Origin of the sequence: Paraburkholderia sp. UYCP14C, assembly GCF_004197395.1 — a bacterium.
Lineage (GTDB): Bacteria > Pseudomonadota > Gammaproteobacteria > Burkholderiales > Burkholderiaceae > Paraburkholderia.
Genome location: NZ_SELS01000008.1, coordinates 57,516 through 168,757, shown reverse-complemented (window position 1 = coordinate 168,757; position 111,242 = coordinate 57,516). Strand labels below are relative to the sequence as shown.

Here is a 111,242-nt window from a genome sequence, read left to right as displayed (position 1 = left end):
GAGTTCTCCTAAGGTCCCCCGGATTCTCACGCCGATTGTTGGCAAGGTGTTGGTAAATGGTTGGAAAATCAAACCACGCCAAGGACACGCCATGAACACCCCTGCATCGCCGAAAAAACCTGCCCTGTCAGCCCGTAAGACCGCCAAGGCCACGGCGGGAACCGGACCCCTGAAACTTGCTGACCGTGACGGCCTGTACCTCCTCGTGTCGGTCGCTGGGTCAAAAAACTGGATGCTGGCTTACCGCTTCGACGGCAAACAGCGGACCTACAAGGTGGGCTCATACCCTCAAATCGACCTAGACGCGGCACGTGACATCGCACACGAGAAACGTCAGCTTGTCCGTGCTGGCATTGATCCCCGCGTGCACGACGAACAGCAGCGGGCAAAGAACATCGCAGACCAAGAATCGACACTATGGTCGGTCTGTGAAGCATGGCTAGACCATCGGGACGGTAGCTGGGCTCCCAGGACCGGTGTACGTGCCCGTAACTTCCTTGAACGGTATGTGCGCGATGGACTTGGCAAGCTGCCGGTCGGACTGGTTGACGCTGGAATGGTCTTCAGCCTGGTTTCCGACATCGCGAAGGGCAAGACCGGCAAGGAACGCCGGGGTAACGCGCCGACTACGGCCCTGGCCGTGAGGCAGATGCTAGGCGAGGTCTTCAGGTATGCCATCGGCACTGGCAAGGCTACGGCTAACCCGGTGACGATGATGAAAGCTGGTGACGCGGTGAAGAAACCACGGACCCGGAACAATCGCGCGTTGAACCTCGCCCAGCTTGGGACGCTACTGAACGCCATTGAAGGGGCTACGCTCTCGCCCGTTGTACGGGCAGCGGTGCGGCTGATGTTCCTCACGGCAGTTCGGACCAACGAACTGATCGGCGCACGGTGGACTGAGTTCGACCTTGACGGCGCGCTATGGACCATTCCGGCGTCGCGCATGAAGGGCCGTGAGGAGCATCTTGTCCCGTTGAGTGAGCAAGCGGTAACGCTGCTGCGTGATCTGCGCAAGCTCACTGGTGCCAGTGCATGGGTCCTTCCGAATGCCCGCGACGACAAGCGGCACATGGGGAACATGTCGATGGACAACGTGTTCGTTCGGCTTGGTTTCAACGGTGAAGCGTGGTTCCGTGGCCATGGTGCGCGGGGCACGTTTTCCACCTGGGCCAATGAGGCTGACTTCAGTTCGGATTGGGTCGAAAAGCAGCTATCGCATGTCGAGAAAGACAGCGTGAGGCTTGCGTATAACGCTGCCCGCTGGCTACCACAAAGACGGACGATGATGCAGCGTTGGGCTGATACGGTGGATTCACTTCTCGCCCCGCAGGCGCAAGCGCAGCACGACCCGGCCACGCAACTGACCGCGTGAGAACGCTACATGCGCTTGACCACTTTTTGAGTCAGGCGCACACTGAATATCCCCGCGCCAGTGGCGCGCTCGCCTGAGGAATGGAGTCCTGTGACGGCACAACCCCCTTAGGAGGGGCCTGTGTTGGACTCCGTTCAATCTTCGGTCGAACCGACCACTTCTGTATTAACTCCCCCCGCGACGACAAAGCCAGGTGGTAACCACACGAAACCGTGTGCGCCGCCTGCCGGTCTGCTCGCGATCCCTGACGCGTTGCTACGCAAGGCACACGTGTTGTTCCTGCTGTCGATAACCGACAACACGCTAGCGCGACGGATCAAGGCCGGTGACTTTCCTGCTCCTGACATGGTCTGCGGAGTCAGCCCGCTATGGCGTGTGCAGACCGTCATGACATGGCTTGCCGGTGGCACGGCGCTAGACCTTGCTCGTCAGCACAAGGCGCTGAAACAGCAGATTGCTGAGGCCACGACCACGCAGGAACGCGCGGAGTTGCTGAGGCAGCATCGCCATCTGCTCGCGCAAATCCGTCGAATCCGTTGCAGCAAAAACACGCCCGCAATCGCCTGAGGAGAACGCACCATGCCCGTCACTATCAACAAGCTGCCCGAAACCCCTGCACCGCAGCCTGACGCAGACCAGAAGGGTCACCGGGTCAACATGATGTACCCGGATGCGCTTTATCAGAAGCTGCTCGCCCGGTCGACTGAAACCGGCCTGACTGTGCCGATGCTGCTGCGGTTTGCAGCGGTCGCGTACGTGGAATCGAAGTAAAAAAATGCCCGGGGCGCGTGGAAGTACGCTGCCGGGCAATCTCTAATTTTTCCTACAAGGAGCGTGTCATTATATGACGCGTCTGTAACCATGGCAATTACATATACTGCCGGGAAACCCTTACCAGGCCTTGACCCGCCACCTCCGACCCTTGACACGCATTGGGGGTTTTCGGCTGAAGACTTTCATCCTGAGGCGTGGCCACACGTTGGCACGCCTGATACGATAGCGGCGTTCCAGTGGCTTGAGGACCACGTCAGCACGCCTGCTGACCGTGAGGCACTGATCGACCTGGCCAAGGCGCACGACATGCGTCGGGAGTTCTTTGTTGCATGGTTGAGGCTTCACGGCTTCACGGGTGGCCAGGCGCAAGACCGCTGGCTTGAATACCTCACGCCATACGACAACCCCCGGCGCAAAGTACCATCGCACGAGACATTACTACCCATGGCGGCAGAGCATAGCTGGGCATCTGTGCTGCCGCCGTTCAAGACTGCTGAGGAAGTCGCGGCAGAAGCTGCGGCTGCGGCTGCTCAGGCCGCTGCTGAGGAGCTAGACCGCCAGGCGCGGGAAGCGGCTGCACAGGCCGTAGAACGCGCGCAGCTTCGATATCAGCCCCGGACCGCGACCGAGCTAATGGACGCACCGCCTGTGGACTGGCTTGTTCGTGACGTGCTGCCTGCCGGTGGACTCGGTGCGGTGTACGGTCAGCCAGGATCGGGCAAGTCGTTCCTCGCGATTGACCTGTGCATGGCCCTGGCTCGTGGCGAACAGTGGTTCGGACACTACGTGCCGCATGCGGTGCCGGTCGTGTACGTCGCGCTAGAGGGCATTGGCGGATTCGGCCAGCGTTTGAAGGCCTGGAGCATTGCCCACGGCAACGCAGCCCCGCCTGAGCGGTTCCGGACGATCACAGAAGCATTCGACGCGCGACGGGACACGCCAGACCTGTGCAAGGCCGTGCGGCACTACGGGCAGGGGCAAGCTGGGTTGATCGTGATCGACACGCTGAACCGCAGCATGCCCGGTGCCGATGAAAACTCCGCCAGCGACATGGGGCAACTCCTCGGTCAGTGCGATGAGATGCGCCGTCAGACGGGCTGCGCGGTGTTGCTGATCCACCATGCAGGCAAAGACCAATCGAAGGGCTTGCGTGGCCATAGCAGCCTGACTGGCGCGGTCGATACGGCTATCGAGGTCGTGCGGGACAGCGCTTGCGCTGACGACGAACGGTCATGGGAAATCGTCAAGTCACGCGATGGCCAAGACGGTCTCATAGAGCGGTTCAGGCTCAGCCTGATTGAGACCGGTGTTGACGCGTATGGACTGCCGCTGCCGAGCCTTGTGGTCGAACCACTCGATGGACCCGCACCGAAGAAACCCAAGCCGCTACCGGCGTCCCTACAGGCGGTCAAGCCGATCTTTGACCTGCTGAGCAAGGAGAATGCAGCGGTAACGTTCGCTCAGCTATATATCGCGTTCAAGGCTGAGTGCGGCGCTCAGGGGAAAGCAGTGCCGAAGAAATTCAATCTTCAGCGAGACTACGCGAAGCACTTTGAAGTGCCTCAGCCAGGGGATGACACGATAGTCAGTCTGTGACTTCCTCGGGTTTTCTCCTCAGTTGCTCAACTCCTCATGCCTATAGGCATTTGAGGAGTTTGAGGAGCCCTTGCTCAAGGTTGCTCAAAGCTGTTTGAGGAGTTTGAGGAGCCTTGCCTGGCAAGGCTTTGCGGCTGATTTACCCCCTGCTCAAACCGTCAGTTGCTCAAACGGGTTTGAGGAGCAAGTTGCTCAAGTGGTTTGAGGAGGTTGAGGAAGCCCTGCCTGACCGTGCTTTTTTCTGCTTAGGAGTCCATATCGATACACGACATTATAAAGATTATGTCGCGTATGACGCTTTCGGGTGTCGTGTGCGTGTCGGTTTCTCATGCTGTTGATTGCGCTGTCGCGCACGGCCAACTTCACGTCGGACCAACTCTTGCCGATCCTGATGTGCTCGATACACCACGCCGACACGCATTCAGGGTCTTGAGCGGTCTTCGAGCACGAAGCTTGCGCGCAGCTTTCGAGGGCGTGATGAGTGACATCGAAACAACTGAAGAGCCCTTGCCTCCGTTGTGTACGGTAGACAACAATCAGCCGATGTCAGCAAGTCGCACTATGATTAGCAACTGCGTGACCGGTTCCGCGACTGCCATGATCGAAGCGAAAGACGTGCTGGGCTGGTGCTTCACGCTAGGCGCGATGACTCTGGGCGTCTTCGGCTTCGCGTTCAGCACCTATGCAAGCGCACTGATCGCTCATCCGACTGAGCCGCCTCCTATCGTGGATTCTTTGCGATGGTTCTGCCGTTTGCTAATGCTCGCGCTGCTCGCGATATCGGGTCTTACGATTGTGGTGGCGTACCAGGGGTGCGCAACCGCTGCGACCTGGGTTCTTGTTGGTGTACTTGCTGTGACAACCCTGCTTTGTGCCGTGCTCACCATACAGATGAGGCACTGACATGACGTTATTCACGCAAGCCGATCGGGATATCCTGGATCGCCTTCGGTTCATCGAGCATCACGATGATCCGGCGAACCGGTGGCAATATGTCGCGGAGGGTAAGCATGTCTACCAAACCATGTCAAACTCGGGTATACAAGTATTACCAGGGCAGATGGTGATCCAAGTGTTACCAGGGCAGATGGTGATCGCGTTATCGACAAGGGTGCAAACATGCCCCATTTTCGTAAAAAAGCTACGGCACGATCGCCGCTTTGCGTCGTCGTCCGTGTACGGGTACTGGGCGGCGCCTTTGGCACGTTATATGCTCGATAACGACTGGATGGACTTCATCAAGCCAAAGGAGGGTACGATGTCGGCCGAAAAGCAACACATCTCTCTTCGGGAATTCTCCCAGAAGGCTGACGCCTTTGTCGCCCAAATGACCAGACCATTGGAACATTACGACGAGGAAGACAAAGCGATCATCGCGCAAGAGAGCGCTGACGTTCGGGGAGTGTACGCGCGAGTTTTTGTCGAACTAATGCGTCATCACTACATCATTGACGACCAGGATTAAAAAATACGTTCCCCTCGTCGGGTATGACAGCTTTCAGTGTCATGCGCGTGCTGGTTTCTCATGCTGTTGATTGCGCTGCGGCTGCTGCTGACGGCTCGGTCAACTTCACGTCAGACCAGGAGCGACCGCTCCTGATGTGCTCGATACACTGCACCGACACGCCGAATTGACCGGCGAGGTCAGCACAGCGGGCACCCACTGCCAACGCGGCCTTGATCTGCCGTACCCGCTCCTCGTTGAGCTTGGTCGTGTGTCGGCGCAGCTTCTGAGGAGTCGAGGTAATCGGCTCAGGTCGAGGCGTGAATATCGTGTTGTTGATCCTCGTTGTCCAATCCAGGACGTGGCAGCGTTCCATGTTCAGCCTCCTACAGGATTCTGTTTGACCAAGCCGAATGCGCGGGCGTAGTGCTCGTCGTCGTGCTGTTGTCGCTGTTCAGCGGTCCACTGCTCGCCCTGCAATCCATCGGGCAGGCCGCCGATGACCCGCACCCGCTGACCCTCGCTGGTGACGTGCCTATGAATCGCCTGAGCGGCTTCTACGGCCATCGGGTCATCAGCAGGCAAGCCACCCGTCATGGTGACTTCAAGCACGCTGTTCAGGTCGTACGCGCCTGCTCCCGCTGAGCGGCGTGCGGCAACCCTGCGGAATTTCTTGCTCACCATGAGTCATCCCCCTGCTTTGGCGGGTCGATATCAATGAGTTCAAGGCCATCCATCTCAACCCGTATCTGATCGAGGGCTTTGAGTGCGTTCTTACGGTCGCGTTGTTCGACCGACTCCGCGTGAAGTCGCTGAAGTGCCAGGATGCGCGTTGCCCTGTATGCCATCGGCAGGGCTTCCAGGTCTTCGACGGTCTTCGCCCGCACGGTCTCGAATAGCTCCCGCAGTTCCTTCGACAGGTGCGCGCCGCTGGCGCGGCTCGGGTTGTTGCGTACGACCAGTTGTTTGCTGACCTCAACGCCAAAGACTTCCCGCACGTCAGCGATGACCTCGCTGGTCGTCATGCCCTGGGCGAGGGCAATCACGATATGGCGGCGAAGTTTTGAGGGCGAGGGATTCATGAGGTCAACATCAGTCAACGGTCAGCGCTCAACGCTCAACGCTCAACGCTCAACGCTGAAAATTTTCAGGCGCACGCACACGCGGCAGGTCCGGATATCCGGCGTTCTGACGCACGAACAACGCGGGTCGTCCGCTGAAACTTCCTCGCGTACCAAGCGCTGTAGCGTGGTTCAGGGCCGTTTTACGGGCTTGCGCGTGCCGGCGCGTTTTCACAGGAGCAACCCACGTTGTTCGCACTACCTGAGCGTTTGCACTGCATATCGGGCTCTAAGGACCTTACTTCCGCTCCACGTATGGCCTGATTGCAGGCTCGTACGGGACCGGACCACTACGCACGACCGAGCGGCTTTGGCGGGCTTCGCTGTCGGCTTTTCGGTTGCACTCCTCCTCACGGATGCCGATGCGCTCGCTGGCCATCGGCGCTGTTTCGTTGTCGGACTTGCTGTTGTTGCTCATGATCTGCACTCCTTATCTCTAATTGCACAATCGGGACATCGATACAACGCTACTTCGTGTTAGCTTCTCAAGCTAGTGCAGCGTGTGGTTTCGGGCTTCGTCCATCGCCCGGTTCCATGCTGCACACAGCAATTCAGCCTCATGCGCCTGGTCAGCGACCTCCTGGCGGGCCTGCTCAAGACATGCGCGGGCTTCAGCGGTGGACGCGAGGTCACTGGCCACGGTCAACGCGTTCTCAATCTGCTGTAGCAGGCTGAACGCTGCAAAATCCGCCTGTGCGTCCATTCCCCGACTACGGCGCACCGCAACCAATTCCAGGGTGCAGCGTTCAACCACGGCCAGGCAGTCGCAATAGGCGGCGTCAGCGCTGTCGCTGGCGTTCATTTCGTGCCCGCTCCATGTTGACGGCGTGCAGCATCCAGGTCGGCCCGCTGCTGACGCTTGAACTCTGCCAATGAGGGGCGGTCACGGTCCGCCTTTGATCGGCTTGGGCTCTGCGGTGCTTTACTGGCTGGTGCGGTCATGATGTAACCCCCTGTTTCTGCGCTTTCTTCACGCGGGCCTTTGCCAGAATCTCAGTGCGATGTGCCCGGTAGTAGTCGGCTGCAAGCTCAGACCTGCACGACCGGCATTGCGGCTGATGACCATCGGCTCTGGTCTCACACTTACCAAACGCGGTCAGCGGCAGGTACTTCCTGCACGTGGCGCATTGCTTGATAAGTGGTCTGAGCATGATCACACCTAGTACTTCACAGCGCCCAGGCCGGTCATGCGCAAAACCGGTGCTTTGTGCCGGTTCATCCACGATGCTTTAGCACCAAAAAACTCGGTGCATTCGCGCCCGGCGCGATCCTGCGAGGTAACCGCCGTCAATTCGGGTCGCTGGTGTGCGGCCAGCGCGACTGCTCCCAGCACCTGACTTTCGAGCTTGTGCAGTTCGCTAGCCGGGATTTGCGCCGATGGTTCAGCCCGCAGACTGCGCGGATACTCAGCGGGCAGTTTGCGTTGTAGCTGCACGACCAACCGGCGGCGGAATTCATCGGCCGTCGCGCTGGCCTCACCAACCACTTCAAGTATGGTCAGCGGTAGGCGCGCCTGCTGCACGGGTACGGCGTAATCGCGTGTGATCTGCTCCCGCTCTGCCGCTTCCGCGTGTGAGTAACGTGTGATAGTCATGTCAGCCCCTTCCTTTCAGGCCAGCGGAATATCAATGAAGCTGGGCGCAATCTCACCCCGCTCTATGCGGGCGAGGTGTTGCGCGTTGGCCAGGCGCTGGGCGCGCTTGCTCTCAAAAATGTCTTGCGGCTCGCCCTTGATGTTCAGCGCCAACATCGCTTGCGGGATTGCCGCATAGTTGCCCATCCAGCTACTCATTTTGGTCGCGCCTTTTTCCAGCGTGAATTCGCGAATCGGACGGCCGCTGTCGTCGCGATGTTCGATCATCCGCAAACCGTTTTTAACCGTGCTGGCATCGGCCCTTGCAACTGCTGCCACTGCCGCAGACAGACTTTCACCGCGACTCTGCGCCGCGCTGACGGCCAGGAGTTGATCAACGGACATGGCGGCCATGCGCCCGCGGATAGCCTGATCGATCTCTCGTGAGACTGCCGCGCTATCGGCGCGTGCTGCATCGACTCGCCGCGCGAAGTGCTGATGGTCAAGCGCCACGCCACGCGCGGCGGCTTCGATCTGCGCGGCTGTCAGATTGGTGAATGCGGGACGTTTCATGACTGCCATGGCTGACCCCTCTTAGTGGACTTCAGTGCGCGTGCGTGGATACCTGCCCGCACGGCCGATTCATACCGGGCGAAAAACTCAGCGTCTGCGAACCAGGTGTAGACGGTTCGACGTGCGGGCATGCCAGGATCGGCGCAGATGCGTGACAGCGGCTCACCCTGGGCAAGGCGCTTAAGGAGCATGTCCACCGTGGCCATCGGGAAAAAGGATCGCGGTGTTACGCGGTCTGAGAACTCAGGGAAGGACATGTCGTCACCGTGTGCAGAGTATGCACACAGGTTAACGCGACATAATTCACGCGCAGGCACATTCGATGCAATATTTCTATAGTGCCATTACGTGGATTGTCAAATATACGCTGCCTTGGTGGCAAAAACTAGCAATTGATTGTGCGAGCAAGCCCTCGTTTGCGCGCTACCGATTTGCAAAGAAGCTTTAGTAAACAAAAAAGCCCCCGAAGGGGCTCTTGTTTTTCATCAAGTCCTATCAGACGTGCGTGTGATGCTCGCTGCGACGCTTCACAATGACATGCTTGATCAGGCCGCGAGAATCGTCGGACACGTTCGTCAATTTGACTCTCTGTCGGAAAGCTTCCCAACCGATCGTCGCGCAAAGTACACCCACGCACTCGTCGGCAAACGATGGTGTCGGATGAGCGTCCTGAAAGTCTAGTTCAACAACTTGATGATCTTTCAGCGCGTTCAAAACGTATGTGCGTGCATCAACGCCGTTCGGTCTAGTCGAAACGCGGAAATGCTCATGTACACAAATTTTAAAGGTCGAAGTCATCATCATCCATCCCCTCCGGGAGTGGCCAAGCATCGTAAACCTGCCGTAAGTTCAAGGGCACCGTGGTATCCCACTCCAATATCACCATCGTGCCCTTCAAAGGGGTCGGCAAGTGTCCTCTACCCCTCACACCGCCCGAAGAATAGAAATATTCGTCGTGCGACACAACAAATATGGTGTTCCGTCCCTGCTCCATCAAGTCTTTAGCGAGAGTCAATCCGTAACCGGAATGCCCCTTGCCACGCTTGCTGGTGACCGAATACTCGGTCGCATACTCGCACGCGTTGCGCTGCACAAGCTCTGCCAGATACTCGACGTTCTGCGCGAGCGACAATCGAATCCCGATCCCGCTGTCGCAGATAGCTACCTGCGCCATGTTGCCCTTAGGCCAGAATTGCGCACACGCAAGCCCATGCAACCCATTATCGGTCTCGGCATGGGCAAAGCAATTTCCGAGCAATTCTTGGACCACCGTCTTAGCGCCATCGACGGGGCCATCACCGATTCCACCTCGTCGGAAGATTTCCACCAGTGCCGCGCTGGTGTCATCGACCGCATTTTGGTCGATAAGTGCCTCTATCGGATGGAATTTTCCGCTTGCATTGTACTCGGTTACTACAATTGGGGGTTGAATGTTGATCGCCTGCCACAGTCGCATGCGCGCTGCGTACCGCGTCAACGTCTGCGGCAGAGCTATCTCTGTCGCGCCGTTTCGCTTCAACTCCATTGCCAGCACTAGAAAATGATGCGGACGGAAAAAACCTGGGCACTTGCACTTCCCGGACTGCACCAGTTGATCAACGTTAGTGATCCACGTGGCCACTTCTTCAATTGTTGTCGATTGCATGTCTGATGCTCGGCCCGCGCCCAGCTTCCTTTCTTTTATCGGCAGGAAACCGACTATCTTAATTTGTTTCGCCCGACGATTGCCAGCACCGCGCGGCTTTGCCTTAGCCGGGCAGTGCAAACGGCAGTTGGCCCGCAATTGAATGCGAGAGAACCTGACACGCCGCCGATGGTCTGGCCCTTCGGTTTGTTGGTAAATGGTTGGTAAATCCGGGATACGGCAGACGCAAAAAAGCCAGAAAGCCTTTGCTATTAAGGCTTCCGGCGATACAATGCTAATACCACACTGTTATCAGCATTGCGGAGGCAAGCAACTGACGACTCACGCGCGTTGCGGGACTGCAGAGGCCGGCGCATCCATGCGCGCCGCGAACCATGTGAGCAGCAGCGCCCCGACGCTGACCGCGGCCGCGACCCACGGCAAGGTATCGAGCGCGTGACCGTGACTGATCACGAGTCCACCGAGCCACGCGCCCGCCGCATTGCCGACGTTGAACGCGCCGATGTTCAGCGTCGACGCGAGATTCGGCGCGGCGGCGGCCTTCTCGACCACGCGCATCTGCAGCGGCGGCACCGTCGCGAACGCCGCGATGCCCCACACGAACACCGTGATCGCGGCGGCCACCGGCGAATGGCTGGTGCGCGCGAACAGCGCCATCACCACCGCGAGCGTGGCGAGGATGCCCATCAGCGACGGCATCAGCGCGCGATCCGCGAGCTTGCCGCCGACCATGTTGCCGACCGTCAGCCCGACGCCGAACAGCACGAGGATCAGCGTCACACCGCGCGGCGAGAAGCCGCTCACCTGCTCGAGAATCGGCGCGATATAGGTGAACACGACGAACACGCCGCCGAAGCCGAGCACTGTCATCGCGAGCGCGGTCCACACCTGCGGGTCCTTCAGCACGCGCACTTCGTGGCCGAGGCCGGCGGGTCCGGTGTCGTGGCGGTTCGGCAGCAGCGCGCTGATGCCCGCGAGCGACAGCACGCCGAAGCCGCTGACGATCCAGAACGCCGCGCGCCAGCCGAACTGCTGGCCAACGAAGGTGCCGAACGGCACGCCGAGCACGTTCGCGAGCGTCAGGCCCGTGAACATCAGCGCGATCGCGCTCGCGCGCTTCTCGGCCGGCACCAGCGATGCCGCGACCACCGCGCCGATGCCGAAGAACGAGCCGTGCGCGAACGAGGTCACGACGCGCGCGATCATTAGCACCGAATAGCTCGGCGCGACCGCGCACAACACATTGCCGACGATGAACACGCCCATCAGCAGCTGCAGCGCGAACTTGCGCGACATCCGGCTGGTGATCACCGCGAGCAACGGCGCGCCGACCGCGACGCCGAGCGCATAGCCGCTGACGAGCAGCCCTGCGGACGGAATCGACACGGCCAGATCGCGCGCGACTTCGGGCAGCAGGCCCATGATGACGAATTCGGTCGTACCGATGGCGAATGCGCTAATCGCGAGCGCGAGTAATGGGATGGGCATTTTTCCGCTCCGGAAATGAGGTGGGATCAAGGATTGGGTTGAAAGGCCTAACGCGCCGCCGTCACGAACTCGATGACGACACCGGGCGCGAGCGCGACGAACAGCTGCTGCTCGGCCGGCTGCGCGGGGCTCGCCGGCACCTGCGCACTCTGGTAGCCGATGCCGCGCGCGTCGAGCCGCTCGACCAGCGCCTGCCATTCGCCGGCGTCGTCGAGCCGAAAAGAGATGTGATCGATGCGCGGCGTGACGCGGCCCGCCGCCCCGGAAGCGGGCGCGCCGCCGATCAGGTGCAGCACCGGGCGGCCGTTCGCATACAGCCAGTAGCCGTCGACGGAAAACGGCGGGCGCGCGCCCTCGGTGAGCCCGGCGATGTCGACGAAGAAACGTCGGGCGGTATCGAGGTCGGCGGTGACGATGGTGGCGTGATCGAGTTGCATGGCGTGGGACAGCAGCGGAGTTTCGACGGCTGCATTGTCGCGGCGCGGCGCCAATTTGATAATTGGCGTAGCATTTGAAGCATTTTCAAATTCCGCTTGAAAACCAGCGATGGACAACCTCGGCGACATCCGCCTCTTCGTCGAAGCGGCGCAGCAAGGCAGCCTGTCGGCGGCGGGCCGCAAGATGGGCCTCACACCGGCCGCAGCGAGCGCGCGGCTCGCGAAACTGGAAGCGCGGCTCAAAGCGCGCCTGTTCGAGCGCACCACGCGGCAGCTGCGTCTTACCGACGAAGGTCGCCTATACCTGAACTGCTGCCGCCAGGCGCTGCAATCGCTCGACGACGCCGAAGCCGCGCTGCAAGCGGGTCAAGGCGTGGTGCGCGGCAAGGTGCGGGTGTCGGCGACTTCGGACTTCGGCCGCAATCTGCTGATGCACTGGCTCGACGAATTCAACGCGCTGTACCCGGACGTGACGTTCGCGTTGACGCTGTCGGATGCGCTCGCGAATCTCGTGCAGGAGGACATCGATCTGGCGATCCGTTTCGGCGTGCCGCAGGACAGCTCGCTGGTCGCGCGGCGGCTCGCGCCGAACCGGCGGGTGCTGTGCGCGTCGCCCGAATATGTCGCGCGCCGTGGCGAGCCGAAGGAGCCGCTCGAGCTCGCCAAGTTCGACTGCATCGTGCTCGGCACCGCCTCGGGGCCGGCCAGCGAATGGCGCTTCACGCGCGGCGACGAGGTGCAGCACTACAGCGTGCCGTTCGAGGCGGCGCGCGAGACCAACGACGGCGCGGTCGCGCGCGAATGGGCGCTGCGCGGCTACGGCATCGCGATCAAATCAATGTGGGACGTGGAAGCGGACCTGCGCGCCGGCCGCCTGAAGATCCTGCTGCCGGAGTGGCGCTACCCGGATGCGCCGCTGCACGCGTTGTACCACCGCAATCGCTTCATGGCGCCGCGCGTGCGCGTGCTGCTCGACTTCCTGTCCGAACGCTTCGCACAGGTCGCGGACGAACTGGAAAGCCTGCTGGGACTGCCGCCGGAGCGCCCGATGAGCGCCAAAACCCCCGCGGTGTGAAGGGCTATAATATGCAGTTACGCTGCAAAGACACGCGCAGGCCGGCCATCATGCGCCGCGCAGCCCCGCGCCGCGGCTTCCTTCACCTTTTTACGACGCCCCCAGGTTAACCACTGCGACCGGCGAAATTCGATGACCAAGAAAGTTTATGTAAAGACCTTTGGCTGCCAGATGAACGAGTACGACTCCGACAAGATGGTCGACGTGCTCGGTGCCGCTGAAGGACTCGTCAAGACCGACACGCCGGAAGACGCCGACGTGATCCTGTTCAATACCTGCTCGGTGCGCGAAAAAGCGCAGGAAAAAGTCTTCTCCGACCTTGGCCGCGTGCGCGAGCTGAAGGACGCGAATCCGAATCTGATCATTGGCGTGGGTGGCTGCGTCGCGAGCCAGGAAGGCGCATCGATCGTCTCGCGTGCGCCGTACGTCGATATCGTGTTCGGTCCGCAAACGCTGCACCGCCTGCCGCAGATGATCGACCAGCGCCGCGCGAGCGGCCGCGCGCAGGTCGATATTTCGTTCCCCGAAATCGAGAAGTTCGATCACCTGCCGCCCGCGCGCGTCGACGGTCCGAGCGCGTTCGTGTCGATCATGGAAGGCTGCAGCAAGTATTGCAGCTACTGCGTCGTGCCGTACACGCGCGGCGAGGAAGTGTCGCGTCCGCTCGACGACGTGCTGACCGAAATCGCCGGTCTCGCCGACCAGGGCGTGCGCGAAGTCACGCTGCTCGGCCAGAACGTCAACGCCTATCGTGGCGCGCTGACCGTGGGTTCGACCGAGATCGCCGACTTCGCGACGCTGATCGAATACGTCGCGGACATCCCCGGCATCGAACGGATCCGCTATACGACGTCGCATCCGAAAGAATTCACGCAGCGCCTGATCGACACCTACGCGAAGGTGCCGAAGCTCGTCAGCCACCTGCACCTGCCGGTGCAACACGGTTCCGACCGCATCCTGATGGCGATGAAGCGCGGCTACACCGTGCTCGAGTACAAGTCCGTGATCCGCAAGCTGCGCGCGATCCGCCCGGACCTGTCGCTGTCGACGGACATGATCGTCGGCTTCCCCGGCGAGACCGAGGAAGACTTCGCGAAGATGATGGCGCTCGTCGAAGAGATGAAGTACGACACGAGCTTCTCGTTCATCTACAGCCCGCGTCCCGGCACGCCGGCCGCGAACCTGCACGACGACACGCCGCGCGAGGTGAAGCTGAAGCGCTTGCAGCACCTGCAGGCCACGATCGAAGAGAACGTGCAGCGCATCAGCGACGCGATGGTCGGCAAGGTCGAACGCATTCTGGTCGAGCGCCCGGCGCGCAAGGACCCGAACGAACTCGCGGGCCGCACCGAGAACAACCGCGTCGTCAATTTCCCGGCGCCGGTGGCGTCGCATGCACGGCTGATCGGCCAGATGGTCGACGTGAAGATCGTGCACGCGTATCCGCACTCGCTGCGAGGCGAACTCGTGATGGTTCACGACGACCACGCCGCCGTGACCCACTGAGCGCACTCAGCGCACTGACCGACATTCTGAGTACCGCAACCGACAGGATCGACTCACCGCCTTGAAGACCACTCAGCAGCATCTGGAATTCACCGCACCGCGCGAAGACAACGCGCGGCTCGCCAACCTCTGCGGACCGCTCGACGAGAATCTGCGGCAAATCGAGCAGGCGCTCGACGTGACCCTGTCGCGCCGCGGCCACCGCATCACGATCCGCGGGCGCGGCGCGAAACTCGCGCTCACCGCGCTCGAAAACTTCTACAACAACGCGCGCGATCCTTTGTCGGTCGACGACATCCAGCTCGCGCTCGTCGAAGTACGCCATCCGGCGCGCCATCGCCTGAACGGCAACGGCAACGGCAATGGCGGCGAAGCCGTCGACCCGCGCTTCGCCGGCAATCCCGATCATCCGTTCGACCAGCCCGCCGACACCAACGCGAGCGAAGACGACTTCGAGGAATACGGCCCGAAGCTGTACACGCGCCGCGCGGATCTGCGCGGCCGCACGCCGGCGCAGCGCGAGTATCTGAAGCAGATCGTGTCGCACGACGTCACGTTCGGCGTCGGCCCGGCCGGCACCGGCAAGACCTACCTCGCGGTAGCCTGCGCGGTCGACGCGCTCGAGCGCGACCAGGTCAAGCGCATCGTGCTGACGCGGCCGGCCGTCGAAGCGGGCGAGCGGCTCGGCTTTTTGCCGGGCGATCTCGCACAGAAGGTCGATCCGTATCTGCGCCCGCTCTACGACGCGCTGTACGACCTGCTCGGCTTCGACAAAACCGCGAAGATGTTCGAGCGGCAGATGATCGAAATCGCGCCGCTCGCGTACATGCGCGGCCGCACGCTGAATCACGCCTTCATCATCCTCGACGAGGCGCAGAACACCACGCCCGAGCAGATGAAGATGTTCCTCACGCGGATCGGCTTCGGCTCGAAGGCGGTCGTCACCGGCGACACGACTCAGGTCGACCTGCCGCGCGGCCAGAAGAGCGGGCTGATCGAAGCGCAGCAGGTGCTCGCGAACGTGCGCGGCATCGCGCTGACGCGCTTCACGAGCGCGGACGTGGTGCGGCATCCGCTGGTCGCGCGAATTGTGGAGGCGTACGATGCGCATGCGCAGAAAGCGTCGGCCCCGGCCGATTCGCGCTAAAGGGATGTGCTTCAGCGCGCGAGGCCCACGAAGCCTCGCCGCCACGCCTTAAAAAACGCTCGAGCCACGAATGCCACGCACAGAAACCGCATGAGCCGCACCCCGAAACTGACGTTGACCCTGCAATTCCCCGCCGCCAAAGCCTGGCCGGAACACAAGACGCTGCTGCCGCGCGCGACGGTGGCCGGCTGGATCAAGGCGGCACTCTTCGCGGACGGCGAACTGACGGTACGGTTCGTCGACGCCGAAGAAGGCCGCACGCTTAACCGCACCTATCGCGGCAAGGACTACGCGACCAATGTGCTGACCTTCGCCTATGCCGAATCGGAAGACGATCCGGTCGCGGGCGATCTGATCCTGTGCTGCCCGGTCGTCGAGAAGGAGGCCGCCGAGCAGGGCAAGCCGCTCGCCGCGCATTACGCGCACCTGCTCGTGCACGGCACGCTGCATGCGCAGGGCTACGACCACGAGGTCGAGGAAGAAGCCGAGGAGATGGAAGCGATCGAAACCGAAATCCTCGGCAAGCTCGGCTTTCCGGACCCTTATCGATAGGCGTCCTGCCTCGCGGCGCCGCCCCTCCCCACGCCAGCCCGATCCAAAACACCGTGAGCACTCCGTCCCCCGAAGCCGAGATCCCCGTGCGCTGCCCGGACTACCCGCCGGTGCTCGGCGACTCGCGACTTCTGACGGATGACGAACTGCGTACGTCGCTCGAAGCCACGTTGAGCGGCTGGGACCGCCGCAGCGATCTGTGGCTGTTCGGCTACGGCTCGCTGATCTGGAATCCGGGCCTGCCCACCGTCGAGGCGCTGCGCTCGAAGGTGCACGGCTATCATCGCGGCCTCTATCTGTGGTCGCGGGTGAATCGCGGCACGCCCGAGCAGCCCGGCCTCGTGCTCGCGCTCGATCGCGGCGGCTCGTGCACCGGCATCGCGTTCCGGCTCGCGGCCGATGGCTCGATGCCGCATCTCGAAGCACTGTGGCGCCGCGAAATGCCGATGGGCTCGTACCGTCCCATGTGGCTGCCGTGCGTGCTCGCGGCCGGCCGACGCGTCGACGCGCTCGCGTTCGTGATGCGCCGCGACGTGCCGAGCTACACCGGCAAGCTGCGCGACGACATCATCCAGACGGTGCTCAGCTGCGCGAGCGGCCGCTACGGCACGACCTTCGACTACGTGAGCCGCACCGTGCACGCGCTGCGCGAAAGCGGTATGCCGGACCGCGCGCTCGAAGCGCTGCTCGCGCGCTGCAAGCCGGCAGTGTGAGCGCGGCGTCTCGGCGAAAACCCCACCCCCGACTTTTTTTCCCGCGAGCGCTTTTGCCCGCGTTATCGGTTAGGATGATTCCACGCTCCGCCGTCACGGCGCGGCCGCTTCACCCTGGCTTCGCATATCGCCAGGTCCGGCGGGACACGGTTCCGCCATGCGCCTGGTGTATCCTTTAACGCTCTGCAACAGCGCGCCCAGTCTCGCCGGGCGCACTACCATGAACGACACGTATCCCAGTCGACGCCATACCGGACGCCAACTCGACAAACCGCAGGAAAAGCGCTCGCTGCTCGAGCGCCTGACCGACTTCATCTCGCCCGAGCCCGACTCGCGCGCCGAACTTCTGGAAATTCTGCAGGACGCGCACGAGCGCAACCTGATCGACGCCGACTCGTTGTCGATGATCGAAGGCGTATTTCAGGTGTCGGAACTGTGCGCACGCGACATCATGGTGCCGCGCGCGCAAATGGACGCGATCAACATCGCGGACAATCCCGCTGAATTCATTCCCTACGTGCTGGAGAAAGCGCACTCGCGCTATCCGGTCTACGAGGGCAATCGCGACAACATCATCGGCGTGCTGCTCGCGAAAGATCTGCTGCGCTACTACGCCGAAGAAGAGTTCGACGTGCGCGGCATGCTGCGCCCGGCCGTGTTCATCCCCGAGTCGAAGCGGCTGAACGTGCTGCTGCACGACTTCCGCGTGAACCGCAACCACCTCGCGGTGGTCGTCGACGAATACGGCGGCGTCGCGGGCCTGATCACGATCGAAGACGTACTGGAGCAGATCGTCGGCGACATCGAGGACGAATACGATTTCGACGAGGAAAGCGGCAACATCATCGCGTCGCCGGACGGACGCTTCCGCGTGCGCGCGCTGACCGAGATCGAGCAGTTCAACGACACATTCGGCACGCATTATTCGGACGACGAAGTCGATACGATCGGCGGGCTGGTCACGCATCACTTCGGCCGGGTGCCGCATCGGGGCGAGAAAGTCCGCCTCGAAGACCTGATCTTCGAGATCCTGCGCGGCGACGCCCGCCAGATCCATATGCTGCTGGTGCGCCGCGACCCGCTCGCGGGCCAGCGCGAGCGCGAGTCGCAGCACGTGCAGACCTGAACCGGCGGCTCGGGCGGACGCATGGCCCGAGCGCCCGCGCGCTGCCATCGCTTGTGCATTTTGCCAACTCGTTTGGCTACTGATTTGCCCTTTCAACTTCCGACGCCGACCGCGCAACAATGGCCGACCCGATCACTTCCCGTTCGCACCGGGGCGTAAGCGCCCCCGCTCCCACCGACGACGGCACGCGCAGCCGCACGCTGCCGCGCTGGCACTACCTCGTCGCCCTGGCCGCAGGTGCGGCCAACACGCTGTCGTTCGCACCGACGCCGCACGGCGGCTGGCTGCAACTCGCGATCTTCGTGTTCTTTTTCGCGTGGCTCACGCGCAGCACCGGCTGGAAAAGCGCCGCGCTGACGGGCGGCGCGTTCGGCTTCGGCAACTTCGTGAGCGGCGTGTGGTGGCTGTATGTGAGCATGCACTACTACGGCGGCATGCCTGCACCGCTCGCCGGCACCGCGCTCGTGCTGTTTTCGCTGTATCTCGCCGTCTATCCGGCGCTCGCCGCGGGGGTGTGGTCGTTCTGCGCGGGCCATGCGCGCAACGGCGCGACCGACGAGCGCGCGCCGTTCTCGCCGACCTGGCACGGCGCGCTCGCGTTTGCCAGCGCGTGGGCGATCGGCGAATGGCTGCGCGGCACGGTGTTCACCGGCTTTCCGTGGCTCGCCACCGGTTATGCGCAGGTCGATGGCCCGTTGGCGGGGTTTGCGCCGGTGGTCGGCGTGTATGGCGTCGGCTGGATGGTCGCGCTGACGGCCGCGTTGATCGTGCAGGCGTTGCTGGCGCTGCGGCCGTCGCGGCGCTCCGGGCCTGCGAATGAACCGCGCGATCCGAACGCCGGCGCCGCGGCTGACGTCGACGGCCGCGCCGCGCGACGCCGCGGCACGCGCGTCGCCCCGATCGCCGTGCCTGCCGGCGTCGCGCTCGCGCTGCTGGTGATCGGCCTGCTGCTGCCGCTCGTGCAATGGACCACACCCGCTAACGCGCCGCTGTCGGTGCGTCTGTTGCAAGGCAACGTGAAGCAGGAGATGAAGTTCGAGGAAGCCGGCATGCGCGCGGCGGTCGACGAGTATCAGCAGATGATCACCTCGAAGCCGGCCGATCTGATCGTCACGCCGGAAACCGCGATCCCCGTGCTTGCGCAGCAGTTGCCGCCGAACTTCGCGGCGGCGATCCGCCAGTTCACGGATTCGACCGGCAGCGCGCTGCTGTTCGGCGCGATCGGCGGCACGATCACGCCGGAAGGCCGGGTGGTCGACTACACCAACAGCCTGTTCGGCGTCACCCCCGGCTCGCACGAGATGTACCGCTACGACAAGCACCACCTCGTGCCGTTCGGCGAATTCGTGCCGTGGGGCTTCCGCTGGTTCGTGAACCTGATGAACATTCCGCTCGGCGACTTCTTCCGCGGGGCGCCGGTGCAGAAGCCGTTCATGGTGCATAACCAGCCGGTCGCGGTGAACATCTGCTACGAGGACATCTTCGGCGAGGAGATCGCGCGCACGCTGCGCGAGAACGCGACGCCCGCCGGCGTGCTGGTCAACTCGACCAATCTCGCGTGGTTCGGCGACACGATCGCGCTCGACCAGCATCTGCAGATCGCGCGCATGCGCTCGCTCGAAACCGGCCGGCCGATGCTGCGCGCCACCAATACCGGCATGACCGCCGCGATCGACGCGAACGGCCGCGTGATCGGGCGCCTGACGCCCTACACGGTCGGCTCGCTCGACGTGAGCGTACAAGGCACCTCGGGCAACACGCCTTACGTGACGAGCGGCAACAACACGGTGCTGGCGGTGTCGTTGCTGCTGCTCGCGTTCGGTTTCGCGTTCGGACCGGGGATCGCGCGGCGGCGCAACGGCAAGCGGTAACGCCCGAGTACCCACCTGAAGCAACCCCGCCCGCAAAAAAAAAATGCGCCTGACACAATGCAGGCGCATTTTTTCATCCAACGAGCGCGAGCTTCGATTCAGGCTTTCAGCAACCTGAACGGACGCTCGCTGATGCTCATCAATCCTTCGGCACCGTATCGATGAACGACTGGCGCAGCGACAGCTTCTGGAAGTGCTTGTCCAGATTCGGATGCGCTTCGCGCCAGTTCAATTGCGGCATCCGGAAGTCCAGATAGCCGAGCGCGCAGCCTAGCGCGATGTCTGCGAGCGTGTAGTGATTGCTCGCGCACCACGGCTTGCTGCCGAGCCCTTGCGACATCGCGATCAACGCTTCGTCGATCTTGCGCTGCTGCCGCGCGACCCACGCGTCGACGCGCTGCTCGGGCGCGCGCTGCGTGCCTTCGAGACGGATCAGCACGGCCGCGTCGAGCACCCCGTCGGCGAGCGCTTCCCAGCAGCGCACTTCGACCCGTTCGCGGCCCGACTGCGGGATCAGCTTGCCGACCGGCGACAGCGTATCGACGTACTCGCAGATCACGCGCGAATCGAACACGGCTTCGCCGTCTTCCATCACGAGACACGGCACCTTGCCGAGCGGGTTGAAGGTGTGAATCCGGGTATCCGGCGCCCAGACGTTCTCGGGCACCAGTTCGTAGTCGATCTTCTTGTCGGCGAGCACGATGCGCGCTTTACGCACATACGGGCTGCCGAACGAACCGATGAGTTTCATCATGACCTTCTGCCTTTTTCTGAATCCGGCGAAAGTATAAGTGGTCCAAGGCGTTCACGAACTTGCCGTCAACATCTTCGCGCGCTGCCCGCGGACCCGCTGTGGACGGATTGCAACATGGCCATGGCCGCCGCGCCGTCGGAATCCGCACAAAGCGAGTCAATGTAGTGCGCGCACCATGACCGGAGAATCGCGGCGCTACAATCGCACGATGAACCAGCCGACCGAACCCACCATCGCCATCGACGTCTACCGCGCGCGCCGCGAGCGCGTTCTTGCCGCGCTGCGCGCCGCGGGCGGCGGCGTCGCCCTCGTCCCGACCGCGCCGGAAGCGCTGCGCAACCGCGACGCCGACTACCCGTACCGCCACGACAGCTACTTCTACTATCTGACCGGCTTCACCGAGCCCGAAGCGCTGCTCGTGCTCGATGCCAGCGCCGCGCCCGGCGCGCCCGCGTCGATCCTGTTCTGCCGCGAGAAAAGCATCGAGCGCGAGACCTGGGAAGGCTTCCGCTTCGGCCCCGACGGCGCGCGCGACGCGTTCGGCCTCGACGCCGCGTTCCCGATCGGCGAGCTCGACACGCAGTTGCCGCGCATCATCGCCGACAAGCCCGCGCTGCACTATGCGCTCGGCAGCTCGGCTCATTTCGACGAGCAGGTGCGCGGCTGGCTCGACGCGGTGCGCGCGCAAGGCCGCGGCGGCACCGTCGCACCGACGGCCGCGCGCGACCTGCTGCCGTTGCTCGACGAAATGCGGCTCGTCAAGGACGACCACGAGCTCGCGATCATGCGCCGCGCCGGACAGATTTCAGCGGCCGCGCATCGTCGTGCGATGGCGGCATGCCGGCCCGGTATCCGCGAGTACGAACTCGAAGCCGAACTGCTCTACACGTTCCGCAAGTTCGGCGCGCAGGCGCCGGCCTATACGTCGATCGTCGCGGCCGGCGCGAATGCGTGCGTGCTGCACTACCCGGCCGGCAACGCGATCGCGCGCGACGGCGACCTGATCCTGATCGACGCGGCCTGCGAACTCGACGGCTACGCCTCCGACATCACGCGCACGTTCCCGGCGAGCGGCCGTTTCACGCCGGCGCAGCGCGAGCTGTACGACATCGTGCTGGCCGCGCAGCAGGCCGCCGTCGCCGCGACGCGCGCCGGCGCGAGCTTCGACGATCCGCACCAGGCCGCGCTGGGCGTGCTGTCGCAGGGGCTGCTCGACACCGGCATCGTGCCGCGCGCGAAGTTCGCGTCGGTCGACGACGTGATCGCCGAGCGCGCCTATGCGCCGTTCTACATGCACCGCACCGGCCACTGGATCGGCATGGACGTGCACGACTGCGGCGACTACCGCGAACGCGGCGCGCCGCGCGACGAGGCGGGCGCGCTGCCGTGGCGCACGCTGCACGCGTCGATGGCGCTGACGATCGAGCCGGGCCTGTACGTCCGCCCGGCCGAGGGTGTGCCCGAGCGCTACTGGAATATCGGCATCCGCATCGAGGATGACGCGATCGTCACGCCGACCGGCTGCGAGCTGATCACGCGCGACGTGCCGGTCGCCGCCGACGAGATCGAGGCGCTGATGCGGGAAGCGAGGATGGCCGATGAAGCACCCCATCAAGCGTCACATCAAGCGAGGACCTGATCCGCGATGAACGAAACGTCTCCATCGGCGGTGATCCTGAGGCCCGCCTCCCGCCAGCCGGGATTCGATTTCGACGTGACGATCGTCGGCGCCGGGCCGGTCGGTCTCGCGCTCGCCGGCTGGCTCGCGCGCCGCAGCGTGACGCGCGAGCTGAAGATCGCGCTCGTCGACGCGCGCGAGCCCGAAGACTCGATCGCCGATCCGCGCGCGATCGCGGTCTCGCACGGCAGCCGGATGATCCTCGAGCCGCTGCGCTGGCCCGCCGACGCCACCGCCATCGAGCGCATCCACGTGTCGCAGCGCGGTCATTTCGGACGCACGCTGATCGATCATCGCGAACACGGGCTGCCCGCGCTCGGCTACGTGCTGCGCTACGGCTCGATCGTGCACGGCCTCGCCGATGCGGTGCATGCGACGCCGGTCCACTGGTTCCGCTCGACATCGGCCGGCGCGCCGGTTCAGGAACTCGACGGTGTCACGCTGCCGATCGAAACCGCGGGCGTCGCGCGCCAGTTGCGCACGCGGATTCTGGTGAACGCCGAGGGGGGGCTGTTCGGCGATCAGAAGCACGCGAAAAACGTGGGCCGCGCCTCCGATGAAGACGAAGGCGCACGCCAGCTCACCAAAAACAATGGCGGCTCGCGCGACTATGGCCAGACCGCGCTGGTCGGCACGGTCACCGTGTCCGCGCCGCAGCCGCACGTCGCGTGGGAGCGCTTCACGTCGCAAGGCCCGATCGCGCTGCTGCCGATGGGCGGCGTGCGCGGCGCCGACTACGCGTTGGTCTGGTGCTGCGCGCCCGACGAAGCCGCGCGCCGCACGCAGCTCTCCGACGAAGCGTTCCTGCGCGAGCTCGACGGCGCATTCGGCGACCGCATGGGCCGCTTCACGCACATCAAGGGCCGCGCGTCGTTCCCGCTCGGTCTCAATACGGTCGATACGCTCGTGAATGGTCACATCGTCGCGATCGGCAATGCGGCGCAGACCTTGCATCCGGTGGCGGGCCAAGGCCTCAATCTGGGCTTGCGCGACGCGCATGCGCTCGCCGATGCGCTGTCGGCCGACGGTCCGACGCCGCTCGCGCTCGCCACCTTCGCGCAACGCCGCGCGCTCGACCGGCGCCTGACGATCGGCTCGACCGACACGCTCGCGCGCCTGTTCACCATCGACTTCGCACCGCTCGCGGTACTGCGCGGCCTCGCGCTGACCGCGCTCGAATTCCTCCCACCGGTGAAAACCGCGCTCGCCCGTCAGATGATGTTCGGCCAGCGCCGCTAGCGGCGCAAAACGCCGCGCGGCTCTATGAGTCGCGCGACTTTCATAGAAGATTTAACGGGTTACGAGACTCGGTTCGCGAGTCCCGGCAACCCGTTAACGCTAAAATGGTGGTTTTCCCTCGCATTTCGCGCTGCGCCGGCTGTCACGATTGTCAAATCCTGACCCGTCGTCGGCGCGCGCTCACGTCATGCCCACTCTCGGCCCCCACAATCTGCGCAATAACCTGTTCGTCGCCCCGATGGCCGGCGTGACCGACCGGCCGTTCCGCCAGCTGTGCAAACGGCTCGGCGCGGGCTACGCGGTGTCGGAAATGGTCGCGTCGAACGCGCAGCTATGGAAAAGCGAAAAGACCATGCGCCGCGCGAACCACGAAGGCGAAGTCGAGCCGATCGCGGTGCAGATCGCCGGCGCGGACCCGGAGATGATGGCCGAGGCCGCCCGCTACAACGTCGCGAACGGCGCGCAGATCATCGACATCAACATGGGCTGCCCGGCCAAGAAGGTCTGCAACGTGGCGGCCGGGTCGGCGCTGCTGCAGAACGAACCGCTCGTGCAGCGCATCGTCGAGGCCGTGGTCAACGCGGTCGGCGTCGGGCCCGACGCGGTGCCCGTCACGCTGAAAATCCGCACCGGCTGGAATCGCGAGAACAGGAATGCGCTGAACGTCGCGCGTCTTGCCGAAGCAGCGGGCATTTCGATGCTGACCGTCCACGGCCGCACGCGCGCCGACCTGTATCACGGCGACGCCGAGTACGAAACCATCGCCGCCGTGAAAGCGGCGGTGCGCATTCCGGTCGTCGCGAACGGCGACATCACGTCGCCGCAAAAGGCGCGCGAGGTGCTCGCCGCGACCGGCGCGGACGCGATCATGATCGGACGCGCCGCGCAGGGGCGTCCGTGGCTGTTCCGCGAAATCGAGTATTTCCTGCAAACGGGCGAGTTGCTGCCGCCGCCGCGTATCGACGAAATCCAGCAGGTGATGAACGAGCATCTGGAAGATCACTACGCGTTTTACGGGGAATTTACCGGGGTTCGCACTGCGCGCAAGCACATCGGCTGGTACACTCGCGGCCTTTCCGGCGCCAACCTGTTCCGGCATCGCATGAATACGCTGGACACCACGCGCGAACAACTCCTCGCCGTCAACGAGTTCTTTGACGCGCAAAAGGCGATCTCAGACCGCCTCGTCTACGTCGACGAAGCGCCCGGCGACCCCGGGCTCGACAACCAGGACGAGAACAACACCGACCGACTAGCAGCATGAGCAAGAACAATATCGAACAATCTGTCCGCGACAGCCTGGACGTGTATTTCCAGGATCTCGACGGCTCCAATCCGCACGACGTCTACGACATGGTCATTTCATGCGTGGAAAAACCCTTGCTCGAAGTGGTGCTCGAGCAGGCCGGCGGCAACCAGTCGCTGGCCGCCGAGTATCTCGGCATCAACCGCAATACGCTGCGCAAGAAGCTGCAACAACACGGTTTGCTGTAGCGCGTTGTAGTTTCTAGCGCCCTGCCACGTTTCCCCTTCGGCTTTTCGTCTTCATCATGATCAAGCAAGCGCTCATCTCCGTTTCCGACAAGTCCGGCATCGTCGACTTCGCCAAATCGCTGTCGGACCTCGGCATCAAGATCCTGTCGACCGGCGGCACCGCGAAACTGCTCGCGGACGCGGGCCTGTCCGTCACCGAAGTCGCCGACTACACGGGCTTCCCGGAAATGCTCGACGGGCGCGTGAAAACGCTGCATCCGAAGGTGCACGGCGGCATCCTCGCGCGCCGCGATCTGCCCGAGCACATGGCCGCGCTTGAGAAGCACGACATTCCGACCATCGACCTGCTGGTCGTGAACCTGTACCCGTTCGTGCAGACCGTGTCGAAGGAAGAGTGCTCGCTCGAAGACGCGATCGAGAACATCGACATCGGCGGCCCGACGATGCTGCGCTCGGCCGCGAAGAATCACCGCGACGTGACGGTGGTGGTCGATCCGGCCGACTACGCGGTCGTGCTCGACGAAATGCGCGCGAACGGCAACACGGTGTCGTACAAGACGAATTTCCGCCTCGCGACCAAGGTCTACGCGCACACCGCGCAGTACGACGGCGCGATCACGAACTACCTGACGAGCCTGACCGACGAGTTGCAGCACTCGTCGCGCAACCAGTACCCGGCCACCTTCAACATGGCGTTCGACAAGGTCCAGGACCTGCGCTACGGCGAAAACCCGCACCAGAGCGCGGCGTTCTACCGCGATCTGGCGGTGCCGGCCGGCGCGCTCGCGAACTACAACCAGTTGCAGGGCAAGGAACTGTCGTACAACAACATCGCCGACTCCGACGCGGCGTGGGAATGCGTGAAGACCTTCGACGTGCCGGCCTGCGTGATCGTCAAGCACGCGAATCCGTGCGGCGTCGCGATCGGCGCGAACGCGCACGAAGCGTATTCGAAGGCGTTCCAGACCGATCCGACCTCGGCGTTCGGCGGCATCATCGCTTTCAATCGCGAAGTCGACGAAGCGGCGGCGCTTGCCGTCGCCAAGCAGTTCGTCGAAGTGCTGATCGCGCCGTCGTTCAGCGCCGAAGCGCGTCAGGTATTCGCGGCAAAGCAGAACGTGCGTCTGCTCGAAATCGCGCTGGGCGAAGGCCACAACACGTTCGACCTGAAGCGCGTCGGCGGCGGCCTGCTGGTGCAATCGCTCGACTCGAAGAACGTGCAGCCGCGCGAATTGCGCGTCGTCACCAAGCGTCACCCGACGCCGAAGGAAATGGACGATCTGCTGTTCGCGTGGCGCGTCGCGAAGTACGTGAAGTCGAACGCGATCGTGTTCTGCGCGAACGGCATGACGCTCGGCGTCGGCGCGGGCCAGATGAGCCGCGTGGACTCGGCGCGTATCGCGAGCATCAAGGCGCAGAACGCCGGCCTGACGCTCACGGGTTCGGCGGTCGCATCGGACGCGTTCTTCCCGTTCCGCGACGGTCTCGACGTGGTGGTCGCGGCGGGCGCGACCTGCGTGATCCAGCCGGGCGGCTCGGTGCGCGACGACGAAGTGGTCATGGCCGCCGACGAGCACAACATCGCGATGGTGCTGACGGGCGTGCGTCACTTCCGTCATTGATCGGCTATTGAGCGGCTGAAGTTCGGTAGCTGCAAGAAAGGCCCGGCGGGTTGTCCCGCCGGGCCTTTTGTTTTGCCGCGACGCCGTTCCTATTCGTCCGGCTCCTTGCGCGCGTAACCGTCCCGCACTTGCGCATGCTGGCTAATGTACGTGCCCAACCCCTGACCGCGTCGAGCAAGACGCTTCAGCACTGCGACGTGTCCGGCGCCGATACTCGCCTCCGTGTACCAATACACGACGCCTGGCCGAAAGCGCACCTTGATGAAATCGTCGCCTATTTCGTAGGCGTCGACACCCGAGTCGCCGCTGAGATTGCGGTAGCGCTCCATCCTCGATCGCCTCCTTGCGCCAAGCCGTAGCAGCTTTTATTCCGCTGAGCACGCGTCAAGCGGACCGCCGCGCCGCGCGTTCGTTGTAGTATCGCAGGCACCTGGTTTTTATCGCTTGTGCGGCACCTCATGAGAATTCTCGGCATCGACCCCGGCCTGCGCGTGACGGGCTTCGGCGTGATCGAACAACACGGCCACACACTGCGCTACGTCGCGAGCGGCGTGATCCGCACCGCCGACGCCGATCTGCCGTCGCGACTCGGCACCATCTTCGCGGGCATCTCGACGCTGATCCGCGAGCACGCGCCGGATCAGGCGGCGATCGAAAAAGTCTTCGTCAACGTCAATCCGCAGTCGACACTGCTGCTCGGCCAGGCGCGCGGCGCCGCGATCTGCGGGCTCGTCGCGGGCGGCGTGCCGGTCGCCGAGTACACCGCGCTGCAGCTGAAGCAATCGGTGGTCGGCTATGGCCGCGCGACCAAGGAGCAAATGCAGCAGATGGTGGTGCGGCTGCTGAGCCTGTCGGGCGTGCCCGGCACCGACGCGGCCGACGCGCTCGGCATGGCCATCTGCCACGCGCACGGCGGCTCGACGCTGAGCACGCTCGGCGGCATCGCACCGGCGCTCGCGAAGAAGGGTCTGCGGGTGCGGCGCGGGCGCCTGGTCGGCTAACGCGCCGCATGACCCGACTCGTGGTACGCGGTTCGCGCCGCCGAGCCGCTGCGCTACACTCGCGCATTCCCATCCGACTCTGAAAACCTAATCCGCCATGATCGGTCGCATTGCCGGCGTTCTGCTGGAAAAAAACCCGCCGCATCTGCTCGTCGACTGCAACGGCGTCGGCTACGAAGTGGACGTGCCGATGAGCACGTTCTACAACCTGCCGTCGACCGGCGAGCGCATCGTGCTGCTCACGCAGATGATCGTTCGCGAGGACGCGCATCTGCTGTATGGCTTCGGCACCGCGCAGGAACGCGCAACGTTCCGCGAGCTGTTGAAGATTTCCGGCATCGGCGCGCGCATGGCACTTGCGGTGCTGTCGGGCATGAGCGTCGCGGAGCTCGCGCAGACGGTCACGATGCAGGACGCGGCGCGCCTCACGCGCGTGCCGGGCATCGGCAAGAAGACCGCCGAGCGGCTGCTGCTCGAACTGAAGGGCAAGCTCGGGGCCGACCTCGGCGCGATGGCGGGCGCCGCGTCGCCATCCGACCACGCGTCCGACATCCTCAACGCGCTGCTCGCGCTCGGTTACTCGGAAAAAGAAGCGCTCGCCGCGATCAAGAACGTGCCGGCCGGCACGGGCGTGTCCGAGGGCATCAAGCTCGCGCTGAAGGCGCTGTCGAAGGGCTAAGCGCCAGGCCGCGCGCGGTACAATGCCCGCATGATCGAAACCGACAAACTCGCCGCCGAGCGCATCATCGCGGCCACGCCCGTGTCGCCGAACGAAGAAGCGTTCGAGCGCGCGCTGCGGCCGCGCCAGCTCGACGAATATGTCGGGCAGGAGAAAGTGCGCGGCCAGCTCGAAATCTTCATCGAGGCCGCAAAGCGGCGCTCCGAATCGCTCGACCACGTGCTGCTGTTCGGGCCGCCGGGCCTCGGCAAGACCACGCTCGCGCACATCATCGCGCGCGAGATGGGCGTCAATCTGCGGCAAACGTCGGGGCCGGTGCTCGAACGCGCCGGCGACCTCGCCGCACTGCTCACCAATCTCGAAGCCAACGACGTGCTGTTCATCGACGAAATCCACCGGCTCTCGCCGGTCGTCGAGGAAATCCTGTACCCGGCGCTCGAGGATTATCAGATCGACATCATGATCGGCGAAGGGCCGGCCGCGCGCAGCGTGAAGCTCGATCTGCAGCCGTTCACGCTGGTCGGCGCGACCACGCGCGCGGGTATGCTGACCAATCCGCTGCGCGACCGCTTCGGCATCGTCTCGCGGCTCGAGTTCTACAACGCCGAGGAGCTCGCCCGCATCGTCACGCGTTCGGCGTCGCTGCTCCATGCGCAGATTCATCCGGACGGCGCGTTCGAGATCGCCCGTCGCGCGCGTGGCACGCCGCGTATCGCGAACCGCCTGTTGCGGCGCGTGCGCGACTTCGCCGAGGTGAAGGCCGACGGCAACATCACCGCGCAGGTGGCCGACGCCGCGCTCAGCATGCTCGACGTCGACGCGGTCGGCTTCGACCTGATGGACCGCAAGCTGCTCGAAGCGATCCTGTACAAGTTCGACGGCGGCCCGGTCGGGGTCGACAATCTCGCGGCGGCGATCGGCGAGGAGCGCGACACGATCGAAGACGTGCTCGAGCCGTATCTGATCCAGCAGGGCTTCCTGCAGCGCACGCCGCGCGGCCGTGTCGCCACGCTGCTCACGTACCGGCATTTCGGACTGGCCGCGCCGGATTCGTCGAGCGCGCTGCCGGGCCTGTGGGATTCCAAGAACTGAGTCACGCGACGAGGCCGACCAGGATGTCCGACCAGACCCAGCAACCCGGCCCATCCAACCGTTCACCTGTCAATGCCGCCGGCGACCCGTCCGGCAATTTCACGCAGCGTCTCACCCACCGCTTGCGCTCGAAGCTCGCCGCCGGCGTCACGCATCTGACGACCGGCAGCGGCCCGGTGCTCGACTACTCGTCGCCGCCCGGCGACCCGGGCCTGTTCGGGCCCGACTCGGTCTGCTGGAAAGTCCACGCCGACTTCACGTCGATGATGACGGGGGGCATCAGCGCGCTGCTGCTACAAGCGCTGCATCCGCTCGCGCTCGCGGGCGTCTGGGACCATTCGAGCTTTCGCACCGACATCCTCGGCCGGCTGCGTCGCACGGCAACGTTCATCGCCGGCACGACGTACGGCAGCAAGAACGATGCGCTCGCGCTGATCGAGCGCGTCAAGCGCATCCATCTCGACGTGACCGGCGTCGCGCCGGACGGCCAGTCGTATCGCGCGAGCGAGCCCGCGCTGCTGACGTGGGTGCACGTCGCGGAGGTGTCGAGCTTCATGACCGCGCATCTGCGCTATGTGAATCCGGTGCTGTCCGTCGCCGCGCAGGATCAATACTTCGCGGAAACCGCGCGCATCGCGGAAATGCTAGGCGCCGTCGATGTTCCGCGCTCGCGTGCCGAAATCGAGGCGTACCTGCTCGCGATGCGGCCCGCGCTCGTTGCAAGCGAGCGCACCCGCGAAGTCGTCAGGATTCTGATGAGCGCGCCGGCACCGAGTTTCGCAATGCGGCCCGCCGGCACGCTGATGCTTAACGCAGGGGTCGATCTGCTGCCCGACTGGGCGCAGTCGATGCTCGGCTTGAGCCGCTACGCGGCGCTGCGTCGAACCTTCGCGCGACCCGGCGTGCGGGTCGTCGCGCCGGTGATCCGCTGGGCGCTGGTCAATGGGGTATCGAAGCGGGCGCGGCGGCGTGCGGCGGCGCGGCAGCAGGATTGATTTCGGCGCGTCTGTCGGGCCGTCCGTCGCGCGCTTCTGCTTAACACTTCTGCTTAGCGCTTCGACTCCGGTCCCTTTCTGAAACCATCATCGTCGGCGCTGCCCGCGTCGAGATGCGATACGTCCGCCCACGAGAGGATCGTCGCGCGACCGTCTGCATAATCCACGATGTTCAAGCTGGTGTTCAGCAGCGGGTAATTGCGCGGTGCGTCGAGCGGCATACCGGTGGCAAAGCGGTGCACGCAGTCGAGCACGCCGCCATGCGTGACACAGGCGATGCGCCCGCCCGGATGCGCGGCGACGAGCGGCTCGATCGCATGCACGATGCGGTGGTAGAACACGCGTTGCGACTCGCCCTCGGGCGGCGCGAAGCCGGGATCGCGGGTTTGCCACTGCGCGTATTCGTCGGGGAAACGCAGCGCGATCTCGTCGCTGTCATGGCCCTGGAACGCGCCGTACGAGCGCTCGCGCAAGTTCTCGCGCGACTGCAGCGGCAGCCCGAGCGCGTCGCCGATCGGCTGCGCGGTCTGCTGCGCGCGCTGCAGGTCGCTCGAATAGATCGCATCGAGCCGCGCACCCTGCTTCGCCTCGTCGGCGAGGCGCTGTGCGAGACGTTTCGCTTGCGCGATGCCCGTCGTCGCGAGCGGAATGTCGATGTGGCCTTGAATGCGCTTGATGCGGTTCCAGTCGGTTTCGCCGTGCCGGATAAACAGGATCTGCGTCGTCATGAGAGAGGGGTGCCGTTCGCCGGTGGTATCGAACGGCTATTGTCGCAAAAAGCAGCCGCCGCACTCGCGGTGCGGTGCAGGCCTGTCTGAACGTGATGGGATGGAACGCACCAACGCGCGCAGGTGCGATTGAACGGTCTGCAATGCAAGCGCGCAGCGCCGCTCGATCACGCGTTGGTCTGCAACCAGAACGTGACCGGCCCGTCGTTGACGAGCGACACCTGCATATCCGCGCCGAATTCGCCGGTCTCGACGATCGGATGCTTTGCGCGCGCGGCCGCGACGAAGTAGTCGAACAGGCGCTTGCCCTCGTCGGGCGGCGCGGCAGGCGTGAAGCTCGGGCGCAGGCCGCTGTTGGTATCGGCGGCGAGCGTGAACTGCGACACGAGCAGCAGGCCGCCCGCGCGTCCGGCGCCGTCGAGATTCTGCACCGACAGGTTCATCTTGCCGGCCGCGTCGCTGAACACGCGGTAGCCGAGCACCTTGGCGAGCAGCTTGTCTGCCGCGGCCTCGGTGTCGCCGCGCTCCGCGCAGACGAGCGCGAGCAGGCCCGCGTCGATCGCGCCGGTCACGCGATCGGCGACGCGCACTTCGGCGCGCCGCACGCGTTGGATCAGCGCGATCACGCCGTCAGCGTCACGCGCGCGAAGCGGCGCTTGCCGACCTGCACGACGTACTCGCCCGCCTCGACCTTCAGGCCCTTGTCGGACACCGTGGTGCCGTCGATCTTCACGCCGCCCTGCTCGATGTTGCGCAGCGCCTCGCTCGTCGACGGCACGAGGTTCGCCTGCTTCAGCAACTGGCCGATCGCGAGCGGTGCGCCTGCGAGCGTCACCGTCGGGATATCGTCGGGCACGCCGCCCTTCGCGCGATGATTGAAGTCCTCGAGCGCGCGCTCGGCGTCCGCCTGCGAGTGGAAACGCGCGACGATTTCCTGGCCGAGCATCACCTTGAAGTCGCGCGGATTGCGACCTGCGTCGGCCTCGCGCCTGAAGCCGGCGATTTCGTCCAGCGGACGGAACGACAGCAGTTCGAAGTAACGCCACATCAGCGTGTCGGAAATGCTCATCAGCTTGCCGAACATGTCGGTCGGCTTTTCGCTGATGCCGATGTAGTTGTTCTTCGACTTCGACATCTTCTCGACGCCGTCGAGCCCTTCGAGCAGCGGCATCGTCAGGATGCACTGCTGCTCCTGGCCGTACTGCTTCTGCAACTCGCGACCGACCAGCAGGTTGAACTTCTGGTCCGTGCCGCCGAGTTCGAGGTCCGCGTTCAGCGCGACCGAGTCGTAGCCCTGCATCAGCGGGTACAGGAATTCGTGAATCGAGATCGGCACGCCGCCCTGGAAGCGCTTCGTGAAGTCCTCGCGCTCGAGAATGCGCGCGACCGTGTAGCGCGACGCGAGCTTGATCATGCCGTCGGCGCCGAGCGGCATCGACCATTCGCTGTTGTAGCGGATCTCGGTCTTGTCGCGATCGAGCACGAGCGCGGCCTGCTCGAAGTAGGTCTTCGCGTTCGATTCGATCTGCTCGCGCGTGAGCGGCGGGCGGGTCGCGTTGCGTCCGGACGGATCGCCGATCAGCGACGTGAAATCGCCGATCAGGAAAATCACCGTGTGGCCGAGGTCCTGCAACTGGCGCATCTTGTTCAGCACGACCGTGTGGCCGATGTGAATGTCGGGCGCGGTCGGATCAAGCCCGAGCTTGATGCGCAGCGGCTTGGCCGTCGCCGCGCTGCGCGCGAGTTTTTGCGCGAATTCGTCTTCGATCAGCAGTTCGTCGACGCCGCGCTTGGTCACGGCGAGCGCGTGACGGACTTCGTCGGTGATCGGGAAGGCGGAAGCGGGATTGGGCTGGGTGGACTCGGTGCTCATGCTGGAAACGTGAAGTCGCGAAAAAACAGGATTGTCCCATAGATGCGCGCCGACGCGCCCCGCACGGGCTCGCGACGGGGGATTTTGTTGCCTCGCTGTGTCGTCTGGGGCGCCTGTGCGGTCTGCGCGGCATCGGCGCGGATGCACGCGCGCCGCCCACCTCGCGCTTACCTTCGGCCACGCTTGCGTCGATAATCTGCTACAACGAATCGCAATGAACATCGACAGGAGCAGCGACGTGGCGCAAGACCCCGCAGACGGCATCTATTTCGGACTAATGTCGGGAACCAGCATGGACGGTGTGGACGGCGTGGCCGTCCGGTTTGCCAGGGGGAAGCCGCCCGAAGTGCTGGCCGAGGCGTTCGTCGGCTTTTCGGCCGGCATCCGCGAGGCGCTGTTCTCGCTGCAACAGCCGGGGGACAACGAGATCGAACGCGAGGCGCTCGCCGCCAATGCGCTCGCGACACGCTACACGGTGTGCTGCCACGACCTGCTGCGCGACAGCCGCGTATCGGCCGACGACGTCCGCGCGATCGGCGTGCATGGCCAGACCGTGCGGCATCGGCCGGAAAAGGGCTATACGCGGCAGATCAACAACCCGGCGCTGCTCGCGGAAATGCTGCATATCGACGTGGTCGCCGATTTCCGCAGCCGTGACGTCGCGGCCGGCGGCCAGGGCGCGCCGCTCGTGCCCGCTTTTCACGCGATGATCTTTGGCGCGAAGGACGAAACGCGCGTCGTCTGCAATCTTGGCGGCATCAGCAACATCACGATCCTGAACGCGACCGGCGGCGTGCGCGGCTTCGACTGCGGCCCCGCGAACGCGCTGCTGGACGCGTGGGCCGAGCGCCAGCTCGGCAGGCCATTCGACGAGAATGGTCATTTCGCGGCGCGTGGCCAGGTCGATCGCAAGCTGCTGAACGCGTTGCTCGACGAACCGTTCTTCGCCGAGCAGCCGCCCAAGAGCACCGGCCGCGATCTGTTCAACACCGCATGGCTCGATGCGAAACTCGAGCCGTTCGCCGCGCTCGCGCCAGCCGATGTACAGGCGACGCTCGTCGCGCTGACCGCGGTGACGGTCGCGCGCGAGATCGAGCGGCACGCATCCGACGCGCGTGCTGTGTACGTGTGCGGCGGCGGCGCGCGCAATCCGGAGATCATGAAGGCGTTGCAGCAGGCGCTCGAAGACAGCGGCGTGAGCGGCGTGCCCGTGATGACGACCGACGCGCTCGGCGTGCCGCCGAGCCAGGTCGAGCCGCTCGCGTTCGCGTGGCTCGCGATGCGCTGCATCGCGCGTCTGCCGGGCAGTCTGCCAAGCGTGACAGGGGCTTCCGCGGAGCGAGTGCTGGGGGCGATTTATCCGCGCTGAGGGAGGTGGAGGCGAAGCAAGCGACGCCTTCTGCCGTCGCAGGTTGCCTGTACGGCGCGAAGTCAATAAAAAACGGGGCCTGAGAGGCCCCGTTTTCGCAGTGGCTCGATGAGCCTTTCCGCTCAGACCGAGAACGACGAACCGCAACCGCAGGTCGTGGTCGCGTTCGGGTTCTTGATGACGAACTGCGCGCCGTTGATGTCGTCCTTGTAGTCGATCTCTGCGCCGACCAGATACTGGTAGCTCATCGAGTCGATCAGCAACTGGACGCCGCTCTTGTTCATCACGGTGTCGTCTTCGTTGATCGCTTCGTCAAACGTGAAGCCGTACTGGAAGCCCGAGCAGCCGCCGCCCTGCACGAACACGCGCAGCTTGAGCTCCGGGTTGCCTTCCTCATCGATCAGTTGCTTGACCTTGTCAGCCGCTGCGTCGGTGAAGACGAAGGGGGCCGGCATCTCGGTCACGGGGGTGTCGGTGACTGCGTTCATTCGAACTCTCCAATAAGCTTTAGCCGATATTGTAGGGCTGTTCCGGATATCGTGCTGAAGCCCACAAAATCAATGGGTTCTTGCTGCAAGGTGGTTGCAAGGCGGCCCGTTGCCGCTTGAGCGAACGAAACCGGCCAACGAACCCCGGCGAACCATAAAAAAAGCCGCCTTCGCGCGTGGCGTTGGCGGCTTTTGCTGCAAACCGGCATGAAGGCCGGTTCGCACCCGAAACGATTAACGCTTCGAGAACTGCTTGCGGCGACGTGCCTTGTGGAAGCCGACCTTCTTACGTTCGACTTCACGAGCGTCACGCGTAACGAAACCAGCCTTCGACAGTTCCGGCTTCAGCGTTGCGTCGTAGTCCATCAGCGCGCGGGTGATGCCGTGGCGAACCGCACCGGCTTGACCCGTTTCACCGCCACCCGTCACGTTGACCTTGATGTCGAACGTGGTGCCGTGGTTCGTGAGTTCGAGCGGCTGACGCACGATCATCAGCGACGTTTCGCGCGAGAAGTAGTCGGCGATGGGCTTGCCGTTCACAACGATGTCGCCCTTGCCTGCCTTGATGAACACACGTGCGACGGCGCTCTTGCGGCGGCCCGTGCCGTAATTCCAGTTACCGATCATGTGGGCTCCCCTTAGATCTCGAGCGCCTTCGGCTGTTGTGCCGAATGCGGATGCGTTGCGTCAGCGTAGACCTTCAGCTTCTTGATCATCGCGTAGCCGAGCGGGCCCTTCGGCAGCATGCCCTTGACCGCCTTCTCGAGCGCACGGCCCGGGAAGCGTTCCTGCATCTTGCCGAACGTCGTTTCATAGATACCGCCCGGGTAGCCCGAGTGACGGTAGTACTTCTTGTCGGTAACCTTATTGCCCGTGACCTTCAGCTTGCCGGCGTTGATAACGATGATGAAATCACCGGTGTCGACGTGGGGAGTGAATTCAGGCTTGTGCTTGCCGCGAAGACGGTGTGCCACTTCGCTGGCGACACGCCCGAGAACCTTATCCGTCGCGTCAATCACGTACCATTCGCGCGTCACCTCATGGGCTTTTGCGGAAAACGTCTTCATGATCGATCCAAAAAATTGCTGCGCCCAATGTGTTCTTTCCTGCTTGTAGTGTGCGCATCGAGGCGCGTGCAGGCTCTCCCTGGTTCTTCCTCCGCGGGCGCGGATGCGGAAAAGCCCTGAATTATAAAGGAATTTGCGCCCACAAGTCAAAACGTGCGATGCGCGCGCCACGAGCGGCCAGAAAACGGGGCGAAATGCCCGGCAAACGCGGGCGAAAAAAAACCCGAACGAGCGGTTCGGGTTTAATCCACCATAGGAGGAGGTGGAGGAGACAGCGGAGGTTGCAGAACTGCTGCAACGATGGACCCAATTATAAGAGTCACCCTTGTGCGACGCAAGAAGATTTGCATTGTGAAATTAGTTTTCACAATGTGACAGATCCCATGCGCGGAGGAAATTTAACAAAACTCCTTTTAGATCAAGCACTAAGAATCAGATGATCCGAATCGCATTGCAGGCCATCTAGAGTAAAACCCCTAAATCGCTCAAAAAATTCGGGAATCGGCCAGCCATCCCGCACTGCAACAAGAAAGAATCGTCGTGCATAGAACCGGAATCCGCCGAGCGTGCGCTAATTGTCGGACACCGGGCTACAATGCCGTCTCGACAAAGCAATGCGCGGCGGGAGTGACAGCATGGAATGCAAAGTAAGCTGGATGGGGCAAGACGGGATGGCGTTCGCGGCCGAGACGGGCAGCGGTCATCTGGTCGCGATGGACGGCGCACCCGAGGGTGGCGGCCGCAACCTCGCGCCGCGCCCAATGGAAATGGTGTTGCTCGGCACCGGCGGCTGTACCGCCTACGACGTCGTGATGATTCTGAAGAAGAGCCGCCAGGAGATCGCCGGCTGCTCGGTGACGCTCAAGGCCGAGCGCGCGAGCGAAGATCCGAAGGTGTTCACGAAGGTCCACTTCCACTTCACGGTGACGGGCAAGAATCTGAATCCGGCGACCGTCGAGCGCGCGATCAATCTGTCGCACGACAAGTACTGCTCGGCGTCGATCATGATCGCGAAGTCCGCCGAACTCACCCACTCGTTCGACATCGTCGCGCTCTGAGCGCGATAGGGATAGCGCCACAGATGGCGGCCACGGCCGCCACCCGCGCCCCAAATGAAAAAGCCGGCGTCCCAACGGACGCCGGCTTTTCTTATTCAGCGGCAAAGCAGGCCGATAAGCCGGATTCTGTGCACGCGCCGCGCCCAAAGACGCGACGCGCGTGGCAGCCATTCCTCTAGGCGCGCCATTACTGACGCGCTCAAGCTTCCTACCCGCAGACGAGACGGGGGCCCCGTCCTGCATCGCGAAGATGCGCGCCTGCCTACTTGGAATTGCTCCGGGTGGAGGTTACCGTGCCGGTCTGCCTTGCGACAGCCGCGGTGCGCTCTTACCGCACCGTTTCACCCTTACCTGATCCCGGCTTGCGCCGGGCCATCGGCGGTTTGCTTTCTGTTGCCCTGTTCCGCGTGTCGCCACGGATGGCCGTTAGCCATCACCCTGCCCTGTGGAGTCCGGACTTTCCTCGCCCTCGTTGGCCGAAGCCGTCGAGGCCGCGACTGCCTAGCCTGCTTTGCTGGCGCGGATTCTAACACCGAACGGGGATGCGCCTAACGATTGCGGCGCCCGGCGCGGAACACGGAAGAGTCGTCGTAGAACGTCGGCGATTCATTGTCGGGCCACCAGGCCGGAATGCCGAGCACGGGCAGCGGCGCGAACAGGCGGCTGGTCAAAGCGTCGGTGCCGAGCAGCGCCGCGCTGACCGCTTCGTCGAGCCACGCATTGCGCACGGCAGTGTCCCAGTCGAAATATTCAGGCGACACGTCGACGATCCACGCATGTCCGGTGCAGCCCTTGAACGGCGCGATCAGCTTTTCCAGCAGCGCATGGCCGAAGCAACGCACTTCACAGTCGCGGCCCCACGCATCGCGCCGCGCGACGAACAGCGTGCGCCAGTCGAAGCCGCGTAGCGCGGCGCTCAGCGAAGGATCGGCGCAGGCGAACAGCAGCGCGTTTTCGTCGAAGAGGGTCAGCATGTCGCGCACGCCGCCACGCGTCGGGCCGACGCCGAGCACATCGAGTTCCGCTGACTGGCGCGCGTTCAGCGCCGCCTTGATGCGCGGAAACGCGAACCACATCGAACCGTTGAAGAAGTCGTGCAGATTGTGACGCGTCGGCACGCAACCGGTCGACGCGATGTGCCCCTCGTACGCGGCGCCCGGCGGCAGATCGTCCTGCGCGATGAACGCGAGACGCTGGCCGCGACCGGTGGTCTGTCGCATCTGCGCGGCGTCGGCATTCATCGCGGCGAGCAGGTCTGCGTAGCCGGTCAGCGCGGCTTGCTGCCAACGCTGGCCGCGTGCAGCAAATTGCGCGAACCACGGCTTCGACCAGTCGATTGCGGCGAAGCCTGGCGGCAGAGGCTCGGGTGCCATGTCGCGCGCAGCGTTGGCCGCGGCTTCAAGCGCCAGCGCAGGGCCCGATCTCGCCGCCACATCGTCATCCGCCGCGCGCTGCCCCGCCTCACGCTCGCGCATCTACCGCAGCCTCAAGCGAGACGCCAGCCAATCGTTTCGCCGCCGCGCAGCGGCACGACCGGCGTGTCGCCGGCCGGCAGCTCGGCCGGCAGCGTCCATTCCTCGCGACGCAGCGTGACCTTCTCCGAATTGCGCGGCAGACGGTAGAAGTCCGGACCGTGGAAGCTCGCGAAGCCTTCGAGCTTGTCGAGCGCGCCGGCCTTGTCGAACGCTTCGGTGTAGAGCTCCAGCGCGTGCAGTGCGGTGTAGCAGCCCGCGCAACCGCACGCGTGCTCCTTCAGCCCCTTCGGATGCGGCGCGCTGTCGGTGCCGAGGAAGAAGCGCGGATCGCCCGAGGTCGCCGCCTCGACCAGCGCAACGCGTTGCGTCTCGCGCTTGAGCACCGGCAGGCAGTAGTAATGCGGACGAATGCCGCCCTGGAAAATCGCGTTGCGGTTGTACAGCAGATGGTGCGCAGTGATCGTAGCGCCCAGCAGTTCCGGCGCGACGCCCGCTTCGCGGACGTAGTCGGCCGCGTCCTTCGTCGTGATGTGCTCAAACACGACCTTCAGCGCCGGAAAGGCGCGGCGCAGCGGCATCATCACTCGGTCGATGAAGACCTTCTCGCGATCGAACAGATCGATGTCCGAATCCGTCACCTCGCCGTGCACGAGCAGCGGCATGCCGACTTCCTGCATCGCTTCGAGCGTCTTCGCGCACTTCATCAGATCGGTGACGCCCGCGTCGGAGTTGGTCGTCGCGCCCGCCGGGTACAGCTTCACACCGTGCACGAAGCCGCTTTCGCGCGCGCGGCGGATTTCATCGGGCGGCGTGTTGTCGGTCAGGTACAGCGTCATCAGCGGCTCGAATTTCGCGCCCTCGGGAATCGCGGCGACGATGCGCTCGCGATACGCCTGCGCCATCTCGGTCGTCGTGACCGGCGGCTTCAGGTTCGGCATGATGATCGCGCGACCGAACTGGCGCGCGGTGTCAGGCAGCACGGCCTTGAGCATCGCGCCATCGCGCACGTGCAGGTGCCAGTCGTCCGGGCGGACCAGCGTGACGGAATCGGGGGAAACGTTGGAAGCAGTCATGGCAGGAATACGAGACTTCGCGCGCCTCGCTGATCGACCGGTCAAACCGCGTTGTAGCGGCCCAAACACATGTCAATTTTGCTATTTGGCGTCTCCGGCTCGGTGATATGCTTGGAAAATCATCATTGTAACGGCTCGCTCCGTTCACAGGCTCACCTGCAACATGTGCCAACTTCTCGGAATGAACTGCGCCGCGCCGACGGACGTCACGTTTTCCTTCACCGGATTTGCGGCGCGCGGCGGCGTCACCGATCATCACGCCGACGGCTGGGGCATCGCTTTCTTTGAAGACAAGGCCTGCCGGTTGTTCATCGATCATCAATCGTCGGCCACCTCGCCGATCGCCGAGATGGTCAAGCGCTACCCGATCAAATCCAAAAACACGATCGCGCACATCCGCAAGGCGACGCAGGGGCACATCCTGCTCGAAAACTGCCACCCGTTCATGCGCGAACTGTGGGGGCGTCACTGGATCTTCGCGCATAACGGCGATCTGCAAGCTTACGCGCCGGAGTTGAACGGCGTGTATCAGCCGGTCGGCACGACAGACAGCGAGCTCTCGTTCTGTGCGCTGCTGCAAGGCTTGCGCAAGGCTTTTCCCGGCGCGCAACAGCCGCCGCTTCACGAGCTGTTCGCCGCGCTCGAGGCGCTCACGCGCGAAATCACGCAGTACGGCGTATTCAACTTCCTGATGTCGAACGGCCAGGCGCTGTTCGCGCATTGCTCGACGCATCTGCACTACCTCGTGCGTCGCTGGCCGTTTTCGACCGCGCATCTGGTCGACGCGGACGTATCGATCGACTTCGCCAAATACACGACGCCCGAAGACCGCGTCGCGGTGATCGCGACCAAGCCGCTGACCGACAATGAAGTGTGGACCGCGTTCAAGCCCGGCGATCTGCTGATGTTCCAGCATGGCGAAGTGATCGGCCGCGCCAATATCCCGGTGCCGGAGTCGGTGCTCGAAAAGTTGCGCAATCCGGCGCTCGATGCATCGGCATCGGCCACGACGATCGCGGCGTCGACCGGCGGCCACGCAATGGGCGCGAGCGGAACCACGCTTTCACCCGACAGCGAAACCGATCTCGAAGCCGCGGACGACACGGCGGCGTTCGAGTCGTAAGCCGCACACCCCGCCCTAAGCCGCGACCACAAAAAAGCCGCTCCACGGAGCGGCTTTTCTGCATCCCCATGCAAGCCTCGGGAACGAGGCCTGCAAGGCGGCGAACCTCAGTGCAGGATCTTCGCAAGAAAATCCTTCGCGCGATCCGACTTCGGATTCGCGAAGAAGTCTTCCTTGCGGTCGTCTTCGACGATCAAGCCCTTGTCCATGAAGATCACACGATGCGCGACCTTCTTCGCGAAGCCCATTTCGTGCGTCACGCACATCATCGTCATGCCTTCCTGCGCAAGTTCGACCATCACGTCCAGCACTTCGTTGATCATCTCCGGGTCGAGCGCCGAGGTCGGCTCGTCGAACAGCATCGCGATCGGGTCCATCGACAGCGCGCGCGCAATCGCCACGCGTTGCTGCTGACCACCGGACAACTGCCCCGGATACTTGTCCGCGTGCGCGCGCAGACCCACGCGATCGAGCAGCTTCAGGCCCTTCGCGGTCGCTTCGTCGTTCGAGCGGCCGAGCACCTTGATCTGCGCGAGCGTCAGGTTCTGCACGATCGACAGATGCGGGAACAGCTCGAAGTGCTGGAACACCATGCCGACCTTCGAGCGCAGCTTCGACAGATTGGTTTTCTTGTCGGTCAGCGACTGGCCGTTGATGACGATCTCGCCCTTCTGGAACGGCTCGAGGCCGTTGACGGTCTTGATCAGCGTGGACTTGCCCGAACCGGACGGCCCGCACACCACGACCACTTCGCCCTTTTTGACTTCCGTCGTGCAGTCGGTCAGCACCTGGAAATGGCCGTACCACTTCGAAACATTCTTGATAGAGATCATCTTGCGACCTTTTTCTGAAGACCTTTGACGAGGCTCGACGCGATCACGCAGATCACGAAATAACACGCGCCCGCGAACAGTACCATCTCGACGTTCGTGCCGTCACGATCGCCAATATTCGTGGCCGTGCGGAAGAAGTCGGCGAGGCTGATCACGTAGACGAGCGACGTGTCCTGAAACAGCACGATACCCTGCGTGAGCAGCAGCGGCACCATGGCGCGGAACGCCTGCGGCAGGACGATCAGGCGCATTGCCTGCGCATAGGTCATGCCGAGCGCGAACGACGCGTTGACCTGGCCGCGCGGCACCGCCTGAATGCCGGCGCGGATGATCTCCGAATAATACGCGGCCTCGAACAGCGAGAACGCGACCATCGCCGAGGCGAGCCGGATGTCGATGTCCGCCGACAGACCAAGCACGCTTTGCAGCACTTGCGGCACGATCAGGAAGAACCACAGCAGCACCATCACGAGCGGGATCGAACGGAACAGCGTCACGTACCCCTTCGCGAACCATTCGAGCGGCTTGATCGACGACAGTCGAAACATCGCGAGAATGGTGCCCCAGATGATGCCGAACACGATCGCGATCAGTGTGATCTTGAACGTGATGATCGCGCCGGTCCATAGCGTAGGCAGCGCGCCCGGAATACCGCTCCAGTCGAAATGATGCATCACTTGCCTCCGATATAGCCGGGCAGCCTGGTCTTCGCTTCGACCACGCGCATCAGTAGCATCACGACCAGATTGATCAGCATGTAAGCGACCGTGACCGCGATGAACGACTCGTAAGTTTGCGACGTGTAGTCGACGAGCTGGCGCGCCTGCGCGGACAGATCGAGCAGACCGATCGTCGAGGCGACCGCGGAGTTCTTGAAGATGTTCAGAAACTCGGAGGTGAGCGGCGGCACGATGATCCGGTACGCGACCGGCAGCAGCACGTAGCGATACGTCTGCCATTGCGTGAAGCCCACCGCGAGACCGGCCGCGCGCTGGCCGCGCGGCAGCGCGTTGATGCCCGAGCGCACCTGCTCGCACACGCGCGCGGCGGTGAAGAGCCCGAGACACAGGATCGACGACGAGAAGAACTGCGCGCTCGGCGGCAATTGCTTGAACCAGTTGCCGATCGACACGGGCAGCAGCTCCGGTATCACCAGATACCAGATGAAGAACTGCACGATCAGCGGAATGTTACGGAAAATCGCAACGTAGACGGTGCCTGCGCCCGACGCCCATTTGTTCGGCACCGTGCGCAGCACACCGAACAACGAGCCGACGATCAGCGCGATCACCCATGCCGACAGCGACACGGTGACCGTCACCCACAGCCCCGAGAGCAGCCAGCCCAGATAGGTAGTGGGCTCGCCCGTGGAGACGGGACTCAGCAAGATGCCCCAGTTCCAGTGATATGACATGACCAAGACTCCAGCAAAAAGAAACGGAAGAAGCGCGTGGCCCCTTCCGTTTCGTTCAGCGTTTCGAAAGTGTCGAAAAAGCGGCTAGCGTTTAGTCGATTGCCTTGTCGTTCGGGTTCTTGAACAGCGCGCGCATATCGTCGCTCATCGGGAAGTTCAGGTTCAGGCCCTTCGGCGGGATCGGCGATTCGAACCAGCGCTTGTAGATCTGTTCGGCTTCGCTCGACGTTTGCACCTTCGCGATCGCGTCGTCGGCGACCTTCTTGAAGTCCGCGTCGTTCTTGCGCAGCATGCAGCCGTAAGCTTCTCGCGATTGCGGCGTGCCGACGATCACGAAATCGCCCGGGTTGCTCGACTTCGCGCGCTCGCCGGCGAGCAGCGCGTCGTCCATCATGAACGCGGCGGCACGGCCAGTGGACAGCGTCAGGAACGACTCGCCGTGATCCTTCGCGCTGATGATGTTCATGCCCATGTTCTTGTCCTGGTTCATCTTGCGAAGGATGCGCTCGGACGTGGTGCCGGCGGTCGTCACGACCGTCTTGCCCTTCAGGTCAGGGAAGTCCTTGATGCCGGAGTCCTTCTTGGTCATCAGACGCGTGCCGATCACGAAGATCGTGTTCGTGAAGGCAGCCTGTTGCTGGCGCTCGAGGTTATTCGTGGTGGAGCCGCACTCGATGTCGACCGTGCCGTTCTGCACCAGCGGAATGCGGTTCTGCGACGTGATCGGCACGAGCTTCACCTTCAGGTTCGGCATGTTCAGCTTCTGCTTGACCGCCTCGACGATCTTCAGCGCGTAGTCCTGCGAGTAGCCGATCACGTTCTGCTTGTCGTCGTAATACGAGAACGGGATCGACGATTCGCGATGGCCCAGCGAAATGACGCCCGTGTCCTTGATCTTTTTCAGCGTGCCCGAGTCTTGCGCATGCGCGCCAACCGTAAACAGTCCGAGGGTCGCGAGCAGCAGCGCAGCTTTTTTAATCTTCATCTTGATCTCCTTGGCAAGAACCGGCGCCAGTGTAGCAAAGTAATTTTTCTGAAAGTATTGCTATTAACCATGCTGTTGCGCGCACGCCGCGATGGGCCCGCAGCGCCGTCGCACGGCCGTTTCGCGCATATGAGAAGGCGGGCGGCATCGATACGATGCCGCCCGCCGGTCAAACACGCCGTCTTGTGGACCGCGCTGCTGCACGAAGTTGTGACGGCCGCGCCTGCCGGCCCGGATGCCGGGCCGCGTCGCCGCCGCTACAAACAAGATAGGACAGGGTGGATCAGGGATACAAGCCGCGCATTTCGCGCGCTTGCAGAATCCGCTTACACGCGACGATGAACGCCGCCGTGCGCACCGACACGTTCTGCTCGCTCGACACCTGCCACACCGCCGCGAATGCTTCGCGCATCACGCGCTCGAGGCGCTCGTTGATCTCGTCCTCGGTCCAGAAGAAGCTCGAGAAGTCCTGCACCCATTCGAAATATGACACTGTCACACCGCCCGCATTCGCGACCACGTCCGGAATCACGAGGATGCCGCGATCGTGCAGGATGTCGTCGGCCGCCGTGGTGGTCGGGCCGTTCGCGCCTTCGACGATGATCTTCGTCTTGATCTTGCCGGCGTTCTTTTCGGTAATCTGATTTTCCAGCGCCGCGGGAATCAGGATGTCCGATTCGACCGTCCAGAACTCGTCGTTGCTGATCGCGTCGGCTTCGGCGAAGCCGCCGACGCCGCCCTTCTTCGCGACGTAGTCGAGCAGCGCGACCGCGTCGATGCCGGTGGACTTGTACACCGTACCGGTGTGGTCCTGCACCGCGACGACCTTCGCGCCCGCTTCCTGGAACAGACGCGCGGCGATGCCGCCGACGTTGCCGAAGCCCTGCACCGCGATACGCGCGCCTTCGATGTCGAAGCCGATGCGGCGAGCCGCTTCGCAGCCGACCACGAACACACCGCGGCCGGTCGCCTCGCGACGGCCGAGCGAGCCGCCGAGCGTGATCGGCTTGCCGGTCACGACGCCGGTGGCCGTCTGGCCCTGATTCATCGAGTACGTGTCCATCATCCACGCCATGATCTGCTCGTTCGTGTTCACGTCCGGCGCGGGGATGTCGGTATTCGGTCCGATGATGATGCCGATCTCGCTGGTGTAGCGGCGCGTCACGCGCTCGAGCTCACCACGCGACAGCGTGCGCGGATCGACGCGGATACCGCCCTTCGCGCCGCCGTACGGCACGTTCACCGCCGCGTTCTTCACCGACATCCACGCGGACAGTGCCATCACTTCGGAGAGCGTAACGTCCTGGTGATAACGCACACCACCCTTGCCCGGACCCCGCGACACGTTGTGCTGCACGCGATAGCCCTCGAAGTGCGCGACCGTGCCGTTATCGAGTTCGATGGGCACGTCGACGACGAGAATGCGCTTCGGGCGCTTCAGGGTTTCGAGCCAGCGGGACAGCGAACCGAGATACGGCGCGACGCGGTCGACCTGGCGCAAGTAGTTGCCCCAGGGGCCGAGGTCATCTTTGTTCAGGTAGGAGGGAACGGACTGCAACGTTGAGGCGGCTTGAACCGATTCTGCGGCTTGTTGCTGGGATGACATGAACGCTCCGGCGTTTGATCGAATATGGGCATTGTGGAAAAACGCCGTATTGAAATCCAATGCCGTTTCCTTATCCCGTTATGTTTTTCTTGCATAACGTTCGGAAAGCCGCAAATTCGCGTCGTCGCGACGCAGGTTCGAGCCTGACTTTTGTGCCGCGTTTCAGGCTGCGCCCTGCCTGAGTTCCTCCGATACGACATCCCACAACTGCCGCACGAGGATCTGGCGCGCGTCGTCGCTTTTCGCGGCGAGCTTGTCGCGATACAGGCGAATCTCCATGCTGAGCGTCAACTGCCCTTCGGGCGTGCCGCGCGTCGCGCGATCGAGGCGGATCAGCCGGCCCTCGGCCACCGCGTCTTCGACGGCGCTATGCGGCAGAAACGCGATGCCGTGACCGGCGAGCGCCATCGCCTTGAGCCCCTCGGCCATGTCGGTTTCGTAGAGCCGGTCGAGGTACAGGCGCTCCGGCGCGTTCGCGAGAATCACCTCGGTCATGCGCCCGAGGTATGCGTTCGGCGTGTACGACAGATACGGCGCGGGTGCATCGGCCGAGCCAGGCAGCGTGTAACGCGGGCGCCCCGCCCGGGCCGGCACCGAGAACGGGCTGATCGGTTCATGGCCGAGCGTCAGCATGTCGTAGCGAGCCGGATCGAGCGCGACCGGATGGCTCGGATGGTGATATCCCATCATCAGATCGCAGCCGCCTTCCACCAGCGACAGCGCCGCGTCGTGCACGTTCAGCGCGCGCAGCCGGGTGTGGATCGGGCCCATCTGCGCCTCGATGCGCTGCAGCCAGCGCGGGAAGTAAGTCAGCGACAGCGTGTGCGGCACCGCGAATTCGATCGTCGCCTGGGGCGTCGCCGTATGGCCGCGCAGCAGCGCGCGCGCCTCGTGGAATTGCGACAGCATCGCGAGCGCCTGCTCGTTGAACACCTGCCCGGCCGCCGTGAGTCGCGTCGGATAAACCGAACGGTCGATCAGTTCCGTACCGAGCCACGCTTCGAGCGCCTGGATGCGGCGCGAGAATGCCGGTTGCGTGACGTGGCGCAATTCGGCCGAGCGGCTGAAGCTACGCGTTTCCGCTAGCGAAATGAAGTCTTCGAGCCATTTCAGTTCCATGCGAGTGCGCTTGCCGGCGGGAGGGAAGAAGCCTGCATTCTAGCGGTGCGGGGTGCGGCCGACGCATCCGGACGGGCGCATCGCATCACGGTGGTAAAATCCACGGTTCCCTCCGTTCCCGATCCGCTCGCTGAGCGCTCAGTGCCTTAACCCGCGCCTCAACCTGCGCCTCAACCCGGTCCTCATCATGTCCGACACCCGCCCCGACACCCTGTTCGCGCTGAACGCGCTCTCCCCGCTCGACGGCCGCTACGCCGCCAAAACCGAAGCCCTGCGCGACTGGCTCTCGGAAGCCGCCTTCATGCGCAATCGCGTGACGGTCGAAATCCACTGGCTGATCGCGCTGTCGCGCGCCGGTTTCGCCGAAGTGCCGCGCTTCTCCGAAGCGTCCGAGCAGTTCCTGCTGCAACTGGCCGAGCGTTTCACCGCGCACGACGCCGCGCGCATCAAGGAAATCGAGCGCGTGACGAACCACGACGTGAAGGCCGTCGAATACTGGCTGAAGGAATCGGTGAAGGGTCAGGAAGAACTGGAGCGCGCGAGCGAGTTCATCCACTTCGCGTGCACGTCGGAAGACATCAACAACACGTCGCACGGCCTGATGCTCGCCGGCGCGCGCGAACACGTGATCCTGCCGGCGCTGCGTTCGGTGCATCAACGCCTCGTCGCGCTCGCCCACGCGCACGCCGCCCAGCCGATGCTGTCGCGCACGCACGGCCAGCCGGCCAGCCCGACCACGCTCGGCAAGGAACTCGCCAACGTCGCCGCGCGTCTCGCGCGCGCGATCGAGCGCATCGCGAAGGTCGAACTGCTCGGCAAGATGAACGGCGCGGTCGGCAACTTCAACGCGCACCTGTCCGCGTATCCGGAGTTCGACTGGGAAGCGTTCTCGAAGGACGTCGTCGAGAACCGCCTGAAGCTCACGTTCAATCCGTACACGATCCAGATCGAGCCGCACGACTACATGGCCGAACTGTTCGACGCGATCTCGCGCGCCAACACGATCCTGCTGGATCTGGACCGCGACGTGTGGGGCTACATCTCGGTCGGCTACTTCAAGCAGCGCACGAAGGCCGGCGAAATCGGCTCGTCGACGATGCCGCACAAGGTCAACCCGATCGACTTCGAAAACTCCGAAGGCAACCTCGGTCTCGCGAACGCAACGCTGCGTCACCTCGCCGACAAGCTGCCGGTGTCGCGCTGGCAGCGCGACCTGACCGACTCGACGGTGCTGCGCAACATCGGCGTCGCGTTCGGCTACTCGCTGCTCGCGTACGACTCGCTGATCCGCGGCCTCGACAAGCTCGAAGTGAACGCGCAGCGTCTGGACGAAGACCTCGACAACTGCTGGGAAGTGCTGGCCGAGCCGGTGCAAACGGTGATGCGCCGTTACGGCATCGAGAATCCGTACGAGCAGTTGAAGGAGCTCACGCGCGGCAAGGGCATCACGCGCGAGGCACTGCAGAGCTTCATCGGCGGCCTGGCGATTCCGCAGGACGCGAAGGAGCGTCTGCTCGCGATGACGCCCGGCTCGTACATCGGCAAGGCCGTCGAGCTGGCGAAGCGGATCGGCTGATCGGCCGGCCCAGCTTCAGCGCACAAAAAAGCCGCTCCGAGGAGCGGCTTTTTTGCGTCCCGCGTTCGAGACCGGAACGCGGAGCAATCGACAACTCAGCGCGCTTCGACCTGCTTGAGCACCTCGTCGACGATCTGTTCCGGCGTCAGATCGATGCTGACCGTGATCGCTTCGTCGTCACCGGGCGCCTCGAGCGTGTCGAGCTGGCTTTGCAGCAGCGACGGATCGAAGAAATGCCCGGTGCGATGCCCGAGACGCTCCGCGAGCACCTCGCGCGAACCCTCCAGATAGACGAAGCACACGTCCTTGTCGCCGGCGCGCAGGATGTCGCGGTACGAACGCTTCAGCGACGAACACGTGAACACCGCCGTCTCGCCCGCCTTCTGCTTTTCCTCGATCGCCGCGCGGATCGTCTTCAGCCACGGCCAGCGGTCTTCGTCGGTGAGCGGGATGCCGTGGTGCATCTTCTCCTTGTTCGCCGCGCTATGGAACGCGTCGCCGTCGGTGAACGTGCAATGCAGGCGCTCGGCCAGCATTTCGCCAATCAGAGTCTTGCCGGCGCCCGACACACCCATTGCGATCAGAATCATTTGAAACTCCTTACAGGACCGCCGCGAGTGCGAAAGTCAGGCCCAGCCCCATCAGCGAGATGATGGTTTCGAGGAGCGACCACGTCTTGAAGGTCTGCCCCACCGTCATGCCGAAGTATTCCTTGATCAGCCAGAAGCCGCCGTCGTTCACGTGCGAGAAGATCAGCGAGCCCGAGCCGGTTGCGAGCACCATCAGTTCCGGCTTCACCTGCACGCCGCTAGCCAACGCGATCGGCGCGACGATGCCGCAGGCGGTCGTCATCGCGACGGTGGCCGAACCGGTCGCGAGACGGATCATCGCCGCGACGAGCCAGCCGAACATCAGCGGCGACAGATGAATCGCGGTCGCCACGTTGGTGATTTCCTTCGAAATGCCGCTATCCATCAGCACGCGGCCAAAACCGCCGCCCGCACCGACGATCAGTGTGATACCCGCGATCGGCGCCAGACACTCGCCGCAGAACTTCTGGATCTGCTCGCGCGTGAAGCCGCGGCTCGCGCCGAAAGTCCAGAAGCTGACCAGCACGGCCGTCAGCAGCGCGACGTCCGTATTGCCGAAGAAGCGCAGCAGATCGTTCGGCAGCGTCTTCGGCTCGAACACCAGGTCGGCCCAGCTGCCGACCAGCATCAGCACCACCGGCAACAGGATCGTGACCAGCGTGATGCCGAAGCCCGGGAGTTCGCGTTTCGGTGCGTTGACTTGCGTGGCGTTAGCGCTTTGAGCGCCGTTGCCGTTGTTTGCGTCGTGACCGAGAAATTGCGCGGCCAGCGGATTTTCCTTCGGCAACTGGATGTGGCGGCTCACCAGCAGCGCGAACAGCGGACCGGCGACGATCGCGCACGGAATCCCGACGATCAGACCGTAGGCGATCGTCTTGCCGATGTCCGCGTGATACGCCTGCACGGCGAGCAGCGCGGCCGGGTGCGGCGGAATCAGACCGTGTACGACGGACAGACCCGCGACCATCGGCAGGCCGACCAGCAGCAGCGATTTGTTGGTGCGCTTGGCGACGTTGAACGCGATCGGAATCAGCAGCACGAAACCGACTTCGAAGAACACCGGCAAGCCGACGATGATCGCGACGACCATCATCGCCCAGTGAATGTGCTTCTCACCGAACCAGTTGATCAGCGTGGTCGCGACGCGCTCGGCGCCGCCCGATTCGGCCATCATCTTGCCGAGCATCGTGCCGAGACCGACGACGATGGCTATGTGGCCGAGTGTGTTGCCGTTACCCGTTTCGAACGATTTGACGATGGTCTGCATCGGCATGCCGGCCACGAGGCCGAGCAGCAACGACACGATGATCAGAACGAGAAACGGATAGACCTTCAAGCGCGTGATCATGAAGATCAGCAACGCAATCGCGATCAACGCGTAGACGAGCAGCATGCTGCCGTGGGCAGATTCCATGAATCCCCTCCTTTGGTTTATTGATTTCAGAGTGCGGATGCGGCCGGCACTTCGTCTCACGGCAACCTGCGCGATGCCTGAAAACCCGGCTAGCCGCGCGGACGCTGAATTTTACTGTTTGTTTCCACAAAACGCGCGCAAATCCAGCACGCATATCAGGTAAAAAAAGAGTCTCGGCGCGACAGCCTGTGTGGCTGTATCGACGAGACTCCTGGGCCCGGTTCAGTCAACCGATGCGCTGTTATGTTGTGAGGCTTAGTGCGCGGACGCGACCAGCTGGCTCGCGGCGCGCGCGAGGCGCGTCACCTCATCCCAGTTCTGCGCGGCGAGCGCGGCCTTCGGCGTGAGCCACGACCCGCCGACGCAGACCACGTTCGGCAGCGACAGGAAGTGCAGCGCGCTTTCCGCGGTGATGCCGCCGGTCGGGCAGAACTTCAGCGCCGGGAACGGACCGTGGAATGCCTGCAGCATCGGCACGCCGCCGGCCTGCTGCGCCGGGAAGAACTTGACGATCTCATAGCCGAGTTCGAGCGCCTGGATGATGTCCGACGGCGTCATCACGCCGGGCAGCAGCGGCAGACCCGCATCCTGCGCGGCCTGGTGCAGTTCCCTGGTCAGACCCGGCGACACGCCGAACTGCGCGCCCGCCTTCTTCGCCTGCGCGCAATGCTCGGGCTTCGTCAGCGTGCCGACACCGACCACGATGTCGTCGGCGAGTTCGCTCGCGCGCTCGATCGCGCCGAGGCCCGCCGGCGTGCGCAGCGTGATTTCGAGCACCTTCACGCCGCCCGCGTGCAACGCGCGCGACACGTGTTCGCCCTGCTCGACCGTGTCGAACGCGAGCACCGGAATCACCGGGCCGAGGCGCACGATATCGCTTACTGTTTTCGACGTCATAGTCAGACTCCTTATTTCTGCAGCGCCGCGCCGGCTTGCGCGGTGCTCGTGTGATGGTCGCCGTGTTGATGGCCGTGCTTGTCGCCGTGCTTGTGCTGGCCGTCAGCCGCGCCGCCCTCGCCGACCAGCTTGCCGAATACCGATGCGCCCTGCTCCGCCGGCGCCGCCGCCGCGCGGAACACGCCGAACAGCTCGCGGCCGAAGCCGACTTCGTTGTCCGCCTGATGCAGCGACTCGGCGTTCGGACGCGCGGCCCATTCGGCTGCGTCGATCTCGACGTCGAGCACGCCGGCTTCCGCGTCGATCACCAGCATGTCGCCGGTGCGGACCTTGCCGATCGGGCCTTGCAGCAATGCTTCCGGCGACAGATGAATGACCGCCGGCACCTTGCCCGACGCGCCCGACATGCGGCCGTCGGTCACCAGCGCGACATGGAAACCCTGATCCTGCAACACACCGAGCAGCGGCGTCAAACGATGCAGCTCGGGCATGCCGTTTGCGCGGGCGCCCTGGAAGCGCACCACCGCGATGAAGTCGCGCTTGAGCTCGCCCTTGTCGAACGCTTCCTGCACCGCCTCCTGCGAATCGAACACGATGGCCGGCGCCTTCACCTTGCGATGCTGCGCCGCGACCGCCGAAATCTTGATCACGCCGCGGCCGAGCTTGCCCTGCATCAGACGCAGGCCGCCGTCCGGCTGGAACGGCTCCTTGATGCCGCGCAGCACCGCGGTGTCCGCGCTCGCCTCGACGCCCGCGACCCATTGCAGCTTGCCGTCGAGCAGCTTCGGCTCCTCGGTGTAGCGCTTCAGTCCCTTGCCCGCGACCGTGTTCACGTCTTCATGCAGCAGACCGCCTTCGAGCAGGTTGCGCACGAGGAACGCGACGCCGCCCGCCGCGTGGAAGTGGTTCACGTCGGCCTTGCCGTTCGGATAGATCTTCGCGAGCAGCGGCACCGCCTGCGACAGCGCATCGAAGTCGTCCCAGTCGATGATGATGCCGGCCGCGCGCGCGATCGCGACGAGGTGCAGCGTGTGATTGGTCGAGCCGCCGGTCGCCAGCAGCGCGACGATGCCGTTGACGATCGCCTTCTCGTCGACCACATGGCCGATCGGCATGTAGTGGCCACGCTCGACCGTCAGATCGAGCACGCGGCGCGCGGCCTGCGCGGTCAGCGCGTCGCGCAGCGGCGTATGCGGATGCACGAAGGCCGAGCCCGGCAAATGCAGGCCCATCACTTCCATCAGCATCTGGTTGCTGTTCGCGGTGCCGTAGAACGTGCAGGTGCCGTGGCTGTGATACGCGGCCGCTTCCGCTTCGAGCAGCGCTTCGCGGCCGCACTGGCCGGTCGCGAACTGCTGGCGCGTCTTGGCTTTGTCGTCGTTGGACAGGCCGCTCGCCATCGGGCCGGCCGGCACGAAGATGGTCGGCAGATGGCCGAATTGCAGCGCGCCGATCAGGAGGCCGGGCACGATCTTGTCGCAGATGCCGAGGCACAGCGCCGCGTCGAACATGTTGTGGGTGAGCGCGACGGCGGTGCCCATCGCGATCGCTTCACGCGAGAACAACGACAGTTCCATGCCCGCGTTGCCCTGGGTGATGCCGTCGCACATCGCCGGCACGCCGCCCGCGAATTGCGCGACGCCGCCGTTTTCGCGCGCGGCCTGCTTGATGATGTCCGGGTAGTTTTTGTACGGAGCGTGCGCCGACAGCATCTCGTTGTACGACGACACGATGCCGATGTTCGGCTCGCGGATCTGCTTGATCACGAGCTTGTCGTTGCCTTCGAGGCCGGCGAAACCGTGGGCGAGGTTCGCGCACGACAACGCGCCGCGCGCCGGGAAGCGTCCCTGCGCATGCTGGATACGGGCCAGGTACGCTTCACGCGTGGGCTTGCTGCGCTCGATCACGCGTTTCGTGACCTTCAACAATTGCGAATGCGGGGAAACCATCGGAGCTCCTTCGTCGCTGGCGGCAGGCGCACGCATGACACCAGGCGGTATCGCGGGGTTGTGATATCGAACGACGTCATCTTAGTAGAAAAACTACAAGCCAGCAATGACGAACTCTGCTGCGGCGCCGCATCGCGCAAATCGCCGCGCCGCCCTATTGGCAGTGCTTCAGCGCTTTGCAGCGAAAACCCAGGGAATACACTTATTCGCCGATATGTAGTTTTTGTACCTAGCTTTTGTGCGCCAACGACCAATCAGATATAGTCCACACGTTCTTCAGCATAGTGCGAGTTTTCCGATGATGCTGTCCCAGGTGGAAGAGATGCGCGACCAGCTGCGCCCGTCCGAGCGCAAGCTGGCCGATTACGTGATCGAAGCGCCGCGCGAGGTGCTCGATCTGTCGATGACCGAAGTGGCCGCGCGCGCGGGCGTGAGCCAGCCGACGATCGCGCGCTTCTGTCACGCGCTCGGTTTTTCCGGCTTTCGCGAATTCAAGATCCGCCTGGCGCAGGGCATCGCCAGCGAAGTGCCCGCCGTCTATCGCGACGTGCGGCCCGACGAGCCGACGCCCGGCGTCGCCGCGAAGGTGCTCGACCGCACTATCGGCGCGCTGATCCAGGTGCGCAACAATCTGTCGTCCGATAGCGTCGCGGCGGCCATCGACATGCTTGCGCAGGCGAAGCGGATCGAGTTCTACGGCGCCGGCGGCTCGGGCATCGCCGCGCTCGACGTGCAGCACAAGTTCTTTCGACTCGGGATGCCGAGCGTCGCCTATTCAGACCCGCATACGTTTCTGATGTCGGCCGCGCTGCTCGGACCCGGAGACGTGGTCGTGGCGATTTCCAATACAGGTCGCACGCGCGACATCATCGATGCCGCGAAGGCCGCCTTGAACGCGGGCGCGAAGGTGATCGCGATCACGCACGGCAACTCGCCGCTCGCGCGGCTCGCCAGCGTCGGTCTGTTCGCGAACGTCGACGAAGACACCGACATCTTTTCGCCGATGACCTCGCGCGTGTCGCATCTGGCGATCGGCGACATCCTGGCGGTCGGCGTCGCGCTGAGCCGCGGGCCCGAACTGGTGGAAAAGCTCGCGCAGACGAAGGAAGTGATTCACCGGCGGCGGGTGGATTCGCAGGGGTGATCCGCTGGGCTAGAACGCGCAACGACGCGGATAACGAAAAAGGGCGGTGTGCCGTTGAACCGGCACACCGCCCTTTTGTCTTTTTTCCAGCGCTCCGCTGAATGCCGTCAGTCGCTCAGAACGGCTTGATCACCACCAGCGCGACCGCCGCGAGCATACCGAGCACGGGAAGCTCGTTGAACATCCGATACCACTTGTCCGAGCGGCGATTCTGGCCGCGCTCGAACCGGCGCAGCAGCACGCCGCAATACGCGTGATAGATGACGAGCAGCACGACCACGCCGACCTTCGCGTGAATCCAGCCTTCCCCGCTGCCGATGCCGATCACGAGCCACAACCACAGGCCGCACGCGATCGCGGGTACCGCGATGAAGCTCATGAAGCGGAACAGCTTGCGCGCCATCAGCAGAAGACGCGCGGTCGCGGCGGGTTCCGTTTCCATCGCCAGATTGACGAAGATGCGCGGCAGATAGAACAGGCCGGCAAACCATGAAGCAATCAACACGATGTGAAACGTCTTTACCCAGAGCATCGGCGGGTCCTTGTTGTTGTGGCGCCGGTGGTCGTGGCGCTTCGATTCGTGTTTATTGACGACCTTCGCCGTGACCCAGCACGACGTATTTCAGCGACGTCAGCCCTTCGAGGCCGACCGGGCCGCGCGCGTGCAGCTTGTCGTTCGAAATGCCGATCTCGGCACCGAGGCCGAACTCGAAGCCGTCCGCGAAACGCGTCGACGCGTTGACCATCACGCTCGCCGAATCGACCTCACGCAGGAAACGCATCGCGCGGTCGTGGTCTTCGGTGACGATCGCGTCGGTGTGCTGCGAGCTGTACGTGTTGATGTGCTCGATCGCCGCGTCGAGGCCGTCGACCACCTTGATCGCGAGCACCGGCGCGAGATATTCGGTGCGCCAGTCTTCCTCGGTCGCGTCGACGAGCGGGCCGACGCCCGCATCGGCCAGTACTGCGCGCGCCGCCGCATCGACGCGCAACTCGACGTCCTTGCCGCGATACAGCTTGCCCAGCGGCGGCAGGACCTGAGCCGCGATGCCGCGTGCGACCAGCAGCGTCTCCATCGTGTTGCAGGTGCCGTAGCGGTGTGTCTTCGCGTTGTCGCAGACGTTGAGCGCCTTCGTCAGATCCGCGCGATCGTCGACGTAGACGTGGCAGATGCCGTCGAGGTGCTTGATCATCGGCACGCGCGCTTCGTTGATCAGACGCTCGATCAGACTCTTGCCGCCGCGCGGCACGATCACGTCGACGCATTCGGTCATCGTGATCAGCTTGCCGACCGCCGCGCGGTCCGCCGTCGCGACCACCTGCACCGCGTCCTGCGGCAGACCGGCCGCTTCGAGCCCCTCGCCGATCAGCTTCGCTAGCGCGGTATTGCATTCGAGCGCTTCGGAGCCGCCGCGCAGAATGGTTGCGTTGCCGGATTTCAGGCACAGCGCGGCCGCGTCGATCGTCACGTTCGGGCGCGATTCGTAGATGATGCCGATCACGCCGAGCGGCACGCGCATCTGGCCGACCTGGATGCCGCTCGGCCGATACTTCAGATTGCTGATCTCGCCGATCGGATCGGCCAGCGCCGCGACCTGGCGCAGGCCTTCGACCATCGTCTTCAGCGCCTTGTCGGACAGCGTCAGACGGTCGATGAACGCGGCATCGTGGCCCTTGCCGCGGGCGCGTTCGAGGTCGCGCGCGTTGGCCGCCTTCAGCAGATCGGCATCGCGCTCGATCGCTTCGGCGACGGCCGCAAGCGCCGCATTCTTCGCGGCGGTCGACGCCCGTGCCATCGCGCGCGAAGCCTGGCGGGCGCGTTGGCCGAGGTCGGTCATGTACTGGTCGATATCCATGGTCATTCTCGTGATGCCCCGCACGGTGGCGCGCGGTGGTCGGGCAAGATTAGCGAAAGATCAAACGATTGTAAGACGGGTACCGGGGCTTTGCTCGCGTGCGGGCGGTGGGTGCGCTGCGCTGTTGCGGGTTTGCCGATGTGATGCGTTGCGTCGGGCGGGCGGCCAGCGAAACAGAATCGCTGCCGAAGCTCGCCAACACCCGTTGCCTAGACTGGCCGCCGCGCTGGCGCCGCAGTTGGCGCCCGAGGTCGCGTCGGCGGCACTGGCGACGCTGCCGACGGTTTCGGCGCGGCCACCGTCATTGCGAGTTCGAACAGGCCGTCCCACGGATCGGGCGGCGGATCGTTGCGATGATTGCCCGGCGTGCCGCCCGACAAGCCCTTCACCTGCCGGTCGAGCCGCGCCGCCAGCGCGAGCGCCTTCTCGAGCGCCGCTTCGCTGACACGCGACAGCGCCGGCCCGATCAGCCGTTCGCGCGGACCCCACACGCGGTTTTCGCGCGTGAGCATCGCGAGCGGCTTGCCGGCCGCGACGCCGCGCTTGATCCGCAACAGCGTGCGGACTTCCTCGACGACCGCCCACAGCACGAGCACAGCGGCCTCGCCTTCACCGCGCAGCCCGTCGAGCATGCGCGCAAGACGGCCGACGTCGCCGGCGAGCATCGCCTCGTTGAGCTTGAACACGTCGTAGCGCGCGACGTTGAGCACCGCGTCCTGCACCTGATCGAAGCTCAGCGCGCCGCTCGGATACAGCAGCCCGAGCTTCTGGATTTCCTGATGCGCGGCGAGCAGATTGCCCTCGACGCGCTCGGCGATGAATGCGAGCGCACGCCGCCCTTCCTCGCCGGCGGCGACGCGCTGGCCCTGGGCCGCGAGCCGCTGTCCAACCCAGTTCGGCAACTGCGCGCGCTCGACCGGATCGATCTTCAGCGCGACGCCCGCGTCGGCGAGCACGGTGAACCATGCCGACTTCTGCGTGGCCGCATCGAGGCGCGGCAGCGTGACCATCGTCAGCACGTCGTCGTTGACCGTGGACGCGAGCGCCTTCAGCGCGTCGGCGCCTTCCTTGCCTGGCTTGCCCGACGGAATGCGCAACTCGACCAGCTGCCGGTCGCCGAACAGCGACATCGACTGGCTCGCGCCGAGCAGCGAGCTCCAGTCGAAACCGCGCTCGACCGTGAACACCGAGCGGTCGGTGAAACCGGCCGCCCGCGCCGCCGCGCGGATGCGGTCGCACGCTTCCTGCGCGAGCAGGTGCTCGTCGCCGTACACGACGTACAGTCCGGCGAGGCCTTTGGCGAGATGCGCTTCGAGCGCGTCAGGTCGCAGTTGCATGGCTAGCGGTTGACGGGATGAATGAGGTTCGACGAATCACGAGCGACACGACGCTCACAGCGGCGGCGGCGGCAGCGGCGCGCGCGGCGCGATGGCCGGCACGGCCTCGGCCGGCGTCGGATGCAGCGAACGCACCACGCCGAGACGGCGGACCAGTTGATCGACCGCGTCGTTTTCCATATCGGCGAACAGGATGTCGGACTCGGCAGCCTTCGCCTGCGAGAACTGGTCGCTATAGGTCATCGCGCGGTTCAGCGCGATCACGCTGCCCGGAATCAGCACGGTGCCGTCCTTGCCGGTCAGCGTGTAGGTCATCTGCAGATTCAGCTGATACTCGGCGACGACGCCCAGCGAATTCAGCGTCAGCGTGCTGACGTTGCGGTTCTGCGAGATCTGCAGGATCGCGTCGGCATTGGCGACCGAGCTGACCACCACGGTGTCGCTGCCGCCCTGCACGATGCGCGTGAAGCGCGCGACGGCCGCGGGCGAGCCGCCCGCCACATAGAGGCGCTTGAACGCGTAGTCCTGCTGGCCGCGCAACTGGAAGCCGCAGGCCGACAACATCATTACGCTGCAAGCGAGCGTCAAAAACGATCTGCGAGTCACATTCGCTCCCGGTTCGCAGTGGATTCGCGGTGCCGAGGAACGCCGCCGGGCCGGCGGCGTTCCGTCTGCCGGATGAGGGCCCGGAACGTCAAACGACCACGTTCACGAGACGGCCCGGCACCACGATGATCTTCTTCGGCGCCTTGCCTTCGCTGAACTTCGCGACCATTTCGTGCGCGGCCGCTTGCTGCTCGATCGCTTCGCGCGACGCGTCCTTCGCGACCGTGATCGCGCCGCGCACCTTGCCGTTCACCTGCAGCACGAGTTCGATCTCGGCCTGTTCGAGCGCCTTCTCGTCGACCTTCGGCCACGGCGCGTCGAGCAGCGGTCCGAATTCGTCGGCATAGCCGAGTTCCTGCCAAAGCTGGAACGTCTGGTGCGGCACGACCGGGTACAGCACGCGCAGCATCACGCCGTAGGTTTCGCGCAGCACGGCGGGCTGCGCGCCCTTCGCGCCGTCGAGCGCGTTGAGCATCTTCATCGCGGCCGATACCACCGTGTTGTATTGCAGACGCTGATAGTCGAAATCGGCCTGCTTCAGCACGCTGTAGATCTCACGACGCAGTGCCTTGTCGGCGTCGTTGAATTGCGCCGCGTCCAGTTGGCCGCCGGTACGCAGCGCCGTTTCGTTCGTGTAACCGAAGTTCCACACGCGACGCAGGAAGCGGCTCGCGCCTTCGACGCCCGAACCCGACCACTCGAGCTGCTGCTCGGGCGGCGCCGCGAACATCACGAACAGACGCGCGGTGTCCGCGCCGTGCTGATCGATCAGCATCTGCGGATCGACGCCGTTGTTCTTCGACTTCGACATCTTCTCGACGCCGCCAAGCACGACCGGCTGGCCGTCCGCGTTCAGCACCGCGCCGACCGGACGACCCTTGTCGTCGAACGACACGGTGACGTCGGCCGGGTTGTACCAGGTCTTCTTGCCCGCTTCGTTTTCGCGGTAGTAGGTTTCGTTCAGCACCATGCCCTGCGTGAGCAGGTTCTTCGCCGGCTCGCCGAAGTTCACCAGACCGAGGTCGCGCATCACCTTCGCCCAGAAGCGCGAGTACAGCAGGTGCAGGATCGCGTGCTCGATACCGCCGATGTATTGATCCATCGGCGCCCAGTAGTCGGTGCGCTCGTCGACCATCGTCTTCGCATCCGGCGACGCGTAGCGGTAGAAGTACCACGACGAATCGACGAAGGTGTCCATCGTGTCGGTTTCGCGCTTCGCCGCGCCACCGCAGGTCGGGCACGCGCAGTTCAGGAACGCTTCGGACTTCGCCAGCGGATTGCCCGTGCCGTCCGGCACGAGGTCTTCCGGCAGCACGACCGGCAGGTCTTTTTCCGGCACCGGCACGTCGCCGCACTTCGGGCAGTGGATGATCGGAATCGGCGTGCCCCAATAACGCTGGCGCGACACGCCCCAGTCACGCAGACGCCACGTGATCTGCTTGTCGCCGAGGCCAAGTGCCTTGAGATCGGCGGCGATGCTGTCCACCGCTTCGTCGTACGCGAGGCCGTCGTACTTGCCGCTGTTCACCAGCGTGCCGGCCTTCTCGCCGTACCACTCCGCCCAGGCTTCGGTCGAGAATTCCTTGCCTTCGACCGCGACCACCTGCTTGACCGGCAGACCGTACTTCTTCACGAACGCGAAGTCGCGCTCGTCGTGCGCCGGCACGCCCATCACCGCGCCTTCGCCGTAGCTCATCAGCACGTAGTTGCCGATCCACACCTCGACCTGCTCGTGCGTCAGCGGATGCGTGACGTAGAAGCCGGTGGCCATGCCCTTCTTTTCCATCGTCGCGACGTCGGCTTCGGCGACGCCGCCGCGCTTGCATTCGTCGATGAACGCCTGCAGTTCCGGCCTGCCTTGCGCGAGACGCGTGGCGAGCGGATGCTCGGCGGCGATTGCGCAGAACGTGACGCCCATGATCGTGTCGGCGCGCGTCGTGAACACGCGCAGCAGCTTCTGCTCACCGTCGATTTCGTACGGGAAGCCGAAGTTCACGCCGAAGCTCTTGCCGATCCAGTTCTGCTGCATGATCTTCACGCGCTCGGGCCAGCCGAGGCCTTCGAGGTCGTTCAGCAGCTCATCGGCGTACTGCGTGATGCGCATGTAGTACATCGGGATTTCGCGCTTTTCGACGAGCGCGCCCGAGCGCCAGCCGCGCCCGTCGATCACCTGCTCGTTCGCGAGCACGGTCTGGTCGACCGGGTCCCAGTTCACGGTGCCGGTTTTCTTGTACGCGATACCCTTTTCGAGCATCTTCAGGAACAGCCACTGGTTCCACTTGTAGTAATCCGGGCTGCAGGTCGCGACTTCGCGCGACCAGTCGATCGCGAGGCCCATCGACTGCATCTGCTTCTTCATGTAAGCGATGTTGTCGTAGGTCCACTGCGCGGGCGGCACGTTGTTGGCCATCGCGGCGTTTTCCGCCGGCATGCCGAACGCGTCCCAACCCATCGGCATCAGCACGTTGTAGCCGTTCATCCGCAGATAGCGGTACATCACGTCGTTGATCGTGTAGTTGCGCACGTGCCCCATGTGCAGCTTGCCCGACGGATACGGCAGCATCGAGACGCAGTAGAACTTGGGCTTGTCGGTGGTTTCCGTCGTCTTGTAGGCGTCGATGGCGCGCCATTGCCCTTGCGCGGCGGCTTCGACGTCGGAGGGAACGTATTTTTCGTGCATGGTGTGATGGGATCGCTAGGTTCGGTGCTTTCGCACCGGCCCGGTGCTCTGCAGAATGTCGTTGCGTCGTTTCCCCTTCGGCGGGGAAAGGGCTGATTATACCGTTCGCGGAGGGGTGCGCCGCGCGGCGTGGTGCGGCGCTGGAGATGCCGGATTCGTGAACGCGGCGCGCGCCCGGCGGCGCCCGATGGCGCTCAATGCTGCGCGGCGGGCGGCGGCGGGTCCGTCACGAAGCCGATCCGCTCGAGCCCGGCCTGCTGCGCGGCGCTCATCACCTGCGCGATCACTTCGTAGCGCGTCGAGCGCTCCGCGCGTAGCTGGATGTCGGGCTGGTCCGCCTGCTTGCCGGCCTCGGCGAACTGCGCGCGCATCTGCGCGAGCGTGATCGGCTTGCCGTTCCAGTAGAGCTTGCCGGCGCCGTCGATGGACAGGGAGACGGTTTGCGGGGTCTGGCGCGCAGGCGCCGCCGCGACCTTCGGCAGATCGAGCCGGATCGCGTGCGAAAACAGCGGCGCGGTGATGATGAAAATCACCAGCAGCACCAGCATCACGTCGATCAGCGGCGTCATGTTGATCTCGGCCATCGGCGCGGCCGTCTGCTTCTTCTCCAGTCCGCCGAATGCCATGTCGCCTCCTTGCGTCCGAGCTTGCCCGTGCGATGGGCGGTGTGCGGTGTGGCGCGATGTGTCGTGACGCGCGTTACGCGTCAGCGGTGCGCCTCGTGCGCCGCCTGCTGCGCGCGCGGCGGTGTCGGCGCGTGCTCGACCGGCGCGCAGACGTACGCGTGAAGATCGTGCGCGAAGCCATCGAGCTCTTCGCACAATTGCCGCACGAGGCGACCCAGCACGTTGTACGCGAGCACCGCCGGAATCGCGACCACCAGACCGAACGCGGTCATGATCAGCGCCTCGCCGACCGGTCCCGCGACGTTCTCGATCTGCGCCTGCCCGCTCGCCGCAATACTGCCGAGCGCGTGATAGATGCCCCACACGGTGCCGAGCAGACCGACGAACGGCGCGGTGCTGCCAACCGATGCAAGCAGCACCTGACCGAATTCGAGGCGCCGCTGCGACGCGTTGAGCGCCTGGCGCAGCGCGCGCAGCACCCGTTCGCTGCGCTCGACGCGCGCGAGCAGCGCGCCGGGAATGTCGACCTCGGCCGCATTGAGCGCCGCTTCGGCGAGCGGCGCGAACACGCGCTCGCGGTCGGTGCGGCGCAGGATGGCGACGCCTTCGGCGAGCGTCGGCGCCTGCCAGAAGCGCGCGATCGCCCGCGTGGACTGGCGTTTCGCGCGCGTCAGAATCCAGCTCTTGACGATCAGAAAGCACCAGCTCGCAATCGACATGGCCAGCAGCACATAGGCGACGCCATGCGTGATCGCATCGCTCGTTTGCAGGTAATGGATGATGCCGCTGCTGCCTGCCATCTGACCTCGCCGTGGGAAAGTGACTTTGGGAGGGCGCGCCCGGGATGCGCTGCCCCGCCTATGCGCAACGGATTTCGCTCAACGCAGGCCGAGCACGTCCTGCATGTCGAAGAAGCCGTTGCCGTGGCCTTCGAGGAAGCGTACAGCACGAAGCGCGCCTTGTGCATATGACAGCCGGCTCGCCGATTTGTGCGTGATCTCGATCCGCTCGCCGATCCCTGCGAACAGCACCGTATGATCGCCGACGATATCGCCGCCGCGAATCGCCGAAAAACCAATCGTCGACGGATCGCGTTCGCCGGTCACGCCTTCGCGGCCGTAGACCGCGCAATCGTCGAGATTGCGGCCGAGCGCGTTGGCGATCACTTCGCCCATCGTCAGCGCGGTGCCGGACGGCGCGTCGACCTTGTGACGATGATGCGCCTCGATGATCTCGATGTCGTAGCCGGTCGAAAAATGCCGCGCCGCGAATTCGAGCAGCTTCAGTGTGACGTTCACGCCGACGCTCATGTTCGACGCGAACACCACGCCGATCTTCTCTGCCGCCGCACGCAGTTGCGCTTTTTGCGCGTTGTCGAAGCCGGTCGTGCCGATCACCATTTTCACGCCGTGGCGCTGCGCGGCTTCGAGATGCGCGAGCGTCGCGTCGGGACGCGTGAAGTCGATCAGGTAGTCGGATTCCGCGAACACACGCTCGATGTCGTCGGACAGCAGCACGCCGGTTTCTTTGCCGAGGAACGCGCCGGCGTCCTGGCCCAGCTGCGCCGCGCCGGTGCGGCAGAGCGCGCCGGACAGCGTCGCGTCGGCATCGTTGAGGACGGTTTCGATCAGCATGCGGCCCATACGGCCCGATGCGCCTGCAATGGCAATTTTCATGACGATGAGGATTCGAATAGAGTCAACCGGGATGGAGCCCGGCAAACGCGGCCCGGCGAACGCACCGACCAGTGTGCCGGGGAATGCGCCCGGTAGATATAGGGACAAGCGGCTGCAGATCGCGAGATCTGGCGGCAAAATCAGCCGCCTCGCACAGAGAGCCCATGCAACTGGCCGAACCGGACGGCTCGCCCAGACGGGTAGGCAAGGTGTTCAGCGGCCCGGGCGCTACATTTCCGGTTTCACCCGCTGCCGGACAAACGCACATCCGGCGGGCGCCGCACACCTCGCGCGCAGCCCGCCTCACCACACCGACTACAGAATCAGTTGCTCGTTCCCGACGTGGGCGGCGCCAACAACGTCGGCGATTCGGCCGGCGGCGCAGTTAGCGTCGGGCTGCCGCTGTTTTGCGAGCCCGTCGGGCCGACCGGGTTGCTCTCGTTTTCCGGAGCCGGCGGCGGCGGACGTTTGAACTGGAACTGCGGTTGACCGGCAGCCGTCGGACCTTGCGTCGGGATTCCGCCAGCGCCCGCTCGCGGGGCGGTCGAACGCACGGACGACACGCCGCTCGGCGTCGACGAAACCGCGCCCGTTGCACGATTGGCCGCCTGCGCGGCTTCCGCGTTGGCGTCCATGGACGGCGTGGCGGCCTGCTGAGCGCCTTCGACCGACGGCGAGCGCGTCGTATCCACCGTGGGCGGCGCCGCTGCCGCAGCGGCCGCACTTGCGGCGGCCGCGTCGCTGGCAGCCACGGCGTTGGCGGCCTCGGCCGCGCTCGCCGCGCGCGGCGGCGTCGCGTTCGGACGACGGCCACTGCGGTCGCCGTCGATTTCGGCCAGCAATTCGAGATTGGTCGGCAGGTCCTCGCCGCCCGTCCAGTGGGTCACGATGTCACCCGAGAAGAACACGACGAAGTCGCGCTGTTGAACGATCGAGGTGTTGCCACGCTTGAAATAGAACACGTAATCCCAGCGATCCGCGTGGAACATGTCGGTCAACAGCGGCGTGCCGAGCAGCTGACGCACTTGCGCGCGCGACATGCCGGCCTTCATCTGGTCGGCCATTTCCTGCGACACGAAGTTGCCTTGCACGACCGTAATCCGATACGGCGTAATGCGTTGGGCAAAGCGCTGGGTCAGGCTGTCGTACGTGGAACATCCGGCAAGAACCGCGACAGTCGCAACAGCGATCAAGGTACCCCGCATGCGGCTCCCCCGGTAGATCAATTGAGATTTAGAAATCATTTCACTCACCGTGCGGGCCCGCTTGCGGGCCACGCTCATTCCATCGAAAATGACCAGAACGGCAAAACACATTACTATGAGAGCCCAGCATTGTACTCTAGGGATCCCTTGTCATGACCAATCCAACCGATCTCAAGAATATCGGGCTCAAGGCGACCCTTCCGCGCCTCAAAATCCTTGAGATATTCCAGCACAGCCCGGTGCGTCACCTGACCGCCGAAGACGTGTACCGCAACCTCCTGCACGAGGAACTCGATATCGGTCTGGCCACCGTGTATCGCGTGCTGACGCAATTCGAGCAGGCCGGCCTGCTCTCGCGCAGCAATTTCGAATCGGGCAAGGCGGTGTTCGAACTGAACGAGGGGTCGCACCACGACCACCTCGTGTGCCTCGATTGCGGGCTGGTCGAAGAATTTTTCGACCCCGAAATCGAAAGCCGTCAGCAGTCCATCGCCAAGGCCCGCGGCTTCAAGCTGCAGGAACACGCGCTGGCACTGTATGGGGCGTGTACCAAGGAGAATTGCCCGCATCGTAAGCACTGATGCGGAGCGGGCCGCGTGCGAGCACACGGCCTGGCAAGTCAAAAAAAGACCCGGCCGATGGGGATCGGCCGGGTCTTTTTTTGTTCAGCCGGCTGCAAGCATCGCTATCCGATCAACTCCTCGCTCGGCTCGAAGGCGAGCCGCCACGGCTCGGCCAGCTGCAATTCGTCGCAATTCGGCCCGTCGCCGCCGCGATCGACGACCACGAAGTCGCTGACCTGATCGAGCGCGAGCAGCGGGTGATGCCAAACCCCTTTCGCGTAATTGACGCCCTGCCACGCGTCGGTCCAGAACCCGCGCATCTGCGCGGCGTCGAACTCGCCGGGCGGCGCGACCACCACGAGGTAGCGGCCCGCGCGTAAGGGAATGAAAGCCTGGCTGCCGAGCGGATGCCGCTCCATCATCGTGATCTCGACGGGTAGCGCGCGCGGCTGCGCGCGAAACAGGTTGACGAGCGGTCGGCCGCCCTGCTCCATCACGTCGACGCGCGCGAGGTCGTGATAGCGCTCGGTGGTACCGCCATTGATCGAAAAATGACGCGCGCCGTCGAGTTCGATCACGTCGCCGAACGGCGCGAACGCTGAGCGCGTCAGGCGCTCCATCTGCAGGATCTTCATGCTTGCCGCTCCATCACATTGCTTACGTTAAGCGATCTCGCCCCACAGACGCAGGCGCGACACGCCGCCGTCCGGGAAGATATTGAAGCGCACGTGCGTGACCGGGCCGAGCGCCGCGAGGTCGTCCGTGAACGTGTGCACGTGGTCCATCTGCAGCTTCTGTTCGCCGAGCAGCACCGGCCAGAACATCGCCTGCGTGACGAGGGAGTCGTCGGTGCCGCCCGTTACCGATGCCGCCTGTAGCGAGCAGCGGTCCGGGAAGTTGCCTTTGAAGTGCGCGGTGTCCACTGCGATCTTGCGGATCACGCCGGGCCGCGCCAGTGCGACGATCGCCCAGTCATTGCCCGGTTCGCGACGCCGCCGGGTTTCCCAGCCGTCGCCCATGTTCTCGCCGCGGCCCGGCATCAGCATCTGCGAGGCAGGCCCGAAATGCTGGTTGTTCGCGGCGACGAGGTATGCGCCGTTTTCGATCGCGGCGAGATCGAGCAGCGTGCCGCGCTCGACCCGGCTCCAGTCGCGCTGCGGCTGGCCGTACACGCGCAGTCGCGCGAGCCCGCCGTCCGGATACAGATTCACGCGCAGATGGGTGACCGGGCGCGCGTCTTTCACCTCGACATAGTGATGCTGGTTGCCCTGTAGCGTCATGGCCGGCACGAGCGGCTGCCAATCGGTTTGCTCCAGCGGCACGTCGGCATCGGTATAACAGGCATCGATCGACGCCGCCGGCGGGAAATTGCCGGTGAAGTGGCTCGTATCGAGATCGACGCCATGCACGACGCCCGGCCGCGCGAGACGGATCACGCAATGGTCGTGGCCGTTCGTGCGCTTGCGACGCGTCTCCCAGCCGTCCATCCACTTGCCGTGATCGTCGTATTTGCCGGGGATGAACACCGCCGGCTGCGGGTCGAGCATGCGCTCTTTCGGCGCGAAGAATTCGTCGCTGGCGGAGAGCGCCTTCGCGCCGAGGCGCGGATCGGCCAGGTTCATGTAGCGGCGCGTGAAGACGGGGGCATTCGGGTCGAGGATCGGGTTGGCCATGATGTCGTTCGGTGTCGAAGAGAAGAGGTCAGAAACGGCCGGCGGCGCCACGGCGTCCGCCGGCTTGCGAAAAAGGGTTCAAAAGCTGTCTAAAACGATGCCGGTTGGTCCGGTCAGACCATCACCGGCGTGCTGCTGTCAGACTGCCGGCGCGTGTTCTCCCGCACCCGGCTCGACGACGGTGTCGTCGACGGCGGGCACGAAGCGAAGTGCCGCGTCGCGATTCAGCACGCGATGCGCGCGCGCCTTGTCGATATCGTTTTCCCACACGGCGACCACCACGGTCGCGACGCAGTTGCCGATCAGGTTGGTCAGCGCGCGGGCGATGCCGACGAACCAGTCGACCGGCAGGATCAGCACGAGACCGAGAACCGGAATCGCGGGAATCGCGGAGAGCGTCGCCGCGAGAATCACGATCGCCGAGCCAGGAATGCCGTGCGCGCCCTTCGACGTCACCAGCGACACCAGCACGACGACGATCAGGTCATGAATCGACAGCGGGGTGTTGGTCGCCTGCGCGATGAAGATGACCGCGAGCGTCAGATAGATCGAGAAGCCGTCGAGGTTGAACGAGTAGCCGGTCGGAATCACGAGGCCGACCGTCGAATCCTTGACGCCCATCCATTCGAGCTTGCGCATGATCTGCGGCAGCACGGCATCGGACGACGCGGTGCCGAGCACGATCGACAGTTCCTCGCGCAGATAGCGGATCAGCTTGAAGATGCTGAAGCCGGCGAGCCGCATCACCGCACCGAGCACGAGCACGACAAACACCACGCAGCTGGCGTAGAACACCAGCACGAGCATGCCGAGCTGCTTGAGCGACTCGACGCCGTAGGTACCGGTCGTGAACGCGATCGCGCCGAGCACGCCGAGCGGCGCGAGCTTGATGATGAAGCCCATCACGCGGAAGAACACCTGCGACAGTTCATCGATCAGGCCGCTCACCCGTTGCGCGCGCTTGCCGAGCAGCGACAGCGCCGAGCCGAACAGCACCGAGAACACGAGGATCTGCAGGATGTCGCCGGTCGCGAACGCATTGATCGCCGTATCCGGGATGATCTTCAGCAGGAAGCCCGCGGTGTCCTTCAGGCTCTTCGCGTGCTCGGTATAGGTCGCGAGCGACCCCGCATCGAGGGAATTCAGGTTCACGTTCATGCCGGCGCCCGGACGCGTCGCGTAAGCGAGCACCGCGCCGATCACGAGCGCGACCGTCGTCATCGCCTCGAAGTAAATCACCGACTTCAAGCCGACCCGTCCGACCTTGCGCAGGTCGCCCGCGTGCGCCATGCCACTCACCACCACGCAGAACACGATCGGTCCGATCACCATCTTGATCAGCTTCAGAAAGCCGTCGCCAAGCGGCCGCAACGACTGCGCGAAATGCGGAAAAACGGCACCGAGCACGATGCCTACCACGAGCGCTATCACGACCCGGCCAAATAGCGAATTGAAGAATTTCAACACGGCTTCCTCCTGCGGATGGTTGTCTCGGTTACTTCTGTTCAGACTGGTCCGACCAGTGCTGTTATGGCGAATAGTAGGAAGCCGATATACTCCCGTCAAGGACTGATCGAACAGTGTTTACCCGTTGTTTTTGAACCGATTTCGGGTCGGATTCGGGATGCCGCGCGCCGTGCGGCGCGCCTTTTCCAGCCGCGTATTAGAATTGCGGTCAGACCACGCTACCGAGCGAACCTTCATGAAAAACGTTCCGCATACCGTCACCGACGCGGCCATCGCGACGATCCGCGAGCGCATCGAAGCGGGCGTCTATCCGGTGGGCAGCCTGCTGCCGGCTCAGCGCCAGCTGTCCGATGAACTGTCCATCAGCCGCGCGTCGCTACGCGAGGCGCTGTCCACGCTCGAAGCGCTCGGCCTGCTGGTGATCCGCCCCGGCAAGGGCGTGTACGTGGAAAGCGCGCAGGCGAAAAATGCGCAGGCGTGGCGTTTCGCGGAACAGTCGTCGTTGCCCGACACATATCAGATGCGCTACGCGCTTGAAGGCTTCGTCGCGCGCATGGCGGTTCTGGCGGTCAGCAACGACGACCTCGCGTGGCTCGAGGAAAACATCACCGCGATGCAAAGCGCGCTCGCCTGCGAGGAACTCGACGAAGCGGCGCGGCTCGACTACGCATTTCATATGCGCATTGTCAGCGTCGCGGGCAACGCGGCGATCGAGTCGATCCTGCGCAGCAGCGCCGAGATCATGAAGGAAAGCCAGCGCATGCCGTTCTATCGGCGCGAGCGGGTGCTGTCCACCTACACCGAGCATCGAGCGATTCTCGATGCGTTGAAGGCGCGCGATTCGCTCGCCGCGGGCAAGGCGATCGAGACGCACATCGCGAACGCCGCCCAGCGTGCGGGGGTCTATTTCCCGACGCCGTAGCCGCGATAAAACGCAGACGAAAAAAAGCCGCTCCGAGGAGCGGCTTTTTCATGCAGCGTGAAACCCGAAACTTACTTCGCGTTCGCGAGCGCCACAGCCGTATCCAGCATGCGGTTCGAGAAGCCCCACTCGTTGTCGTACCAGCTCGACACCTTCACGAGACGGCCCGACACCTTGGTCAGCGTCGAGTCGAACGTCGACGAAGCCGGGTTGTGGTTGTAGTCGATCGACACGAGCGGCGCGTCGTTGTAACCGAGCACGCCCTTCAGCGCACCTTCCGACGCTTCCTTCATGATCGCGTTGACTTCCTCGACCGTCGTGTCGCGCGCGGCGATGAACGACAGGTCGACGACCGACACGTTGATCGTCGGGACGCGAATCGCGTAGCCGTCCAGCTTGCCGTTCAGTTCCGGCAGCACCAGGCCGACCGCCGATGCAGCACCGGTCTTGGTCGGGATCTGGCTATGCGTGGCCGAACGCGCGCGGCGCAGATCTTCGTGGTACACGTCGGTCAGAACCTGGTCGTTCGTGTATGCGTGGATCGTCGTCATCAGGCCGTTCACGAGGCCGATCTTGTCGTTCAGCGGCTTGACCAGCGGCGCGAGGCAGTTGGTCGTGCACGATGCATTCGAGATCACCGTGTCCGAAGCCTTCAGCACGTTGTGGTTCACGCCGTAGACGATCGTCGCGTCGACGTCCTTGCCGCCCGGCGCCGAGATGATCACCTTCTTCGCGCCGCCCTTGATGTGCGCGCTGGCCTTTTCCTTGGTCGTGAAAAAGCCCGTGCACTCCATCACGACGTCGACGCCCAGCTCGCCCCACGGCAGTTCGGCCGGGTTGCGGTTCGCCAGCACGCGGATCTTGTCGCCGTTCACGACGAGGTAGTCGCCGTCCACCGACACCTGGCCCGGGAACTTGCCGTGCGCGGTGTCGTACTGCGTCAGGTGGGCGTTGGTCTTCGCATCGCCCAGATCGTTGATGGCGACGATTTCGATATCGTGCTTCTTGCCGTTTTCATAGAAGGCGCGCAGGGTATTGCGGCCGATCCGGCCGTAGCCGTTGATTGCGACGCGAATCGTCATGATTTATCTCCTGATGGCTAAAAAAACCGTTTATGTTCGCCAGGTCGGGCATCCGGTTCCGTGCGTTGCCGCGCAGCCACGAGGGGCGCGACGGCAACGCGACGCAACTATCAGCCGAGCGCAGCCTTGACCGTCGCCACCACGTGCTCGACGGTGAAACCGAAATGCTTGAACAGCACGCCTGCCGGGGCCGATTCGCCGAACGTGTCGATGCCGACCACGCCGCCTTCCAGACCCACGTACTTGCGCCAGAAATCCGACACGCCCGCTTCGATCGCGACGCGGCGCACGCCGTGCGGCAGCACGCGTTCGCGATACTCGGCGTCCTGCTTGTCGAACACGGTCGTCGACGGCATCGACACGACGCGTGCCGCGATGCCTTCGCGCGCGAGCGGCTCGACGGCCTTGATCGCGAGTTCGACTTCCGAGCCCGTCGCGATCAGGATGATCTTACGCGCGACGATCTCCTCGTCCCAGTCGCGCAGCACGTAGCCGCCCTTCTCGACGTTGGCGATCTGCGCGTCGGTGCGCTCGTTGAACTGCAGGTTCTGGCGGCTGAAGATCAGGCACGACGGACCTTCATGCTCGATCGCATGGGTCCAGGCCACCGCGGTCTCGACCGTGTCGGCCGGGCGCCACGTTTGCAGATTCGGGATCAGGCGCAGGCTCGCGACGTGTTCGATCGACTGGTGCGTCGGGCCGTCTTCGCCGAGACCGATCGAGTCGTGCGTGAACACGAAGATCGACGGCGACTTCATCAGCGCGGCGACGCGCAGCGCGTTGCGGCTGTAGTCCGAGAACGTCAGGAAGGTGCCGCCGAATGCCTTGTAGCCGCCATGCAGTGCGACGCCGTTGATCGCCGCGCTCATGCCGAATTCGCGCACGCCGTAGTTCACGTAGTTGCCGGCGGCACGGCCTTCCGCGTTCACGCGCACCGGCTTGGCAGCCTTCCAGTTGGTCAGGTTCGAGCCGGTCAGGTCGGCGGAGCCGCCGAGCAGTTCGGGCAGCACGGCCGACAGACCTTCGATGGCCTGCTGCGATGCCTTACGCGTCGCGACGGTTTCCGCGCGCTGGTTCGCGCCGGCGATGATCGCCTTGGCCTTTTCTTTCCAGTCGGCCGGCAGCTGCTTCGCGCTGCGGCGCTTGAACTCGGCCGCTTCCGTCGGATACTTCGCCGCGTAGGCCGCGAACGCCTTGTCCCAGTCGGCTTCGAATTGCGCGCCCGCTTCCTTCGCATCCCATGCCGCATAGACTTCCTGCGGAATCACGAACGGCTCCCACTTCCAGCCGATCGCTTCGCGGGTCGCCGCGATTTCCTTGTCGCCGAGCGGCGCGCCGTGCGAATCGTGCGAGCCCGCCTTGGTCGGCGCGCCCTCACCGATCACGGTCTTGCAGCAGATCAGCGTCGGCTTGTCCGACTGCTTGGCCTGCTTGATCGCCGCGTCGACTGCGTCGACGTCGTGGCCGACCACGTTCGGGATCACGTTCCAGCCGTACGCTTCGAAGCGCTTCGGCGTGTCGTCGTGGAACCAGTGCACCACTTCGCCGTCGATCGAGATGCCGTTGTCGTCGTAGAACGCGATCAGCTTGTTCAGCTTCAGCACGCCCGCGAGCGAGCAGGCTTCGTGCGAGATGCCTTCCATCAGGCAGCCGTCGCCGACGAACACGTACGTGTGGTGATCGACGATCTTCGCGTCGGGCTTGTTGAATTCGGTGGCGAGCAGCGACTCGGCCAGCGCCATGCCGACCGCGTTCGCAAGACCCTGGCCGAGCGGACCGGTGGTCGTCTCGACGCCCGGCGTGATGCCGTACTCCGGGTGACCCGGGGTCTTCGAATGGAGCTGGCGGAAGTTCTTCAGCTCTTCCATCGGCAGGTCGTAGCCGGTCAGATGCAGCAGCGAGTACAGCAGCATCGAGCCGTGACCGTTCGACAGCACGAAGCGGTCGCGATCGGCCCATTGCGGGTTCTTCGGGTTATGGCGCAGGTGACGCGACCACAGGGCAACGCCGATTTCGGCCATGCCCATCGGCATGCCGGGGTGACCGGAGTTCGCCTTTTGAACGGCGTCCATCGACAACGCGCGGATCGCGTTAGCCATCAGAGAGGTGGGTGCGGGAGACGGGGTCGTCATGTCGAGTCCGGAGACAGAGTCAGAAAGCGGGGGCGCGCTTGAGGCCCGGAAGCTCGGCGGTCAGTTCGCTACGGCGCACGATGCGGCGCCAGGAGACGCGAAACGGGCAGAGCAAGCGGACAAGGCTGAAAGCGTCACATTCTAGCAGAAGGTTAACCCCTACCCGGCCGGAAAGCCGCCTGGCCGCGTGGTCCAACGCACACCACCAGGTCGCGGCAATTACAATTCGAGCTGCTGTTTCCCTACGCTGCCGATCGAGTCCATCCGCCGTGAACGCCCCGCTATTGTTCCAGCCTTGTCCCGACGCCGTCTATGGCTTTCCTCACGCGCGTCTCGTCGAGCGTGTCGAGTCCCGCTATCAGACGATCGAGATCTGGGACACGCCGCAACTCGGCGCGCTGTTCACGCTCGACGGCCGTCCGATGAGCTCCGCCGGCGACGAGTTCATTTACCACGAATGCATGGTGCACCCGGCCGCGCTCGCGCATCCGGCACCGCATGCGGCGCTGGTGCTCGGCGGCGGCGATGGCGGGGCCGCGCGGCAATTGCTCAGGCATCCGGACATCGAGCGGATCGTCGTCGCGGAGCTCGATGCCGAGGTCGTGCGGCTCACGCGCGAACATTTGCCGCAGGTGCATGGCGGTGCGTTCGACGATCCGCGCGTCGAGCTCGTCATCGGCGATGCGGCGGACTATGTCGCGTCGGCGGCCCGCGCGTCGCACGGCGCAACGACCGTCCCGACCGCGCAGTTCGACCTCGTCGTATTCGACCTGACGCCACCCGATTCGCCCGCGGCCGGCCTCTACACGCCGTCCTTCTACGCGCAGTTGAAGCGCGTGCTGCGCGCGGACGCGTTGTTGTCGCTGCATCTCGGCTCGCCGTACCACCACGCGCCGCGCATCGCCGCACTGCTCGACGATCTGCGCGCCGCGTTCGCCTGCGTGCGCACGCTGGGCACCTTCGTGCCGCTCTACGGCTCGCTGTGGCTGATGGCGATCGCCAGCGACACGCTCGACCCCGCCGCGCTCACCGCCGACGCACTCGCCGGGCGTCTGGCCGCGCGCGGCATCGATTCGTTGCGTCATTACGAACCAGCCCTGCATGCGGGGCTATTCTCGGCAGCGCGATCGGTGCGCGATAAACTGAGCCCATTGACGAAGTCGTCCATTTGAAGCGTGGTTACCTTGCGCGAATCGGTTCGAGCGATGCCGGCATGCCGCGCCCGATCGAAACCCGCAACTGTGGCCTCGCCGCCCCACGAGATCCGGAGAACTCCATGACCGCCCCCCGCCCTGCCGGTGTGCCCTGGCTGACCCCCTATCTGACGGTGCGCGACGCGCGCGCGTCGACGGCGTTCTTCTCGGCGGCGTTCGGCTTCGAACTGCGCGACAGCGTGCAGGACGACGGCGTCGTGATGCACGTCGAGATGACCTATCAAGGCCAGTTGATCGTGATGTTCGCGCCCGAAGGCGCGTTCGGCTCGACCGCGAAGACGCCGAAAAGCGCGGGTACGATCGCGCCGCAATCGTTCTACGTTTATGTCGATGACGTCGACGCCGTGTATGCTCGCGCGCTCATGGCCGGCGCGAAGTCGCTGAGCGAGCCGCAGGACCAGTTCTGGGGCGACCGCTTCGCGCAGGTCGAAGATATCGACGGCTATCGCTGGGCGCTCGCTCGCCATCTTTCCTGAATCCAAGAGTCTTTCGTCGATGCCCCGTTTTTTCGTTGATGCGCTGCTTTACCCCGACGACGTGATCGCACTGCCCGACGACGTCGTTCGCCACGTGGCCGTGCTGCGTCTGCAGCCGGGCGATTCGCTCGTGCTGTTCAACGGCAAGGGAGGCGAATACAGTGCCGAACTCGTCGAAGTCGAACGGCGGTCGGCCCGCGTGAAAATTAGCGAATTTCGCGCGATCGAGGTCGAGCCGCCGTATCGGCTGACACTCGCACAAGGCATCGCCGGCGGCGACAAGATGGACTGGCTGATCGAGAAAGCGGTCGAACTCGGCGCCTCGGGCTTCGTGCCGCTCGCGACCGCGCGCAGCGTCGTGCGGCTCACCGGTGAGCGTGCGCAGCGGCGGCAACAGCATTGGCAGGGTGTGGTGCGGGCGTCGTGCGAACAGTGCGGGCGTAATCGGCTGCCGGACGTGATGCCGGTGAGTGAGGTTGGCGCGTGGCTCGACACGCTGTCGCGCGAACCGGCGTCCGACGAACTGCGCCTTTTGTTGTCGCCGCGCGCGAGTATCGGCTTTGCGGCGTTGCCCGAGGCGCCGCCGAACGGTGGCGTGACGCTGCTGATCGGCCCCGAAGGCGGCCTTTCCGCCGACGAAGAAGCCGCCGCCGTTGAACAGGGCTTTACCGCGGTGGGCCTGGGACCTCGCGTGCTGCGCACCGAGACCGCCGGGATCGCGGTGCTGGCCGCGCTGGCGGCGCGCTGGGGCGGATGGTAAGCGGAAGCTTGTCGGTTGAGCACCACACAAGCAAAGGCCCGCCAATTAGCGGGCCTTTGCCTTCTTTACGGCGACGTTCACTGCCTGATTCGGGCAAAGCGCCCAGCCAGGCGAAAATCCGGCGAGCCTCAGACGAACGAGTAAAACACCCGGAACGCGACCTTGCGCTCGGCCCAGAATTCGGCCGCTTCACGGAACACGTCGAGCAGCGTCTCGCGCCCTTCCTTGTCGAATTTCTGCGCGATCGGCAGATGTTCGAGCACGATCACGAAGCCGGGCTGCGCGCCGGCCTTGTGCACCAGATCGGTCAGGCAGTCGTAGAGCGCGTCGTAGTTCTTGCCGAAATGCTTGGGAAACAGGAACGACGTCGCGATCGTTTCGAGCACTTCCTGCTTCGACGCGGCGTTCGCGCAGTACGCATACAGAAAATGCTGGCCAAGGTGGTTGGCTTCGTCGGCGAGATCCTGCACGCGGAACGCGCGGATCGACTGCACGATATTCGGCCGCACCGTCCTGAAAAGGCTCATGGGCTCCTCGTTCGATGAAACCACCGTGCCAGCCTCGCTTTGATTGTCGCGACCCTGCTCGTCGGCGCGCATCTTCATGACGCGTTGAAACAAATTGCCGTCGCCGGCCGCGAAAAGATCCGTCGCGACTCCGGAATCGTGCGCGTAGATGTTGTCGCTCATGCCGTTCATCCCGTTGTCATTCAACAATACGATTAAAACTGGTGTAATGGTCGTCCGAGTAATAACAATTGTCGGTCCGCTGTAGCGGACCTCCGCAGACGATACGGCGCGCCCCGCGATTACGCGCGTGAGGCGTGGGGACGGTGTATTCGTGGTAATAGCCGCGCCGATGGGCGGGCAGCACCCGTTCGTAGTTGCCGAATACGATGCCGTCCTTCTGATACGGGTAAGGCCCGCCGGCGGCAATGAGGTTCAACGTATCGACCGCCTCGCGCGGCAATTGCGCCAGCGCGACGGTGCCTACCTGCACTTCCGCCCCAGCGGGCGCCGAGTAATCTCGCGCCAGCGCCTCGGGCGCGGAGGACAACGCGCAGAGCGCGGCAGCACCGATCAGCACGCCTTTCATGCGCAACCAGTTGCGTGCCATGTATCAGGTTTCCCCGCTGTCAGATCACGAGTTTGACGACCATGAAAGTCGTAAGGGTATCGCTAATAGCCTTTGGAATCAACGTTCGACGACCCGGCGACACCCCGCTCCGCCGCGCGGAAAAGCCGGCGGTCGGGACTTTGACGACTTTTGACAGAATGTTTAGCCCAATCGGGCTAAACTGAGCTCAATCGTGATCGAACGTAGCGCGCAGCGGTGCAAGCGGCCGCTTGCCGAGGCGCTCGATTGCGGTTGTTGGAGCCGGAAACGATTCAGCCGAAAGGCTGCGTCAATGCCATTTTCGGGGTGGCGATCCCCAGCTTGCCCTGAGGGCGTGCCCATTGCGGGCACGCCTTTTTTTTCAGGGCGCGCCGGTTGGAGAACCGGCGCCGGGCCTGTCGCGGCCCGGTCACGATGCGTAGTTAACGGGTTGCGCTGACATCGGCAACCAGCAGCGCCGTCATGTTGACGATCCGGCGCACCGTCGCCGACGGCGTCAGCACATGCACCGGCTTGGCCGCGCCGAGCAGCATCGGGCCAATCGCGATGTTGTTGCCGGCCGCTGTCTTCAGCAGGTTGTACGAGATGTTGGCCGCATCGATGTTCGGCAGCACCAGCAGGTTCGCGTCGCCTTCGAGCGTCGAATCGGGCAGCACCTCACGGCGCAGGTTGGCGTCGAGCGCGACGTCGCCGTGCATTTCGCCGTCAACTTGCAGCTCCGGCGCGCGTTCGCGCAGGATCTCGAGCGTATCGCGCATCTTCTGCGCGGTCGGCGCGTTGCTCGACCCGAAGTTCGAGTGCGACACCAGCGCAACCTTCGGCTCGATGCCGAAACGGCGCACCTCCTCGGCTGCCATGATCGTGATCTCAGCCAGCTCGGCCGGCGTCGGATCGACGTTCACGTGCGTATCGACGAGGAAAATCTGCCGATTCGGCAACACCAGCGCATTCATCGCCGCATAGACCTTCGCGCCCGGCTTCTTGCCGATCACCTGGTCGATGAAGTGCAGATGGCGATGCGTGGTGCTGACCGTGCCGCAGATCATGCCGTCCGCTTCGCCCTTATTGACCATCATCGCGCCGATCAGCGTGGTGCGGCGGCGCATTTCGAGCTTGGCCATCTGCGTGGTGATGCCCTTGCGCGACATCATCTTCGCGTATTCCTGCCAGAACTCGCGGTAACGTTCGTCATGATCGGTGTTGACGACCGTGTAGTCCTGTCCCGCGACGAGCCGCAGGCCATAACGCGCGATCCGCTGCTCGATGACCGCCGGCCGGCCGATCAGGATCGGCTTGGCGAGCTTTTCGTCGACGATGATCTGCATCGCGCGCAGCACACGCTCCTCTTCGCCTTCCGCGAACACGATGCGCTTCTTGTCCGGCTCGACGCTGCGTGCGAGCTGGAAGATCGGCTTCATCGTCGTGCCGCTGTGATAGACGAACTGCTGCAGATGCTGGCAGTACGCATCCATGTCCTCGATCGGACGCTCGGCGACGCCGCACTCCATCGCGGCCTTCGCCACCGCGGGCGCGACCTTGACGATCAGACGCGGATCGAAGGGCTTCGGAATCAGGTATTCCGGTCCGAACGACAGGTCCTGGATGCCGTACGCGGTCGCGACGATGTCGCTCTGCTCCTGGCGCGCCAGTTCGGCGATCGCGTTGACTGCGGCGATTTCCATCTCGCGCGTGACCGTCGTCGCGCCGGCGTCGAGCGCGCCGCGGAACAGGAACGGGAACACCAGCACGTTGTTGACCTGGTTCGGGTAGTCGGTGCGGCCCGTGCACAGCACCGCGTCCGGGCGCACTTCGAGTGCGAGTTCCGGCAGGATTTCCGGCGTCGGGTTCGCAAGCGCGAGGATCAGCGGCTTGGCGGCCATCTTCTTGACCATGTCCTGCTTGAGCACGCCGCCGGCCGACAGGCCGAGGAAGATGTCCGCGCCGTCGATCACCTCGGCGAGCGAGCGCGCGCTGGTTTCACGCGCGAAACGCTCCTTGTCCGGGTCCATCAGCTCGGTGCGGCCCTTGTAGACGACACCCGCGAGGTCGGTCACGGTGATGTTTTCGAGCGGCAGGCCGATGTCGACGAGCAGGTCCAGACACGCGAGCGCCGCCGCGCCGGCGCCCGAGGCGACCAGCTTGACTTCCTTGATGTCCTTGCCGACGACCTTCAGGCCGTTGGTGACCGCCGCCGCCACGACGATCGCGGTACCGTGCTGGTCGTCGTGGAAGACCGGAATCTTCATGCGCTTGCGGCATTCGCGTTCGACGATGAAGCAGTCCGGCGCCTTGATGTCTTCGAGGTTGATGCCGCCGAAGGTCGGTTCGAGCGCGGCGATCACGTCGACCAGCTTGTGCGGATCGGTCTCGTTGATCTCGATATCGAACACGTCGATGCCGGCGAACTTCTTGAACAGGACGGCCTTGCCTTCCATGACCGGCTTCGACGCGAGCGGCCCGATGTTGCCGAGGCCCAGCACCGCGGTGCCGTTCGTGACGACGCCGACGAGGTTGCTGCGCGCGGTGAAGCGCGCGGCGTTAATCGGGTTCTCGACGATCTCCTCGCACGCGAACGCGACGCCAGGCGAATAAGCCAGCGCGAGGTCGCGCTGGTTGATCATCTGCTTGGTCGGGGCGATCGCGATTTTGCCGGGAGTCGGGAACTCGTGGTAATCGAGCGCTGCTTCGCGGAGTTTGGTATTGACGGGATTCGACATAAGGCGGGCTTCGAAGAAGTGCAGATTAGAATAGACGTTCGACGGCATTGTAGCCCCAATTGGTGACGCAATTCCTTCAATACGGGTACAACAGCCGCGACTGAAACAGCGTGAAAGCGTGTTGCGCCCCGCGCGTTGCCCGTGCTACGGGCGCTCTGCTGCCTGCAACGGGGCATCACGCTCAATCGCGCTGATCCATGCAATTTCTCCCATCGTTCTCCGCTCATCGTCCGCCATCATGCTTTCCGAGTTTTCGCTGATCGACCGCTTCTTCGCCCGCCGCGCCGCCGCCGCGCGGCCATCCAATGCCGAAGGCGGCACGCTCGGCATCGGCGACGATTGCGCATTGCTGGCACCGCCTGCCGGCGAAATACTGGCGATATCGACGGACATGCTGGTCGAAGGCCGTCACTTCTTCGCCGATATCGATCCCGAAGCGCTCGGTCACAAGGCGCTCGCCGTCAATCTGTCTGACCTGGCCGCGATGGGCGCGCAGCCGCAGGCGTTCACGCTCGCCTTCTCGCTGCCGAAAGCCGACGAAGCCTGGCTTGCCGGGTTCAGCGAAGGCCTGTTCGCGCTGGCCGAGCGGTACGGTTGCGAGCTGATCGGCGGCGATACGACGAGCGGGCCGCTCAATCTGTGCCTCACGGTGTTCGGCAGCGTGCCGCCGCAAACGGCTTTGCGCCGCGATGCCGCACAACCCGGCGACGACATCTGGATCTCCGGCACACTCGGCGACGCGCGCGCCGGCCTCGGCGTGCAACGCGGCGAATGGTCCGCCAACCCGGATGACGCCGCGACGTTCCGCCAGGCGCTCGAACGCCCCGAGCCGCGCATCGCGCTCGGCCTCGCGCTGCGCGGCGTCGCACACGCGGCGCTCGATCTGTCGGACGGCCTCGCCGGCGATCTGCTGCATATCCTCGAACGCTCGTCGGTGAGCGCGAGCGTCGACGTCGACGCGGTGCCGCGCTCGGCCGCGCTGCGCCGCCTGCCGCCAGAAGTCCAGCAGCGCTGCACGCTCGCCGGCGGCGACGATTACGAGCTGTGCTTCACCGCGCCCGCCGCCGCGCGCGCCGCGGTCGAGGCCGCCGCGCAGAAGGCGGCGGTGCCGGTCACCCGCATCGGTACAATAAGTGCACTGCAGGCGGTCAATGACCGCCCGGCCATCGCGTGGCGCAACGCCGCCGGCGCGCCGCTCACTCTGACGTTGCAAGGTTTCGATCACTTCCATGCAGAATGACCCCTCGCTCGGCCCCGCCGACGATTTCCTCGGCAGCGAGCCGCCCAAGGCGCCCGGCCCCCGCGCGCCGAAGCCCGGTCAGCCGCGCCGCGCGACCGCGCGCTTCATGCTGTCGCATCCGGTCCACCTGCTGTCGCTCGGCTTCGGTAGCGGGCTGTCGCCCGTCGCGCCGGGCACGTTCGGCACGCTGTTCGCGTGGGCCTCGTTCGCGGTGCTGAGCCGCTATCTGACGATGGTCGAGTGGGGCGTGCTGATCGGCGTCGGCTTTCTCGGCGGCATCGCGCTGTGCGGCTTCACCGCGAAGCGGCTCGGCGTCGAGGATCCTTCGGCGGTCGTGTGGGACGAAATCGTCGCGTTCTGGCTCGTGCTGCTGATGGTTACACCCGCCACGCTCAGCGCCCAGTTGTGGGCATTCGTGGTCTTCCGCTTCTTCGACATGGTGAAGCCGCCGCCGATCGGCTATTTCGACCGCCGGCTGAAAGGTGGCTTTGGCATCATGTTCGATGACCTGGTCGCCGCCTTCTTTACGTTGCTCGTAATTGCGCTGTGGCGAATGTCGGTTTGAGCGCTGCCTGAACACCGTTCGAGCACCGTTCGACTCGTTTAGTCGCCGCCCCGGCCCCTGCCGCTCGCCGCGCCTCATGGCCGGCTTCGTTTTCCGGATTGACTGACGCCATGCCTACCGATTCCGTCGTTCATCAGCTTGCGATCCGCGTGAGCAACCGCCTGCGCGACGAGCGCCTGATGCTAGTGACCGCCGAGTCCTGTACGGGCGGCATGGTCGCGACCGCGATCACCGACATCTCCGGCAGCAGCGGCTGGTTCGAACGCGGCTTCGTCACGTATTCGAATCAGGCGAAAAGCGAAATGATCGGCGTGCCGGCCGACCTGATCGAAAAGCACGGCGCGGTCAGCGAGCCGGTCGCGCGTGCGATGGCCGAAGGCGCGCTGCGCAACAGCCGCGCGCAGGTGTCGCTGTCGATCACCGGGGTCGCCGGCCCCGGCGGCGGGACCGAAACCAAGCCGGTCGGCATGGTGTCGTTCGGCTGGAGCAACCGGCTTCATACATCGGTGGAAACGAAGATTTTCAAGGGCGATCGCGAGCAGATCCGCGTGCAGGCCGCGGCGCACGCGCTGCGTGGTCTGCTGGCGCTGCTCGACGAGCGCGAGCATTGAGCGGCTTCTGACTATCACTGAAGAGGCGGCTATGCCGGAATCGCGCGCGCTTGCGGACGAACTGATTCGCCGCCTGGATCTGCAGCCGCATCCTGAAGGCGGCTTCTTCGCGGAGACCTACCGCTCGGCCGCGCGGGTGCTACGCGCCGGCGAACCGGGCAATCCGGACGACACGCGCGCCGCGTCGACCGCGATCTATTACCTGTTGTGCGACGGCGCGCATTCGGCGTGGCATCGGATCCGTTCCGACGAGGTCTGGCATTTCTACGCCGGCGAGCCGCTGCTGGTCCACGTGCTCGATGAAAGCGATGCCAGCGGTGCGCTCGTCACGCATCGGCTCGGCAATCCGCTCACCCATCCCGATACGGTGTGTCAGGCCGTCGTGCCGGCCGGCTTGTGGTTTGCGGCCGAGTGCGCCGATCCGGCGTCGTTTGCGCTGGTCGGCTGCACGGTCGCGCCGGGCTTCGAATTCAGCGAGTTCGAGCTTGCGGAGGTGGACGCGCTGAAGGCGCGGCATCCGCGCCATGCGGGGTTGATCGGGCGGCTCGGTCCGACGCGCTGACGCGCCGGACCGCCCGCCGCGGGACCGCCCGGCGCGGGGTCGCCCGCCGAATCAACGAAACGCGTTGATCCGGTCGCGCGTGTCCTTCGCCGCCTGCGCGGCCGCTTGCGCGAAGTCGTCGCCGTTGCCCGCGTAGATGATCGCGCGCGACGAGTTGATCAGCATGCCGGTGCCGTTCGCGGTGCGGCCGGCGCTCACCGTGGCCTGCACGTCGCCGCCTTGCGCGCCGATGCCCGGAATCAGCAGCGGCATGTCGCCGACGATCCCGCGCACCACTTCGATTTCCTTCGGGAACGTCGCGCCGACTACGAGCCCGAGCTGGCCGCTCGCATTCCACTTTTGCGCGGCCAGTTGCGCGACGACCTGATACAACGGCCGGCCACCCGTCTCGAGAAACTGCAGATCCGAACCGCCCGCGTTCGACGTGCGGCACAGCACGATCACGCCCTTGCCCGCGTGCTCGAGATACGGCTCGATCGAATCGAAACCCATGTATGGATTGACCGTCACCGAGTCGGCCTGGTAGCGCTCGAACGCCTCGCGCGCGTACTGCTCGGCGGTGCTGCCGATATCGCCGCGCTTCGCGTCGAGAATCACCGGCAACCCCGGATGGTTCGCGTGAATGTGGGCGATCAGTTGCTCGAGCTGGTCCTCCGCGCGATGCGCGGCGAAGTAGGCGATCTGCGGCTTGAACGCCGACGCATAAGGCGCGGTCGCGTCGACGATCGTGCGGCAGAACTCGAAGATCGCGTCGGCGCGCCCCGCGAGCGCGCCGGGGAATTTGCTGGGCTCGGGATCGAGGCCAACGCACAGCAGCGAGTTCGTGCGCTGCCAGGCGTCGTTGAGTGTCTGAATGAAATTGGACATGGTGGGTCTCGCGGCGAGCCGGTAATCGGAGGTGGCGCGTATTTTACCTGTCCCGCGATCGTCGTCCGTCGCTGGCGGTCACCGCGCGGCCCGCGCCTGATTGGCGGTAGCCGCGCATAGCGCCCGCTCGGACGTTCGTCCGAACGGGGATGCGGCGGTCGGGCGGTCGGGCGGTCGGGCGGTCGGGCGGTCGGGCGGTCCGGCGGTCCGGCGATCCAGCGATCCAGACGATCGGCGGCTAAACCTACGACTGCTGCTTGCGCCGCGCGCCACGCCCGCCCGGCATCGAGCGCAGCCCAGTTCGCTCGACCGTAAACCGGAACGTGCGCGTCAACCGCTCACCGCGCTTGAGCAGCGTCATGCCGTTTTCGCTCGCGCCGCCGGCCAGGTTCATCGCGTTGATCGGATGATCGACCGGCTCGAAGCAGAAGAAGTCTTCGCCGGGCGGCGTGTACAGCACGTAGTAGTCGGTGTCGGCGGCGATATTCAGCGACAGCCGGCGCTTCGGCCACACCACCGCCGCCTGGCCGCTCCAGCCTGTGAACGCGTGATTGACGATCGTCTCCGGCAGCGGATACGCGACGCCGAACTGCCAGGCGGGTGGCGCCTGCACATGGCGCACCGGCAGCCAGTCGTCGCCCGACAGCCACAGGCCGCCCGCCGCCGCCGACAGTTCGGTGTCCGCGTCGCGCACGAAGAACGGATGCACGCCGAGCCCGAACGGCAACGCCTCGCGGCCGGCGTTTTCGATTTCGAGCGCGACGACGAGCGTCGAGCCGTCGAGCGTATAAGTCTGCGTCGCGCGGAACGCGTACGGCTTGCCGTCGCTGCGGTCGAGCGCGAGGCGGACGTGCTCGCGGCCCGCTTCGAGCACCTGCCACTGCGCGAGCCAGCCATCGCCGTGAATCGGCAGTGGTTCGTCGTCACGGTTGCGCGGCACCTCGACGCGCCGCCCGGCCACGCTGAAATGGCCGCCGCCGATGCGGTTCGAGTACGGCAACAGCGGATAGCAGGCAAGCTGGTTCGGTTGCGTGTCGGCACCGACGTGGCGGCAACGCCGGAAGATCGGCGTCAACGCGCCGTCGTCGCGCCAGTCGAAGCGGGTCACGCCGCCGCCGAGCGTCGGCGCGACATCGAGACGCAATTGCGAGTTGGCGAGCGTGATGCACGCGACATCGCTGGCGCTGCCTTCGCCGAGCGCCACCGCCGATGTGCTCGGGCCTGCCAGCACCGGGTTGGCCGCCGCGGCAAGTCGCGAGCGTCGCGTTTGAGAGGTTGGGGATGAGGCTGAAACGAGATTCGCAACAGTCATATCTGGCTCCATCGAGAGGCGGGGGACGTTGCCGTCGGTTTTGACGGGTGTTGCGGGCGATTTCTTCTGACCAATTCGCCTCGAGTCCGAACTGCATGCTGCCGATTCGTTGCCGGCCGGTCTCGCGGGCGTGTCGCTCACGGACCGAAACTGCTACATCGACTTCTGCTTCACCTTCAGGATCGCGGCCCCGGCTCGTGGCCGGGGCCGCGTCATTCTGCGCTAGATGGGCGCGCCCTGGAACAGCGGTTCGACCACACCGCGCCGCGCGAGTGCCGCGACGAATACATCGCCCGCGAGCGTATCGGCCGCGCGCGCGGTCGCATCGAGCTCGGCATAAGCGCTCGTGATGTACAGCGTGTCGAGCTGGGTGCTGCCCGTCGCCTGGCCGAGCGCGGCACCGCCGATCGCGACGCAGCTCGGCTGCGTGGTCGGCACGTCGATACGTTCGGTTTCCACGCCGTCGGGACCGTAGCGCACCACGCGCGCGCCGCCCCACTGCGCGTTCCACAGGCCGCCTTCGCTGTCGACGGTCGAGCCGTCGGGGATGCCGTTCGCATCGGTCAGGCGAGTGAACATGCGATCGTTGGCGATACTGCCGTCCGCGCGATAGTCGCACGCGCGGATTTCACGCGTCGGCGAATCGCAGTAGTACATCGTCGCGCCGTCGGGGCTGAATGCGATGCTGTTCGAAATCGCCGGCGCCGGCAACGGCAAGCGTTCGAGCGACAGATCGTGATTCAACCGATAAAAGCCGGCGACCGTCTGCCGTTGCCCGCTTTCGTCCTTGGTGCCGAACACGAAGCGCCCTTGCCGATCGCAGCGGCCATCGTTCACGCGCGTGTTCATGCCGGGTTCGACGTCGACGATCCGTTGTGTGCTGCGCGTCTCCAGATCGAAAAACGCCAGCTGCGACGCGAGCCCGACCAGCACGTAGCGCGGGTTTTCGCACAGTGCGAAGGTGGCGAGCCGCTCGGGCAGGTCGAACGAATCGCTGCTGCCGTCGGCCGGATCGTAGCGCCACAGCCGCGCGCCTTCGATGTCGGTCCAGTAGAAGCGGCCGCTCCTCGCGCACCAGCTCGCGCCTTCGCCGAGCTCGCACTGCGCGTCGAGCAGCAGCGTGGCCCGTTGCACGCGCGGCTTGGCGCTCACGCCCAGCCTCCGTCGACGACGATGTCCTGCGCGGTGATCATGTGGCTGTCGTCGGCGGCGAGGAACAGCGCCATGCGCGCGAGGTCGGCCGGCAACAGCTCGGCGTCGATGCACTGGCCTTCCTTGATCTGGCGGCGGCCGTTGTCGTCGAGCCACAGGCGCAGCTGCTTCTCGGTCATCACCCAGCCCGGCACCAGCGTGTTGACGCGGATATTGAAGTGGCCGAGATCGCGCGCGAGCCCGCGCGTCAGACCCTGCACCGCCGACTTCGACATCACGTACACCGGATAGCCGCCGTTCTTCAGCATCCAGCTGATCGAGCCGAGGTTGATGATCGAGCCGCTCTTCGCGGCCTTCATGTCCTCCATCACGGCCTGCGCCGCGAAGAACTGGTGGCGGATGTTCACGGCGATGCCCGCGTCGAACGACTCGCGCGTGACGTCGCCGATCTGATGGCGCTTGTCGTTCGCCGCGTTGTTGATCAGCACCCGGATCGGGCCGAGCGCGGCCTTCACGTCGGCGATCGCTTTTTGCAGCGCGTCGACGTCGGTCAGATCGCAGGCCAGAAAGAGCGGCTTGTGCTTCGAATCGCCGAGCTGGTCGGCGAGGGCCTCGCCCGCGCTCGCGTCGATATCGAAGAACGCGACGCGCGCGCCCTGCGCCGCGAAGTGCTCGACGAACGATGCGCCGATACCGGTCGCGCCGCCCGTGATCAGCACCGTACGGTCGACGAGGCTCGGATAGCGCGCGTACGCGGTGTCAGCGAGACTGGCGTTTGCATTGGCCGAAGACGACATCGTTCGATTCCTTTATGAGCTTGAGATGAGGTGAAAGTGAATCAGTCGCGTGAGCCGCGGTTCTTCAACTGGTCGAGCAGCACGGCCGCGAGCAGGATTGCGCCGCGCACCAGGTACTGGTAGAACGCGTCGATGTTCAGCAGGTTCATCACGTTCTCGACCGTGCCCATGATCAGCACGCCGATCACGACGCCGGAGATCGTCGCCCGGCCGCCCAGCAGCGACACGCCGCCGAGCACGCAAGCGGAGATCACGTTCAGCTCGAAGCCTTCGGCCGCGTTCGGCTGACCCGACGTGATACGCGACGCGAGAATCACGCCGGCGAGCGCGGTGACGGCGCCCTGGATCAGGAAGATGTAGACGCGCGTGCGCTCCACATTGATACCGGCAAGCCGCGACGCTTCCGGATTGCCGCCGATCGCGAGCGTGTTGCGGCCGTACACGGTCTGGTTCAGCATCACGCCGAACACGATGAAGCAGATCAGCGTGACCCAGATCGGTAGCGACACGCCGAAGAACGTCAGGCCGCCCAATGCGATGAACGTATCCGAGGACACGCCGACCGCCTGCCCATGCGACACGATAAAGCCGAAGCCGCGGACGATTTCCATCGTCGCGAGCGTCGTGATCAGCGCGTTGATGCGCAGATAAGCGATCACCGCGCCGTTGACGAAGCCGATCACCGCACCCGCCGCGACCGCCGCGACGATCGCGATGAAGGTGTTGCCGGTCGCGTTGAGCACCATCGCGCACAGCACGCCGGCGAACGCGACGATCGAGCCGACCGACAGGTCGAAGTCGCGCGACGCGAGGCAGAACATCATCGTGCACGCGACCATGCCGATCTGCGAGATCGACAGCGCGAGGCCGAGCATGTTCTCGATCGAGAAGAAGTGATCGACGGTCAGCGACATCGTGACGAACATCACGATGAAGATCACGATCAGGCTGTACTCGGTGATCTGCTGCCACCACTTGGCCTTGTCGCTGGTCTGCGGAATCAGCGCGTCGGCCGCGCTCGTGGCGGCCTGCTGCGCGAGGTTTTCTCTGGCTTGCATGTTCAATACTCCTCCCCGTTCCCCACGGGTTGCGGACTCGCGTCCGGATCAGGTTCAGGCCGCGCGCGAGCCGCTCTGGTTGGCGGCGTTGGCGTTTGCGTTGGCTTCCGGGTTTGCGTCATCAGGCAGCGCGGTCGAGCTTTGCGGCAGCGCGAGGCTCAGCACCGACTGCTCGGTCGCGTCCTTGCGCGCGAGCTCGCCGGATATGCGGCCCTGGCGCATCACGACGATGCGGTCGGACACGCCGAGCACTTCCGGCAATTCCGACGAAATCATCACGATCGCGCAACCGCGCTCCGCGAGCTGATAGATCACGTTATAGATCTCGTGCTTCGCGCCGACGTCGATGCCGCGCGTCGGTTCGTCGAGAATCACGACCTTCAGATCGGGCTCGGCCAGCCAGCGCGACAGAATCGCCTTCTGCTGGTTGCCGCCCGACAGGAAGCGGATCTTCTGCCGGCGATGCGGCGTCTTGATCTTCAGTAGCTTGATGAAACGGTCCGCGGTCTGCGCCTCCTTCTTGCGATCGAGAAACACGCCCGCGCGCAGATAGTGACGACGGCAGCTGATGTTGATGTTTTCCGCGACGCTCGCCATCGCGACGATGCCCTCTTCCTTGCGATCCTCCGGGCACAGCACGATGCCGTGTTTGATCGCCTCGCCCGCGCTGCGCACCTTGATCGGCTTGCCGTCGAGCATCAGCTCGCCGCCCTTGCGATGCTCGGCGCCATACACCAGATGCATCAGCTCGCTGCGGCCCGCGCCAACCAGACCGAAGAAGCCGACGATCTCGCCGCGCCGCACCTCGAAGCTCGCCGGCTGCGCGAGCGGATGACCTTCGATCGCCTTCGCCGCGAAGCGCACTTCGCCGAGCGGCCGCGCCGAATAGCTATAGATGTCCGAAATTTCGCGCCCGACCATCTCGCTGACGATCGTGTCGCGCGACACGCCTTCGAGCGTCGGATGCGACGCGACCTTGCGGCCGTCGCGGAAGATCGTGCACGCGTCGCACAGCTCGTAGATCTCGTCCATCCGGTGCGAGATGTAGATCATCGCGCGGTTGTCGGCGCGCAGATCGCGCACCAGCTTGAACAGCACCTCGGTCTCGCGATGCGACAGCGAGCTGGTCGGCTCGTCGAGCGCGATCACGCGCGCGTTGCGCATCAGCGCCTTGCAGATTTCGACCATCTGCCGCTGCGCGATCGACAGCTTGCGCAGCTTCGCGCTCGGATCGAGCGCGACGCCCATCGCTTCGAGCCGCTCGCGCACGAAGCGCCTCGCCTCGCGCTTGTTGACCCAGCCGAGCGCATTGGGCAACTGGCCGAGCAGCAGATTTTCCGCGACCGTCAGGTCCGGCACGTACTGCAGTTCCTGGTGAATCACCGCGATGCCGGCACCGATCGACGCGGCCGCGCTCGGAAAGCGCACCTCGTTGCCGTCGATCATCATGCGGCCCGAATCGGGCTGATACTCGCCGCCGAGAATTTTCAGCAGCGTCGATTTGCCCGCGCCGTTTTCGCCCATCAGGCCGTGCACCTGGCCGACGTTGACGTCGAAGGACACACCGTCGAGCGCACGCACGCCTGGAAAGACCTTGCCGATATTGTCAAAACGTAGCGTCGCTGACACTTCGCCTCCTTCATGTGGACCGCGCGCGCGGCGCGCGGCCCGTCTGTCTACCGCAGATCTTCTTGCGCCCGCGGCGCACTTCATGTCACCGCGGGTTTCACGCTTACTTCGACGCGAGGCCCATCTTCTCGCGCACTTCGCCGACGTTGTCGCGCGTCGCCAGCATGCCGCTCGTCAGCGTCAGCAGCGGCGGCTCCTTGCCCTGCGTGATCCACGCGTACATCAGTTCCGAGGTTTCCTCGCCGTGGCGCTTCGGGCTGATGATCACGGTGCCGAAGAAGCCCGTCGGCTGCGGCTTCTTGAACTCGTTCAGCGCGGATTCCGAGCCGCCGATGCCGATGCCGATCATGTTGTCGGCCTTGAAGCCACGGCCTTCGGCCGCGCGCACCGCGCCGAGCACGCCTTCGTCGTTCAGCGCGTAAGCGACCCAATGCTTGTACTGCGGGTTCTTCGTCAGCGCGATGTTGGCGGCGTTGAAAGCGTTTTCCGTGTCGGTCTTCGCCTGCGGCGCGGTGACGATGTTCGCTTTCGGGAAGCCGGCGGCGACCAGCGCGTCGGTCGCGCCGGTGGTGCGGTCATGCGCGGTCGGCAGCTGCTCATAGGTCACGTCGATCGCGCCGACGTCCTTCATGTCCCAGCCGCGCTTCTTGATTTCAGCCGCGATGCCGTCGCCGACCTGCTTGCCGATGTTATACGCCGAGATGCCCATGTGCGGCACCGACTCGATCGGCTTGCCCGCGCCGTCGACGAGGCGGTCGTCGACCGTCATCATCTTCAGGCCGTCGGCCTTCGCCTTCGCGACGATGCCCGGCCCGAGCTTGACGTCGGGCGTGCAGATCACGAAGCCCTGCGCCTTCTGCGCGGCGAGGTTGTCGATTGCGCTCATCACCTTCTCGCCCGACGGCGCGCCGATCTTCACGAGCGTGAAGCCCTTGTCCTTGGCGGCGATCTCGGCGAACTTCCATTCGTCCTGGAACCACGGTTCTTCCGGCTGCTTCACGAGGAAGCCGATCTTGACCGTATCGGCAGCCTGTACGACCGGCGCGTTGAAGAGCACCCCCGTCGCCGCCGCTGCCAGCGTGAGGAAAATTCTTCGTTTCATGATGCGTGTCTCCTGACTAATTGATAACGAGAAGGTAATCGGCCGCGTCTTCTTATACCGGTCCTGACACACGCGGCCAGCGCGTCGTCCGGTGTTCTGTGCGTCTCTTTGCCCGTGTTTCCGGGCGCTGCAAATTCAGTCGTGATACAGCGCCGAGCGCCCGCCATCGACGGTGATGCAGCTCGCGTTGATGAACGGCGCCTCGTCCGACGCGAGGAACACCGCGGTCATCGCCACCTCCTCCGGGCGGCCGATGCGCTTCATCGGCTGCAAATCGAGCGTCGCCTGCTGCGCGGCGGCGGGATCGGGCTGCTCGTTCCACCAGTCGTGCGTCAACTGCGTCTCGATGTAGCCCGGCGCGATCGCGTTCACGCGCACGTTACGCGGCGCGTACTCGATGCCGAGCGCGCGCGTGAGGCCGATCACGCCGTGCTTCGCGACCGGGTACGGGAAGCAGCCCGGGATGATCTTGAACGCGTGCGTCGACGCGATGTTCACGATGCTGCCCGCGCCGCGCTCGACCATGCCCGGCAACACCGCCCGACAGCCGTTCCACACGCCGTCGAGATCGACCGCGAAGCAGCGCCGCCAGTCGGCGTCGGTCATCGTCAGCGGATCGCAGAACACGTTGATGCCCGCGTTGTTGACGAGGATGTCGAGCCCGCCGAATGCGCGTGCGCCTTCGCTCACCGCATGCTGCACCGACGCCGGTTGTGTCACGTCGGTCTGCACCGCGAGCACGCGCGCGCCGGCGCCAAGTTCCGCCTCGATCCGCGCGGCCGTGCGCTGCGCGGTATCGAGGTCGAGTTCCGCCAGCACGACCGCCGCGCCCTCGCGCGCGAACGCCAGCGCGATCGCCGCGCCGATGCCGCGCCCGGCGCCGGTCACGAGTGCGGCCTTGCCGGCGAGCCGGTTCATTTCTTCACGCCCGCGCGGGCGATCCGCAGACCGTTGATGAACGCCTTCGCATGCGACGCGGTCACTGCCGCGCTCTGGCCCGGCTTGTACAGCGCCGAGCCGAGGCCGAAACCGTTCGCGCCGGCGGTCAGGAACGGCCCCATGTTGTCCGGCGTGACGCCGCCGACCGGCACCAGCGGCACCTGCGCGGCGATCACCGCTCGCCATGCCTTGACGACCTGGCAGCCGAGCTGCTCGGCGGGGAACATCTTCAGCACGTCCGCGCCGTTCTTCAGCGCGATGAACGCTTCGTTCGGCGTCGCGACGCCCGGTGCGCACGCGAGACCCTTCGCTTTCGCGGCGATCACGACGTCCGGATCGCTGTGCGGCATCACGATGAGCTCGCCGCCCGCCGACTTCACGTCGTCCACGTAGAGCGGATGCAGCACCGTGCCCGCGCCGACGATCGCGTCGGCCGGCAGCGCCTTGCGGATCGCCGAGATGCTGTCGAACGGCTGCGGCGAATTGAGCGGCACTTCGACGATGCGAAAACCGGCTTCGTACAGCGCTTGACCGTGATCGGCCGCATCGGCGGGCGTCACGCCGCGCAGGATCGCGATCAGCGGACAGGCTTCGAACGCGGCGATCAGACCCGCGTGCGGCATGTACGGTCCGGGCAGATTGATGTGAGGTTGCATGTCGGTTCCTTGTTTCGTGAGCGTCTTGGGCGAAGGTCGCGCCGGTCAGCCTGCGTGTGCCGCCTGGGCGGACGGCCGGACGAGCCCCGCTTCGACGGCGACGCGCCACAGGCCGCGTTCGGTCGCTTGCCTGACCAGATCCGCGCGCAGACAGCCGAATTGCGCGAGCGCGAGGCGGTAGCGCTCGCACAGCGCGTCGTTGCCGATCAGCCGCAGGCTCTGCTGCGCGAGCGAGCTGCCCTGCTGAGCGAGTACCGCTTCCAGGCCGGCGAGTTCGTGTCCGATCAGCAGGCCCGACAGATAGTCGGGCTGCGCCTCGCTCGACAGCGCGCCGGTCAAGCCGAGCGTGCGCGTGCTGAACACGGTCGCGAGCACACCTGCCTGACCCTTCTCGCGCGCGATATTCACGCCGCGCAGAAAGGCTTCGGTATCGGGACGATCGGGTGTGACCATCGTGCGGCCGAGAATCGTGTGCTCGCGCAGCGCGGCGAACACCTCGCCGGTCATGAAGGTATGAAACCGCTCGATGCGCTCCGCCTGCACGACCGCCCACTTCGCATGCGTGCCGGGCAGGCCGATCAGCGAGCGGACGTTGCTGTCGGCGGCGTTCGCGTCTTGCGCGCCGTTCGCGTCCGCGTCGAGCGCGCCGAAAATCTGCGTCTCCTCGCCGCGCATCACGTTCGGCAGCTCGCCGGGTTGCAGCACGCCCGGCACGATGTGCAGCGTCGCGCCGCTCGCGGTCTGCACGCGGACGATGCCGGCCACCAGCGCATCGGCGTTCGCGGGCGTCTCGACATACGGCGCTTCGAGCCAGCCCTGCGCGCTGCCGACCATCCCCGCCGCGATCACCGGCACGCCGCGCGCGTGGTCGAGCCACGCACCGCAGGCGTCGTCGAACGCGGCGTCGAAGCCGCCCTCGGCCGCGCTGCGCGGCAGATTCATGATGCCGGCCGTCGATGCGCGCGTCGCCAGCACGCGACCGTGCGCGTCGAACAGATAGGCGCGCAGCGACGTCGTGCCCCAGTCCAGCGCGATCAGCGCGGCCTGCGTGAAATCGATGGCGGCTCTATCGGCGACAGCGGTCGCGTCCGGCTTCACGCCCGGGTTGGGCGCGGCGGCCTGGTGGTTCGCCAGCGTGGCGGTGCCCGCTTGTTTCATCGCTTGATCCTGCGCGTGGCCGGTTGCGGAGCGCGCCAACCGAGTTCTTCCGAAATCGCGCGCGCCTCGCGCTGCACGATCGGAATCAGTTCGTCCATTCGTTCTAGCGGCATGTAGGGAATCGTGCTCGCCACCGACAGCGCCGCGACGATCGCGCCCGACGCGTCGCGCACCGGCGCCGCGACACACCGGATCGCCGCTTCGTTCTCTTCGAGATCGAACGTGTAGCCGCCGGCCGCGTAGTTCGTCATGCGCTGCAGGAAGGTCGGCGCGTCGGGGCGGTTGTCCGGCTTGAAGCTGACGCCCGCGAGCGCACGGCGCGACGCTTCGAATAGCGACTGCCATGCGTCGGAGCCAAGGTCGAGCATCATCGCCTTGCCGATGCCGGTCGACGCGAGCGGCATCCGATGGCCGACGCGCGAGCGCATTTCGAGGCCGCGCGTGCCGGGAATCTTGTCGATGTACAGCACATCGTCGCCATCGCGCACGCCGAGGTGGATCGTGTCGAGCGTCTGCTCGGCCAGCGACTCCAGGTGCGGACGCGCGACCGCCGTGAGCGGCATCTGTTCGAGTGCGATCGTGCCGAGCTCGATCAGCTTCGGCCCGAGCAGATAGCCGCCCTGCACCTGACGCAGATAGCGCGCCTGCACGAGGCTGCTGACGAGTCGATGCGTGGTGCTGCGGGTCGTGCCGAGCGCGGCGCCGAAGCTGCGCAGGTCGCGCACGCCGGCCGCGGCCGCTTCGAGAATCGCGAGGCCGCGCAACAGCGTCTGCGTGCCGGCCTGTTGCGGCGTGATTTCCAGCAGCGTGACCGGCAGCCCGAGTCCGTCGACGGTCGCCGCGCGCGTCACCGGGCGCGACGCCCTCGCGGTCGCGGATGCGCTGGCGGCGACATTGGCGGTGACGGCTGAAGCCTCGCGCGGCGCCGAATTCAGCGCGGAATTGGTTGCGCTGTTCGGCCCGCCGGTCGACCCCGGCGCAGCCTCGGCCGCACTGGTGGCGTGAGTGGGCATCGCTTTGTTCATGGCGATTCGCTTTCGGATGGTTTCTGCGCTTGACGCGCGGGACTGGAGCACAGGGCGGGAACGCGGGCGGCGCCGCGCTTGCGCGGCTGCTGTGATCGGCTGCCAGACATGTTGGCCTCGTCTCCGGTTTTTTCTGTCGCTGTTCGCTGTATCGGCGCGCTGGAGCGCCGTCTAGCGATGCATGTTGGCTTGGATTGTAGGGCGAGTTTTGAGAATCACCAATATGTGAATGTTGAGTCCATATAGTGAGATTTTAGTTGGCGATCACGTGTTTAGCGGAACGTCGCGCCCTTGAGTCAAGACGCAAAGAAGCCCGCGCGAGGCGGGCTTCGGAGCGGTAAAACCGAGGGAATCGAGCGCTTTTTCAATCTGGAAGTTCAGCCGCGCCCATCCGTCGCGCGATCACGCGTGCGCGTTGCGTGAGATACGGCGAACTCCTATGTTCATCGAAATATTTGGGGCGCGGCAGCATCACCGCGAGCCGCGCCGACTGCGCGGCCGTGAGCTTGCTCGCCGAGGTCTTGTAGTAGTACTGCGCGGCCGCCTCGGCACCGTACACGCCGTTGCCCCATTCGACCGAGTTCAGATAGATCTCGAAGATGCGCTGCTTGTCCATCAACGTTTCGAGCATCCACGTGATGATCAGCTCCTGGCCCTTGCGGATATAGCTTTTCTCGCGCGACAGAAACAGGTTGCGCGCCAGCTGCTGCGAGATCGTCGAACCGCCGCGCACGATCCGGCCCTGCGCCTTGTTGCGCTCCCACGCCTGCAGGATCGCGTCGGTTTCGTAGCCTTTGTTGTTGACGAAGTTCGCGTCCTCGGAGGCGATGATCGCGCGCTTCAGGTTGCGCGAGATCTGCTCGTACGGCACCCACGTGCGCTGCACCGACAGATCCGGCCGGTCCTGCGACAGACGCCATGCATCCGAGCGCATGAACGCGGTCGAGCGCGGATTGACGACGTTCCAGATCGCGATCTGCGCGAAGTAGTACGCCTGGGTCGCGAGCCAGGCGATGGCCACGACCGCGAGCACATAGCCGAGCCAGCGCAGCGGGCCGGCCTGGCCGCGCGAACCGCTGGCACGCCGCGTCGCTGTCATGGTGCGTGCTGTCCGCGTGCTGGCGTTACGTGTGCGACGGCGCCGTCAGCAGCGCGCGCAATTCGGCGAGCACCGGTGCGCCGTCGGGGCGCACGCCGCGCCACACATAGAACGATTCGGCGGCCTGTTCGACCAGCATGCCGAGGCCATCGGCACCGCGCGCGCCGAGCTTCGCCGCGTGCTGCATGAAGACGGTCGGATGCGCGCCGTACATCATGTCGTAGGCGAGCGTGCCGTTGCCGAACGCGCGGTCGTCGCACTCGGGAAGCGACGCATCGAGGCTGCCCGCTGTCGCGTTGACGATCACGTCGTACTGCCCCGCTTCGATCGCGCGGGCGCTGCCGCCGGCGAAACGGCAGTGCGCGTCGCTCGCAGCCTGCGCGAACTGCTCGACCAGCGCCTCGGCCTTCTGCGCGGTGCGATTGACGATCGTCAGCGTATGCGGCGCGCGGTCGAGCATCGGCAGCACGACACCGCGCGCGGCACCGCCCGCGCCAAGCAGCAGGACGCGCGCGCCTTTCAGCGGCACGCCAAGATTCACCTCGATGTCGCGCACGAGGCCGAAGCCATCGGTGTTGTCGCCGTAGATGCCGTCGGCGTCGACCCGCAGCGTGTTCACCGCGCCGGCCGCCGCCGCGCGCGGCGACAGCGTGTTCGCGAACGCATGCGCTTCGAGCTTGAACGGCACCGTCACGTTCAGGCCGCGGCCGCCCGCTTCGATGAACGCGCGCACGTGCGGCACGAACGCGTCGACCGGCGCGAGCAGATGACCGTACTCGACCGGCTCGCCGGTCTGCGCCGCGAAGCGGCCATGGATGAACGGCGACTTGCTATGGCCGACCGGATTGCCGATGACCGCGTAGCGGTCGCGTGTCTGGTTGCCGCTCATCGTCCCGGCTCCGTGATGTGTTGGTCGTTGTCGGCGGTATTCGCGGCGTCGTTGCCGTCGCCGGTTGCCGCGGATCCGTCGGCGCCGGGGTTGTCGTTGGTGTTGTCGCCGCCGGCTTCGGCTTGCGCCTCCGCTTCGCTTTCGGCGCTTTCATCCGATGCGTCGAGCAACTCTTCGTCGCCCTCGTCCTCGCCTTCTTCGGCTTCGGCGCCGCTCGTCACGGTCGGCGCGTCGAGCACGTGCAGCAGACGCACCGACGCTTCGATCGTTAGCTCATCGATCGACATCACTTCCATCTGCAAACGCGTGCCGCGCGCATGCACGCCGAGGCCAGGCACGTGCAGCAACAGCGGAATTTCTTCGAGACGCACGAGATCGCCCTTCACGACCGACGCGACCACCTGCTTGCGATTCTCCTGCGTGAGCCAGCGCAGACACCAGAAGTACTCCATGCGGCGCTGGTAGTCGGCGTACGCGGTGTAAGTGTCGTCGAAGCCCTGCACGACCGCGAACAGATCGGCGTCCTTCGGCTTGAACGGCGCGGCGAGCTTCGCGGTCACGCCATGCTGCACGCACGCGATCAGCTGCCACTGGTTCACCAGGTCGACGTAGCGGCGCAGCGGCGAGGTGCTCCACGCGTACTGCGTGACGCCGAGCCCTTCGTGCGGTGCGGCGTTGGTCTGCATGCGCGTGCGCTTCGGGCCGCTCGGCGCGCCGAACGCACGCTGCGTGCGATAGATGCCCGGCACGCCGTGATCGTGCAGGAATCCGCCCCACGACGAGTTCGCGAGAATCGCCAGCTCGGCGACGATCGTGTCGAGCGGCGAGCCGCGCCGGCGCGGCGTGATCGTGATGTGCTCGCCTTCGACGTAGAAATTGAAATCGGTATTGCGCTGCACTTCGCGGCGCAGGCCGTAGCCGGCGCGCGCGGTCTGGCGCTTCTCGAACAGTGCCTGCGCGAACGGCCACAGCACGGCGATATCGTCCTTGTGCGGATACTCGCCGGTGCCTTCGGCGAGCGCCTGTTCCGTGACGATTTCGTCGAGCGTGTTGTGGCGCAGGTTGTTCTTCACGAACACGCGCTCGGCGCGTGTTTCGCTCGCGACGATCTCCTGCGTTTCGCGATTGACGATCACATACAGCGACAGCGCCGGCCGATACCCACCCTCGGCAAGCGTGAAAGTTTCGACGACGCTGTCGGGCAGCATCGTGATCTTGTCGCCGGGCATGTAGACCGTCGACAAACGCGCGCGCGCGATCGCATCGACGTCGTCGCCGCGCTGGATGCCGAGCGCCGGCGCGGCGATGTGCACGCCGATGCGCACGCGGCCGTCGGCCAGATGCTCGACCGAGAACGCGTCGTCGATTTCGGTCGTGGTGATGTCGTCGATCGAGAACGCTTCGATGTCGGCCTGCGGCAGATCGTCGGGCACGTTCGCGGCCGCCACGGGCGGGAAGCCGGTGCCGTGCGGGAAGAACTCGGACAGGAACTTCGCTTCGTGCAGCGCGCGCGGCGACGCGATCGCGCCGCATTCGAGCATCAGCCGCGCCTGCGAGATGCCACGCGCGGCCGCGGCGTTTTCGAGCGCCTTGTACTCGATGGTGTTTTTGTCCGGCTTCGTCAGCAGCGCGAGGCCCTTGGCACCCGCGAACGCTTCCGGCAGACGGCCAGCCTTCAGCTCTTCCTCATACTGCGCCTGCACGAGCGCCTGCTGACGCTTGCGCTCGAGGCCCGCGAGCGCCATCTTCAACTGCTCTTGCGGCGCGCGCTGGTACATGCCCCGGCCCTTGCGGCGGAAGTACACCGGCGAGCCGTGCATGCGCAGCACGAGCGCCGCGCGCTCGATCGCGCCGAAGCTCGCGCCGAAGTACTCGGCGCCCAGCGTCGCGAACGGGAATTCATCGTCCGGCGCGCATTCCCACAGGAAGTCGAGATCGATCTCCTGCGCCATCGCGTCGGCCTGCTGCATCAGTTCGGCCGCGGTGGGCTTCTCGAACTCGATCAGCACATCCTTGCCGCGCACCTTCGCGCGCCGGCCGCCCGGCAACTCGACCTGAAATGCGTCGCCCTGGCGCGACAGCACGCTGCCGGCCTTGAAACTGCCCGATTCCTCGAAGAAAACGTTCACTCAATACTCTCGTTCTGACTTGCATCTGCCGGCGCGCCCGACGCTCTGTAGCAATCGATCACTGCATGCGCGGCACGGCAACCTGTTCGTGATAGTGAATCCGCGGCGCGCACTGCGCGTGCCAGCGGGTTGAATCTTGCGACCTGCGATCTTGCGACCAGCGGCGGCGGTCGGTGTGTCTTTCTGACTGACGTCCTTGCAGGCCGTCAGGCCGCCGCGCGCGGCGCCGGCGGCTCGACATGCTCGCCGTCGCAGAACGCCAGCACGTCGTCGAGATACTGCGCGAACTCGCTGATCGCGTGGTCGCTGCCTTCGATCAGCGTGGTGCGCGCGCCCGGATAGTGCGCAAGCATTTCGCGGTAGTCGAGCACTTCGTCGCCGGTGGCTGCCATCAAATAATAGCGTTCGGGCCGCGTGATCGAGGCGACGCCGAGCGCGCGCAATTCATCCAGATGATGCGGCTCGACCACGATGCTGCCGCCGCCATGCCACAGCGGCTGCTCACCGAGATACGCGCTCAGGTCGCGCTGCGGCACGACCGCCGGGTTCAGCAGCACGGCCGGCCAGCCGTGCTTCTCGGCCAGATGCGTGGCGAAATAGCCGCCGAGCGAACTGCCGATCACCGTCACCTGCTGGGCTCCGCCCTGCGCGCGAGCTTCGGCCACCCGCGCTTCGGCGAGCGCGACCGTCTCGAGTGGCGAGACCGGCAGCATCGGGCAGCACCACTCGTCGGCGCGGCCCAGTTCGGCGAGACGCGCGGCGAGCAGGCGCGCCTTGAACGAATTCGGCGACGAGCGGAAACCGTGCAGATAGAGAATCACGACGCGCCTCGCGCCGACAGAGAGTCGAGCAGCTTCTGATGCACACCGCCGAAGCCGCCGTTGCTCATCACCAGAATCTGATCGCCGGGGCGCGCCGCGTGGACCACCGCCTTCACGAGCGCGTCGAGGTTGTCGAACGCCTGGGCCTTGCCGTCGAGCGGCGCAAGCGCTTCGCCGAGGTTCCAGCCGAGCGCGTCGCGCCCGCTCGGGGCGCCGTAGCCGAACACGAGGTCGGCGTCGACGAGGCTCGCCGGCAGTTGCGCCTTCATCACGCCGAGCTTCATCGTGTTCGAGCGCGGTTCGAGCACCGCGAGAATTCGCGTGTTGTCGCGGCCGACGCGCGCGCGCAGCCCCGCCACCGTCGTCGCGATCGCGGTGGGGTGATGCGCGAAGTCGTCGTACACGGTCACGCCGTCGACGCTGCCGCGCACTTCCATGCGGCGCTTCACGTTGCGAAAGCCGGTCAGCGACTTCGCGGCCTGCGCCGGCGGCACGCCGACGTGGCGCGCGGCAGCGATCGCGGCGAGCGCGTTCATGCGGTTATGCTCGCCCTGCACCTGCCAGTCGACCACGCCGACGCGCTCGCCGTTGTGATAGACGGCGAAGCGTTCGTCGATGGGCTCGCCCTGCTCCGCCGCCTGAATCTCCCAGCCGCCCTGCACGCCGAAGCGCTCGACCTCGCTCCAGCAGCCGCGCGTGAGCATGCGCTCGAGCGCGTCCTCGCGGCCGTTCGTGACGACGCGGCCGAGTCGCGGCACGGTGCGGATCAGATGATGGAACTGCGTTTCGATCGCGGCGAGATCGGGGAAGATGTCGGCGTGATCGAATTCGAGATTGTTCAGCACCGCCGTTTTCGGGCGGTAATGGACGAACTTGGAGCGCTTGTCGAAGAATGCGGTGTCGTATTCGTCGGCTTCGATCACGAAGAAGCTCGAATCGGTGAGCCGCGCCGACACGCCGAAATTCAGCGGCACACCGCCGATCAGGAAGCCCGGGTTCAGGCCCGCGTCTTCGAGCAGCCAGGTCAGCATCGAGCTCGTGGTGGTCTTGCCGTGCGTGCCGGCCACGGCCAGCACCCATTTGCCGTTCAGCACGTGTTCGCCGAGCCACTGCGGACCGGACACGTACGGCAGGCCGCGGTCCAGAATCGCTTCCATCAGCGGGTTGCCGCGCGTGACCACGTTGCCGATCACGAATAGATCCGCGTTCAGGCCGTTCAACTGGTCCGCGTCGTAACCCTCGATCAGACGGATGCCTTGCGCCTCGAGTTGCGTGCTCATCGGCGGATAGACGCCGGCGTCGCAGCCGGTCACCGTGTGGCCCGCATTGCGCGCGAGCACCGCGAGTCCGCCCATGAAGGTGCCGCAGATGCCGAGGATGTGGATATGCATAAGCCTGTCGTGCCGCGCGGGCGTTTTTTGCGAGGGATGGGAGAGCCGCAGGACGGCCGGAACGACCGTCTGCAAAGGACGCCTATTGTAACCGACGCGGCGCGCGCCGCCCCTGCCGGCCACGCCCGGCGCCGCCCCGTCCGGGGCGCCGAACCGCGTCGCCAGGGCCGATCGAGTATCATGCAGGGATGGTCCGCAAATCACATTTCGATCCGCAGCGGGTGCGCGAGGAAATCGCGATCGCGGCTGCACGTCTGATTGCCGAAGACGGTCTGGACTACGCCAGCGCGAAGCGCAAGGCGGCCCGGCAGATCGTCGGCGAGACTCGTGTCGCCGGCGAATGGCTGCCGGACAACGACCAGATCGAAGAAGAAATCCGCGAATATCAGTCGCTGTTCCAGGGCGACAGCCAGCCGGCGCTGCTGCGGCGGCTGCGCGTGATCGCCGTCGACTGGATGGAACGGCTCGCGCCGTTCAATCCGTATCTGACGGGCGCGGTGCTCGGCGGCACGGCCGGCGAGCATTCGGACGTGCATCTGCAGGTGTTTTGCGACAACCCCAAGGAAGTCGCGATCTACATGCTCAATGCGAACATCCAGTACGACGTGTCGGAAACGCGCCACTTCGCGGGGCGCGGCTATGTGGAGACGCTGAGCTTTCTGTGGCGTCCCGCGAACGAGCGCAACGCCGAGCCGGTCGGCATCCACGTCGCGCTGTACGAAACCGACGACCTGCGCGGCGCAGTACGCGCCGATGGCCGCGGCCGCACGGCGCGGGCGAAACTTCAGGCGGTGCAGGCGCTGCTCGACGGCGACGAAGTGCCGTCATTCACCAATTGATCAGACAGAACGGAGCACGATGAACACGAGACGTATGCTGGCGGGCGCGGCCGTTGCGCTGATCGCCGCGGGCGGCGGCGTGCTGGCCAATCACTGGCTCAATCGCGGTACCGACGTCGCGTACGCGGCCCAGCCCGGGTCGCAGCCTGACACCCATGCGAGTCCCGTCCAGCAGTTGTGGACCGCGCCGGTCACGAACGTCGACGGCAAGCCCCAATCGCTGAGCCTGCTCAAGGGCCGCCCGATCGTCGTCAACTTCTGGGCGTCGTGGTGCGGTCCGTGCGTCGAGGAAATGCCGGCGCTGTCGCAGATCCAGCGCGAGTACGCGAAGAAAGGCATCCAGTTCGTCGGCCTCGGCGTCGACTCCGAAAAGAACATCCAGACCTTCCTGCAGAAGGTCAAGGTCGCGTACCCCATCTACGTGACCGGCTTCGGCGGCGCCGACCTCGCGCGCGCGTTCGGCAACAATGCGGGCGGTTTGCCGTTTACCGTCGTGATCGACGCAAAAGGCAACATCCGCTCGACAAAATTGGGCCAGATCGACCCCGCGGCGCTGCGCCAGACGCTCGATACGCTGTAAATTTCCCGATTTCTGACGCTGCGCTTTTTGGCATCCAATTCCGTGCAGAACGAGCAAAAATGCGCGGATAATTCCCGAATTTGAGTGAAGTTGGGTCCATGGCCGCGCGGCGGCCCGCCCCGGCCGCAGCCGCGTACGCGCGCGAAACTAGACAAGTTTCTCTAATCAGCGCTAAAGTTCGCGCAATTCCACGGAAAAAGAAGCGACCATGACGCGACTGCTGGTACTGCACGGGCCCAACCTCAACCTTCTCGGCACCCGGGAACCCGAGGTCTACGGTCGCGTGACCCTGCCGCAGATCGATCAGGCGCTGGCGGACCGCGCAGCCGACGCAGGCGTCGAGTTCGCGTCGTTCCAGAGCAATCACGAAGGCGCGCTGGTCGACCGTATTCAGGCGGCCCGCACTGAGCAAACCGATTTCATCCTGATCAATCCCGCCGCGTACACGCACACTAGCGTGGCCATTCGGGACGCACTAGCGGGGGTCGGCATCCCGTTCGTCGAGATTCATCTGTCGAACGTGCATCGCCGCGAACCGTTCAGGCATCACTCGTATTTCTCCGACCAGGCTGAGGGGGTCATCTGCGGCCTCGGCTGGAAGGGGTATCTGTACGCGCTCGAATTCGCGCTCGACCGGCTCGCGGCCGGCTCGTCGCGCGGCTGAATCCAAACACGTCCAATTTGAGCCGGCTATTGCACGCTTGCACGCGCCGGCACACTACGCATTGAAAAGGGGCACCCTGATGGATCTACGTAAACTCAAAACTCTGATCGACCTCGTCTCGGAGTCCGGTATTTCCGAACTCGAAGTGACCGAGGGCGAAGGCAAGGTCCGCATCGTCAAGAATGCGCCGCCGGTTTACGTCCAGCCGTCCCCCTCGTACGCCGCACCGCAATTCGCGCCGCCGGCACCGGCAGGCGCGGTCGAAGGTCCGGGAGCCGCCGCGGGTGCGCCGGCGACGCCGGCCGCCGCCGCGCCGCAAGGTCACGTCGTGACTTCGCCGATGGTCGGCACGTTCTACCGCGCGCCGTCGCCGGGTGCCGATCCGTTCGTGCAGGTCGGCGACACGGTCAAGGAAGGCCAGACCATCTGCATCATCGAAGCGATGAAACTGCTCAACGAGATCGAGTCGGACAAGTCCGGCGTGGTCAAGGAAATTCTCGTCGAAAACGGCCAGGCGGTCGAGTACGGCCAACCGCTGTTCGTGGTCGGCTAACGCGGCACGCACCAATCGCCGCCCGCGCGCCGCTCGTCCCGAGGCGCGCGACCGATCCTCTGCGGCAGCCGGCGTCGTGACCGACCCGGCGCCCATTGATGAGTCGAAAACCCGCTATGTTTGAAAAAATCCTCATTGCCAATCGTGGCGAGATCGCGCTCCGTATCCAGCGCGCCTGCCGCGAACTCGGCGTCAAGACGGTCGTCGTCTATTCAGAAGCCGACAAGGAAGCCAAGTACGTGAAGCTCGCCGACGAGGCGGTCTGCATCGGCCCGGCACCGTCGAATCTGAGCTATCTGAACATGCCCGCGCTGATCAGCGCGGCCGAAGTCACCGACGCCGAAGCGATCCACCCCGGCTACGGCTTCCTGTCGGAGAACGCCGACTTCGCCGAGCGCGTCGAGCAGTCCGGCTTCACCTTCATCGGCCCGCGTCCGGAAACGATCCGCATGATGGGCGACAAGGTCACGGCCAAGCAAACCATGATCAAGACCGGCGTGCCTTGCGTGCCGGGTTCGGAAGGCGCGCTGCCGGACGATCCGAAGGAGATCGTGAAGATCGCCCGCCAGATCGGCTATCCGGTCATCATCAAGGCGGCGGGCGGCGGCGGTGGCCGCGGCATGCGCGTGGTCCACACGGAAGCGGCGCTCGTCAACGCGGTCAACATGACCCGCGAGGAAGCCGGGCGCGCGTTCGGCAACCCGCAGGTCTACATGGAGAAGTTCCTCGAGAACCCGCGGCACATCGAAATCCAGGTGCTGGCCGACTCGTTCAAGAACGCCGTGTGGCTCGGCGAGCGCGACTGCTCGATGCAGCGCCGTCACCAGAAGGTGATCGAGGAAGCGCCGGCGCCGGGCATCGCGCGTCGTCTGATCGACCGCATCGGCGATCGTTGCGCGGATGCGTGCAAGAAGATGGGCTACCTCGGCGCGGGCACCTTCGAGTTCCTGTATGAAAACGGCGAGTTCTACTTCATCGAGATGAACACGCGCGTGCAGGTCGAGCATCCGGTGACCGAACTGATCACCGGTGTCGACATCGTGCAGGAACAGATCCGCATCGCGGCCGGCGAGAAGCTCACTTTCCGCCAGCGCGACATCCAGTTCCGCGGCCATGCGATCGAATGCCGGATCAACGCCGAAGATCCGTTCAAGTTCACGCCGTCGCCGGGACGCCTGACTTCGTGGCATATGCCGGGTGGCCCCGGCATCCGCGTCGACTCGCACGCCTACAATGGTTATTTCGTGCCGCCGAACTACGATTCGATGATCGGCAAGCTGATCGCTTACGGCGCGACGCGCGAACAGGCGATCAAGCGGATGCGCATCGCGCTGTCGGAAATGGTGGTCGAAGGCATTCAGACCAACATCCCGCTGCACCGCGAGCTGATGCTCGACGCGAAGTTCGTCGAAGGCGGCACCAGCATTCACTACCTCGAAAACCGGCTGGCCGCGCGTCAGCAGGTTGCGGAAGAAGCGTAAGTCATGAGCTATCGGGAACTGGTCGCCGAACTGGCACGCGAGCACGCGGAAGAGTTGTCCGACGCGCTGCTCGAGTTGGGCGCGCTGTCCGTGTCGGTCGAAGACGCCGACGCCGACACGCCCGACGAGCAGCCGCTGTTCGGCGAGCCCGGTCTCACGCCGGATCGCACGGCGTGGCAGCATTCGCGCGTGATCGCGCTGCTCGCGCCGGAACACGATCCGGCCGTGCTGCTGACCGCCGCGGCCAACGAAATCGGGCTCGATGCCGCGCCGGCCTATACGGTGCGCGAGGTCGAGGAGCAGGACTGGGTGCGGCTCACGCAGTCGCAGTTCGATCCGATCCAGATCGGCGAGCGCATCTGGGTCGTGCCGTCGTGGCACGACGCGCCGGACCCCGACGCGCTCGTGCTCGAACTCGATCCGGGCCTCGCGTTCGGCACCGGCAGCCACCCCACCACGCGCCTGTGCATGGAGTGGATCGAGCAGTCGATCAAGCCCGGCCAGTCCGTGCTCGACTACGGCTGCGGCTCGGGCATCCTCGCGATTCTGGCGAAGAAGTGCGGCGCCGATCCGGTGATCGGCATCGACATCGATCCGCAGGCTGTCGAATCGGCACGTCACAATAGCGAGCGCAATCGCGCCGAAGTCACCTATGGCTTGCCCGATGCCTGCCCGGTCGGCGAGTTCGACGTCGTGGTCGCGAACATCCTGTCGAATCCGCTGAAGCTGATGGCGTCGATGCTGTCGTCGAAGGTGAAACCGGGCGGCCGCATCGCGCTGTCGGGCATTCTCGCGCGCCAGGCCGACGAAGTCGCGCAGGTCTACGCGCGCTGGATCGACATCAGCGTGTGGCGCGAACATGAAGGTTGGGTGTGCCTCGCCGGAACGCGCCGCGAAAGCAATTAGAATAAGGCGTATTGTCAACCTAACGGCCTCAGGCTCAACGGCTCGATATGCACCTGGCGACGCGTTGCCCCTTCTGCGAAACTGTCTTCCGTCTGCAACCGGCGCAGCTTGCACAGCGCCGCGGCCTCGTGCGGTGCGGGCATTGTCAGGAAGTCTTCGACGCGTCGAGCAGTCTGTTCGACGTCCCCGAAGGCGGCGATTTTTCCATGGCCAAACCGGTTGCCGCCGCGGCGGCGATCGAAGCGCTGTCGGGTGTGCGGCAACCGAGCCCGGACTTCAGCGGCAACGTATCGGACGCGTGGGCGCCGGCTTCGGAACAGGTCTCCACCCGCTTTTCCACCAGCACGCTCGACAACCGTTTACGCGACCAGGCGAACAGCGTACCGCTCGCGCCGCTGCCGCTTGGCAACGAGCACGCGGCGGTCACGTCGGGCGCTTCGCGCGAGGCAACCGAACCTGAGTTGCGCGCCGGCGCGTTCACCGCACCACTACCTGCGGACGATGAGCCGACGCTGGCCGACGCGCCACTCGAACCGTTTGCCTATCCCGCCGACGACACGGTTCATCAGCCACCCGTCGTCGCGCCCGCCGCGGCGGCTGCGCCCACCGCCTCTACTGCCCCACCGCGCGTCGAAGACGAAGCACCGCGCGTCTGGCACAAGATCGGCCGGCCCGAGCCGTCCACGCTCGATGAACCGGCTCTGCGCGAACCAGCGAATCTGCGTGGCATGCCCGACAACGAACCGCGCTTCGGCCCGGTCGGTGCGGGGGCGGCTAGCTTCGGCGCCGCAGCAGGCCTGGGCGCTGCCGCGGGTGCTGCAGGTGTCGCGGCTACCGCGGGTGCCTTTGGCGCCGGCGGTACCGGCGGCCCGCGCCCGCCGGGCGGTCCTTCGCCCGCCCCATCGAGCGGCGAGCCGTTCTCGGTCAACCCTCCCGTCGGCGATGGCGCCGACCCGTTCCCGGTCATGCGCGAAACCCGCCCCGCGGACGCCGGACGCGTCGGCTGGATCGTTGCCGGCGTGGTGCTTGCGGCGCTGCTCGTGATTGCGCTGCTCGCGCAACTCGCGTGGTGGCAACGCGAGACCGTGATGGTCAACCTGCCGCGCTCGCAAATACTGTACGCGCAGGCCTGCGCGCATCTGGGCTGTCAGCTGACACCGCCGCACGACATCGAAGGCCTGCTGGTCGAGCCGTCCGATCTGCGGCAGATCGATGGCCCGCACAAGCTCGAACTGAAGATGCCGCTGCACAACCGCCTGAACATCGCGCTCGCCTACCCCGCGATCGAACTGACGCTGCTCGACGATCAGAACAACGTCGCGGTGCGACGCGTGCTGTGGCCGCAGGATTACGTGCCGCCCGGCACCGTGATCGCGGCCGGCCTGCCTGCGCATGCGACGCAGACGATGATCGTGCACCTCGACACCGGCAGCGCGATCGCCTCCAATTTCCGCGTTCAGATTTTTTATCCGTAACGCACCCTCGCGCGCCCGCCCTCGAGCGGGCGCATCATTGTCGTCACTGACGCCCTTTTCGGAGCACAACACATGAGTCAAGTCACGCTGGGTGGCAACCCGATCGAAGTAAGCGGCACGTTCCCGTCGGTCGGCCAGCAGGCCGCCGCGTTCTCGCTGGTCGGCAAGGACCTGAAGCCGCTGACGCTCGCCGACTTCGCCGGCAAGCGCAAAGTGCTCAACATCGTCCCGAGTCTCGACACGCCGACCTGCGCGACGTCGACGCGCAAGTTCAACGAAGCCGCCGCGAAGCTCAGTAACACGGCCGTGATCGTCGTGTCGGGCGACCTGCCGTTCGCGGCATCGCGCTTCTGCACGACCGAGGGCATCGAGAACGTGGTGACCGCATCGACGTTCCGCGGCCATGAGTTCGCGCAAGCGTACGGCGTCGATGTGACAAGCGGCCCGTTGACCGGCCTGACCGCGCGCGCGGTCGTGGTGCTCGACGAGAACGACAAGGTCGTGCACGCCGAACTGGTCGGCGAGATCAAGAACGAGCCGAACTACGACGCAGCGCTCGCCGCGCTGAAGTAAGCCCTCTCGCGCACGACCGACGGCACCGCGCCTCGCGCGCGGCGCCGTCGGTGCGTCGCGTCTCTTCCCACCGCTTTGATACAGGAACGCTCGCCTTGGCTACGCTCATCTGCGGCTCGCTCGCGTACGACAACATCATGACCTTCGAAGGCCGCTTTCGGGAGCACATCCTGCCGGAGCAGGTCCACATCCTGAACGTGAGCTTTCTCGTGCCGACCATGCGCCGCGAGTTCGGCGGCTGCGCGGGCAACATCGCCTATGCGCTGAATCTGCTCGGCGGCGACGCGCGCATCATGGGCGCGATCGGCGCAGTCGACGCGCAGCTCTATATGGACCGGCTCGCGCAGCTGGGCCTGTCGACGGAAAACGTGCTCGTCGTGCCCGACGCCTACTCGGCACAGGCGATGATCACGACCGACCTCGAGAACAACCAGATCACCGCGTTCCACCCGGGCGCGATGATGCAATCGCATCAGAACCGCGCCGACGAAGTGAAAGGCCTCACGCTCGGCATCGTCGCGCCGGACGGCTACGACGGCATGGTTCAGCACTCCGAACAGCTCGCTGCCGCGGGCGTGCCGTTCATCTTCGATCCGGGCCAGGGCTTGCCGCTGTTCGACGGCGAGACGCTGCGGCGCATCATTGAACTTGCTACCTATGTTGCGGTCAACGATTACGAAGCCGCGCTGGTGAGCAACAAGACCGGCTGGTCGATCGAACAGATCGCCAGCAAGGTCGACGCGCTGATCATCACGCTCGGCGAGAAAGGCGCCCAGATCCATCACGGCGGCGGCATCGAAGACATTCCGGCTGTCACGGCAAAGCAGGTGCTCGATCCCACCGGTTGCGGCGACGCGTTTCGCGGCGGCTTGCTGTACGGTATCGAGAAGGGCCTCGGTTGGGCCACGACCGGCCGTCTCGCCAGTCTGATGGGCGCACTGAAGATCGAGCATCAAGGCCCGCAAAACTACGCGCCCAGCCGGGCGGAAATCAACGAGCGGTTCAAGCAGGCCTTCGGATACGACCTGCACTGATATCGCGTGCTATGGGAGTTTGGGAATGAGAACATCGAGTCGCCTGATCGTCGCCGCCTTGATAGCCGGTTCGCTGGCCATGTCGGGGTGTGCGGTCAACAGCAGCTCTCCCGACGTTTTCACCGCTTCGCAGGCGCAGCGTGAACAGACGGTTCGCATGGCCACGGTCGAAAGCGTGCGCGCGGTGCGGATCAGCACGAACAACGGTCAGCCGAGCGGGGTCGGCGCACTCGGTGGCGCGGCGCTCGGTGCGCTCGCCGGCAGTTCGATCGGCGGCGGGCGCGGCTCGGTCGCGACGGGTATCGTCGGCGGCATCGGCGGTGCGGTCGCCGGCAACGCAGTCGAAAACCGCGTCGCGATGCGCGACGGCATCGAAATCACCGTGCGGCTCGATAACGGCGACATGCGCGCGGTCACCCAAACCTCTACCGGCGAAATCTTCCGCGCCGGCGATCGCGTGAGACTGCTGTCGAGCGGCGGCGTCACGCGCGTCACGCACTAGGCGCAGCTCCCCTCTCGCACCGCAGCGCGTCGCTCAGCGCCGCAACGACGACATCACACGCATGCGCCCTCACGAGGCCATGCGTGTTTTTCTTTTGGGGCGACGGGCAAAAAAAAGCCCGCCACCGGCGCACCGGTAACGGGACACTGACCGGGTGGCGCTCGCAAGAGCTCGAGCACGACCCGGTCACCCGACACATCGTGCGATGTGTCGACCTACTACTACTGCTTACGGACGGCTGCCCGTCGGGAACGGCCATGCCGCTGCCGGGTTCAGCGCGGTCTTCACCGTCGCCGCCGGTGCCGCGCTCGTGACAGCAGGCGCAGCGGGAGCAGGCGCGGCCTTCTTGGCGACAGCCTTCTTCGCAGGGGCAGCCTTCTTCGCAGGCGCAGCGGCCTTCTTCGCGGCAGCCTTCTTGGCAGGTGCAGCTTTCTTGGCAGCAGCCTTTTTCGCAGGCGCCGCCTTCTTGGCAGCGGCCTTCTTCGCCGGTGCTGCCTTCTTCGCTGCGGCCTTCTTCGCCGGTGCCTTCTTCGCTGCGACCTTCTTCGCTGCGACCTTCTTTGCTGCGACCTTCTTCACCGCGGCTTTCTTCGCCGGTGCTGCCTTCTTCGCCGCGACCTTCTTGGCTGCGACCTTCTTCGCCGCGACCTTCTTCACTGCGGCTTTCTTCGCCGGAGCTGCCTTCTTCGCCGCGACCTTCTTCGCTGCAACCTTCTTCGCTGCGACCTTCTTCACTGCGACCTTCTTCGCGGCGACCTTCTTGGCCGGAGCAGCCTTCTTAGCCGGAGCAGCCTTCTTGGCTGCGGTCTTCTTTGCTGCGGGCTTCTTGGCCGCGGCTTTCTTTGCAGTTGCCATCATTTTCTCCTTCAGGTTTTCAGATGAGGTCAGTTCAAACTACACCCTTCGTCAAAACCCGCTTCCCGCGGACGCTTCTCAGGGCGCGCGCTACGAAGCGGGCTATTCATCGGCGTACGCAGGTGCGGCGCGCTTACGCTAATGAATGCGGTAAGGCGCGCCGTGCCCCAAGGCACCGCGCGCCAAATCTGGTCGGCGTCGCAAGGCGACGCCGGCAATTGCTTGATCGGGCCGCCGGCAACGACGCCAGCGGCTTTTTCCGGGGGGAAGTTTGCCCATCCCACTGAAGGGTCCGCAAAGTGCCTGTCATGTTTGTGGGCCGTTAAGGCACCGGGCACGCTTTGCATCAGGCCGTTCTGCTCCTAACCCGGGGCGCCGCGGCCACAGGCGGCGGCATCCCCATCAATGAAACCATCCGCGACGCGGATCCCGGCTTACTCCCAGGAAAGCGCGCCGCCAGTCTGATATTCGATCACTCGCGTCTCGAAGAAATTGCGTTCCTTCTTCAGGTCGATCATCTCGCTCATCCACGGGAACGGGTTTTCCTCGTTCGGGTACAGCGGATCGAGACCGATCTGCTGGCAACGGCGGTTGCAGATGAAGCGCAGATAGCTCTTGAACATCGACGCGTTGAGGCCGAGCACGCCGCGCGGCATCGTATCTTCGGCGTAGCGGTATTCGAGCTCGACCGCCTGCTGGAAGATCGCGCGAATCTCGGCGCGGAATTCAGCCGTCCACAGGTGCGGGTTTTCGAGTTTGATCTGGTTGATCAGGTCGATGCCGAAGTTGCAGTGCATCGACTCGTCGCGCAGGATGTACTGGTACTGCTCCGCCGCGCCGGTCATCTTGTTCTGGCGGCCGAGCGCCAGGATTTGTGTAAAGCCGACGTAGAAGAACAGGCCTTCCATCACACAGGCGAACACGATCAGCGAGCGCAGCAGCGTCTGGTCTGCTTCGAGCGTACCGGTCTTGAAGGCCGGGTCGGTCAGCACGTGGATGTAAGGAATCAGGAATTCGTCTTTCGCGCGGATCGACGGGACCTCGTGATACGCGTTGAAGATTTCGCCCTCGTCGAGACCGAGCGACTCGACGATGTACTGGTAAGCGTGCGTGTGGATCGCCTCTTCGAACGCCTGGCGCAGCAGGAACTGGCGGCATTCGGGCGCCGTGATGTGGCGGTAGGTGCCCAGCACGATGTTGTTGGCGGCGAGGGAATCTGCCGTCACGAAGAAACCCAGGTTGCGCTTGACGATGCGGCGCTCGTCTTCGGTCAGCCCGTTCGGGTCTTTCCAGAGAGCGATGTCGCGCGACATGTTCACTTCCTGCGGCATCCAGTGGTTGGCGCAACCGGCCAGATACTTTTCCCACGCCCACTTGTACTTGAACGGCACCAGCTGATTGACGTCAGTCTGGCCGTTGATGATGCGCTTGTCGGCGACATTGACGCGCGCTTCGGAAGCGGCCCCCGCATTGGCAACCGAGTTGCCGGCATGAGCGACGGGAGCGACAGCGATGTCGTTCGCGAAGACTTCTTGAGCGGAGGGAGCATGCGAAGCGGAACGCGCTCCGATTTGCGAACCCACAGCCGACCCCGCAGCGTTGCGCAACACGTTCGGTTGCGTCGCGCTCGAGGGAGTTACGGCAGTGATCTCGTCATCCCAGTTGAGCATAAATGTCACCATCAATTTAGAACGGTTTGTACCATCTTTTCACGAGCGATAAAAGAGTTCGCTCACGAAAAATCCTGTTTTCGATTCGCGTTGCTACGTTCATACAACACTTTGTTCGACATGCTGCGTGTGACGCATCGAGTGACGCGTGATGAACGCGTGTTGAACATGTGTTGCCGAGGTCCTTCGCGAACTCGAAGAGCAACGTTTCGAACGACGTTTCGTTGCTCTATCTATCTGTATTGCGCAGTGCGTTCGCGGCATCCGCCGACTGATCGATGGACTGATCGTTGCCGCGCGAGTCGCTCATCGCGAGAGTCGGCGGTGAGCTGCGTCGAGTGTGTTGCGGCGACGTTAGCGAGTGAAGTGCGATGCCGTGTCGAGCGGTGCAACGGCTGGCGATCCTGGCTGTTGATCCTGGCTCCCGATCCTGATCGAGCCGCCGATCGTCGCTTCGCTCGAAGCCTTCGTCTGGTGTCGCCGACTGCTGTGTTGCCTTGCTGCTTCGACGAGCGGTGAGACTTCGATACGGCTCACCGCTCATCGACCTGCCTCTACTGCTACTTCATCGACGCGGCGCGCTGCTCGCCCCCTGCGGGTCGTCGCCTGCCAACTCGTGTGCAGTTAGCAAGCAACGCTCCCGCTACTT

114 protein-coding genes and 1 other RNA gene are annotated in these 111,242 nt (G+C 64.8%); 46 read left to right on the top strand and 69 right to left on the bottom strand.

Annotated elements, in window-relative coordinates:
* Positions 1-91 precede the first annotated feature (91 nt).
* The 6 genes from EVC45_RS10240 to EVC45_RS10215 all read left to right on the top strand — a co-directional run bounded on the left by EVC45_RS10240 (position 92) and on the right by EVC45_RS10215 (position 5,210).
* Positions 92-1,375, top strand: coding sequence for an integrase arm-type DNA-binding domain-containing protein (locus tag EVC45_RS10240; RefSeq protein WP_129957880.1), 1,284 nt, complete (start codon positions 92-94; stop codon positions 1,373-1,375).
* A 120-nt stretch (positions 1,376-1,495) separates the two neighbouring features.
* Positions 1,496-1,942: an AlpA family transcriptional regulator gene (locus EVC45_RS10235; protein WP_129957879.1), complete on the top strand. Its 447-nt coding sequence runs from the start codon at positions 1,496-1,498 to the stop codon at positions 1,940-1,942.
* A 12-nt stretch (positions 1,943-1,954) separates the two neighbouring features.
* On the top strand, positions 1,955-2,146 hold the full coding sequence (locus EVC45_RS10230) for a hypothetical protein (RefSeq protein ID WP_129957878.1): 192 nt from the start codon (positions 1,955-1,957) through the stop codon (positions 2,144-2,146).
* A 90-nt stretch (positions 2,147-2,236) separates the two neighbouring features.
* Entirely contained in the window at positions 2,237-3,745 is a 1,509-nt protein-coding gene (locus EVC45_RS10225; RefSeq protein ID WP_129957877.1) for a helicase RepA family protein, read from the top strand.
* A gap of 477 nt (positions 3,746-4,222) precedes the next feature.
* Positions 4,223-4,648, top strand: a complete 426-nt coding sequence (locus EVC45_RS10220) for a hypothetical protein (protein WP_129957876.1) — start codon at positions 4,223-4,225, stop codon at positions 4,646-4,648.
* A gap of 1 nt (position 4,649) precedes the next feature.
* Positions 4,650-5,210, top strand: a complete 561-nt coding sequence (locus tag EVC45_RS10215; protein WP_129957875.1) for a hypothetical protein — start codon at positions 4,650-4,652, stop codon at positions 5,208-5,210.
* A 58-nt stretch (positions 5,211-5,268) separates the two neighbouring features.
* Here the strand turns inward: EVC45_RS10215 and EVC45_RS10210 are convergent, their stop codons facing one another.
* The 12 genes from EVC45_RS10210 to EVC45_RS10160 form a co-directional block, all read right to left on the bottom strand.
* Positions 5,269-5,565, bottom strand: coding sequence for a hypothetical protein (locus EVC45_RS10210; protein WP_129957874.1), 297 nt, complete (start codon positions 5,563-5,565; stop codon positions 5,269-5,271).
* A 2-nt stretch (positions 5,566-5,567) separates the two neighbouring features.
* Positions 5,568-5,873: a hypothetical protein gene (locus EVC45_RS10205; RefSeq protein WP_129957873.1), complete on the bottom strand. Its 306-nt coding sequence runs from the start codon at positions 5,871-5,873 to the stop codon at positions 5,568-5,570.
* Positions 5,867-6,271 carry a DUF2280 domain-containing protein gene (locus tag EVC45_RS10200; RefSeq protein WP_129957872.1) on the bottom strand — a complete coding sequence of 135 codons (405 nt, stop codon included), beginning with the start codon at positions 6,269-6,271 and terminating at the stop codon, positions 5,867-5,869. The genes EVC45_RS10205 and EVC45_RS10200 overlap by 7 nt, the downstream gene beginning before the upstream one ends.
* Positions 6,272-6,548: 277 nt before the next feature.
* The gene (locus EVC45_RS10195; RefSeq protein WP_129957871.1) at positions 6,549-6,728 is read right to left on the bottom strand and encodes a hypothetical protein; all 180 of its coding nucleotides are present in this window, start codon (positions 6,726-6,728) and stop codon (positions 6,549-6,551) included.
* A gap of 72 nt (positions 6,729-6,800) precedes the next feature.
* A complete protein-coding gene (locus EVC45_RS10190) occupies positions 6,801-7,112 on the bottom strand; it encodes a hypothetical protein (RefSeq protein ID WP_129957870.1) in 312 nt (103 codons plus the stop codon).
* 357 nt (positions 7,113-7,469) lie between these two features.
* A complete protein-coding gene (locus EVC45_RS10185) occupies positions 7,470-7,904 on the bottom strand; it encodes a hypothetical protein (RefSeq protein WP_129957869.1) in 435 nt (144 codons plus the stop codon).
* A gap of 15 nt (positions 7,905-7,919) precedes the next feature.
* Positions 7,920-8,465 (bottom strand): hypothetical protein, encoded by a 546-nt coding sequence (locus EVC45_RS10180; RefSeq protein ID WP_129957868.1) that lies wholly within the window; start codon positions 8,463-8,465, stop codon positions 7,920-7,922.
* Positions 8,453-8,647, bottom strand: a complete 195-nt coding sequence (locus EVC45_RS47885) for a hypothetical protein (RefSeq protein WP_373683009.1) — start codon at positions 8,645-8,647, stop codon at positions 8,453-8,455. Before EVC45_RS47885 ends, EVC45_RS10180 begins: the two co-directional genes overlap by 13 nt.
* 304 nt (positions 8,648-8,951) lie before the next feature.
* Complete coding sequence (locus EVC45_RS10175) at positions 8,952-9,260, bottom strand: STAS-like domain-containing protein (RefSeq protein ID WP_168991436.1); 309 nt, start codon at positions 9,258-9,260, stop codon at positions 8,952-8,954.
* Positions 9,238-10,101, bottom strand: coding sequence for an ATP-binding protein (locus tag EVC45_RS10170; RefSeq protein WP_129957866.1), 864 nt, complete (start codon positions 10,099-10,101; stop codon positions 9,238-9,240). The genes EVC45_RS10175 and EVC45_RS10170 overlap by 23 nt, the downstream gene beginning before the upstream one ends.
* A gap of 321 nt (positions 10,102-10,422) precedes the next feature.
* Positions 10,423-11,589, bottom strand: coding sequence for an MFS transporter (locus EVC45_RS10165; protein WP_129957865.1), 1,167 nt, complete (start codon positions 11,587-11,589; stop codon positions 10,423-10,425).
* A gap of 47 nt (positions 11,590-11,636) precedes the next feature.
* Positions 11,637-12,026: a VOC family protein gene (locus tag EVC45_RS10160; RefSeq protein WP_129957925.1), complete on the bottom strand. Its 390-nt coding sequence runs from the start codon at positions 12,024-12,026 to the stop codon at positions 11,637-11,639.
* Between the two features lie 109 nt (positions 12,027-12,135).
* Between EVC45_RS10160 and EVC45_RS10155 the strand changes: the two genes are divergently transcribed.
* The 7 genes from EVC45_RS10155 to lnt all read left to right on the top strand — a co-directional run bounded on the left by EVC45_RS10155 (position 12,136) and on the right by lnt (position 20,016).
* Positions 12,136-13,101 carry a LysR family transcriptional regulator gene (locus tag EVC45_RS10155; RefSeq protein ID WP_129957864.1) on the top strand — a complete coding sequence of 322 codons (966 nt, stop codon included), beginning with the start codon at positions 12,136-12,138 and terminating at the stop codon, positions 13,099-13,101.
* 132 nt (positions 13,102-13,233) lie between these two features.
* A complete protein-coding gene (gene miaB / locus EVC45_RS10150; RefSeq protein WP_129957863.1) occupies positions 13,234-14,607 on the top strand; it encodes a tRNA (N6-isopentenyl adenosine(37)-C2)-methylthiotransferase MiaB in 1,374 nt (457 codons plus the stop codon).
* A 61-nt stretch (positions 14,608-14,668) separates the two neighbouring features.
* Positions 14,669-15,754, top strand: coding sequence for a PhoH family protein (locus EVC45_RS10145; protein ID WP_129957862.1), 1,086 nt, complete (start codon positions 14,669-14,671; stop codon positions 15,752-15,754).
* A 90-nt stretch (positions 15,755-15,844) separates the two neighbouring features.
* Entirely contained in the window at positions 15,845-16,306 is a 462-nt protein-coding gene (ybeY, locus tag EVC45_RS10140; protein WP_129957861.1) for an rRNA maturation RNase YbeY, read from the top strand.
* Between the two features lie 53 nt (positions 16,307-16,359).
* A complete protein-coding gene (locus EVC45_RS10135; RefSeq protein ID WP_129957860.1) occupies positions 16,360-17,019 on the top strand; it encodes a gamma-glutamylcyclotransferase in 660 nt (219 codons plus the stop codon).
* Positions 17,020-17,239: 220 nt separating this feature from the next.
* Positions 17,240-18,145, top strand: coding sequence for an HlyC/CorC family transporter (locus tag EVC45_RS10130; protein WP_129957859.1), 906 nt, complete (start codon positions 17,240-17,242; stop codon positions 18,143-18,145).
* Positions 18,146-18,264: 119 nt separating this feature from the next.
* A complete protein-coding gene (lnt, locus tag EVC45_RS10125; protein ID WP_129957858.1) occupies positions 18,265-20,016 on the top strand; it encodes an apolipoprotein N-acyltransferase in 1,752 nt (583 codons plus the stop codon).
* Positions 20,017-20,155: 139 nt separating this feature from the next.
* Here lnt and EVC45_RS10120 read toward each other — a convergent pair whose 3' ends face one another.
* Complete coding sequence (locus EVC45_RS10120; protein WP_129957857.1) at positions 20,156-20,770, bottom strand: glutathione S-transferase C-terminal domain-containing protein; 615 nt, start codon at positions 20,768-20,770, stop codon at positions 20,156-20,158.
* 208 nt (positions 20,771-20,978) lie between these two features.
* Between EVC45_RS10120 and EVC45_RS10115 the strand changes: the two genes are divergently transcribed.
* The 5 genes from EVC45_RS10115 (at position 20,979) to purH (ending at position 26,803) form a co-directional block, all read left to right on the top strand.
* Complete coding sequence (locus EVC45_RS10115) at positions 20,979-22,409, top strand: aminopeptidase P N-terminal domain-containing protein (protein ID WP_129957856.1); 1,431 nt, start codon at positions 20,979-20,981, stop codon at positions 22,407-22,409.
* A gap of 6 nt (positions 22,410-22,415) precedes the next feature.
* Positions 22,416-23,687 carry a UbiH/UbiF/VisC/COQ6 family ubiquinone biosynthesis hydroxylase gene (locus EVC45_RS10110; RefSeq protein ID WP_129957855.1) on the top strand — a complete coding sequence of 424 codons (1,272 nt, stop codon included), beginning with the start codon at positions 22,416-22,418 and terminating at the stop codon, positions 23,685-23,687.
* 187 nt (positions 23,688-23,874) lie between these two features.
* Entirely contained in the window at positions 23,875-24,951 is a 1,077-nt protein-coding gene (dusB, locus tag EVC45_RS10105) for a tRNA dihydrouridine synthase DusB (RefSeq protein ID WP_129957854.1), read from the top strand.
* Entirely contained in the window at positions 24,948-25,181 is a 234-nt protein-coding gene (locus tag EVC45_RS10100; RefSeq protein WP_008919619.1) for a Fis family transcriptional regulator, read from the top strand. Before dusB ends, EVC45_RS10100 begins: the two co-directional genes overlap by 4 nt.
* Positions 25,182-25,237: 56 nt before the next feature.
* Positions 25,238-26,803 (top strand): bifunctional phosphoribosylaminoimidazolecarboxamide formyltransferase/IMP cyclohydrolase, encoded by a 1,566-nt coding sequence (gene purH / locus EVC45_RS10095; RefSeq protein ID WP_129957853.1) that lies wholly within the window; start codon positions 25,238-25,240, stop codon positions 26,801-26,803.
* 89 nt (positions 26,804-26,892) lie between these two features.
* Here purH and EVC45_RS10090 read toward each other — a convergent pair whose 3' ends face one another.
* Positions 26,893-27,132 carry a hypothetical protein gene (locus tag EVC45_RS10090; protein ID WP_129957852.1) on the bottom strand — a complete coding sequence of 80 codons (240 nt, stop codon included), beginning with the start codon at positions 27,130-27,132 and terminating at the stop codon, positions 26,893-26,895.
* 129 nt (positions 27,133-27,261) lie between these two features.
* Here EVC45_RS10090 and ruvC point away from each other — a divergent pair, with 129 nt between their 5' ends.
* The 4 genes from ruvC (at position 27,262) to EVC45_RS10070 (ending at position 30,570) form a co-directional block, all read left to right on the top strand.
* The gene (gene ruvC, locus EVC45_RS10085; RefSeq protein WP_008919621.1) at positions 27,262-27,804 is read left to right on the top strand and encodes a crossover junction endodeoxyribonuclease RuvC; all 543 of its coding nucleotides are present in this window, start codon (positions 27,262-27,264) and stop codon (positions 27,802-27,804) included.
* Positions 27,805-27,901: 97 nt separating this feature from the next.
* Positions 27,902-28,483, top strand: a complete 582-nt coding sequence (ruvA, locus tag EVC45_RS10080; RefSeq protein WP_018421776.1) for a Holliday junction branch migration protein RuvA — start codon at positions 27,902-27,904, stop codon at positions 28,481-28,483.
* Between the two features lie 30 nt (positions 28,484-28,513).
* On the top strand, positions 28,514-29,575 hold the full coding sequence (gene ruvB / locus EVC45_RS10075; RefSeq protein ID WP_129957851.1) for a Holliday junction branch migration DNA helicase RuvB: 1,062 nt from the start codon (positions 28,514-28,516) through the stop codon (positions 29,573-29,575).
* 23 nt (positions 29,576-29,598) lie between these two features.
* Positions 29,599-30,570 carry an oxygenase MpaB family protein gene (locus EVC45_RS10070; RefSeq protein WP_129957850.1) on the top strand — a complete coding sequence of 324 codons (972 nt, stop codon included), beginning with the start codon at positions 29,599-29,601 and terminating at the stop codon, positions 30,568-30,570.
* Between the two features lie 53 nt (positions 30,571-30,623).
* Here EVC45_RS10070 and EVC45_RS10065 read toward each other — a convergent pair whose 3' ends face one another.
* The 3 genes from EVC45_RS10065 to tyrS all read right to left on the bottom strand — a co-directional run bounded on the left by EVC45_RS10065 (position 30,624) and on the right by tyrS (position 33,171).
* Entirely contained in the window at positions 30,624-31,298 is a 675-nt protein-coding gene (locus tag EVC45_RS10065; protein ID WP_129957849.1) for a histidine phosphatase family protein, read from the bottom strand.
* A gap of 167 nt (positions 31,299-31,465) precedes the next feature.
* Positions 31,466-31,924 carry a D-aminoacyl-tRNA deacylase gene (gene dtd, locus EVC45_RS10060; RefSeq protein ID WP_129957848.1) on the bottom strand — a complete coding sequence of 153 codons (459 nt, stop codon included), beginning with the start codon at positions 31,922-31,924 and terminating at the stop codon, positions 31,466-31,468.
* A complete protein-coding gene (tyrS, locus tag EVC45_RS10055) occupies positions 31,921-33,171 on the bottom strand; it encodes a tyrosine--tRNA ligase (protein WP_129957847.1) in 1,251 nt (416 codons plus the stop codon). The genes dtd and tyrS overlap by 4 nt, the downstream gene beginning before the upstream one ends.
* A 238-nt stretch (positions 33,172-33,409) precedes the next feature.
* Between tyrS and EVC45_RS10050 the strand changes: the two genes are divergently transcribed.
* Positions 33,410-34,540, top strand: a complete 1,131-nt coding sequence (locus EVC45_RS10050; RefSeq protein ID WP_211193400.1) for an anhydro-N-acetylmuramic acid kinase — start codon at positions 33,410-33,412, stop codon at positions 34,538-34,540.
* Between the two features lie 122 nt (positions 34,541-34,662).
* Here the strand turns inward: EVC45_RS10050 and erpA are convergent, their stop codons facing one another.
* From erpA to rplM, 3 genes are all read right to left on the bottom strand, one after another.
* Positions 34,663-35,028: an iron-sulfur cluster insertion protein ErpA gene (gene erpA, locus EVC45_RS10045; protein ID WP_013090506.1), complete on the bottom strand. Its 366-nt coding sequence runs from the start codon at positions 35,026-35,028 to the stop codon at positions 34,663-34,665.
* Positions 35,029-35,262: 234 nt separating this feature from the next.
* Positions 35,263-35,655 carry a 30S ribosomal protein S9 gene (gene rpsI, locus EVC45_RS10040; RefSeq protein WP_008919630.1) on the bottom strand — a complete coding sequence of 131 codons (393 nt, stop codon included), beginning with the start codon at positions 35,653-35,655 and terminating at the stop codon, positions 35,263-35,265.
* 11 nt (positions 35,656-35,666) lie between these two features.
* On the bottom strand, positions 35,667-36,095 hold the full coding sequence (gene rplM / locus EVC45_RS10035) for a 50S ribosomal protein L13 (RefSeq protein WP_013090508.1): 429 nt from the start codon (positions 36,093-36,095) through the stop codon (positions 35,667-35,669).
* 635 nt (positions 36,096-36,730) lie between these two features.
* Here rplM and EVC45_RS10030 point away from each other — a divergent pair.
* Positions 36,731-37,153 carry an OsmC family protein gene (locus tag EVC45_RS10030; protein WP_129957845.1) on the top strand — a complete coding sequence of 141 codons (423 nt, stop codon included), beginning with the start codon at positions 36,731-36,733 and terminating at the stop codon, positions 37,151-37,153.
* Between the two features lie 99 nt (positions 37,154-37,252).
* Here EVC45_RS10030 and rnpB read toward each other — a convergent pair.
* The 3 genes from rnpB to pyrC form a co-directional block, all read right to left on the bottom strand.
* Positions 37,253-37,666, bottom strand: an RNA gene (gene rnpB, locus EVC45_RS10025) — RNase P RNA component class A.
* 35 nt (positions 37,667-37,701) lie between these two features.
* The gene (locus EVC45_RS10020) at positions 37,702-38,628 is read right to left on the bottom strand and encodes a DUF3025 domain-containing protein (protein ID WP_129957844.1); all 927 of its coding nucleotides are present in this window, start codon (positions 38,626-38,628) and stop codon (positions 37,702-37,704) included.
* Positions 38,629-38,639: 11 nt separating this feature from the next.
* The gene (gene pyrC / locus EVC45_RS10015; protein WP_129957843.1) at positions 38,640-39,701 is read right to left on the bottom strand and encodes a dihydroorotase; all 1,062 of its coding nucleotides are present in this window, start codon (positions 39,699-39,701) and stop codon (positions 38,640-38,642) included.
* Between the two features lie 163 nt (positions 39,702-39,864).
* Here pyrC and EVC45_RS10010 point away from each other — a divergent pair, with 163 nt between their 5' ends.
* Positions 39,865-40,824, top strand: a complete 960-nt coding sequence (locus tag EVC45_RS10010) for a class II glutamine amidotransferase (RefSeq protein WP_129957842.1) — start codon at positions 39,865-39,867, stop codon at positions 40,822-40,824.
* A 107-nt stretch (positions 40,825-40,931) separates the two neighbouring features.
* Here the strand turns inward: EVC45_RS10010 and EVC45_RS10005 are convergent, their stop codons facing one another.
* The 6 genes from EVC45_RS10005 to EVC45_RS09980 all read right to left on the bottom strand — a co-directional run bounded on the left by EVC45_RS10005 (position 40,932) and on the right by EVC45_RS09980 (position 46,781).
* A complete protein-coding gene (locus EVC45_RS10005) occupies positions 40,932-41,657 on the bottom strand; it encodes an amino acid ABC transporter ATP-binding protein (protein WP_013090513.1) in 726 nt (241 codons plus the stop codon).
* Positions 41,654-42,331, bottom strand: coding sequence for a glutamate/aspartate ABC transporter permease GltK (gltK, locus tag EVC45_RS10000; RefSeq protein WP_129957841.1), 678 nt, complete (start codon positions 42,329-42,331; stop codon positions 41,654-41,656). The genes EVC45_RS10005 and gltK overlap by 4 nt, the downstream gene beginning before the upstream one ends.
* Positions 42,331-43,071 carry an amino acid ABC transporter permease gene (locus EVC45_RS09995; protein WP_129957840.1) on the bottom strand — a complete coding sequence of 247 codons (741 nt, stop codon included), beginning with the start codon at positions 43,069-43,071 and terminating at the stop codon, positions 42,331-42,333. The genes gltK and EVC45_RS09995 overlap by 1 nt, the downstream gene beginning before the upstream one ends.
* 91 nt (positions 43,072-43,162) lie before the next feature.
* Positions 43,163-44,056: a glutamate/aspartate ABC transporter substrate-binding protein gene (locus tag EVC45_RS09990; protein WP_129957839.1), complete on the bottom strand. Its 894-nt coding sequence runs from the start codon at positions 44,054-44,056 to the stop codon at positions 43,163-43,165.
* Between the two features lie 283 nt (positions 44,057-44,339).
* A complete protein-coding gene (locus EVC45_RS09985) occupies positions 44,340-45,662 on the bottom strand; it encodes a Glu/Leu/Phe/Val dehydrogenase (RefSeq protein WP_129957838.1) in 1,323 nt (440 codons plus the stop codon).
* A gap of 162 nt (positions 45,663-45,824) precedes the next feature.
* A complete protein-coding gene (locus EVC45_RS09980; RefSeq protein ID WP_129957837.1) occupies positions 45,825-46,781 on the bottom strand; it encodes a LysR family transcriptional regulator in 957 nt (318 codons plus the stop codon).
* 187 nt (positions 46,782-46,968) lie between these two features.
* On the opposite strand from EVC45_RS09980, the gene purB reads away from it, so the two are divergent.
* A complete protein-coding gene (purB, locus tag EVC45_RS09975; protein ID WP_129957836.1) occupies positions 46,969-48,357 on the top strand; it encodes an adenylosuccinate lyase in 1,389 nt (462 codons plus the stop codon).
* A 95-nt stretch (positions 48,358-48,452) separates the two neighbouring features.
* Here purB and EVC45_RS09970 read toward each other — a convergent pair whose 3' ends face one another.
* The 4 genes from EVC45_RS09970 to edd form a co-directional block, all read right to left on the bottom strand.
* Complete coding sequence (locus tag EVC45_RS09970) at positions 48,453-48,947, bottom strand: gluconokinase (RefSeq protein WP_129957835.1); 495 nt, start codon at positions 48,945-48,947, stop codon at positions 48,453-48,455.
* Between the two features lie 10 nt (positions 48,948-48,957).
* The gene (locus EVC45_RS09965) at positions 48,958-50,361 is read right to left on the bottom strand and encodes a GntP family permease (RefSeq protein ID WP_129957834.1); all 1,404 of its coding nucleotides are present in this window, start codon (positions 50,359-50,361) and stop codon (positions 48,958-48,960) included.
* Positions 50,362-50,616: 255 nt separating this feature from the next.
* Positions 50,617-51,258: a bifunctional 4-hydroxy-2-oxoglutarate aldolase/2-dehydro-3-deoxy-phosphogluconate aldolase gene (gene eda / locus EVC45_RS09960; protein ID WP_129957833.1), complete on the bottom strand. Its 642-nt coding sequence runs from the start codon at positions 51,256-51,258 to the stop codon at positions 50,617-50,619.
* An 11-nt stretch (positions 51,259-51,269) separates the two neighbouring features.
* Positions 51,270-53,207, bottom strand: coding sequence for a phosphogluconate dehydratase (gene edd / locus EVC45_RS09955; RefSeq protein ID WP_129957832.1), 1,938 nt, complete (start codon positions 53,205-53,207; stop codon positions 51,270-51,272).
* Between the two features lie 298 nt (positions 53,208-53,505).
* Between edd and EVC45_RS09950 the strand changes: the two genes are divergently transcribed.
* Positions 53,506-54,351 (top strand): MurR/RpiR family transcriptional regulator, encoded by an 846-nt coding sequence (locus EVC45_RS09950; protein ID WP_129957831.1) that lies wholly within the window; start codon positions 53,506-53,508, stop codon positions 54,349-54,351.
* Between the two features lie 115 nt (positions 54,352-54,466).
* On the opposite strand, the gene EVC45_RS09945 is transcribed toward EVC45_RS09950, so the two are convergent.
* The 9 genes from EVC45_RS09945 to bamE all read right to left on the bottom strand — a co-directional run bounded on the left by EVC45_RS09945 (position 54,467) and on the right by bamE (position 64,337).
* Positions 54,467-54,883, bottom strand: a complete 417-nt coding sequence (locus tag EVC45_RS09945) for a CopD family protein (RefSeq protein WP_129957830.1) — start codon at positions 54,881-54,883, stop codon at positions 54,467-54,469.
* 52 nt (positions 54,884-54,935) lie between these two features.
* A complete protein-coding gene (locus EVC45_RS09940) occupies positions 54,936-56,207 on the bottom strand; it encodes a glutamate-5-semialdehyde dehydrogenase (protein WP_129957829.1) in 1,272 nt (423 codons plus the stop codon).
* A gap of 209 nt (positions 56,208-56,416) precedes the next feature.
* Positions 56,417-57,544 (bottom strand): DNA polymerase III subunit delta, encoded by a 1,128-nt coding sequence (gene holA, locus EVC45_RS09935; RefSeq protein WP_129957828.1) that lies wholly within the window; start codon positions 57,542-57,544, stop codon positions 56,417-56,419.
* A gap of 54 nt (positions 57,545-57,598) precedes the next feature.
* Positions 57,599-58,150 (bottom strand): LPS assembly lipoprotein LptE, encoded by a 552-nt coding sequence (lptE, locus tag EVC45_RS09930; protein ID WP_211193394.1) that lies wholly within the window; start codon positions 58,148-58,150, stop codon positions 57,599-57,601.
* A gap of 88 nt (positions 58,151-58,238) precedes the next feature.
* Positions 58,239-60,830 carry a leucine--tRNA ligase gene (leuS, locus tag EVC45_RS09925; RefSeq protein WP_129957827.1) on the bottom strand — a complete coding sequence of 864 codons (2,592 nt, stop codon included), beginning with the start codon at positions 60,828-60,830 and terminating at the stop codon, positions 58,239-58,241.
* A gap of 194 nt (positions 60,831-61,024) precedes the next feature.
* Entirely contained in the window at positions 61,025-61,456 is a 432-nt protein-coding gene (locus EVC45_RS09920) for a biopolymer transporter ExbD (protein ID WP_129957826.1), read from the bottom strand.
* Between the two features lie 80 nt (positions 61,457-61,536).
* Entirely contained in the window at positions 61,537-62,256 is a 720-nt protein-coding gene (locus EVC45_RS09915; RefSeq protein WP_129957825.1) for a MotA/TolQ/ExbB proton channel family protein, read from the bottom strand.
* 78 nt (positions 62,257-62,334) lie between these two features.
* The gene (dapB, locus tag EVC45_RS09910) at positions 62,335-63,132 is read right to left on the bottom strand and encodes a 4-hydroxy-tetrahydrodipicolinate reductase (protein ID WP_129957824.1); all 798 of its coding nucleotides are present in this window, start codon (positions 63,130-63,132) and stop codon (positions 62,335-62,337) included.
* Positions 63,133-63,455: 323 nt separating this feature from the next.
* Complete coding sequence (bamE, locus tag EVC45_RS09905; protein WP_129957823.1) at positions 63,456-64,337, bottom strand: outer membrane protein assembly factor BamE; 882 nt, start codon at positions 64,335-64,337, stop codon at positions 63,456-63,458.
* Between the two features lie 152 nt (positions 64,338-64,489).
* On the opposite strand from bamE, the gene fur reads away from it, so the two are divergent.
* Entirely contained in the window at positions 64,490-64,918 is a 429-nt protein-coding gene (gene fur, locus EVC45_RS09900; protein WP_013090534.1) for a ferric iron uptake transcriptional regulator, read from the top strand.
* A 104-nt stretch (positions 64,919-65,022) separates the two neighbouring features.
* Here the strand turns inward: fur and EVC45_RS09895 are convergent, their stop codons facing one another.
* The 3 genes from EVC45_RS09895 to EVC45_RS09885 all read right to left on the bottom strand — a co-directional run bounded on the left by EVC45_RS09895 (position 65,023) and on the right by EVC45_RS09885 (position 68,040).
* Entirely contained in the window at positions 65,023-65,535 is a 513-nt protein-coding gene (locus EVC45_RS09895) for an ureidoglycolate lyase (RefSeq protein ID WP_129957822.1), read from the bottom strand.
* A 27-nt stretch (positions 65,536-65,562) separates the two neighbouring features.
* Positions 65,563-66,573, bottom strand: coding sequence for an allantoicase (alc, locus tag EVC45_RS09890; RefSeq protein ID WP_129957821.1), 1,011 nt, complete (start codon positions 66,571-66,573; stop codon positions 65,563-65,565).
* Positions 66,574-66,711: 138 nt separating this feature from the next.
* Complete coding sequence (locus EVC45_RS09885; protein ID WP_129957820.1) at positions 66,712-68,040, bottom strand: C4-dicarboxylate transporter DctA; 1,329 nt, start codon at positions 68,038-68,040, stop codon at positions 66,712-66,714.
* 235 nt (positions 68,041-68,275) lie between these two features.
* Here EVC45_RS09885 and EVC45_RS09880 point away from each other — a divergent pair, with 235 nt between their 5' ends.
* Positions 68,276-68,962 (top strand): FadR/GntR family transcriptional regulator, encoded by a 687-nt coding sequence (locus EVC45_RS09880; RefSeq protein WP_129957819.1) that lies wholly within the window; start codon positions 68,276-68,278, stop codon positions 68,960-68,962.
* Between the two features lie 71 nt (positions 68,963-69,033).
* On the opposite strand, the gene gap is transcribed toward EVC45_RS09880, so the two are convergent.
* Positions 69,034-70,044: a type I glyceraldehyde-3-phosphate dehydrogenase gene (gap, locus tag EVC45_RS09875; RefSeq protein ID WP_129957818.1), complete on the bottom strand. Its 1,011-nt coding sequence runs from the start codon at positions 70,042-70,044 to the stop codon at positions 69,034-69,036.
* Positions 70,045-70,154: 110 nt separating this feature from the next.
* The gene (gene tkt, locus EVC45_RS09870; protein WP_129957817.1) at positions 70,155-72,176 is read right to left on the bottom strand and encodes a transketolase; all 2,022 of its coding nucleotides are present in this window, start codon (positions 72,174-72,176) and stop codon (positions 70,155-70,157) included.
* A 269-nt stretch (positions 72,177-72,445) separates the two neighbouring features.
* Between tkt and speE the strand changes: the two genes are divergently transcribed.
* From speE to EVC45_RS09855, 3 genes are all read left to right on the top strand, one after another.
* Positions 72,446-73,348, top strand: coding sequence for a polyamine aminopropyltransferase (speE, locus tag EVC45_RS09865; RefSeq protein ID WP_129957816.1), 903 nt, complete (start codon positions 72,446-72,448; stop codon positions 73,346-73,348).
* Positions 73,349-73,452: 104 nt separating this feature from the next.
* Positions 73,453-73,866, top strand: coding sequence for a glyoxalase/bleomycin resistance/extradiol dioxygenase family protein (locus EVC45_RS09860; RefSeq protein ID WP_129957815.1), 414 nt, complete (start codon positions 73,453-73,455; stop codon positions 73,864-73,866).
* A 19-nt stretch (positions 73,867-73,885) separates the two neighbouring features.
* Positions 73,886-74,626: a 16S rRNA (uracil(1498)-N(3))-methyltransferase gene (locus EVC45_RS09855; RefSeq protein ID WP_129957814.1), complete on the top strand. Its 741-nt coding sequence runs from the start codon at positions 73,886-73,888 to the stop codon at positions 74,624-74,626.
* 128 nt (positions 74,627-74,754) lie between these two features.
* Here EVC45_RS09855 and EVC45_RS09850 read toward each other — a convergent pair whose 3' ends face one another.
* From EVC45_RS09850 to EVC45_RS09840, 3 genes are all read right to left on the bottom strand, one after another.
* Positions 74,755-75,315, bottom strand: coding sequence for a barstar family protein (locus EVC45_RS09850; RefSeq protein WP_129957813.1), 561 nt, complete (start codon positions 75,313-75,315; stop codon positions 74,755-74,757).
* Between the two features lie 16 nt (positions 75,316-75,331).
* Complete coding sequence (locus EVC45_RS09845) at positions 75,332-75,742, bottom strand: ribonuclease (protein ID WP_129957812.1); 411 nt, start codon at positions 75,740-75,742, stop codon at positions 75,332-75,334.
* Positions 75,743-76,164: 422 nt separating this feature from the next.
* Positions 76,165-78,507 carry an NADP-dependent malic enzyme gene (locus EVC45_RS09840; protein ID WP_129957811.1) on the bottom strand — a complete coding sequence of 781 codons (2,343 nt, stop codon included), beginning with the start codon at positions 78,505-78,507 and terminating at the stop codon, positions 76,165-76,167.
* Between the two features lie 190 nt (positions 78,508-78,697).
* On the opposite strand from EVC45_RS09840, the gene thiL reads away from it, so the two are divergent.
* The 4 genes from thiL to EVC45_RS09820 all read left to right on the top strand — a co-directional run bounded on the left by thiL (position 78,698) and on the right by EVC45_RS09820 (position 81,437).
* Positions 78,698-79,699, top strand: coding sequence for a thiamine-phosphate kinase (gene thiL / locus EVC45_RS09835; RefSeq protein ID WP_129957810.1), 1,002 nt, complete (start codon positions 78,698-78,700; stop codon positions 79,697-79,699).
* Complete coding sequence (locus tag EVC45_RS09830) at positions 79,689-80,264, top strand: phosphatidylglycerophosphatase A (protein WP_129957809.1); 576 nt, start codon at positions 79,689-79,691, stop codon at positions 80,262-80,264. The genes thiL and EVC45_RS09830 overlap by 11 nt, the downstream gene beginning before the upstream one ends.
* Positions 80,265-80,374: 110 nt before the next feature.
* Positions 80,375-80,875, top strand: coding sequence for a CinA family protein (locus EVC45_RS09825; protein ID WP_129957808.1), 501 nt, complete (start codon positions 80,375-80,377; stop codon positions 80,873-80,875).
* 31 nt (positions 80,876-80,906) lie between these two features.
* On the top strand, positions 80,907-81,437 hold the full coding sequence (locus tag EVC45_RS09820; RefSeq protein WP_129957807.1) for a cupin domain-containing protein: 531 nt from the start codon (positions 80,907-80,909) through the stop codon (positions 81,435-81,437).
* Between the two features lie 51 nt (positions 81,438-81,488).
* Here the strand turns inward: EVC45_RS09820 and pyrF are convergent, their stop codons facing one another.
* The 16 genes from pyrF to mpl all read right to left on the bottom strand — a co-directional run bounded on the left by pyrF (position 81,489) and on the right by mpl (position 99,512).
* Positions 81,489-82,304, bottom strand: coding sequence for an orotidine-5'-phosphate decarboxylase (pyrF, locus tag EVC45_RS09815; protein ID WP_129957806.1), 816 nt, complete (start codon positions 82,302-82,304; stop codon positions 81,489-81,491).
* Between the two features lie 244 nt (positions 82,305-82,548).
* Positions 82,549-83,616: an aldose 1-epimerase gene (locus EVC45_RS09810; RefSeq protein WP_129957805.1), complete on the bottom strand. Its 1,068-nt coding sequence runs from the start codon at positions 83,614-83,616 to the stop codon at positions 82,549-82,551.
* Positions 83,617-83,838: 222 nt separating this feature from the next.
* On the bottom strand, positions 83,839-84,768 hold the full coding sequence (locus EVC45_RS09805; RefSeq protein ID WP_129957804.1) for an SMP-30/gluconolactonase/LRE family protein: 930 nt from the start codon (positions 84,766-84,768) through the stop codon (positions 83,839-83,841).
* Entirely contained in the window at positions 84,765-85,565 is an 801-nt protein-coding gene (locus tag EVC45_RS09800) for an SDR family NAD(P)-dependent oxidoreductase (protein WP_129957803.1), read from the bottom strand. The genes EVC45_RS09805 and EVC45_RS09800 overlap by 4 nt, the downstream gene beginning before the upstream one ends.
* A gap of 41 nt (positions 85,566-85,606) precedes the next feature.
* A complete protein-coding gene (gene araH / locus EVC45_RS09795) occupies positions 85,607-86,623 on the bottom strand; it encodes an L-arabinose ABC transporter permease AraH (protein WP_129957802.1) in 1,017 nt (338 codons plus the stop codon).
* A 54-nt stretch (positions 86,624-86,677) separates the two neighbouring features.
* On the bottom strand, positions 86,678-88,252 hold the full coding sequence (araG, locus tag EVC45_RS09790; RefSeq protein WP_129957801.1) for an L-arabinose ABC transporter ATP-binding protein AraG: 1,575 nt from the start codon (positions 88,250-88,252) through the stop codon (positions 86,678-86,680).
* A 103-nt stretch (positions 88,253-88,355) separates the two neighbouring features.
* Positions 88,356-89,354, bottom strand: coding sequence for an arabinose ABC transporter substrate-binding protein (locus tag EVC45_RS09785; RefSeq protein WP_129957800.1), 999 nt, complete (start codon positions 89,352-89,354; stop codon positions 88,356-88,358).
* Between the two features lie 135 nt (positions 89,355-89,489).
* Positions 89,490-90,272: an SDR family oxidoreductase gene (locus EVC45_RS09780; RefSeq protein ID WP_129957799.1), complete on the bottom strand. Its 783-nt coding sequence runs from the start codon at positions 90,270-90,272 to the stop codon at positions 89,490-89,492.
* Entirely contained in the window at positions 90,269-90,949 is a 681-nt protein-coding gene (locus tag EVC45_RS09775) for a 2-dehydro-3-deoxy-6-phosphogalactonate aldolase (RefSeq protein WP_129957798.1), read from the bottom strand. The genes EVC45_RS09780 and EVC45_RS09775 overlap by 4 nt, the downstream gene beginning before the upstream one ends.
* A gap of 45 nt (positions 90,950-90,994) precedes the next feature.
* Complete coding sequence (locus EVC45_RS09770) at positions 90,995-92,107, bottom strand: 2-dehydro-3-deoxygalactonokinase (RefSeq protein ID WP_129957797.1); 1,113 nt, start codon at positions 92,105-92,107, stop codon at positions 90,995-90,997.
* Positions 92,104-93,132 (bottom strand): IclR family transcriptional regulator, encoded by a 1,029-nt coding sequence (locus EVC45_RS09765; protein ID WP_129957796.1) that lies wholly within the window; start codon positions 93,130-93,132, stop codon positions 92,104-92,106. The genes EVC45_RS09770 and EVC45_RS09765 overlap by 4 nt, the downstream gene beginning before the upstream one ends.
* Before the next feature lie 364 nt (positions 93,133-93,496).
* Positions 93,497-94,231 carry a monofunctional biosynthetic peptidoglycan transglycosylase gene (mtgA, locus tag EVC45_RS09760; RefSeq protein ID WP_129957795.1) on the bottom strand — a complete coding sequence of 245 codons (735 nt, stop codon included), beginning with the start codon at positions 94,229-94,231 and terminating at the stop codon, positions 93,497-93,499.
* A gap of 25 nt (positions 94,232-94,256) precedes the next feature.
* Entirely contained in the window at positions 94,257-95,120 is an 864-nt protein-coding gene (gene aroE, locus EVC45_RS09755) for a shikimate dehydrogenase (RefSeq protein WP_129957794.1), read from the bottom strand.
* Entirely contained in the window at positions 95,117-97,249 is a 2,133-nt protein-coding gene (locus EVC45_RS09750) for a ribonuclease catalytic domain-containing protein (protein ID WP_129957793.1), read from the bottom strand. Before EVC45_RS09750 ends, aroE begins: the two co-directional genes overlap by 4 nt.
* Before the next feature lie 206 nt (positions 97,250-97,455).
* On the bottom strand, positions 97,456-98,070 hold the full coding sequence (locus EVC45_RS09745) for a YqiA/YcfP family alpha/beta fold hydrolase (RefSeq protein WP_129957792.1): 615 nt from the start codon (positions 98,068-98,070) through the stop codon (positions 97,456-97,458).
* On the bottom strand, positions 98,067-99,512 hold the full coding sequence (gene mpl / locus EVC45_RS09740) for a UDP-N-acetylmuramate:L-alanyl-gamma-D-glutamyl-meso-diaminopimelate ligase (RefSeq protein WP_373683008.1): 1,446 nt from the start codon (positions 99,510-99,512) through the stop codon (positions 98,067-98,069). The genes EVC45_RS09745 and mpl overlap by 4 nt, the downstream gene beginning before the upstream one ends.
* Positions 99,513-99,649: 137 nt before the next feature.
* Here mpl and EVC45_RS09735 point away from each other — a divergent pair, with 137 nt between their 5' ends.
* The 10 genes from EVC45_RS09735 (at position 99,650) to EVC45_RS09690 (ending at position 108,068) form a co-directional block, all read left to right on the top strand.
* The gene (locus tag EVC45_RS09735; RefSeq protein WP_129957790.1) at positions 99,650-100,300 is read left to right on the top strand and encodes a UDP-N-acetylmuramate--alanine ligase; all 651 of its coding nucleotides are present in this window, start codon (positions 99,650-99,652) and stop codon (positions 100,298-100,300) included.
* A gap of 19 nt (positions 100,301-100,319) precedes the next feature.
* On the top strand, positions 100,320-100,880 hold the full coding sequence (locus EVC45_RS09730; protein ID WP_129957789.1) for a TlpA disulfide reductase family protein: 561 nt from the start codon (positions 100,320-100,322) through the stop codon (positions 100,878-100,880).
* Positions 100,881-101,088: 208 nt separating this feature from the next.
* A complete protein-coding gene (gene aroQ / locus EVC45_RS09725; RefSeq protein WP_129957788.1) occupies positions 101,089-101,544 on the top strand; it encodes a type II 3-dehydroquinate dehydratase in 456 nt (151 codons plus the stop codon).
* Positions 101,545-101,623: 79 nt separating this feature from the next.
* Positions 101,624-102,097, top strand: coding sequence for an acetyl-CoA carboxylase biotin carboxyl carrier protein (accB, locus tag EVC45_RS09720; protein WP_129957787.1), 474 nt, complete (start codon positions 101,624-101,626; stop codon positions 102,095-102,097).
* Between the two features lie 116 nt (positions 102,098-102,213).
* Complete coding sequence (gene accC / locus EVC45_RS09715; protein ID WP_129957786.1) at positions 102,214-103,578, top strand: acetyl-CoA carboxylase biotin carboxylase subunit; 1,365 nt, start codon at positions 102,214-102,216, stop codon at positions 103,576-103,578.
* 3 nt (positions 103,579-103,581) lie between these two features.
* A complete protein-coding gene (gene prmA / locus EVC45_RS09710) occupies positions 103,582-104,484 on the top strand; it encodes a 50S ribosomal protein L11 methyltransferase (protein WP_129957785.1) in 903 nt (300 codons plus the stop codon).
* Positions 104,485-104,531: 47 nt separating this feature from the next.
* Positions 104,532-105,959 (top strand): zinc-ribbon and DUF3426 domain-containing protein, encoded by a 1,428-nt coding sequence (locus tag EVC45_RS09705; protein ID WP_129957784.1) that lies wholly within the window; start codon positions 104,532-104,534, stop codon positions 105,957-105,959.
* A gap of 72 nt (positions 105,960-106,031) precedes the next feature.
* Positions 106,032-106,532 (top strand): thiol peroxidase, encoded by a 501-nt coding sequence (gene tpx / locus EVC45_RS09700; protein WP_129957783.1) that lies wholly within the window; start codon positions 106,032-106,034, stop codon positions 106,530-106,532.
* A 95-nt stretch (positions 106,533-106,627) separates the two neighbouring features.
* Positions 106,628-107,566 (top strand): carbohydrate kinase family protein, encoded by a 939-nt coding sequence (locus tag EVC45_RS09695; protein WP_129957782.1) that lies wholly within the window; start codon positions 106,628-106,630, stop codon positions 107,564-107,566.
* 25 nt (positions 107,567-107,591) lie between these two features.
* On the top strand, positions 107,592-108,068 hold the full coding sequence (locus EVC45_RS09690; RefSeq protein WP_129957781.1) for a glycine zipper 2TM domain-containing protein: 477 nt from the start codon (positions 107,592-107,594) through the stop codon (positions 108,066-108,068).
* A gap of 228 nt (positions 108,069-108,296) precedes the next feature.
* On the opposite strand, the gene EVC45_RS09685 is transcribed toward EVC45_RS09690, so the two are convergent.
* From EVC45_RS09685 to EVC45_RS09675, 3 genes are all read right to left on the bottom strand, one after another.
* The gene (locus tag EVC45_RS09685; RefSeq protein WP_129957923.1) at positions 108,297-108,923 is read right to left on the bottom strand and encodes a histone H1-like repetitive region-containing protein; all 627 of its coding nucleotides are present in this window, start codon (positions 108,921-108,923) and stop codon (positions 108,297-108,299) included.
* A 29-nt stretch (positions 108,924-108,952) separates the two neighbouring features.
* Positions 108,953-109,270, bottom strand: coding sequence for a hypothetical protein (locus EVC45_RS09680; protein ID WP_129957780.1), 318 nt, complete (start codon positions 109,268-109,270; stop codon positions 108,953-108,955).
* 87 nt (positions 109,271-109,357) lie between these two features.
* On the bottom strand, positions 109,358-110,593 hold the full coding sequence (locus tag EVC45_RS09675) for a ribonucleotide-diphosphate reductase subunit beta (RefSeq protein ID WP_129957779.1): 1,236 nt from the start codon (positions 110,591-110,593) through the stop codon (positions 109,358-109,360).
* Positions 110,594-111,242: the final 649 nt, after the last annotated feature.

Bases quoted from the DNA above. Each gene is read 5' to 3' on its own strand.
- EVC45_RS10240 (WP_129957880.1), top strand. From the start codon at position 92: ATGAACACCCCTGCATCGCCGAAAAAACCTGCCCTGTCAGCCCGTAAG.
- EVC45_RS10230 (WP_129957878.1), top strand. From the start codon at position 1,955: ATGCCCGTCACTATCAACAAGCTGCCCGAAACCCCTGCACCGCAGCCT.
- EVC45_RS10225 (WP_129957877.1), top strand. From the start codon at position 2,237: ATGGCAATTACATATACTGCCGGGAAACCCTTACCAGGCCTTGACCCG.
- EVC45_RS10220 (WP_129957876.1), top strand. From the start codon at position 4,223: ATGAGTGACATCGAAACAACTGAAGAGCCCTTGCCTCCGTTGTGTACG.
- EVC45_RS10215 (WP_129957875.1), top strand. From the start codon at position 4,650: ATGACGTTATTCACGCAAGCCGATCGGGATATCCTGGATCGCCTTCGG.
- EVC45_RS10210 (WP_129957874.1), bottom strand. From the start codon at position 5,565: ATGGAACGCTGCCACGTCCTGGATTGGACAACGAGGATCAACAACACG.
- EVC45_RS10205 (WP_129957873.1), bottom strand. From the start codon at position 5,873: ATGGTGAGCAAGAAATTCCGCAGGGTTGCCGCACGCCGCTCAGCGGGA.
- EVC45_RS10200 (WP_129957872.1), bottom strand. From the start codon at position 6,271: ATGAATCCCTCGCCCTCAAAACTTCGCCGCCATATCGTGATTGCCCTC.
- EVC45_RS10195 (WP_129957871.1), bottom strand. From the start codon at position 6,728: ATGAGCAACAACAGCAAGTCCGACAACGAAACAGCGCCGATGGCCAGC.
- EVC45_RS10190 (WP_129957870.1), bottom strand. From the start codon at position 7,112: ATGAACGCCAGCGACAGCGCTGACGCCGCCTATTGCGACTGCCTGGCC.
- EVC45_RS10185 (WP_129957869.1), bottom strand. From the start codon at position 7,904: ATGACTATCACACGTTACTCACACGCGGAAGCGGCAGAGCGGGAGCAG.
- EVC45_RS10180 (WP_129957868.1), bottom strand. From the start codon at position 8,465: ATGGCAGTCATGAAACGTCCCGCATTCACCAATCTGACAGCCGCGCAG.
- EVC45_RS47885 (WP_373683009.1), bottom strand. From the start codon at position 8,647: ATGCTCCTTAAGCGCCTTGCCCAGGGTGAGCCGCTGTCACGCATCTGC.
- EVC45_RS10175 (WP_168991436.1), bottom strand. From the start codon at position 9,260: ATGATGATGACTTCGACCTTTAAAATTTGTGTACATGAGCATTTCCGC.
- EVC45_RS10170 (WP_129957866.1), bottom strand. From the start codon at position 10,101: ATGCAATCGACAACAATTGAAGAAGTGGCCACGTGGATCACTAACGTT.
- EVC45_RS10165 (WP_129957865.1), bottom strand. From the start codon at position 11,589: ATGCCCATCCCATTACTCGCGCTCGCGATTAGCGCATTCGCCATCGGT.
- EVC45_RS10160 (WP_129957925.1), bottom strand. From the start codon at position 12,026: ATGCAACTCGATCACGCCACCATCGTCACCGCCGACCTCGATACCGCC.
- EVC45_RS10155 (WP_129957864.1), top strand. From the start codon at position 12,136: ATGGACAACCTCGGCGACATCCGCCTCTTCGTCGAAGCGGCGCAGCAA.
- miaB (WP_129957863.1), top strand. From the start codon at position 13,234: ATGACCAAGAAAGTTTATGTAAAGACCTTTGGCTGCCAGATGAACGAG.
- ybeY (WP_129957861.1), top strand. From the start codon at position 15,845: ATGAGCCGCACCCCGAAACTGACGTTGACCCTGCAATTCCCCGCCGCC.
- EVC45_RS10130 (WP_129957859.1), top strand. From the start codon at position 17,240: ATGAACGACACGTATCCCAGTCGACGCCATACCGGACGCCAACTCGAC.
- lnt (WP_129957858.1), top strand. From the start codon at position 18,265: ATGGCCGACCCGATCACTTCCCGTTCGCACCGGGGCGTAAGCGCCCCC.
- EVC45_RS10120 (WP_129957857.1), bottom strand. From the start codon at position 20,770: ATGATGAAACTCATCGGTTCGTTCGGCAGCCCGTATGTGCGTAAAGCG.
- EVC45_RS10115 (WP_129957856.1), top strand. From the start codon at position 20,979: ATGAACCAGCCGACCGAACCCACCATCGCCATCGACGTCTACCGCGCG.
- EVC45_RS10110 (WP_129957855.1), top strand. From the start codon at position 22,416: ATGAACGAAACGTCTCCATCGGCGGTGATCCTGAGGCCCGCCTCCCGC.
- dusB (WP_129957854.1), top strand. From the start codon at position 23,875: ATGCCCACTCTCGGCCCCCACAATCTGCGCAATAACCTGTTCGTCGCC.
- EVC45_RS10100 (WP_008919619.1), top strand. From the start codon at position 24,948: ATGAGCAAGAACAATATCGAACAATCTGTCCGCGACAGCCTGGACGTG.
- purH (WP_129957853.1), top strand. From the start codon at position 25,238: ATGATCAAGCAAGCGCTCATCTCCGTTTCCGACAAGTCCGGCATCGTC.
- EVC45_RS10090 (WP_129957852.1), bottom strand. From the start codon at position 27,132: ATGGAGCGCTACCGCAATCTCAGCGGCGACTCGGGTGTCGACGCCTAC.
- ruvC (WP_008919621.1), top strand. From the start codon at position 27,262: ATGAGAATTCTCGGCATCGACCCCGGCCTGCGCGTGACGGGCTTCGGC.
- ruvA (WP_018421776.1), top strand. From the start codon at position 27,902: ATGATCGGTCGCATTGCCGGCGTTCTGCTGGAAAAAAACCCGCCGCAT.
- ruvB (WP_129957851.1), top strand. From the start codon at position 28,514: ATGATCGAAACCGACAAACTCGCCGCCGAGCGCATCATCGCGGCCACG.
- EVC45_RS10070 (WP_129957850.1), top strand. From the start codon at position 29,599: ATGTCCGACCAGACCCAGCAACCCGGCCCATCCAACCGTTCACCTGTC.
- EVC45_RS10065 (WP_129957849.1), bottom strand. From the start codon at position 31,298: ATGACGACGCAGATCCTGTTTATCCGGCACGGCGAAACCGACTGGAAC.
- tyrS (WP_129957847.1), bottom strand. From the start codon at position 33,171: ATGAGCACCGAGTCCACCCAGCCCAATCCCGCTTCCGCCTTCCCGATC.
- erpA (WP_013090506.1), bottom strand. From the start codon at position 35,028: ATGAACGCAGTCACCGACACCCCCGTGACCGAGATGCCGGCCCCCTTC.
- rpsI (WP_008919630.1), bottom strand. From the start codon at position 35,655: ATGATCGGTAACTGGAATTACGGCACGGGCCGCCGCAAGAGCGCCGTC.
- rplM (WP_013090508.1), bottom strand. From the start codon at position 36,095: ATGAAGACGTTTTCCGCAAAAGCCCATGAGGTGACGCGCGAATGGTAC.
- EVC45_RS10030 (WP_129957845.1), top strand. From the start codon at position 36,731: ATGGAATGCAAAGTAAGCTGGATGGGGCAAGACGGGATGGCGTTCGCG.
- EVC45_RS10020 (WP_129957844.1), bottom strand. From the start codon at position 38,628: ATGCGCGAGCGTGAGGCGGGGCAGCGCGCGGCGGATGACGATGTGGCG.
- pyrC (WP_129957843.1), bottom strand. From the start codon at position 39,701: ATGACTGCTTCCAACGTTTCCCCCGATTCCGTCACGCTGGTCCGCCCG.
- EVC45_RS10010 (WP_129957842.1), top strand. From the start codon at position 39,865: ATGTGCCAACTTCTCGGAATGAACTGCGCCGCGCCGACGGACGTCACG.
- EVC45_RS10005 (WP_013090513.1), bottom strand. From the start codon at position 41,657: ATGATCTCTATCAAGAATGTTTCGAAGTGGTACGGCCATTTCCAGGTG.
- gltK (WP_129957841.1), bottom strand. From the start codon at position 42,331: ATGCATCATTTCGACTGGAGCGGTATTCCGGGCGCGCTGCCTACGCTA.
- EVC45_RS09995 (WP_129957840.1), bottom strand. From the start codon at position 43,071: ATGTCATATCACTGGAACTGGGGCATCTTGCTGAGTCCCGTCTCCACG.
- EVC45_RS09990 (WP_129957839.1), bottom strand. From the start codon at position 44,056: ATGAAGATTAAAAAAGCTGCGCTGCTGCTCGCGACCCTCGGACTGTTT.
- EVC45_RS09985 (WP_129957838.1), bottom strand. From the start codon at position 45,662: ATGTCATCCCAGCAACAAGCCGCAGAATCGGTTCAAGCCGCCTCAACG.
- EVC45_RS09980 (WP_129957837.1), bottom strand. From the start codon at position 46,781: ATGGAACTGAAATGGCTCGAAGACTTCATTTCGCTAGCGGAAACGCGT.
- purB (WP_129957836.1), top strand. From the start codon at position 46,969: ATGTCCGACACCCGCCCCGACACCCTGTTCGCGCTGAACGCGCTCTCC.
- EVC45_RS09970 (WP_129957835.1), bottom strand. From the start codon at position 48,947: ATGATTCTGATCGCAATGGGTGTGTCGGGCGCCGGCAAGACTCTGATT.
- EVC45_RS09965 (WP_129957834.1), bottom strand. From the start codon at position 50,361: ATGGAATCTGCCCACGGCAGCATGCTGCTCGTCTACGCGTTGATCGCG.
- eda (WP_129957833.1), bottom strand. From the start codon at position 51,258: ATGACGTCGAAAACAGTAAGCGATATCGTGCGCCTCGGCCCGGTGATT.
- edd (WP_129957832.1), bottom strand. From the start codon at position 53,207: ATGGTTTCCCCGCATTCGCAATTGTTGAAGGTCACGAAACGCGTGATC.
- EVC45_RS09950 (WP_129957831.1), top strand. From the start codon at position 53,506: ATGATGCTGTCCCAGGTGGAAGAGATGCGCGACCAGCTGCGCCCGTCC.
- EVC45_RS09945 (WP_129957830.1), bottom strand. From the start codon at position 54,883: ATGCTCTGGGTAAAGACGTTTCACATCGTGTTGATTGCTTCATGGTTT.
- EVC45_RS09940 (WP_129957829.1), bottom strand. From the start codon at position 56,207: ATGGATATCGACCAGTACATGACCGACCTCGGCCAACGCGCCCGCCAG.
- holA (WP_129957828.1), bottom strand. From the start codon at position 57,544: ATGCAACTGCGACCTGACGCGCTCGAAGCGCATCTCGCCAAAGGCCTC.
- leuS (WP_129957827.1), bottom strand. From the start codon at position 60,830: ATGCACGAAAAATACGTTCCCTCCGACGTCGAAGCCGCCGCGCAAGGG.
- EVC45_RS09920 (WP_129957826.1), bottom strand. From the start codon at position 61,456: ATGGCATTCGGCGGACTGGAGAAGAAGCAGACGGCCGCGCCGATGGCC.
- EVC45_RS09915 (WP_129957825.1), bottom strand. From the start codon at position 62,256: ATGGCAGGCAGCAGCGGCATCATCCATTACCTGCAAACGAGCGATGCG.
- dapB (WP_129957824.1), bottom strand. From the start codon at position 63,132: ATGAAAATTGCCATTGCAGGCGCATCGGGCCGTATGGGCCGCATGCTG.
- bamE (WP_129957823.1), bottom strand. From the start codon at position 64,337: ATGCGGGGTACCTTGATCGCTGTTGCGACTGTCGCGGTTCTTGCCGGA.
- fur (WP_013090534.1), top strand. From the start codon at position 64,490: ATGACCAATCCAACCGATCTCAAGAATATCGGGCTCAAGGCGACCCTT.
- EVC45_RS09895 (WP_129957822.1), bottom strand. From the start codon at position 65,535: ATGAAGATCCTGCAGATGGAGCGCCTGACGCGCTCAGCGTTCGCGCCG.
- alc (WP_129957821.1), bottom strand. From the start codon at position 66,573: ATGGCCAACCCGATCCTCGACCCGAATGCCCCCGTCTTCACGCGCCGC.
- EVC45_RS09880 (WP_129957819.1), top strand. From the start codon at position 68,276: ATGAAAAACGTTCCGCATACCGTCACCGACGCGGCCATCGCGACGATC.
- gap (WP_129957818.1), bottom strand. From the start codon at position 70,044: ATGACGATTCGCGTCGCAATCAACGGCTACGGCCGGATCGGCCGCAAT.
- tkt (WP_129957817.1), bottom strand. From the start codon at position 72,176: ATGACGACCCCGTCTCCCGCACCCACCTCTCTGATGGCTAACGCGATC.
- EVC45_RS09860 (WP_129957815.1), top strand. From the start codon at position 73,453: ATGACCGCCCCCCGCCCTGCCGGTGTGCCCTGGCTGACCCCCTATCTG.
- EVC45_RS09855 (WP_129957814.1), top strand. From the start codon at position 73,886: ATGCCCCGTTTTTTCGTTGATGCGCTGCTTTACCCCGACGACGTGATC.
- EVC45_RS09850 (WP_129957813.1), bottom strand. From the start codon at position 75,315: ATGAGCGACAACATCTACGCGCACGATTCCGGAGTCGCGACGGATCTT.
- EVC45_RS09845 (WP_129957812.1), bottom strand. From the start codon at position 75,742: ATGGCACGCAACTGGTTGCGCATGAAAGGCGTGCTGATCGGTGCTGCC.
- EVC45_RS09840 (WP_129957811.1), bottom strand. From the start codon at position 78,507: ATGCCGTCGAACGTCTATTCTAATCTGCACTTCTTCGAAGCCCGCCTT.
- thiL (WP_129957810.1), top strand. From the start codon at position 78,698: ATGCTTTCCGAGTTTTCGCTGATCGACCGCTTCTTCGCCCGCCGCGCC.
- EVC45_RS09830 (WP_129957809.1), top strand. From the start codon at position 79,689: ATGCAGAATGACCCCTCGCTCGGCCCCGCCGACGATTTCCTCGGCAGC.
- EVC45_RS09825 (WP_129957808.1), top strand. From the start codon at position 80,375: ATGCCTACCGATTCCGTCGTTCATCAGCTTGCGATCCGCGTGAGCAAC.
- EVC45_RS09820 (WP_129957807.1), top strand. From the start codon at position 80,907: ATGCCGGAATCGCGCGCGCTTGCGGACGAACTGATTCGCCGCCTGGAT.
- pyrF (WP_129957806.1), bottom strand. From the start codon at position 82,304: ATGTCCAATTTCATTCAGACACTCAACGACGCCTGGCAGCGCACGAAC.
- EVC45_RS09810 (WP_129957805.1), bottom strand. From the start codon at position 83,616: ATGACTGTTGCGAATCTCGTTTCAGCCTCATCCCCAACCTCTCAAACG.
- EVC45_RS09800 (WP_129957803.1), bottom strand. From the start codon at position 85,565: ATGTCGTCTTCGGCCAATGCAAACGCCAGTCTCGCTGACACCGCGTAC.
- araH (WP_129957802.1), bottom strand. From the start codon at position 86,623: ATGCAAGCCAGAGAAAACCTCGCGCAGCAGGCCGCCACGAGCGCGGCC.
- EVC45_RS09785 (WP_129957800.1), bottom strand. From the start codon at position 89,354: ATGAAACGAAGAATTTTCCTCACGCTGGCAGCGGCGGCGACGGGGGTG.
- EVC45_RS09780 (WP_129957799.1), bottom strand. From the start codon at position 90,272: ATGAACCGGCTCGCCGGCAAGGCCGCACTCGTGACCGGCGCCGGGCGC.
- EVC45_RS09775 (WP_129957798.1), bottom strand. From the start codon at position 90,949: ATGCAACCTCACATCAATCTGCCCGGACCGTACATGCCGCACGCGGGT.
- EVC45_RS09770 (WP_129957797.1), bottom strand. From the start codon at position 92,107: ATGAAACAAGCGGGCACCGCCACGCTGGCGAACCACCAGGCCGCCGCG.
- EVC45_RS09765 (WP_129957796.1), bottom strand. From the start codon at position 93,132: ATGAACAAAGCGATGCCCACTCACGCCACCAGTGCGGCCGAGGCTGCG.
- mtgA (WP_129957795.1), bottom strand. From the start codon at position 94,231: ATGACAGCGACGCGGCGTGCCAGCGGTTCGCGCGGCCAGGCCGGCCCG.
- aroE (WP_129957794.1), bottom strand. From the start codon at position 95,120: ATGAGCGGCAACCAGACACGCGACCGCTACGCGGTCATCGGCAATCCG.
- EVC45_RS09735 (WP_129957790.1), top strand. From the start codon at position 99,650: ATGGTCCGCAAATCACATTTCGATCCGCAGCGGGTGCGCGAGGAAATC.
- EVC45_RS09730 (WP_129957789.1), top strand. From the start codon at position 100,320: ATGAACACGAGACGTATGCTGGCGGGCGCGGCCGTTGCGCTGATCGCC.
- aroQ (WP_129957788.1), top strand. From the start codon at position 101,089: ATGACGCGACTGCTGGTACTGCACGGGCCCAACCTCAACCTTCTCGGC.
- accB (WP_129957787.1), top strand. From the start codon at position 101,624: ATGGATCTACGTAAACTCAAAACTCTGATCGACCTCGTCTCGGAGTCC.
- accC (WP_129957786.1), top strand. From the start codon at position 102,214: ATGTTTGAAAAAATCCTCATTGCCAATCGTGGCGAGATCGCGCTCCGT.
- prmA (WP_129957785.1), top strand. From the start codon at position 103,582: ATGAGCTATCGGGAACTGGTCGCCGAACTGGCACGCGAGCACGCGGAA.
- EVC45_RS09705 (WP_129957784.1), top strand. From the start codon at position 104,532: ATGCACCTGGCGACGCGTTGCCCCTTCTGCGAAACTGTCTTCCGTCTG.
- tpx (WP_129957783.1), top strand. From the start codon at position 106,032: ATGAGTCAAGTCACGCTGGGTGGCAACCCGATCGAAGTAAGCGGCACG.
- EVC45_RS09690 (WP_129957781.1), top strand. From the start codon at position 107,592: ATGAGAACATCGAGTCGCCTGATCGTCGCCGCCTTGATAGCCGGTTCG.
- EVC45_RS09685 (WP_129957923.1), bottom strand. From the start codon at position 108,923: ATGGCAACTGCAAAGAAAGCCGCGGCCAAGAAGCCCGCAGCAAAGAAG.
- EVC45_RS09680 (WP_129957780.1), bottom strand. From the start codon at position 109,270: ATGCAAAGCGTGCCCGGTGCCTTAACGGCCCACAAACATGACAGGCAC.
- EVC45_RS09675 (WP_129957779.1), bottom strand. From the start codon at position 110,593: ATGCTCAACTGGGATGACGAGATCACTGCCGTAACTCCCTCGAGCGCG.